The sequence below is a fragment of the Nocardia sp. SYP-A9097 genome, assembly GCF_009649815.1.
Classification (GTDB): Bacteria; Actinomycetota; Actinomycetes; order Mycobacteriales; family Mycobacteriaceae; genus Nocardia.
This window is the reverse complement of the sequence record NZ_WJIC01000002.1, coordinates 170,177-283,201: the sequence shown is the minus strand read 5'-3', so window position 1 is coordinate 283,201 and position 113,025 is coordinate 170,177. Positions and strand designations below refer to the sequence as shown.

Sequence of the window (113,025 nt, the reverse complement as noted above, 5' to 3'; positions counted from 1 at the left end):
GACGAACAGCACATGCGAGAACGCGTCCAGGGCGCGGCTCGTCACGGCCGTATCGTAGGCCAGCGGCAGCGCCGCGGTATGCGGATCACCTTGGGACAGATCGGGTCCGAAGACCGCATTGGGCGCGATACCCAGGGTGGCGGCGAGCTGCTCCGGGAAGCCTGCGGTGGGGGTGGACGAGATGAGCGCGGTGGTGGCCTGGTCCGGATCGGCCTCCGAGAGCGCCATGCGGGCGGCGTCGGCGGCGAGGTCGAGCAGGCGCTGTTCGGCATCTGGTTCGCGAATGACGGTCATGAGCTCGCGACCGCGCGTGCCCATGGTCGATACATCCACATACGACTCGATGGCGGGCGTGCCGGCACCGGCGATGGTGTGCACCCGGCCGAAGCCCTCGTCCGCATCGGTGTTCTCCAGCAGCAGCGCGGCACCCGCTGTGGCATAAGGGAATTCGTCGTCCGCCGCGCCCCGCTTCAGCGAGGGATGGGTGTCACCGGAGACGATGACCACGTGCTCGGCGCTGCCGGTCGCCAGAATGGACTGCGCCACCTGCACCGCGTTCAGCACGCCGACGCCGGCGTTCATGAGGTCGAAGGAGAACGACCGCGGATCGTCCTTGGTGTAGTCGAGCCCGATGCCCGCTTCCTTCTGAATCAGTGCCGACACAGCGGGTTCCACGGTATTGGAGTCGCGGAAGATGCCCGCGTTGATGAGCACGCCGACCTGTTCGGGCCGCACGTCCGCCCGCTCCATGGCCTGGCGCGCGGCCGCGCCGCTGAGCTCGACAATGCTGAAAGTGTCTCCGGCCCGGCTGATTCCGGTGGATTTGATGCGCACGCCCATGTCAGACCTTCAGGGATGAAATCGTGGTGGACAGGAATCCCCCGACGACGCCGGAGGCGGCGGGGACCATCAGGATCTTGGATCCGGATGCGATGTTCTGCTGGCTGAGTTGATCGTGCAACACAATGAAATGTGAAGTGGTGGAGGTGTTTCCGTACTTCTCGATGACATTCAGATCCGGCGGCATCGGCGTGCCGAACTCGCGTGCGGCAATGGCGTTCATGAACGGAATCGCGCCCGCGCCGAACTGGTGGTGAATGATGTAGTCGAAGCCCTCGTCCTCGAATGTGGTGCCACGATCGGCCATGAAGTTGCCCTGGGTGTCGGTCCAGAGCAGGAAGCGGGATTCGTTGTGCATCTTGCGGTTGTCGGTGTACAGCGACACGCCCTGTGACTTCTCACTGGGCATGCCCAGGCACAGGTGCGAGAACTCCGATGCGGTGGTGAGTTCGATGTAGTGGATCTTGTCGTTGTCATCAACAGCCTCGTCGAGAATTACCGCCGCGCCGGAGTCTCCGACGGTGAGCGAGGCGAATTGCAGATCGTATTTCTCGGTGATTTCATTGACCGCTGTTTCGGCGATCGGAGTAATGGCTTCACCACTCACGACCATGCCGCGCTTGATCGCGCCCGAGCGAATCATGCGATCGAGAATGTATGTGCCCGTCATCATTCCGGCACAGGCATTGGAGAGGTCGAAGGAAATGGTGTCCGGGCGCGCGCCGAGTTCACGTGCGAGGGAGCCCGCGAAGGAGGGCTCCATATACATCCGGGTACCCTTGCTGCGCGTGATCGAGGTGGAGATGATCACGTCGAGATCCGCGGCCGCATACTGTGACCTGGAAAGACAGTCCCGGGCGGCGTTCATCGCGAGAATGTATGAGTCTTCGTGGTTTTCGGGTGTGGTGTCGCGGAAGCGTCGTTCCTTGACGCCCGTGATTTTTTCGAGATCGAAGCCCGGGGTCTCCTGCAATTGCGCTAGGAGCTCTTCGGTGGTGACGCGTTTGGATGGCAGATAGGCGCCTATCGACTCGAATCGAGAATGCGGCACGGGGACTCCTGAAAGTACGATGAAATGCAATCTGAATCGGTGGCGGTCCTGACCGTACCCGACGGTAACTAGAGCGGCGACCGGGCGAAGTTCGGAAAAAGTGTCTGAGACATGCTGTTCGGCAAGAGTTTTCGCCGGTGAGAGCATCGCCCTATGACTGATCGCGGACCGATGCTGTGAGGGACTTCACGTCGTCGGCGACGACCCTGTGATGTAACCCGAAGTTACATCTACTTCCATATGAAACTGTCTGGGCGACAGTGGATTTCGCTCGGCGGCTACCGCTAGGTTAGGGCCATGCGCATACGGAAAGCCCTGGTCGGTGGTCTCGCGACCGCACAGCTCGGCGTCGGTTTCGCCCTCGCGTTGCCCGGAATGGCCACCGCCGCACCGGATTCCACGTCCTGTTCCAACTGGTCGAAGGCCACTGTCGCCTCCGGCTTCGGCAGTCTGGAGAACCTCGCCTTCGATGGTCGCGGCGGACTGCTGCTCTCCGAGATCTCCCTCACCGGCGGCGGTGGTGGCTTGCAACGGCTCACCGCGGACGGCACCCGCGGGCTCGCCGCGGCGGTGGAATCTCCGGGTGGAATCGTCATCAATGGTGGTAGCGCGTATGTGAACTCGGGCAATACATTCGCCAGCGGCGTCACGAACACTCCGGACGGCAAGATTGTCTCGGTCGATCTGGCCACCGGCGCGCTCGCCACGGTCGCCTCCGGCCTGCATATGCCCAATGGTCTGGCGCAGCTACCCGATGGCGGCTTCGTCGTCAGCCGCGACCTCGGCCCCGATGCGGTACTGACCCGGGTGGCCGCGGACGGTTCCGGCGCGCATTCCCTCGCTCCCGAACTGACTTTCACCAATGGCCTGGCCTACGATCCGGCGCGCCGTAAACTGTTCGTCTCCACCACTTTCGACGCCACCACGACAATCGGGGCGATCGATATCGATCACCCCGGTGCCACGCCGCAGCGCATTACCCTCCCAGGTTTCGGCCCGCTCAATTCCGCCGACGATTTGACCGTGGGCCCGGACGGTGCGGTCTATGTGGCGCTCAATGCCGCCGGCCGGGTGGTTCGAGTCGATCCGGACACCGGCGCGTACTGCACCATTGCCGACGGCCTCCCCTTCGTGACCTCGGTGCGATTCGGCGCCGGCCCCGGCTGGGATTCGAACTCGTTGTACGCCACCAGTTTTCTCGGCACCGTCACCCGTTTGACGCGATAATTCGGCCCGGAAACGGCACGGCACCGGAACTTCCGAGTTCCGGTGCCGCCGTTGGTGTTTCGAACGATCTATCCCGTTATGCCTTGGGCTCCACGTACTTCGGGAACACAACCTCGGGCTCCGGCAGGGCGGTGCCCGGCTGGATCGGGGTGGCGATGGCGGCGAAGTCGCGATCGGTCTGACCCAGCAGGTCCAGGATCTTGGCGGCGGAGCCGGGGATCACGGGCTGCACCAGCAGCGTCACGATGCGCACGACCTCCATGGTCACGTAGAGGATGGTGCCTTCGCGGGCCACATCCTCGGGCGTGCCGGACTTGGCGAGCGTCCACGGGGCCTGGGCGGAGAAGTACCGGTTCGCCTCGCGCAGTGTGTTCCACAGGTGCTCGAGGCCCAAATGGATTTGCTGCTGATCGAATTCGGCACGTACCTGCTCGGGCAGAGCGCGGGCGAGTTCCAGCATGGCCTTGTCCTCACCGGTGAATTCACCGGGAACCGGGACCACACTGCCGAAGTCGCGTGCGACCATCTTCAGGCAGCGCTGTGCGAGATTGCCGTACTCGTTCGCCAGATCGGTATTGATCCGGCTGACAATCCCCTCGTGGCTGTACGCCCCGTCCTGCCCGTAGGAGATCTCACGCAGCAGGAAGAACCGCACCGCGTCCAGGCCGTAGGTGTCGACAAGTTCGGTCGGCGACACCACATTGCCGGTCGACTTGGACATCTTCTCGCCCTTGTGGAATACGAACCCGTGCGCGAAAACCCGCTTGGGCAGCTCGATTCCGGCGGACATCAGGAACGCGGGCCAGTACACGGCGTGGAAGCGCGTGATGTCCTTGCCGATAATGTGCACATCGGCGGGCCAGAACTTCTGGAAGGCAGCCGAATCCGTACTCGGGAAGCCGACACCGGTGAGGTAGTTGGTGAGCGCGTCCACCCACACGTACATGACGTGCGCCGGATCGCCGGGCACCGGAACGCCCCAGTCGAAGGTGGTGCGGGAGATGGACAGATCCTTCAGCCCCGCCTTCACATACGAGACGATCTCATTGCGCCGGGTCGCCGGAGCCATGAATTCCGGCTTGCTCTCGTACAGGTCGAGAAGCTTGTCCTGGTACTTGGAGAGCCGGAAGAAGTAGTTCGACTCCTCGGTCCACTCGACCGGGGTCTTGGTTTCGGTGGAGACGCGGGTGCCGTCCTCGAGGAGGGTGGTCTCGTCCTCGTTGTAGAACGCCTCGTCGCGCACCGAGTACCACCCGGCGTAGGTGTCCAGGTAGATGTCGTCATTGGCGGCCATCCGCTCCCAGATGGCGATGGACGCGGCGTGATGGTCCTCGTCGGTGGTTCGAATGAACCGGTCGAAGGACACATCCAGGGCCTTGTCCATGGTTTCGAACACATCGGAGTTGCGTGCCGCGTACTCGGCCTCGGGCTCCCCGGCGGCCTTGGCGGCCTGCTGCACTTTCTGCCCGTGCTCATCGGTGCCCGTCATGAAGAACACGTCGAATCCGTCGAGCCGCTTGAAGCGGGCCAGCGCATCGGTGGAGATGTACTCGTAGGCGTGCCCGATGTGCGGGACACCATTCGGGTACGCGATGGCTGTGCTGACATAGAAGGCGGGGCGGTCGGATGCGCTCATGGTGTGTCTACTCTATCTGCGTGCCTGAAGTAGCTCGCGTGAATATCCCCGTGGCAGGTTTCGCTCATGACTAGCCGCCGACCGGCGCCCGAGCCGCCCGAGCCGCTGTTCCCGCTCGTCGACGCGCACACCCATCTGGACGCGTGCGGTGCCACCGACGCGGAATCGGTTGCCGCCATTGTGGATCGGGCCGCCGCGGTGGGCGTGCGCGAGGTGGTGACGGTCGCCGACGATCTGGCCGCCGCGCGCTTCGCCGTGCAAGCCGCGAACTGGGATCACCGGGTGTACGCGGCGGTGGCGCTGCATCCGACCCGTGCGAATGTCCTCGACGATGCCGCCAAGGCCGAGCTGGAGCGGCTCGCCGCGGACCCGCGTGTGGTCGCGGTCGGCGAGACCGGACTCGACTACTACTGGCCCGGCAAACTCGACGGCTGTGCCTCCATCGAGGATCAGGTGGAGGGTTTCCGCTGGCATATCGATCTCGCCAAGCGGCTGCGCAAACCGCTCATGATCCACAATCGCGAGGCCGATCATGATCTGCTCGCGGTCCTGCTGGACGAGGGCGCCCCGGAAACCGTGATCTTCCACTGCTTCTCCTCCGACGCAAATATGGCGCAGGCGTGTGTGGACGAGGGCTATGTGCTGAGTTTCTCCGGCACCGTGAGTTTCAAGAACGCCCACGAATTGCGGGAGGCCGCGAAACTCGTTCCGCAGGACCAGATTCTGGTCGAGACCGATGCGCCGTTCCTGACCCCGCATCCATTCCGCGGTGCGCCGAACGAGTCCTACATGCTGCCTTACACCTTGCGATCGCTGGCGGAGTTGCGGGAACAGGATCCAGTGACGCTGGCCAAGATCACCACGGCGAATGCGCGGCGCGTGTACGGAATTTGATGCGTACCGGTTGTCATTCCCTGGCCTCCTCGTTATCGTACTGTTACCATGCCGGGATTTCCGATGAATGCCATGACGAAGCTCAACTCGTCGCGGTCGCCGCTGCTGTACGGCGCCATCGCGGCGATGCTCGTCACGCTCATTGTCGGTGCGGGCCTGGCCATCGTGAACAAGAAGACCATCACGGTCGTGGTCGACGGCCAGAAGATCGTGCGCAACAGCATGTATCTGGATGTGCGCGGCGTACTCAAGGACGCCGGGTACACCGTCGGCTCTCGCGATGACGTATCCCCTTCGCCCAGTTCACGAATCGGCGATGGCGCGACCATCACGCTGAACCGCGCGCGCGAGGTGTCACTGATCGTGGACGGCACGCCGTCCAAGGCGTGGACCACCGCGCTGACGGTCGCCGAGGCCATTGTGAAACTGAATCTGCCCGGCGATGTCTACACCTCGCCCGCGCGGCCGACGCCGCTGCCGCTCGAAGGCGCGCAGCTGCTGATCACCAATCCGCGCACCGTCGAGCTGGCCGATAACGGTGCCGCGCCCGCGCTGGTCCGGCTGGCCGCGCCGACGGTCGGCGAACTGTTGCAGGTGCAGGGCCGCCCGCTGATCAATCAGGACAGTGTCGAACCGGTCGCGGGGACTCCGCTGCGCGATGGCATGAAGATCGTCGTCACTCGCAAGATCGTCGAGAAGCGCACCGAGCGGGTACCCCTCGACCCGCCCGAGAACATCATCGAGGACACCTCGCTCAATATGAGCCGGACGATTGTCGAGAATCTCGGAGTGCCCGGCACCCAGGACGTCACCTTCGCGGTCTCGATCGTGAATGGTCGTGAGGCGGGCAAGGATCCGATCAACTCGACCGTCATCGAGCCCGCCGCCCCCAAGACCATCCGTAAGGGCGCGAAACCCGGCACCGAGGTCCCCGATGTCAAAGACGGCAGCACCTGGGACGCCCTCGCCAGTTGCGAATCCAACGGCAACTGGGCCATCAATACCGGCAACGGGTACTACGGCGGAATCCAGTTCGACGCCGGCACCTGGGAACGCCAGGGCGGCACCCGGTACGCCCCGCGCGCGGACCTCGCCACCCGCGAGGAGCAGATCGCCATTGCCGAGGTGACCCGCGCCCGCCAGGGCTGGGGCGCCTGGCCCGCCTGCACCAGCCGCCTCGGCATCGGCTGAAACACCCGGTGTGGTGATCGCGCACCTCATGCGGATGGGTGCGCGATCTCCAGACCGGGTGTGCGGATCTCTCTGCGGGCCGGCCCTCGAAATCCCGTGCTGCAGTGCGGATCCCGCTACATCAATGCTCCGCCGTCCACGCGCAGTTCGGTGCCGGTCATATACCGCCCGTCATCGGAGGCGGCCATGGCGACCACGCCCGCGATATCCTCCGGCTTGCCGAGCGCGCCACCGTCGATCCAGCCGGGCAGGCGCGCCATCAGCGACCAGTCGGCGTCGGCGGGCAGCGACAGACCCGAGGTGATGCCCGTGCTGATGCCGCCGGGCACGATATTCACCGCGCGCAGACCCTTTTTCACGTATTCCAGGGCAATGGTGTGGGTGAGCGCGTTGACTCCGGCCTTCGACGCGGCATAGGCGGCCATGTACGGATTGGAGCCGAAGGCCGCGGTGGAGGAGAAGTTCACGATGACGCCGCCGTGCGGAGATTCGATCAGCTGCGGAACCGCGGACTGGATCATCAGGAAGGTGCCGGTGAGGTTCACCGCGAGCACCTCGTTCCAGGTTTCCAGGGGCATCTCGTGGGTGTGCCCGGCGCGCATGATGCCTGCGGCATTGACCAATACGTCCAGGCCGCCGAGGGTTTCGAAGGCGGTGGCGGTGGCGCTGCGCACCGAATCCTGGTCGGCCACATTCAGTTGCACGGTGTGCAGCCGGTCCTGTTGGTCGGCGGGGGCGGCCTCGCGGGTGGCGGCCAGGCCGTTCTCGCTGATGTCGGCGGCGACCAGGTGGGCGCCTTCGGCGAGCAGGCGCAGGGCGATACCCTGGCCGATTCCGGAGCCCGCTCCGGTGACGATTACGCGGCGTCCGTCGTATCTCAACATGGCGCGAAATTAGAACAAGTTTCACATCGCGTCAATGGTGGATTGCCGGTTGTCCGGTCACAGAGTTTTCTCATACTGGACAGTCGATTTAATAGCTAGGCTCTTCCCGCGAACGAATTGTTCACGGGGCGTGGCCTGATGGAGGATAAATGCGGTTGTTCGGTTGGCGTACGCGGATTTTCATCGCCGCCGTGGCCTCGGCGGGTGCAGTGCTCATGGTGCCGGGAGCTCCGGCGCAGGCGGCGGGCGCGGGCGCGGTCATCGATACCACCGCTCGACCCGACGGCTGGCGCGGCATGTCCAACGGCTCCGCCATCGACTACTGGACCACCCGCTCCAATGGCGAATCCGTCCAGGCCAGTGGCGCACTCATCATCCCGAGCGGCCCGGCCCCCGCCGGTGGCTGGCCGATCATGGCCTACGACCACGGTACCTCCGGACTCGGCCCGGGGTGTGGCGGGCAGAGCGATACCAGCGTGTTCAGCCGTCCCAAGGAGGACAAGATCCTCCGGTACTTCGTCGACAAGGGCTTCGCGGTCGTCGCACCGGATTACCTGGGCCTCGGCAAATTCGACACCGGGCCGCACCCGTATCTGGAGACCCGCACCGAGGCGAGCGCCACCATCGATCTGGTCAAGGCGGCCCGCGCCGCGCATCCCGAATTGTCGAAAACCTGGGCGCTGACCGGATTTTCGCAGGGCGGGCACGCGGCGCTCGGCGCGGCCAACCTACAGGTGAGTACCGCACCGGATCTCGATTTCCGCGGCACCATCGCCGTCGATCCGGCCTCCGATGTGGAGAAGTTCGTACCCCTGGCGGGACCGTATGTGCCGGAGATTCCCGGCCAGAACGGTAATGCCATCGACGGATTCGTGGTCAGCATGCTGGCGGGGCTGCGCGAAACCCATCCCGAACTCGATCTGAACAGCTACCTGACCCCGCGCGGCCGGGAGATCTTCGATCAGGCGGGCAGCCTCTGCTTCGGCGACATCATGAAGGCCGTGGACGGCGTCTCCGTCGGTGAGATGCTCGCCCGGCCGCTCGCCGACGACCGGTTCCGCGCCGCCGCCAACGCGTACCTGACCGTGCCGACCAGTGGCTACAACGCGCCGATTCTATTGCTGCTCAATGTGACCGATATGGTCGTGCCCTCGCCGCTGCACGCCGCGCTCGCCGCCCAGTTCGCCGCGAACGGTGTGGATTTCAGCACGGTCACCGGGACCGGGCAGCACACCGATCTCAATCCGCAGATGTGGTCGGCCATCGATGACTTCACCGCGCGCCTACTCGCCACCCCGACCATGCCCTGATCGAGGGTCGGTGCGGTATGGGCAATCTATCGGCAAATAGATTGTCAGGCAGACACTCCGGAAGCTGAATCCGCTTCCGAGGCGGAGCCGACGGAGGAATCATGGGATTTACCAGTACTTTTACTCGAATCACGACCGTTGCGGCCGTGGCCGCGAGTGCGCTGCTCGTCCTTCCGATGAGCTCGGCGCAGGCCGATCCCGCCGGAACCCTCATTTCGGCAACCGCGCAGCCCGATGGCTGGCACGGGCAGGTGAACGGTTCGATCGTCAAGTACTGGACCACCCGCTCCAATGGTGAACAGGTCCGGGCCAGCGGTGCCATGTACATCCCCGCCGGGCCCGCGCCCGCGGGCGGCTGGCCGATCATGGCCTACGACCACGGCACCACCGGACTCGGTGCGAACTGCGGCGGCCAGACCGATCCGGACAATGCGCCGCTGCCCGGTATGATGGCCGACGAAGACGTTCTCATGCGGTACTTCGCCTCGAAGGGTTTCGCGGTCGTCGCACCCGACTATCTGGGACTCGGCCTGTACGAGACCGGACCGCACCCGTACCTGGAATTGCGCACCGAGGCCACCGCCACTATCGATCTGGTGCGCGCGGCACGCTCGGCGAACCCGGAGCTCTCCCGCACCTGGGCGGTGGCCGGCACCTCGCAGGGCGGTCACGCCGCGCTCGGCACCTCCAGCGTGCAGGTGGCGGCCGCCCCCGATCTCGACTTCCGCGGCACCGTCGCCGTCGATCCGGCCTCGGATGTGGAGAAGGTGCTGCCCATCGCGGGACCGTGGGTGCCCGAGCTGTCGGGCAAGACCGGTGACGACGTGAACGGCTTCGTCGTCAGCATTCTGGCCGGACTCCGCGCGGCCCGCCCCGACGCCCAGGTCGACAGCTATCTGACCGAACAGGGCCGCACACTCCTGGACAGCGTCGGCAATACCTGCCTGCCCGAAACCATCAAGCGCATGCGGGGCATCAGCATCGGTGACCTGCTCGCCCGTTCGCTCAGCGAGGGTCCGCTCACCCCCGTACTCCGCGACTACATGACGGTACCCACCCGCGGCTACGACGCACCGATCCTGTTGCTGCTCAACGCAACCGACACCACCGTCCCGTCCCCGCTGCACGCCGCCCTGGCCGCCCAGTTCGCCGCCAACGGCGTCGACTTCCAGACCTCCGTCGGCACCGGCTCGCACGGCAATATCAATCCGCAGATGTGGTCGGCGATGGACGCCTTCCTCAACCGCATCCTCGCCACGCCCACTCAGAGCTGACCGGACGTCCATTGCCGCGCCGCCGACGGCTCGGCCGGGCGGGCCGTCGGTTGTGCGGCTGGGCGGGCTGTTGGGCGCGTGGCTGGGTGGGCTGCCGGTTGTGCGTCCGGGTCGGTTGCTCGGCTGGGCGGGCAGGCGGCTCGGGGCTGGGCGCGGACGTGTCGCCGCCCACCTCCGACCGGGGTGTCGAGGTGGGACGAGTGCGGGGGTTGATAGGTTTCGCAGGGTGTCCGAACCTGAAAACGCTGGTCGTGGAGAAGCCGCCCTGCTGGGCCCTGCCGAGGTGCGGGTGCTCGCCGAGCGGTTCGGGGTGCGCCCGACCAAGCAGCTCGGACAGAACTTCGTCCACGACGCGAATACCGTCCGCCGCATTGTCGCGGCGGCGGGCGTCACCCGCGATGATGTGGTGCTCGAGGTCGGTCCCGGCCTCGGCTCGCTGACCCTGGCCATTCTCGATGTCGCCGATCGCACGATCGCCGTCGAGATCGACCCGAATCTGGCCGGGCACCTGCCCAATACGGTGCGGGACCGCGCGCCGGGTCTGGCCGACCGCCTCACCGTCGTACTCGCGGACGCCCTGCGTGTGCAGGCGGCCGACCTCCCCGCCGCACCGACGGCGCTGGTCGCGAACCTGCCCTACAACGTGGCGGTCCCGGTACTCCTGCACCTGCTGGCCGAATTGCCCAGCATCCGAACAACTCTCGTCATGGTGCAATTGGAAGTGGCCGATCGCCTCGCCGCCACCCCCGGCGGCCGCATCTACGGCGTGCCCAGCGTCAAGGCGGGCTTCTTCGGCACCGTCCGCCGCACCGGCACGGTAGGCCGTCAAATCTTCTGGCCCGTTCCCCAGGTCGAATCCGGACTGGTCCGCATCGACCGCTACGAAGAAGCCCCTTGGTCGATGGACGAAGACCACCGCAAAAAAGTCTTCGAAGTAATCGACGCCGCCTTCGCGCAACGCCGCAAAACCCTCCGCGCCGCCCTGGCCGGCTGGGCCGGTTCCCCCGTCGAAGCCGAAAGGCGCTTGGTAGCAGCCGGAATCGCCCCGACGGCCCGCGGCGAAACCCTCGACACCGCGGCCTTCGTCCGCCTGGCAGCCCAAGCCTGACCAATCGGCCGGGGGCGTGAACCCGCCCCCGGACAAGTGGGACTAGACGGTGATCTGCAGGCCGTCCAGGAGACCGGCTTCGATACCGTCGCCGTCGGCGCGGGCGGTCACGGTGAGCTGGACGAGGTACTCGTAGCTGCCGATGGCGACGATCGCATAGCGGGTGTGCACCCACAGGATGAGGGCCTCGACCGCGTAGGTGCCGGTGACAGCGGCGGACGGAAAGCCTTGGTAGTCACCGATTTCGGCATTGAGTTCGCGCCAGTCCGGGAGCTGGCGGGCATCGGCGAAGGCGGACTCCAGCAGTTCGGCCGGGTTCGACGGCTTGGACAGCCGGCCGACCAGCAGCACCACATTGTCGGCCCAGCCGTTCTCGGGCGGGCGGGTGAACACCCCGTACGCACCGGGGAACATGGCGGCATCCACCGCCTGCCACCCATCGGCCAGCGGCAGCGAAACCTCGGGCGCTCCAGCCTCTCCCGGCTGTACCGGCGCGATCTCGATACCCGCTGCGACCAGGTACTCGGCAATAGTCGTCACGAACTCTGCTCCTCGGCATAGCGGGCGAGGCGGTCCCCACCGCATACGCCAGCCATTGAACACGACCCGCCCCACCACACAAGCCCGCACCCCGGCCGAGTGTGCACTCCGGGCGGAAATCCATCCGAATCACCGCCCTGAGTGCACACTCGCGGATCGAACGAACTCGCGGCGTGCCCCGTCATCCCGGCATGCCCACCCCGTCATCCCGGCATGCTTTTGGCCGGGATCCACGCCGCCAGTGCTGCAACGGTTTCTGTGGATCCCGGCCAAAAGCGCGCCGGGATGACGAGGGGTAGTCGCCGGGATAGCGACGGCCAGGTCGTCGGGATGACGAGGGGTTTTCGTCAGGAAGGCGAATGCCGGTCGTCGGGTGGGTCAGCCGCGGAAGCGGCGTAGGCGGAGGCTGTTGCTGACTACGAAGACGCTGGACAGGGCCATGGCGGCACCGGCGAGCATCGGGTTCAGCAGGCCCGCGGCGGCCAGGGGGATGGCTGCCACGTTGTAGCCGAAGGCCCAGAAGAGGTTGCCCTTGATGGTGCGCAGGGTGGCTCGGGACAGTTTGATCGCGGTGGGGACCGAGCGGAGGTCGTCTCGGACCAGGGTGAGGTCGGCCGCCTGGATGGCGACGTCGGTGCCGGTACCCATGGCCAGGCCGAGGTCGGCCTGGGCGAGGGCGGCCGCGTCATTGACGCCGTCGCCGACCATGGCGACCACCTTGCCCTGCGCCTGCAGTTGCTTCACCACATCCAGCTTGTCGCTGGGCAGCACCTCGGCAATGACCTGGTCGATGCCGACCTGATCGGCCACGGTGCGGGCGGTGGCGGCATTGTCACCGGTCAGCAGTACGGGGGTGAGCCCGAGTACCCGCATTTCCGAGATCGCCTGTGCGCTGGTGGGTTTGACGGCATCGGCGATAACCAGCACGCCGCGCGCCACCCCGTCCCAGGCCACCACAATGGCGGTCTTCCCGGCCTGTTCGGCCCGAATCTTGGCATCCGCCAAGACTTCCGGCAGCGCGATCGACCAATCCTCGAGCAGTTCGGTGCGCCCGATGACGACCGCCCGCTCACCGACCAGACCCTGTACGCCCTTGCCGCCATGGCCGACGAACTGCTCCACCTGTTCGGTATCGAGTCCGCGATCGACAGCGCCCTTCACCACAGCCTTCGCGACCGGGTGTTCGGAGCCGTGCTCCACCGCCGCGGCAATCGCGAGCAGCTCGTCCGGATCCACATTCGTGGCCGGAATCGCCTCGGCGAGAGTCATTTTGCCGGTGGTGACCGTACCGGTCTTGTCCAGCACCACGGTATCGATACGCCGTGTCGACTCCAGCACCTGCGGGCCCTTGATCAGAATCCCCAGCTGCGCACCGCGCCCGGTACCCACCAAAAGTGCTGTGGGCGTGGCCAATCCGAGAGCGCAGGGGCAGGCGATGATCAGTACGGCCACCGCCGCCCCGAAGGCGGTCGATACGGACGCTCCGGTGCCGAGCCAGAAGCCCAGCGCCGCAACCGAAATCCCGATGACTATCGGAACGAAGATCCCGGCCACCTGATCGGCGAGCCGCTGTACAGGTGCCTTCCCGTTCTGCGCCTCTTCCACCAGTGCGGCCATCTGCGCCAGCTGGGTATCCGCGCCGACCCGGGTGGCGCGCACGGTCAGCAGACCGCCCGCGTTCACCGTCGCGCCGACCACGGCATCGCCGGGCCCCACCTCGACCGGCACCGATTCACCGGTCAGCATGCTCATATCGAGCGCCGAATTACCTTTGACCACGACACCGTCGGTGGCGATCTTCTCGCCCGGCCGCACCAGGAATTCCTCGCCGACCCGCAATTCGACCACGGGGATCCGGGTTTCGACACCGTCCCGCAGTACCGCCACATCTTTCGCGCCGAGTTCCAGCAGGGCCCGCAGCGCGGATCCGGCCTTCTCCTTGGAACGGGTCTCGAAGTACCGGCCCGCCAGGATCGCGGTGATCAGCGTCGCCGCCACCTCGAAGTAGAGCGCCGAGGACGAGTCACCACGCGAAATGGCAAGGCTGAAGGGATGTTTCATCCCGGCCATACCCGCGTCGCCGAAGAACAGCGCGTACACGGACCAGCCGAACGCGGCGAGGGTGCCGAGCGAGATGAGCGTATCCATGGTGGCCGCACCGTGTTTGGCGTTCACCCAGGCGGCGCGGTGGAATTGCGCGCCGCCCCACACCACGATGGGTGCGGTCAGCGTCAGCGAAAGCCACTGCCAATTGGTGAATTGCAGCGCCGGAATCATCGCCATGGCGACCACGGGGACGGCCAGCGCCAGCGTCACCAGCAGGCGATGCCGCAGCTGCCGGGTCGCACCCGGAGCCGAATCATCCTCGGTGTCAGCGGATTTCACCGGTTCGGTGCGGTGCACGGCGGCGGTGTATCCGGTGTCGACGACCTTGGCGATCAGATCATCGGTGGTCACCGACTCCGGGAAGCTGACCTTCGCCTTCTCGGTCGCGTAGTTCACCGTGGCGGTGACGCCGTCGATCCGATTGAGTTTCTTCTCGATACGGGAGGCGCAGGAGGCGCAGGTCATGCCGCCGATTTCCAGCTCGATGGACCGCTCCGGGGCTGGGGCGCTCATCAGTGACCTCCTCCGTGTTGCGAGTGCGCGTCCGAACCGGATGCGGCAGTGGTGGTTTCGTCGGTGAACTCGGCGGTGTGGACCGTGCCGCCGTGCTGGAAGTCCAGGTAGAGGCGGTAGGTGCCATCGCTCGGGGCTTGTGCGTGGAAGGCGACTTCCGGTCCGGGAGCGGTCTTTCCGACCTCGCCCTCCGGATGCACATGCAGGTAGGCGAGATCACTGGCCCGCAGCGCGACCAGGTGCGCGTAGGCGCCCAGGTATGGCTGTAAGTCGGTGACCGGCTTACCGTCGCGGGTGACGGTGAACTTCAATTCGCTTCCGGCGGTGGACAAGTCACCGTTCAGGGCGACCTGGTAGCCATCCACCTGAGCGGTCTTGGATACCGGCGGCAGTGCCTTGGCCACCGTGTTGCCATCGACCTGCACGGTCCGGCTGAGCGTCAGTTCGCCCGGCCCGCCGGTGGGGGAGAAGTCGGTGAAGACCCGGTAGCTGCCGGGCTCGGCCCACTTCCAATCGATGGTCCAGGTGCCGTCCGCGGCGAGTGCCGGATGGACGTGCCGGAACTGGCTCGCGTCCGAGCGGACCACGATCAGGTGCAGGTTCTGCTCGTGCAGGGTGTTGTACTTTGTGACGGTGCCCTGCGGTCCGGTAATCCGGAAGCGCAGTGCCCCTTGCTGATTCGCGGCGGTCGGCGCGGTGACATCGGTGAGGGCGTAACCCTCTTCGCTGTCCGCGAGCCCGGGGGCCGCCGCGGTCTGATGTTCGGAGTGCGCGGAGGTCGTGCCGGAGGCCGACTCGGCCGGATCGCCCACCAGGGCTCCGATGCCGAGTGCGGCCCCGAACAGTACGACCAGTCCGCCTCCGAAGGCGGCGAACTTCAGTCGATCGTTCATTCAGCTCGCCACCTCGTACCCGGCTTCGTCGACGGCGGCCAGGACATCGGCGTCGGCGATGGGCGCGGCGGATTCGACCTTGACCAGACCGGAGGCCAGATCCACGTCGACACTCGTGACGCCGTCGATCTTGCCGATCTCCTTCCGAACCGATCCGACGCAGTGGCCGCAGGTCATGCCGGTGACGGTGTAGGTGCTGGTGGCCATTTCGACTCCTCGACTCGCGCTATACGGTGTGGGGGTATCCCCGAACACCTCTGAAACATACCCCCCATGGGTACCTGGCGCAAGCGGTTCGGCGCGGAAATTCAGCGCTCGACGGCTCCGGATGCCGGCCACACCCGTAGTGCCAGCTCAGTGACCTTTCGCAACTCGTCCCGGCTCGCGCCATCGCGCGCGGACTGTGACATGCCCTGCATGACCACCCCGATGTAGCGGGCCAGTACCCCCGCATCGGTCTCGGCGGGCAGGAGTCCGGCGGTGATATCCGCGCGGATGCGCTCGGCGAAGGCGGTCACATTCGCGGTGCGCATGGCCTCGAGCATGGCCGCGACCTCCGCGTTAGTGGTGTTGATCCCGGCGCTGATGACCATGCAGCCGTTCGGAAGTCCGGGTTCGGTGTACTCCAGGGCTGCCTCGCGCAATGTGCGGGCGACCGCGTCCCAGGCCGTCGGTTCCTCGGCGAGCGCACGCGCCGCGAAGCCCGCGTAGTCGTTGACGTACACCTCGATGGATTCACTGAACAGCTGCTGTTTATCGCCGAACGCCGCGTACAGGCTGGGTGCGCCGATGCCGAGCTCGCCGGTGAGGTCGCTGATCGAGGTGGCCTCGTAACCCTGCCGCCAGAACAGGCGCAGGGCCTTGTCCAGGGCGGCGTCTCGATCGAATTTGCGGGGTCGGCCCCGGGTGGATGTGGCCATATCCGCATTTTATAGCGCTCGCTAGATAATGTGTTACGGTCCCTTTCTGTAACGATCGCTAGATAAAAGGAGCGCAGCTCATGAGCACCCTCGCAGGCAAAACGGCACTGGTCACCGGCAGCGGCCGCGGCATCGGACGCGCCATCGCGCTGCGCCTGGCCAAGGACGGCGCCCGGGTGGCCGTGCACTACAACGGCAATACCGCCACCGCCAAGGAGACGGTCGCCGCGATCGAGGCAGCGGGCGGTTCGGCCTTCGCCATCCAGGCGTCGCTCGGTGTCCCCGGTGATGCGCAAGCGCTGTGGACCGCCTTCGACGCGCACGCCGACGGCCTCGACATACTGGTCAACAATGCGGGCACCGACGGCATCCGCGAACCCATCACCAGCACCGATGAGGAATCCTTCGACCGCGTCTTCGCCGTCAATACCAAGTCGCCGTTCTTCGTGACGAAACTCGGTGTGGATCGACTGCGTGACAACGGCCGCATCATCAATGTCTCCACCGGCCTCACCCGCGGCGCGTACCAGCCGCGGCTGCTCGCGTACACCATGACCAAGGCGGCTATCGACGCGCTGACCAGCATCCTCGCGAAAGAGCTTGGCCCACGCGGCATTACGGTGAACGCGGTGGCCCCGGGCGCGATCGACACCGATATGAACGCGGACTGGCTGCGCACGCCCGAAGGTCAGGCCGCCACCGCCGCCCGCTCCCCTTTGAACCGGGTCGGCCAGCCCGCCGATGTCGCCGATATCGTCGGCTTCCTGGCCTCCGACGACTCGCGCTGGGTGACCGGCCAGTGGATCGATGCCACCGGTGGCGCACTCCTGTAGGGAACTGCAACTAGGCTGTCCGCGTGCTGTCTGTTGTGCCCAGTCCCGTCGTCGTGCGCGCGCCCTCGAAGGTGAATCTGCACCTCGGGGTGGGCGATCTTCGCGAGGACGGATACCACGACCTCACCACGGTTTTCCAAGCCCTGTCGCTGAGTGACGATCTGGAGATCTCGCCGGCCGCCGCCCTCACGGTGCGAGTGACCGGCGAGAGCGCCGACCAGGTCCCCACCGATCGCGGAAACCTGGTGTGGCAGGCCGCGGTCCGCCTCGCACGGCTCGGCGGTCGTGCGCCGCTGGTCGAAATCGCCATAGCCAAGGGCATTCCGGTGGCGGGCGGTATGGCGGGCGGCAGCGCCGATGCCGCCGCCGCCTTGCTCGGATTGAACGATCTGTGGGAACTCGGCCTGTCTCGCGCCGAATTGTCGGATATCGCAGCGGAACTCGGCAGCGATGTCCCCTTCGCCCTGCACGGCCAGACCGCCCTGGGTCGCGGGCGCGGCGAGGAACTCCTTCCGGTGCTGTGCCGCAACACTTTCCACTGGGTACTCGCCCTCGCCAAGGGTGGCCTGTCCACCCCGTCGGTCTTCCACGAACTCGACCGCCTGCGCGAAATCGGCGATCCGCCCCGCCTCGAGAGCCCACAAGCCCTGCTCCAAGCGCTGGCCTCCGGCGACCCGCACCAGCTCGCCCCGCTGCTCGGTAATGACCTGCAAATCGCGGCGCTGTCCCTGAAGCCCGAACTCCGCCGTACGCTCCGCGCCGGTGTCACCTCGGGCGCGCTCGCGGGCATCGTCTCCGGCTCCGGCCCCACCTGCGCCTTCCTCTGCGAATCCGAGGAAGCCGCCGTCACGGTCGCCGCCGAACTCTCCGGCGCGGGCGTCTGCCGCAGCGTCCGCACCGCCTACGGCCCGGTCCCCGGCGCGCGCATCCTCAGCAGCCCGGCCGACCCCAAGCGCTGATCGCCTGTTCTTTCGTGACAGCTGATTTCGTAAGGTCGGGGTAACTCCCCGGGTACGGGCTGAGGTTCCCAGGTACGTGGCCGCCGGCCCGCGACGGGAGGTGACTAGGCTCTTACGGTTCGGCTGAAGGCGCGGAGAGGCGGCACAGATTCATGGCCAACCTGATCAACCTGGAACAGGTCAACAAGAGTTTCGGCGTTGCGCCGTTGCTCGAGAACATCTCCCTCGGCGTGCAGGAGGGGGAGCGGATCGGGGTCGTGGGTCTGAACGGCGGCGGTAAGACCACGCTGCTGGAGGTGTTGACGGGGCTCGAGCCGCCGGACAGCGGGCGGGTCAGCCGAGTGGGTGGCCTGCGGATAGCCGTGGTAACCCAGCGCGGCGTGCTGCCCGAGGGCGCGACCGTCGGTGAAGTGGTGCTCGCCGGACTCGCCGAAGATCAAATGACCGATGGTGTCGCCGAGCACGAATGGGCCTCGAACACCCGTATCCGCAATGTGGTCGAGGGCATCGGTATCGCCGACCTCGGCATGGATTCGCTCGTCGGCAACCTCTCCGGTGGTGAGCGCCGTCGTACCGCACTGGCCGCCGCCCTGGTTCGCGATCTGGATCTGCTGGTGCTGGACGAGCCCACCAACCACCTCGATGTCGAGGGTGTGCAGTGGCTCGCCGAACACCTCGTCTCCCGGCGCAGCGCGCTGATTGTCGTCACCCACGATCGCTGGTTCCTCGATACCGTCGCCACCCGCACCTGGGAGGTCCAGGGCGGCAAGGTGGAGACCTACGAGGGCGGCTACAACGATTGGATCTTCGCCCGCGCCGAGCGTTCCCGGCAGGCCGACGCCAGTGAGGCACGCCGCCAGAACCTGGCCCGCAAGGAACTGGCCTGGTTGCGTCGTGGCGCGCCCGCGCGAACCTCCAAGCCGCGCTACCGAATCGAGGCCGCCGAGGCTTTGATCGCGAATGTGCCCGCACCCCGTGACAGCGTCGCGCTGGCGTCGTTCGCGCGTAAACGCCTGGGCCGCGTGGTGATCGAGCTCGAGGACGCCACCCTGGCCACCCCGGATGGCCGGGAACTGGTGCAGGACTTGACCTGGCGGCTCGCCCCGGGTGAGCGCGTCGGCCTGGTCGGCGTGAACGGTTCCGGTAAGACCACGCTGCTGCGCGCCCTCGCGGGTGATCAGGAGTTGAAGTCCGGCAAGCGTATCGAGGGTAAGACCATCCAGATCGGCTGGCTGCGCCAGGAACTCGACGATCTGCCCCTGGATATGCGTGTGCTGGAAGCGGTTCAGGATGTCGCCATGCGAACCATGCTGGGCGACAAGGAGATCAGCGCCAGCCAGCTGGCCGAGCGCCTGGGCTTCACCCCCGCCAAACAGCGCACCCCCGTCGGTGATCTCTCCGGTGGTGAACGCCGCCGCCTGCAGCTCACCCGAATCCTGATGAGCGAGCCCAACGTTCTGCTCCTGGACGAGCCCACCAACGACCTGGATATCGACACCCTCCAGCAGTTGGAAGACCTCCTGGACAACTGGGCCGGCACCATGGTCGTCATCTCCCACGACCGCTACCTGGTGGAACGCATCTGCGACACCACCTGGGCCCTGTTCGGCGACGGCAAACTCACCAACCTCCCCGGCGGTATCACCGAATACCTGAAGAAGCGCGCCGCCATGACGGCAACCGCGGCCCCCAAGTCCGGTGCCACCGCGAATTCCTCAGCCGCCGCGACGGATTCGGCCGCCTACCGAGCCGCCCGCAAGGAACTCTCCAAACTGGAGCGCTCCATCCAAAAGCTGGACGAACGCGAAGCCAAACTCCACACCGCCCTGGCGGACGCGGCCACCACCCCCGACAAACTCATCGCCCTCGGCACGGAACTGAAGCAGGTCCAATCCGAGAAGGAGGCCGCCGAGGAACGCTGGCTCGAACTCGCCGACCTCTGACCACCACCCCGTCATCCCGGCCCGTTCACTCTTCGTCATCCCGGCGCGTCTTTGGCCGGGATCTCGCTGAGTCAGGTTGATCCCGGCCAAAAGCATGCCGGGATGACGGGGTCGGTGTACATCCGGTGCGGGCGGGGTGGCATGCGCCCGTGATGGCGGGCGGTCTACTTCGCCGGGGCTGACCTCAGCCGTGCTGCTCTATGCGGGCGGGCTGATCCAGTGCGGGGATGGGGAGGCAGGTGCGGACGAAGCCCGCACCGAATGAGGTGAGTTCGATTGTGCGGTAGAGGACTTTGGTGCCGAAGCCGGCTCGCTTCAGCAGGCGGCGTACCTCGGATTGCGCTTCCAGCAGCTGGTAGCGGTTCGGGTTGCCGAGCGGCTCGCGGGTGATGTCGATCAGGCCGAGCCGGTCGAGATTGGTGAGGTACTCCTCGACCCGGTTGGGGTAGCGCAGGCCGGCGTCCTCGCCGAGCAGATTGAATTGACCGCCCTGACCGTTGCGTCCGGTGCGGACTTCCAGCAGGGGCTGCGGGCCGTCGAGATAGAGGTACCGGATGACGCGCGCTTCGTCGGGAGCCAGCTCGCCCAGGATGCGGGCGTAGGCGGGATGCCGGTGTGCGTCGTCGTCATGGAATTCGGCTGAGCGGCGCAGCAATTCGGCGCCGCGGGCGCGCAGCACCGCACTGGAGGAGGGTTCGGTCGCGGCGGCGGTCTCGACCGTCTCGGGCGCGGCCACACCCAGCGCCTGGCGTACCGAATGCCGCACCTGCGCACCGGCTTCGGAGAGAATCTCACGCGGCGGCTGCCCGGCCATACTGCCGCGCAATACCGCCGAGGTGACCCCGAGTGCGGTGCTCAACCCCCATGCTCCGGCCTCGACCGCGGCCGCCACGGCAACGCGCACCACGCCGGTGGCCGCGCGCACCGGCCCGGCCGAAGGTGCCGGCGCGACCACCGGAACCGGCAGTGGCGCGGTGGGCCGCACCAGCAACTCGGCGGAGGTATCGGCGGGTTCCCTTTCGCCCGAGTCGGTTTCGGTCATATCCATGAGGTGGCTACTCCTGTTCCGAAGATCAGGAGGTGAGCGTAACCGGCGAGCAGCCCCAGCACACCGCCATGGACGAACAAGAGCCATTCGTCTTGTTTGATGGCCGATCGCAGCATGTCCACGAACTCGGGCGGTGGCAGCGCCGACATTTGTTTGGCGATGTACTCCTGCACCTGCTTGCCTTGGCGCACGTTGAACGCCGGGTCCGCGAAGGCGATCGGGGCGATCTTCATGGACTCGGTGGTGAAACTGTCCTGCAGCGAGTCGTATTCGCGATTGCCGAGCAGGAACTTCACCGCACCGCGCGCGGGTCCGAGCGCCTGGTCGGCGGCGGGTTTGAGGGTGTCGGTGAGCATCTGCATGGTGCGGTCCGAGCGCGGCCCGTTGAGCAGTTCGTCGCCGATATTGGCGACGGTCATGATCTGACTCGCCACCATGTCCGCATAGCCCTCGGTGATCTCGGGCTGGCGCTTCACGAGCAGCCCCTGCCGCCACGGCACCCACCACTTGGGGTAGGCGGGCGCGAAGATCATATTGATGCCGACCCAGTTGACCACCCAGCCGATGACGATTCCGCCGAGCGGCAGCACCGCCAGCGCGGACCATCCGGTCCAGTGCAGAATGCCGACCAGCACCAGACCCATGGGCGCACCGAAGTAGAAACCGAAGTTCTGCATGAATCGCAGTTCCTTGGCGCCGAGTACCTGGAACAGACTGTTGAGCAACTGCGGTCGCGCCTGGAAGTAGCGAATCACCATCTGCTTGACGTCCAGCAGTTGATCGATGTTGTTTCCGAGTTCATCGGTGAGTTCGCGCAGAATTGTCGGAAGCTGTTCGGCTACTCGGGTATGCACCATCTCCCGGACGCCATTGGGCAGGTTGTACCAAAGTTGTGGATGTTCGCGTTTCAGGATGTCTTCAACGATGTCGCGAATCTGGAGTTCTGCTATTTCAGTCAGATGTTCAGCTAGCATGTCCGGTTCGAGTTCGCGATAGAAGTCCGCGACACTCCCGAGTTTCGCCAGACCTTTGTCGACTGCAATGCTCGCCATCTTGTCCGCACGCGAGGGAACAATGCCCTGCCAGCCCATCCGCCCGTCGTACTGCAGCAACGGCAGCACCTGAATCCGCTTGGGCAGGAAGGGAAACAAAGCCGCGAGACCGGGCAGGCGGAAGCCGTGGAAGCCGATCGGCTTGAACAGCATGAGCACGCCGGTCCAGTTGGTGATGTAACCGATGATGCCGGTGAACAACGGAATCGTGATCAGTTCCAGCAAAATTGTCGGGTGGACTCCGAAAACACTCTCTAGCAACGTCACCCTCCTGCCGACCCGCACCGGAACCGTCGCCGGCGTCAACCCCATCGGCATCCCGGACCTTACTTCGGATTCAGGAAGCGAGTCCAGCTAGCGAGTGTCTGAGTCGGAGATCTGTGTCACAGTGGTTGCCCCGGTGTTCCACCCATTAGAGTTCAGCAACGAGAATGGCGGGGGTTCACCGAACTCGCAGGTCTGTCGGGGGCAATAAACTGTGGACGAATCAGTTCACCTGGCAATATTCGGAGATGGACGTGACAGACGACAGGACCGGACAGTCGCAGGGGGGTGCCGGCGATGTGGTCCGTCCGGGTCCCCGTGCCGTGGAACGCAGTTCGGATGTCGAGCAGCGCCAGATCAGCAATGAGGCGCGACTGATTCGCGGAGTCTTCCGGGCGGCGGGCCTGGCGGTCGGCACGGCGGCGCGCTCGGGCCAGTGGGCGGTCGGGACCAGCTTCGAGATCACCAAGCAATTGACCCAGGCGGCCCTGGACGGTGAATCGTCGGCCGATATCGCCGAGCGCACGGGGGCGGCGCTGCGGTCCATCGCCCGCAGCGCGCTCGGTGTCACCGAGGGTTCGGTGCGCGAAATCGTCAGTTACGTACCGACTCCCGTGGGTGGGCCGAGTCAGCCGGCCATCGGCGTCGGCAGTCTGCTGCGTTCGGCATCGAGCGAGGAATTGCGCCGCCGCGGTGACGCGCTGCTCGCCCGCTCGGCCGATGTCTACTTCAACGAGGATGTGCATCCAGCCTACGACCGCATTCTCGATCAGCTCGCCCCCGATGAGGCGCGCATTCTGCGTTTCATGGCGTTGAACGGACCGCAGCCGACCGTCGATGTTCGTACCAATCGCCCGCTCGGTATCGGTTCGGAGCTGGTCCAGGGCGATCTCACCTCCGTGCCCGAGCAGGCGGGCGTCCGCTATCCGGACCGCGCCCGGCACTACCTGATCAACCTCAACCGGCTCGGCCTCACCACCACCTCCGATGATCCGGTGGTGCTGTCGCGCTACATGGTGCTGGAGGTACAGCCGGTGGTGGAGTCGGCGCTCAAGAAGGCGGGCCGCGCCCCCAAGATCGTCCGAAAGAGCTTGCGGCTCACCGAGTTCGGCGAAGACTTCTGCACCACCTGCTTCAGCATCGGCAATTGACGGCGCACACCCCGATGTGAATTGGGGTGTGCTGGTGTACCTCCCTGGTAGCGATCCGGTACAGATCTGCGCTAAATGCTGCAGCATCCCGCATGTCTGATGGGATTGTGGGTGTTATGGATTCAGATGCGGTCGCCGCGATCAGCCGGTTGAAGTTCCGGTATCTGCGTGCCCTCGACACCAAGTCTTGGGAGGAGTTCGCCGACACCATGATCCCGGAGGCGACCGCCACCTACAGCGAGTACCTACAATTCGAATCCCGCGACGCCTTCCTGGCGTTCATGCGCAATACCCTGGGCCCGCACGTCATCACCGAACACCGCTGCGACCACCCGGAAATCGATGTCACCGGCGATACCGCCGTCGGCACCTGGTACCTCGCCGACACGGTGCTGATCCCCGGCCACAATATGCTGCTGCGCGGCGCGGCCTTCTACTCCGACCAGTACGTGAAGTGCGATGACGGCAATTGGCGCATCGCACACACCGGTTACGAACGCACCTACGAGGTGGTCCTGTCCCTCTCGGACATCCCCAGCCTGCGCCTGACCTCCAGCCGCTGGGGCCTCATCGCCCGCGACCCCGCCGACACCCCCCGCACCGAGCCCATGCCACCGGATACCACCGGCATGATGGGCTGACCCAACCGACGCGCCCCCGGTCATCCCGACGCGCTCCCCGGTATACCGCCGCGCTCCCCGTCGTCAGGCATGCTCCCACCGCGCTCCCCGTCATCCCGGCATGCTTTTGGCCGGGATCCACGCTGTCTGTGCTGCAACGAGTTTCGTGGATCCCGGCCAAAAATGCGCCCGGATGACGGCGTGACTGCGCCGAGTCGCTAGTCCGCGGTGGCGACGAGCGGTTCCAGCGTCAGGTTCGGGTGTTCCTTCTGGACGTACGCCAGCTTCCACTTGTCGCCGAACAGGGCGAGCATGACGCCATCGGTGCGGGTGAAGACCTCGACCCCGCGCTGGCGGCCCAGTTCGACGGCGGATTCGGCGTCGGTGCGGCGGGCCAGCTGGTACGGCAGGAAATCGAGCTGGGTTTCGACGTTGTACTCGCCGAGCATGCGCGCGGTGACGACCTCGAACTGCATCGGTCCGACGGCGGCCAGCACCGGTGACGCATCGCCGCGAATATCGTTGCGCAGCACCTGAACAACGCCTTCGGAGTCGAGCTGATCGATGGCCTTGCGGAACTGCTTGTACTTGCCGGCGCTCTGTGCGCGCAGGGTGGCGAAGTGCTCCGGCGCGAAGGACGGGATCGGCGGGAACTGCACCTTCTTGTCCGCGTACAGCGTGTGGCCGGGAGCCAGCGCGGTCGCATTGACCAGACCGACCACGTCGCCCGGGTACGCGGTGTCGACGGTGGTGCGCTCGCGGCCGAAGATGGTGAGCGCGTATTTGGTGGCGAACGGGCGACCGGTCTGCGCGTGCGTCACGACCATGCCGCGCTCGAATTCACCGGAGACGATGCGCATGAAGGCGAGGCGGTCGCGGTGCGCGGTATCCATACCGGCCTGCACCTTGAAGATGACCGCGCTGAACGGGTCGGCGGTCTCACGCGGCTTCTCATTGACATCGATGCGGGCGCGCGGGGCGGGCGCGAGCTCGATGAGCGTCTCGAGTAGTTGGCGCACACCGAAATTCAGCATGGCCGAGCCGTAGATGACCGGTGAGGTGTGCCCGGCCAGGAACAGTTCCTGATCGTGGTCCTGGCCCGCGGCGGAGAGCAGTTCGCTCTCCTCGACGGCGGTGATCCAGGCTTCGCCCTCACGCTCGGTGGCTTGGTCGGGAGTCAGATGCTCCTCGGGTGCGATGGTCGCGCCACCCGCGGTCCGAGTGAAGTGGATGTACTCCGCCGGTGCGCCCTCTTCGCCGCGCCGCAGCAGACCGCGGAAATCGCCCGCGATACCGACCGGCAGGAACAGCGGGGTCGGGGTGAGACCGATCCGGTCGGTGATCTCATCGAGCAGTTCCAGCGGAGCCTGACCCGGCCGGTCCCACTTGTTGATAACCGTGATGACCGGAATCCCGCGATCGCGCGCCACCTGAAAGAGCTTGAGCGTCTGCGGTTCCAGGCCCTTGGCCGCGTCGATCAGCATGACCGCCGCGTCGACCGCGGTGAGCACGCGATAGGTGTCCTCCGAGAAGTCGGAGTGACCGGGCGTATCGACCAGGTTGATCACACAGTCGCCGTATTCGAACTGCAGTGCCGTGGAGCTGACGGAGATACCGCGCGCCTTCTCCATCTCCATCCAGTCCGACACGGTCGACTTGCGTCCGGCCTTGCCGTGGATCGCGCCCGCCTCGGAGATCACCTTGGCGTGCAGCGCCAGCGCCTCGGTCAGCGTCGACTTACCGGCATCGGGATGGGAGATCACCGCGAAGGTGCGCCGCCGGGCCACCTCGTCGGCCAACCGCCCTTTTTGGGGCGTGGTCGCACTGGCAGTCGGGGAACTCACGGGGGACTCCTTCACAGACGAGGCAACCGAACCAGGTTACGCGACCGCTCCTCCCCGCCGACCAGCCGGTTCCCATCGACCGCAACCAAGATCATCGGGACCGTCCGGAGGCAAAACGCGAGAGACCACCGCCGTGAGGGTGAGGTCCCACTCGCCGAGGATCAAGATCACCAGGCGCCGAGCGTGGTGGGTACTCGCGCTTCGCCACGGTGAATGCCTGGTGATCTTGATTGGGCGGGGTCAGGGTTGGACGTGGGTGAGGTGGCGGGTGATGGCGGCGGTGACCAGGCGGGCGGGGTCGAAGCCGGGAGCCATGGCTTCGAGGCTGCGGTTGGATACCAGGGTTGCGATGCCGTGCAGGCTGGTCCAGAGGCTGAGGGCCAGTTCGTCGGGATCGGGTGAGTCGCCCGCCGCGGGTTGACCGCCGGCCGTGGCGACGAGGTCGCGCCAGCGGCGGAACATGGGCAGGGTGGTGGTGGCCCGGAGGTTTTCGCCCGCGCCCTCGAGGAGGTCGTGGCGGAACATGAGGGTGAACATTTCCGGGCGTTCGACGGCGAACTCCAGGTAGGTCCGGCAGGTGCGGTCGAGACGGTCCCGGGGCGTATTCCCTTGTATCGCTTCGAGTCTCGTGCCGAGGTCGGCGTAGCCGCGGGCGGCGATAGCGGCCAATAGCGAGTTGTGGGTGGGGAACCAGCGGCGGGGTGCGCCGTGTGAGACGCCCGCCTCGCGGGCGATGGCGCGCAGGCCGAGCTGGCCCGCGCCGACCTGTTCGAGCATGTCGGCTCCGGCGCTCACCAGTCGCTCGCGCAGCGGCTCAACCACATTCATGTCGGACATCCTCCCAAGCTCCGGCGAGCGATTCGTCGTAGACATTGTCTACCCCGTGGTGTAGACGTTGTAGACGGTGTCTACGCAACTCGTATCGGAGAGATCTTCATGTGGTACTGGCTGTTGAAGCATGTGCTCGTCGGGCCGCTGCTCAAATTGCTGGGCAGGCCGGAAATCGAAGGCTTGCACCATGTTCCGGCAGACGGTCCGGTGATCATCGCGGCGAATCACCTGGCGGTGGTGGACTCGCTGTACCTGTGCCTGGTGTTGCCCCGCAAGGTCACCTTCATCGCCAAGCAGGAGTACTTCACCACGAAGGGTTTCCGGGGGCGGGTGAATCGGTGGGTCATGAACGCGACCGGTCAGGTACCCGTGGATCGCACCGGTGGGCAGGCCGGGGGTGATTCGCTCGCGGCGGCCGCGCGGATTCTGCGGGCGGGCGGGGTCTGGGGCATTCACCCGGAAGGCACGCGTTCACCGGATGGCCGTATCTATCGCGGTCGCACCGGCGTGATCAGGGTCGCCATGCAGACCGGCGCGCCCGTGATCCCGGTCGTACTCTCCGGCACCGATCGGATGAATCCGCGCGATCGCCGCTTCCTGCGCCCGGCGAAGGTGCGTATCTCCATCGGCCGCCCGCGCTACTTCGTCCCGGCCGACCGGTACGGTGTGCGACAGGCGACCGATGAGCTCATGGCCGATCTGGTGCGCCGCTCCGGCCGCCCCTATGTGGATTGCTACGCAGCCACATTCAAGGATCGCGCCGACGCCGCCTAGCCACGGCCGCGACTCGCGTATAGCTCGAGGCGGGGGTGGTGTGGAGCACCTATCACCGCGTGTTAGAGTCTTCAGGTTGTCTCGGCGAGGGTGCGACACCCCAAAATGTCCACCGTGATCGACGGGTTTCGGCTTCCGGCCGTCCCTGTTGGTCTTCGCCTGACGAATAGACCAACATCGCGCCAGGGCGGCAAGTTCCCCTGGCCAGCACGCTGACATCAGCCCGGACGAGCCGTAGGAGTAGACAGTCATGTCCGACGCCAACCTTCTCGAAGCCACTGTACGCACCGAGTTCGGCAAGGGCGCGGCCCGCCGCACCCGCCGCGACGGCAACGTTCCCGCCGTGCTCTACGGCCACAACACCGAGCCGCAGCACCTCGCCGTGAACGCGCGCGACTTCGCCGCCATCCTGCGTGAGCACGGCACCAACGCCGTGCTGAACCTGAACATTGCGGGCGAGAAGCACCTGGCACTGACCAAGTCGGTCGTCGTGCACCCGATCCGTCGCTACATCGAGCACGCCGACCTGCTGGTCATCCGTCGCGGTGAGCGCGTCGTCGCCGATGTGCACGTGAACCTGGTCGGCGAGGCCGCCTCCGGCACCCTGGTCACCTCGGACGTCACCGTGCTCTCCATCGAGGCCGACGTGATGAACCTGCCCGAGGCCATCGAGGTCTCCATCGCCGGTATCGCCGCCGGTACCCAGATCAACGCGGGCGACATCGCGCTGCCCGAGGGCGTCACCCTTGCCGGTGACCCGGAGGCGCTGATCGTCAACATCATCGCCGCCCCGGCCTCCGCGCAGGAGACCGAAGAGGCCGCCGAGGCTGCTGCCGCCGGCGAAGCCGCCTCCGAGTAATACTGCCGCACAACGGTTTTCGTGACCGAGGCAACTGCCGGGCCCGTGCTCGTGGTCGGACTGGGTAATCCCGGAACCGAGTACGAGCGCACCCGGCACAATGTCGGATTCATGGTCGCCGATCTGCTCGCGGAGCGTGTCGGCGGTCGTTTCACCGTGCACAAGAAGTCGGGCGCGGATCTGCTCGAGGCACGCCTGGACGGGCGCAAGGTGCTGATCGCGAAACCGCGCAGCTTCATGAACCTGTCCGGCCGCCCGGTCGCGGCGCTGGCGAAATTCTTCTCGGTGCCCGCCACCGAGGTGATCGCCATCCACGACGAACTGGATCTGCCGTTCGGTGTGATCCGGTTGAAGCAGGGCGGCGGTGAGGGCGGGCACAATGGCCTGCGCTCCATGTCGCAGGCTTTGACCACCAAGGATTACCTGCGGGTGCGGTTCGGTATCGGCCGCCCGCCGGGTCGTCAGGATCCCGCCGATTACGTGCTGAAGCCGTTCTCCGCACCGGAGCGCAAAGAGGTCCCGGTGATCGTGGAACAGGCCGCCGACGCGGTCGAGCTGCTGCTGCGCGTGGGCCTGGAAACCGCCCAGAACCAGTTGCACTGAGTAGCAAAGCACTTCGCGCCCCGTCCGGAATTCCGGACGGGGCGTTTTCGTCAGCTCACCTGGGCTGTCGTAGCCGAGCGGCGCAGCTTTCCGGAGGAGGTCTTGGGCAGCGCCCCCGGACCGAGAATGGTGACGCTGCGCGGGCGCACACCCACCTCCGAGAAGACGGCGTGAACTATGTCGTGTTCGATGCGTTTGACCTCGGCCGGATTCTGAAAGTCGTTGCTCTCCACCACAACCGCGAAGCTCTCGCGTTTCTGGCCCGCGTCCAGACGCACCGCCACCGCATTGCCGGGGCGAACTCCCTTGATACGTAAGGCCGCTCGCTCGATATCGGTGGGGAAGATATTGCGGCCGCCCATGATGATGACGTCCTTGATGCGACCGCAGACCACGACCAGGCCGTTCTCGGTGAGGTAGCCGATATCGCCGGTATCCAGCCAGCCTTCGGCATCCTGCGCGGGCCGGAATCCAGCCACCGTCACATAGCCGGAAGTTACTGCGGGGCCCCGCAATTCGATCACGCCGACACTGCGGACCGGGAGGGGTTGGCGGTCCGCGTCCACCACCCGGCCCTCCAGATTGTCGACCAGGTAGCCGAGCGTGGGCAGGCGGCGCACCGCGCTGTGATGGTGTTCGGGATGCCGCACCGGCACCGCCTTGCCGATCGCCTCCAGTAGATCCGCGTCGACCACGTCGAGAATCTGCCCGAGGCCCGGATCCGGGATGGAGACGGCCAGGGTGGTTTCGGCCATGCCGTACACGGGGGTGAGCGCCATCGGGTTGAGCCCGAAGCGTTTTCCCGCCTCGGCGAGCGCGTCCATGGTGTCGGCGTCGACGGGTTCCGCGCCGTTCCACATGTAGCGCACACAGCTCAGATCGAAGGTCCCTTCGTCGGCATTGCGCAGCCTGCGAGCCAGCAGTGAATAGGCGAAATTGGGTGCGGCGGTGACGGTTCCACGATATTTGGAGATGAGTTCGGCCCACAGGATCGGCCGGACCAGGAAGTCCAGTGGTGTCACGCATACCACCTCCGCACCGAACTGCATTGGGACGCTGAGAAATCCGACCATGCCCATATCGTGGAAGAGCGGCAGCCAGCTGATCATGACGTCGTCGTCGAGCTGGAATTTCACTCGATCGAACATGGCGTAGGCGTTCACGAAGAAGTTGCCATGCGTGATCCGCACCGCCTTGGGTGAACCGGTGGAGCCGGAGGTCAACTGCTGCAAGGCGATATCGTTCTCGCCGGTCGGTAGCGGCTCGGTCTCGCTGCCCCGGCGCATCTGCTCGATGGTCACCACGGCGATCCCGCGTTCGGCGAGCAGGGGTGCCGCGGCCTCGAAGGGGGCGCCCAAAACCACTGCGCGAGCCTCGATCATGCGCAGCACGGTCTCGGTATCGTGCGCCCACATCTGTAGATCGGTGCGCGGCGTCGGCTGGTGCAGCATGGTGATCGAGGCCCCGCGCATCCATACGGCCTGGCAGGCCGGGGCGATATCGACCGGCATTCCGGCGAGCACGCCGACCGCATCGCCATGCCCGATCCCGGCCTCGGCGAGGCCCCCGGCCATTTCCCTTGCGATGCGATGGATCTCGCCCCACGACTGCCGCAGCGGGGCGTCGGGTTCCCCCGTCACCAGCCCATGCGTGGACGTGCGCGCGGTGGCATACATTTCCTGGGTGAAGCGGCTCACGATCGACTCCTCAAACGCTGGCCAACACCTCAACTATCCCGCCGCAACCTACCCCCTGTTAACCGTTTCGGAATAGTTGCGGTCCCGTCTTCCATGACTTTCGGGCATACCCGGCGAGTTACCCCGACGTCGCGAAATCAGGCGTCACCTTCACAGCGCGGTAACCGCCTCGGTGAAGCGGTCGAGGTCTTCGAAGGTGATGAAGGCATGCGGGGAGGCGCGGACCACCGAGTCGAGGTCGCGGTCGGTCATATCCAGGAGGGTGGAGGAGCGGTGGCTCACGGTCACCGTGATGCGGTCGCGGGCGAGGCGGTCGCGGACCTCGATGGGCGTGCGGCCCTCGACCGTGAAGGAGACGATGCCCGCGTGCTGGGTGCCCCGGTCGCGAACGGTCACCCGGGGGATCTCCTGCAGGCTTTTGCGAAGGTACTCGGCGCGTTCGGCAATGGCCTCGTAGATATCGGCGGGGCCCTGGTCGAGCAGGTATCTGATGGCCGCGCCCAGGCCGAGGCGGCCCGCGATATCGCACTCCCAGAATTCGAAGCGCCCGGCGTCGGGGGCGAGTGCGTATTCGGCGGGACCGGTCCAGGCGGCGCTGTGCAGATCCAGGCGGCTCGGCTCCATCGAGGCGGCGAGTTCGGGGCGCACGTAGAGGAAGCCGGTGCCGCGCGGGCCGCGTAGCCATTTGCGCCCGGTCGCGGACAGCGCGTCCACGCCGAGTTCGGTGATGTCCAGGGGTAGCTGGCCCGCGGATTGGCAGGCATCCAGCAGCACCAGCGCACCGGCGCGGCGGGCGATCCGCGCGGCCTCGGCGACGGGATTCACCAGTCCGCCATTGGTCGGAACATGAACCAGCGAAACCAGTTTCACGCGTTCGTCGACCATGGTTTGCAAGGCGTCGAGGTCGAGTTGCCCGCTGCTGTCGCTCGGAATCGTCTCCACGACGGCCCCGGTCTGCCGTGCCCGCTGCAGGGCGGCGATGGCATTGCTGGCGTAGTCCGCGCCGGAGATGAGGATGCGGTCGCCCGGGCGCAGCGGCACCGCGTAGAAGAAGTCGCTCCACGATCGGCTGGCGCTGTCGCTGAGGGCGATGGCCTCGGCGGGGGCATTGATGAGCTGCCCGATCGCGGTCTTGACGCCGCTCAGATCATCGAGGCGTTCATTGGCGGCGCGATAGCCACCGATCTCGGCTTCGCGGCGCAGGTGGGCGATCGCGGTGTCGACGACGATACGCGGGGGCAGCGAGGAGCCGGCGCTGTCCAGGAATACCTGGCCTTCGCAACCAGGGGTATCGGCACGTAACCGGGCAATATTCACCATACGATCGACCATATCGGTTGGGGTGTTCTCCAATTCGTCAGATTTGTTGTCGGTGTTCCTCGCTACTCTGGATTGATCGCCCGCGCTGCCGGACGGTCAAGGTTCACTCGAACGGAGGTTGGCATGACGGTTTCGACATCCCTCACCGATTTGCCGCGAATTGTCGGGCGTTCGGGGCAGGCCACCACCGTGCAGACCGGTCGGGTCGCACAGGCTCCCGGGAGCGAGTTCTCCAGCCGTGCCGCGGCCGAGGCCTATATCGGCAAGGTCTGTTTCAAGCAGGGCCCACCCATGCTCATCGGCGCCGAATTGGAGTGGCTCACCGCGCAGGGGGAGCCTTCGGCGTCGGCCCCGCGTCCGCAGTTGACTGTGCTCGCAGACGCACTGGGGCCCCATGCGCCGCAGTCCATTTCGCCAGATTCCCCGGCGCATCCACTGCCGGGAGGTAGCCGGGTCACGATTGAACCCGGTGGCCAGATCGAACTCTCCAGTGCCCCGTTCGGAACCGCCGCCGAACTGTGTGAGCGCCTGCGCACCGATACGGTCCGCCTGCGGGAACTCCTGGACTCCCGCGATATCCACACCTTCTCCGCCTCCGCGGATCCGGCCCGCGGCCCGCAACGCCTGCTCCAACTACCGCGATATCGCGCCATGGAGCGTTCCTTCGCCGGAATCGGCCCCTTCGGGGCGCTCATGATGTGCAATACCGCCGCCACCCAGGTCAGCGTCGACGCCGGAGCGGACGAAGCCGATATAGCCGCCCGCCTGACGGCCCTCTACGCCATCGGCCCGGCCCTGCTGGCCGCCTTCGCCTGCTCCCCGATCCTCAGCGGTGCACCTCCGGGCAGCTGGGCGTCCCAGCGCATGCGCACCTGGCTCCGCCTCGACTACCTCCGCACCCGCCCACCCGTGCACAACTGGGCCGATCCCGTGGCGGGCTATGCCCAGTGGGCGCTGGACGTACCACTGTTGTGTGTACGGCCGAACAGTTCGCTGAGCGCCGAGCCGGGCGACAATGGCGCCGCTGGAGGCTCGGATGCCTCTGCCGCGGCCAATGGCTCGGATGTCTCCGCCGCAACCATCGGCTCGGGTGGCTCGGGCTCGGATCGGACCACTCGCGCCGGCGGCTCTCACGGTTCCTCGAATGTGGTTGGCGCCGTCGGGTCATTCGGCGGGGCGACCGCCCATCGGCCCAGCTCCGGTGCCGCCGATTGGTCGGCCCCGCCCGGTGCGACCTTCGCGGACTGGTTGTGTGGTGCCCTCGACGACGAAATCGACCGCCGCCCAGACCAATCCGACCTCGACTACCACCTGACCACCGTCTTCCCCCCGGTCCGCGCCTCCGGTCACCTGGAGGTCCGCTACCTGGACGCCCAACCCGGCGACACCTGGACCGTCCCCGTGCACGCCATAGACGCCCTGGTCTCCACCCCCGCCGTGGTGGCGGAGGCGACCGCGCTGGCGAGCTCGACGGCGGGACTCTGGTCCGAAGCCGCCCGCTACGGCCTCGCCGACCCCGAAATCCGCGCCGCCGCGGTAGCTCTCCTGGATTTGGCCACCGCCCACGCCGCGACCCCCTCCGCCGCAGCGGAATTGGCGGCCGCCGCGGCACGTTGCCGCCAAGGACTGGCGCCCACAGCCGATTCCACCTCCGGGAGCCGCGCATGATCGCGAACGTGGCGGCACGAATGAGTGGCCGCCGCCGTTCGACATGGGTTTTCGACGGCCGGGCGTTTTCCATTCTCGAATCGAATTCGGAGTTTTGTCATGACTATTCAGCTGCCGGGAACTGATCGGGGCGAGACAGAGCGGCTGCGGGCGCGGATCGCGCAGGTGCTGGAGCGGGCTCGGGGGCGGACTGCGGGACTCACCGACTGCCTGGACGAGGCGGAACTGGTGGCGCAGCATTCGCGGATCATGAGTCCGCTGGTGTGGGATCTCGCGCATATCGGCAATCAGGAAGAGCTGTGGCTGGTGCGGGATGTGGGCGGGCGGGAGGCCGTGCGCTCGGATATCGACGAGCTGTATGACGCCTTCAAACACGCTCGGGCGAATCGACCGGCACTGCCGCTGCTGAATCCGGGGCAGGCGCGCGAGTATGTCGGGCAGGTGCGCGGGAAGGTGTGGGATGTGCTGGAGCACAGCCCATTACGCGGCGGAGAACTGGTTACGGACGGGTTCGCGTTCGGGATGATCGCCCAGCACGAGCAGCAGCATGACGAGACCATGCTCGCGACACATCAACTGCGGCAGGGCGAAGCGGTGCTCGCCGCACCCGCCTCGCCGACCGTGCCGCACCCCGTGCGCGGCGAAGTGGTCATTCCCGCAGGCGAATTCATCATGGGCACCGATTCCGATCCGTGGGCGCTGGACAATGAACGGCCCGCACATCCGGTGCACGTGCCCGGTTACGCCATCGACGCCGCACCCATCACCAACGAGCAGTACCTGGAGTTCATGGCCGATGGCGGCTACGAACGCCCCGAACTCTGGTCCGAGCGCGGCTGGGCACATCGCGTCGAAGCCGGATTGGTCTCCCCGCAATTCTGGGAGCTGGATGGTGGCGGCCGTTGGTGGCGCAGGGTTTTCGGCACCATGCAACCGTTGCGCCCGCACCAGCCGGTTCTGCACGTCTGCTATTTCGAGGCCGAGGCGTACGCCGCCTGGGCGGGCAAACGCCTTCCGGCGGAAGCGGAGTGGGAGAAGGCGGCCCGCTTCGACCCGGCCACCGGCCGCTCCCGCCGCTACCCCTGGGGCGACACCGACCCCACCCCCGAAACCGCGAATCTCGGCCAGCGGCACCTGGAACCGGCGGACGCGGGCGCATATTCCGCGGGCGCGTCCCCGCAGGGCGTGCACCAGTTGATCGGTGACGTCTGGGAGTGGACCTCCTCGGACTTCACCCCCTACCCCGGCTTCCGCCCCTTCCCGTACCGCGAATACTCCGAGGTCTTCTTCGGCGGCGACTACCGAGTCCTGCGCGGCGGCTCCTTCGGCGCGGACGAGGTAGCCGTCCGCGGCACCTTCCGCAACTGGGACCACCCCATCCGCCGCCAGATCTTCGCCGGCTTCCGCCTGGCCCGAGACCTCACTCCCGAGGACCTCTGATGTGCCGCCACCTCGCCTACCTGGGCCCACCCGTCCCGGTCGGCGACCTCCTGACCCGAGGCCCCCACTCCCTCCGCACCCAATCCTGGGCTCCCCGGGACATGCGCGGCGGCGGCACCATAAACGCCGACGGCTTCGGCATAGCCTGGTGGACCCCAGCACCACCACCTCACCCCGAAGGTGTCATCTGGCACGGCGGTATTCGCCAGGACGACATGAACAACCCGGAGCTGCAACCGATCCCGGTCGCCCCGGTGGCGACCCGCTACCGCAATGCAGCCCCGATCTGGACGGATCCGGCCGTGGATGAGGTACTGCCGCAGATACATTCGACGGCCGTACTGGCCGCCATCCGCTCGGCCACGGTCGGCATGCCGCTGGAGCGCACCGCGTGCGCCCCATTCACCCACGGCCCCTGGGCTTTCAGCCACAACGGCGCAATCCCGGATTGGCGCAACACCCTCACCGCTGTCGCCGCCGAATTCGATTCGCCTTCCCTCCTGGAGGCCGAATCGATGACCGACTCGGCCGCCCTCTGGATAATCCTGCGCGGCCTACTCGAAGGCTTCGGATCGGAGGAGGCCGAGTCACGCGGATCATCCAGTGTCGCTGCGGATTCCGGTCCGGCGCAGGCGCATACCGTCGGTTCGGCGGTCTCCCTCGGCACGAGTGCGAGCATCCGCGCGGGGGCTGATGCGGCGGCCCGGATCACGGGTTCGAGCTGGGCGTCCGGCTCCGCCGATGCATCGGGTGCTGCGGGCATGCCGGCTGATCATCGCCGAGCGGTGGCCGGCGGGAGGCGCGGGTTGGCGCCCGAGGTGGCGCTGCCGCTGGTTATTCGGGCCGTGGGGGAGCGGTCGCCGCGGGCTCGGCTGAATTTGCTGGTTGGGGATGGGGGGACGGTGTGGGCCTGTACTTGGGGGCATGCGCTGTCGGTTTTGGTGGGGGAGGAGTTCGTTGTGGTTGCTTCGGAGCCCTATGACGACGATTCGCGGTGGCAGGCCGTCGGGGATCGGCAACTCGTGGTGGCGCGGCCGGGGTGGCTTTCGGTGCAGGACCTGGATATCGAAATCGGAAGGGCTGGTTCATGAGTGCCGCATCGCTGGACATTCATTTGACGGACGAGGATTTGACCGCCGCCTTGCGCGCCGATGTGCGCGAGGGGCTGACGGCTGAGCCGAAGTGGCTGCCGCCCAAATGGTTCTACGATGCGCGCGGTAGCGAGCTGTTCGAGCTCATTACCGAACTCCCCGAGTACTACCCGACTCGGACCGAGCGGGCGCTGCTGGAGCGGGTGGTCGGGGAGATCGCCAAGCTGGCGCAGGCCGAGGTGCTGGTGGAATTGGGCGCTGGATCGGCCGCCAAGACTCGGCTGCTGCTCGAGGCGCTCACCGCCGAGGGTCCGCTGAAAACATATGTGCCGCAGGATGTATCGGTATCGGCGCTGACCGGTGCCGCCGAACAGGTGGCGATGGAGTTTCCGGGGCTAAGCGTGCATGGGGTGGTCAGTGACTTCACCGCCACGCTGGACAATCTGCCGCGCGGCGGTCGGCGCATGATCGCCTTCCTGGGGGGCACCATCGGCAATCTGGTGCCGCGGGAGCGGGCGGAATTCCTTGCCGGGGTGCACGATGTGCTGGAGCCGGGTGAGCAGTTGCTACTGGGCGCGGGTCTGGTGATCGATCCGGCGATTCTGGTGCCCGCCTACGATGATGCCGCCGGCGTGACGGCCGAATTCAATCGCAATGTGCTGCATGTACTCAATGCGCGGCTGGGTGCGAACTTCGAGCAGGAGAAGTTCGCGCATATAGCGCTCTGGGATGCCGAGCGCGAGTGGATCGAAATGCGTTTGGAGGCAACCGAAGCCGTGACCGTCACCATAGCGGAGCTGGATCTGACAGTGGATTTCGCGAAGGGTGAGCAGCTGCGCACGGAGATCTCCGCCAAATTCCGGCCCGAGGGGCTCGAAAGCGAGCTGGCCGCAGCGGGTTTCGCGACCGAACGGATCTGGACCGATCCGGACGAACGCTTCGCGTTGGTTTTGGCTGAGCGGAGGTAGATCCCGGCCGGAAGCATACCGGGATTACGAATGGCGGCCGCCTGGATGGGCGGCCGCGGAGCTAACTGGTTACTGCCGCAAGCCATTCCATGGTGGGTCGCATGGTTTCCCAGGCCGCGCGGATTTCTTTGGCCGCGCGGGGCGTGCTCAACCAGGCGGGTGCGCCGAATTCCTTGCTGATGACGAGGGATTTGTGGCGCAGGAGTTCGATGCGCGGATGGTCGGCGGCGTACCCCTTGGGTTTGGTGGCGAGTTTGTCGCCGCCGATTGTGTAGCCCGCCTTGGTTACTCCGGCCAACAGCTGTTCCAGCTCGGCTCCGCGCACGTCATTGTCGATGGTGCTGCGGAGCTGGGCGAGCTGGGCCGGTGACGGCCCGTATATTCCGGCGGCGACGAAGAGTCCGGCCGCCCCGATCTGTACGTACCAGCCACCTCCGGAGGTGGCATGCACCGTCGCGCCCTGATGATCCTTATAGGGTTTCTTGTCCTTGGAGAACCGCACATCCCGATACGGCCGGAAGAATTTGGCCGTCCCGAAATCCGGTTCCAGCTCGGCGAGCAGCGCCTGCATGGGATCCCGTACCGCGGTCTCCCATACTTTCTTATTGGCGGTCCAGAAGGCTTTGGAATTATCGGCCTCGAGGTCTTCGTAGAAGTCGAGCCCGGTGAGCGGGAATCCGGTGAATTTTGTCATGGGTCAGGTCCGAGTCAGGCTCGACCCGTAGATGGCCAGACCGATGATCACGCCGAGCACCAGCGTGATGCCGGAGGCGATGGCGGCCCACTTCCCGAGCGGCTCCCCCTTGCTGTTGCCGATCACACCGAGCACGATGCCCGCGATACCGAATCCGGGCGGGCAGAACAGCAATGCGATTCCGGCACAGACGAATCCGATAATGGAGAAGATCTGCGGTCCGGAGCGCGGCGGCGGCGCCCCATAGGGCTGTGCGGGAAACGGCTGATACCCCGGCTGCCCATATCCCGGCTGTGGATAGGGCTGTTGCCCGTACTGCTGCTGCCCATAGGGCTGCTGCGGATACGACGGATACCCGCCCGGCTCACCCTGCGGCTGGCCACCCATCGGCGGATAGTTGTAAACCCCACCTGCCGGGTACCCGCCCGGCGGCGGCTGCTGTCCGGGAGCTCCGGGGTTGTACTGCGTGGTCGGCGCGTCCTGCCACTGCCCGGGCTGGGCCTGGCCCGCGGGATCGCCCTGCCACTGTCCGGGCGCGGGCTGGGCGGGAGCGTCCCACGGTCCTGCGGCGGGAGCGTCCTGTGGCTGACCCGGTGCTTCCGGAGTCGCCTCGGGCTCCTTCTTGAACATGTCGCCCGAGTTGGACTGGGGTTCGTTCGGCGGCGTGCTCATGTCGCGCCTTCCTTGGAGGTCGGTGTGAACACTTTCCATGGGTATCACAATGCGGGCCGTCACGCGTAACAGACGAAATGCGTTAATCGCCCGGTTCGTCGACGATTTCCATGGCGGCGAGCTCGGCGGGCCGGTCGTCCTCGGCCTTGTATTCGTCACGCTGACGGCGGCGGGTCCACTCCTGGTCGAGTTCGGCTTCGATCCCGAGTCGCCCGGTGTCGTCGTTCTCGCGGTTGCGGATGACGAGTTCGTCCGGCGGGTCGGCGATATAGCGCTCGTACTCGCGCACCTCATCGGCCTGATCGTCATCGCCCATGTCGTAGTCGAGGTCTTCGATGTCCTCTTTGTCGAGTACCTCGTCGATGAGCTGATCCTCGTCATCGTTGCGCCGGTCGTCCATGCAGCACCACCCTCTGCGCGTCAGCGCACCCGTAGCGAACTGAAGTACGGGTGCAACGCTACCGCTGAGGAGTGAAGGAACGCGACAACTGATCTCGTAAGGTCAGGGTAACTCGTCGGGTACGCCCGAAACGTGGGGCGCACCCGACCGTCAGTACGTGAATGGTACTGGAGGGGCTCTCAGGCCGTGCGCTGAATATTCGGGGAGGCGGAGGAGCGGTGTTACGCGTTGCCGTTGAAAAGGCCGGTGACAGAACCGTTTTCGAAGACCTCGCGGATGGTCTGCGCGAGCAGCGGCGCGATCGACAGCACGGTCAGCGTCGGGAACTTCTTGTCCTCGTCGATGGGCAGCGTATTGGTGACCACGACCTCTTTCGCGCCACAGTTCGCGAGCCGCTCGGCGGCCGGGTGGCTGAGGATGCCGTGGGTGGCGGCGATGACGACATCGCCCGCGCCGGCCTCCTTGAGCACCTTGACCGCGCCGGCGATGGTGCCACCGGTGTCGATCATGTCGTCGATCAGGATGCAGGTGCGGCCCTCGACGTCACCGACCACGCGGTTGGCGACAACCTGGTTGGCCACCAGCGGATCACGAGTCTTGTGGATGAACGCCAGCGGCGCGTCCGACAGCGAGTTGGCCCACTTCTCGGCGACCTTCACGCGACCGGCATCCGGGGAGACCACGGCGATATTGTCCAGCGCGTAGTTGTTCCGAATGTGCTCGGCCAGCTGCACCTGTGCGTGCATGTGATCGACCGGGCCGTCGAAGAAGCCCTGGATCTGATCGGTGTGCAGGTCGACGGTGATGATGCGGTCGACGCCCGCGGTCTTGAGCAGATCGGCGATCAGTCGAGCCGAGATGGGCTCGCGACCGCGGTGCTTCTTGTCCTGGCGGGCGTACGGGTAGAACGGCAGCACCGAGGTGATGCGCTTGGCCGAACCGCGCTTGAGCGCGTCGATCATGATGAGGTGCTCCATGACCCACTGGTTCAGCGGGGCCGGAAAGCTCTGCAGCACGAAGGCGTCGGAGCCGCGAACCGATTCCTCGAACCGGACGAAGGTCTCGCCGTTCGCGAAGTCGCGCGCGGTCTGCGGGGTCATATGGACGTTGAGTTCCTTGGCCACCGCTTCGGCGAGCTCGGGATGAGCGCGTCCCGAGAACAGCATCAGGTTCTTGTGGTTTTCGGTAGAGAACGCGGTCACGGACGTTCGCCATCCTTTTGCTCGTTGGATATCTCGGTCTTGCTCGGTTCGTCCGAGTTGCCCGCGAGAGCCGATTCGGCCGCGCGGGCTGCATCGGTGCCGGGGCGATTGCGCTGCACCCAGCCTTCGATATTGCGTTGCGCTCCACCCGACACCGCGAGGGCACCCGGGGGAACGCTCCTGCGCAGTACAGTACCCGCCGCCGTATAGGAGCCGTCACCCACGGTGATCGGTGCGACGAACATGGTGTCGCTGCCGGTGCGGACATGTGAGCCGACCACGGTGTGATGCTTGCGCACCCCGTCGTAATTGACGAAGACGCTGGAAGCGCCGATGTTGCTGTGTTCGCCGATGGTGGCGTCGCCCACATAGGTGAGGTGCGGAACCTTGGAGTGCGCGCCGATATTCGCGTTCTTGGTCTCCACGAATGCGCCGAGCTTTCCGGCTTCGCCGACCGAGGTGCCGGGGCGCAGATAGGCGAATGGTCCGATATTCGCGCCGGGTCCGATGTTGGCTTTCTCGCCGTGTGTGCGGACCACCTTCGCGCCGTCGCCGACGACCACATCGGTGAGCGTGGAGTCGGGTCCGATCTCGGCGTCCTCGCCGATGCTGGTGTCGCCCAGCAGTTGTACGCCCGGGCGGATCACCGCGTCGCGTCCGATGACCACGCTGCCGTCGATCCAGGTGGTGGCCGGATCGATAATGGTGACCCCGGCGCGCATATGCCGTTCCACGATGTACCGGTTCAGCGTGCGCGCGGCATCGGCCAGTTGGACGCGGTCATTGACCCCGGTCACCTTGGCGGAGTCCAGAAGTCGCGCACCGTGCACCGGATGTCCGGCCTCGCGAGCGAGTTTCAGTACATCGGTGAGGTACAGCTCGTAGCGCGCGTTGGCGGTGTCGATGCGGGTGATCATCACGCGCAGCACGGCGGCGTCGAAAACGTATACGCCGGAATTGACCTCGCCGATGGCGGCCTGTTCCGGGGTGGCGTCGGCGTGCTCGACGATCTCCAGCAGGCGACCCTGCGGGTCACGCACTATGCGGCCGTAGCCATTCGGGTCATCGGGTGCGAAGGTCAGCACCGTGACCGCCGAACCCTCGGTGTAACTGCGGTGCTCGTCGAGCAGCGCGTGCAGGGTATGCCCGTCCAGCAGTGGCACATCCGCGTAGGTGACCAGGACGTCACCGCTGAAATCTTCCGGCAGCGCGGTGAGCGCGCACTGGACGGCGTGCCCGGTGCCACGCTGTTCTTCCTGCACCGCCAGGATGATCTGGCGGCCGAGCTCTGCTCCTACCTTGCCCACCGCGTCACCGACCGCTTCGCGGTCATGGCCGATCACGGTGATGAGGTATGTCGGGTCGATCTCGCTCGCCGCATGCAGCGCGTGTGCGAGCATGCTGCGGCCGGCCATCGGGTGCAACACCTTGGGGGTCTTGGACCGCATTCGGGTTCCGGCTCCGGCGGCGAGAACGACGACGGCGGTCTGCTGTGGCATGGATCTCCCTCGGCTGCGCGTCATCGTGCTGAGTTCTTTGTTGCGCTGGGCCACAGTTGTGCTGCGTCAGCGATATGCGGGGCCAACCATAGTGACCCCGTTCGCGAGCTCCGCCGCCAGGACTCGAACCTGAACTAACTGAACCAAAATCAGTGGTGCTGCCATTACACTACGGCGGATTGCAGCCCGGCGGACCGTTCGGTTCGCCGACTCTGCTTGTTATGGCATGCGCGTGTAGATACTCGCACATGCCCCCGCCATTCCGCGATTTTTCCAGTTCCGCCTCCCGAAACTTCTGCTGAACGACGGGTCGGCCGGGGTTTTCGCGGTGTCCCGGCCGACATCTGTCGGCGGGGGCTCTGAGACAGTTCGCTTCCCGTCTGGAATGGTTGTAGGACGTTCGTACGGCATGCAAGGGAGAGGCGGGGCGATGACTGCGGGTGATGGCGGCCGAGTATCGCGTCCTCGTATGACGGGAACCCAACGGCGACAGCAACTCATCGAGATCGGGCGGACCCTTTTCGCGGAGCGCGGATACGACGCCACTTCGGTGGAGGAGATCGCGCAGCGGGCGCAGGTCTCCAAACCTGTGGTGTACGAACACTTCGGCGGCAAGGAGGGTTTGTATGCCGTTGTGGTGGATCGGGAGATGTCCGCTCTGCTCGAGATGATCACCGCCTCGCTCTCGCAGAACCGGTCGCGGGTGCGGCTGGAGCAGGTGGCGCTGGCGTTGCTCACCTATATGGAGGAGCGCACCGACGGGTTCCGCATTCTCATGCGTGATCAACCGGCGTCCGCGGCGGAGGGTACGTACTCGAGTCTGTTGAACGAGGCGGTAAATCAGGTGGCGCACATACTCGCCGGTGATTTCGAGCGCCGCGGCTTCGATACGAGTTTGGCGACGCTGTACGCACAAGCGCTGGTGGGCATGGTCGCGACGGCGGCGACGTGGTGGCTGGACGAGCGTTCACCGTCGAAGGAAGTGGTCGCCGCGCACCTGGTGAATCTGTGCTGGAACGGTCTCACGCATCTGGAGGCGGAGCCGAAGCTGGCGTCGGAATGGCCCAGTGGCAAAGGAGTACGAGACCTTTAGGTCTGAAATCGGTATGGGACAGCGGCGGAACTGGACAGTTAACCAGTGAATTGCGAAGGAGGACGGGTCGAATGCTCGAATCGACTGGCATACGACAGCCGGGTGGTACGGTTCACCCATCCTTCGAGTGCTGTTCGAACTGTGATGTCGGTCAACTTCGGGATGTCGGTCTACTTCAGGATGGCTGGTTTGATGACAGGCGGATCTGATGGCTAGGCAAGCGCGTGCGGAGATCACTCGCGATTCCGTGCTCGCGGGCGCGGCCGATGTCTTTCTGCGACTGGGTTATGCGAACGCGTCCCTGTCCGAGATCATCGCACAATCGAATGTGACCAAGGGCGCCTTGTACTTTCACTTCGGTTCCAAGGAGGAGCTGGCCCGTGCGGTAGTCGATCAGGGCAATGAGCGACTGGTCAGCGCGTGTCAGGGCTTCTTCGATCCGCGCGTGCCGGCACTGGAGGCGTGCATCGGAATCACCTATGTGGTGGCCGATTTGACGATGAACGATCCGATGGTCGGCGCAATGCTGAAGCTGACCCACCAGATCGGCGACTACCGCGGCGCGACCGGTGAGAACATCGCCAAGACCTGGGGTGAGACGCACCGTCTGCTCGCGGAACGCGCTATCGCACAAGGGGATCTGGAACCGGATCTGGATCCGGAGACCATCGGCCTGCTGCTGCAAGAGGTGACGACCGGCGTCCATATGGTCGCGGTCAGCACCGAGACCATCGATCAGATGGCGACGCGCATGGAACGGGCCTGGTACTTCCTGCTCCCGTCCATCGTCCCAGACGAAAAGGTCGCCTACTTCAGGGAATTCGCCGCTCGGCGCCTCCGTCGCTACGTGCAGTAGTTACCGGGGCATATCGGGATTCTCGCGTTTGAGCCGACGCCAGCCGCCCGCGCGATTGTTGGCGATGATCTGCTTGAACATGGCGAGAAGGGCTGGGGTGTTGAGGGTTTCGCCCTCTTGGACAGCGATCATGCGTGCGGTCTTGTTCTCGTGCCCGCCGGTGATGATGCCGTGCGGGTCGGCCACGATCCCGCCGTCGTAGAGAAAGATGTCCAGGGCCTTCTCGGTTCCCAGTAGTGCGCAGATATTTCCGTCGAGTACGAAGTACGGCTGCACGCTCCGTTTGATCGTCTCCTGGACCGCAGGGTCCGCCGCGTGCACGATTTCCCGCACCTGATGACAGATCTTCTGCTGCCATTCGGGTAGCCCCTCGATGTAAGTGTCCACTCGAGGATCGACCACATAGGACATATAGACATCAAAGCACCCTCCCCCGCCTCCCCGGGACTTTTGCCGGTCGTTGGGTGCACCATGCGACTCGTACCGGGCATGCGGTCGGCCGGGTGGCTGGGTTTTGGGCGTCCCCCCGGAGTTACCCCGATCCCACGAGACCAGTAGGTACGTTGGAATACCACCGAGAGTGGCGGGTACCCGAGTCGGGGCGGAACGTGTCGGGCCCGGTGATTACACTCGGTTGGCTGTCCTTATCGCTGATCTGCGCCCAGGAGTCTGCCTCATGTCGAGCTCACGTCCACCTCTCGCGGGACTGGCCGCAGTGGCCGGTGCCGATTCCTCGTTGCAGCAGGTCAAGGGCCTGATCGGGCGGGCATCGGCAATGTTGGTCGCGCCTTCGTCGGTGCGGCCGTTCGTGGCCGCGACCATTGCCGGGGAGCGGCCGCTGGTGGTCGTCACCGCTACCGGGCGCGAGGCCGATGATCTGACCGCCGAGCTCACCGAGATGCTGGGTGCGAGCGTCGCGGTGTTCCCGTCGTGGGAGACGCTGCCGCATGAGCGGTTGTCGCCGGGCGCGGATACCGTCGGCAAGCGGTTGCAGGTGCTGCGGCGGTTGGTGCATCCGGAAGACACCGTCTACGGCGAGCCGCTGCGCGTGGTGGTGACCACTGTGCGTTCGCTCATGCAGCCGATGGCACACGGCCTCGGCGATCTCGAGCCGATCGTGCTGCGTGTCGGCGCGGAGTTCGATTTCGACGAATTGCTTTCCCGCCTGGTGGAATTCGCGTACGAGCGGGTCGATATGGTCGGCAAGCGCGGTGAGTTCGCGGTCCGCGGCGGCATTCTCGACCTCTTCCCGCCCACTGCGGATCATCCGGTGCGCGTGGAGTTCTGGGGCGATGAGATCAGCGAATTGCGCGCCTTCTCGGTCGCCGATCAGCGCTCCATCAACGATGTGCCGATCGATCTCGTGGTGGCTCAACCGTGCCGGGAACTATTGCTCACCACCGATCTTCGGGAGCGTGCCGCCGCGGTCGCCGCCGAGAACCCCGCCGATGCCGCCCTGGTGGAGATGCTGGAGAAGATCTCCCAGGGCATTCCGGTGGAGGGTATGGAGGCGCTGCTGCCGGTGCTGCAACCGGGCGAGCTACAGCTGCTCACCGAGGTGCTGCCGGCGCAAACCCATGTGCTGCTGTGTGATCCGGAGAAGGTCCGCACCCGCGCCGCCGATCTGGTGCGCACCGGGCAGGAGTTCCTGGAGGCGTCCTGGACGGCGGCCTCGTTCGGTGGGGCCGCTCCGCTGGGCGCGCATGGACTGGATCTGGCGGCCTCGGCCTATCGCGGTCTCGATGTGGTGCATGCCGATGCGGATAAGCGCGGTCTGCCCTGGTGGACGCTGAGCCCCCTGATCGCCGATGATCCGGATGAGATCGTGCTGCCGGTGCTGTCCGCGCCCTCGGCGCGCGGCTCCGAAGAACTCGTCGCGACGATCTTCGCGTCCTTGCGCGCGCATGTCACCACCGGTGGCCGCGCGGTTATCGTGGTGGCGGGACACGGTACGGCGCAACGCATTCTGGAGCGGCTCGCCGACGCCGAGGTGCCCGCCGCGACCCTGGAATCCGGGGCCGAACCGGTGCGCGGACTGGTCGGCGTGCTCTGCGGTTCACTGCATGACGGCATTGTCTTCGACGACGCCAAACTGGTGGTGATCGCCGAATCCGATCTCACCGGTAATCGGGTCACCGCGCCCGGCGAGGGTAAGAAGCTGGCCGCGCGCCGCCGCAATCAGGTCGATCCGCTGGCCCTGCGCGCCGGGGATATGGTCGTGCACGATCAGCACGGCATCGGCCGTTTCGTGGAGATGATCGAGCGCACCGTCGGCGGGGCGCGGCGCGAGTACCTGGTCATCGAGTACGCGCCCGGTAAGCGCGGTCAGCCGGGTGACCGACTGTTCGTCCCGATGGATTCCCTGGATCAGCTCTCCCGCTATGTCGGTGGCGAAATGCCCAGCCTGTCCAAGCTCGGCGGTTCGGATTGGCAGAACACCAAACGTAAGGCGCGCAAGGCCGTTCGCGAGATCGCCACCGAACTCGTCCAGCTGTACGCCGCCCGCCAGGCCGCGCCCGGGCACGCCTTCGGTCCGGATACTCCGTGGCAGGTGGAGATGGAGGACGCCTTCGCCTTCACCGAGACGGTCGATCAGCTCACCGCCATCGCCGAGGTGAAATCCGATATGGAGAAGGCCGTCCCGATGGACCGCGTCATCTGCGGCGATGTCGGCTACGGCAAGACCGAGATCGCGGTGCGCGCCGCGTTCAAGGCGGTGCAGGACGGTAAGCAGGTCGCCGTACTGGTGCCGACAACGCTACTGGCGCAACAGCATTTGCAGACCTTCCATGATCGGCTCGCCGGATTCCCGGTCACGGTGAAGGGCCTGTCCCGCTTCACCGATCCGGCCGAATCGCGCGAGATCATGGAGGGGATGGCGTCCGGCGAGGTGGATATCGTGGTCGGCACGCACCGGCTGCTACAGACCGGTATCCGCTGGAAAGACCTGGGCCTCACCATTATCGACGAGGAGCAGCGCTTCGGCGTCGAGCACAAGGAGCACATCAAGGCGCTGCGCACGCACGTGGACATGCTCACCATGTCCGCCACGCCGATTCCGCGCACGCTGGAGATGAGCCTGGCGGGTATTCGTGAGATGTCGACGATTCTCACCCCGCCCGAGGAACGTCATCCCGTCCTCACCTATGTGGGCGCGTACAACGACAAGCAGGTTGCCGCCGCCATTCGCCGTGAGCTGCTGCGCGACGGCCAGGTTTTCTATGTGCACAATCGGGTGTCCTCGATCGACAAGGCCGCCAAGCGGATTCGCGATCTGGTGCCGGAGGCGCGGGTGGCGGTCGCGCACGGGCAGATGAACGAGGACACCCTGGAGAAGACCGTGCAGGGTTTCTGGGAACGGGAATTCGACGTCCTGATCTCGACCACGATCATCGAAACCGGTTTGGATATCTCCAATGCGAATACGTTGATCGTGGAACGCGCTGACGCGCTGGGTCTTTCGCAGCTGCACCAGCTGCGTGGCCGGGTCGGCCGCAGTCGTGAGCGCGGGTACGCGTACTTCCTGTATCCGCCCGAGAAGCCTTTGACGGAGACCGCGTACGACCGGCTCGCCACCATTTCGCAGAATTCGGATCTGGGTGCGGGTATGGCGGTTGCCATGAAGGACTTGGAGATTCGCGGTGCGGGCAATGTGCTCGGCGCGGAACAGTCCGGGCATGTCGCGGGTGTCGGCTTCGATCTGTACGTGCGTCTTGTCGGTGAGGCTGTGGAGGCATATCGTGCCGCCGCCGACGGCCGGCCCATCACGGTGGACGAGGAAATCCGTGAGGTCCGTATCGACCTTCCGGTGGACGCGCATATCCCGCCGGATTACATCGCCTCCGACCGCCTCCGCCTGGAGGGCTACCGCAAACTGGCCGCCGCCCAGGACGATTCGGGCCTGGCCGCCGTCGTCGAGGAGCTCGTCGACCGCTACGGCCCGCTCCCGGTGGAGGTCGGCCGCCTGGTCTCGGTCGCCAAACTGCGCCTGCTGGCCCGCGAATACAAGATCGCCGAAATCGGTGTCACCGGCACCACCCTGAAGGTCGCGCCGCTGCAACTGCCGGACTCGAAACAGTTGCGGCTCAAGCGGCTCTACCCGAACGCCACCTACCGCCCGGCCACCGGCATCGTGCAGTTGCCGCTGCCGCGGGTGGAGGACAGTGTCGGTGCGGCGCGTGTCCGCGACGTACAGGTGCTGCAATTCGTCGCGGATCTGCTGCTGGCCCTGGACGGAAAAGCTCCGGGCGCGGTGGATGTCCGGATGCAGACCGAGGTCGCGGCGGCCCGATGAGCGCGGCGGATACCGATGGGGGAGAGGTGAATTCCGCCGCGGACCCGGTGCGCGGCGCTGCCGATGGCGCGGCCCTCGACACCGCTGCCGATACGGCCAAAATGACCGAGGCGCTCGGTGAGGCCGTGGATGTCATGGATCGGCTGTGGAATTTCGGCGGCTGGGAGGTCACCCAGACGCATGATTCGCTGCGGCCGTATCTACTCGAGGAGACCTACGAACTCCTGGACGCCATTCAGGACGCCGATGCCGAAACCATCAAGGAGGAGCTGGGCGACCTGCTGCTCCAGGTCCTGTTCCACTCCCGAATCGCCGAGGCCGCAGGCGAATTCACCGTGGCCGAGGTGGCGGCGGCGCTGGTCGCCAAGCTGACGCATCGCAGCCCGCATCTGCTCGACCTCGGCATCGACCGGGACGCCGATATCGAGTCCAAGATCGCCGCGCAGGAGGCGGCCTGGGAGGAGCGCAAGACCGCGGAGAAGTCCCGCCGCTCCTGCCTGGACGGCATCGCCATGGCGCAGCCGGCTTTGGCGCTGGCCGAGAAGGTGCGTTCGCGCAGTGGTAAGGCCGGTCTGCCGGAGGAGCTGATTCCGGAGGAGCTACGGGTGGTTCGGCTCGGCGGCCCGGACAGTGCCGAGGAGCGCCTCCGCAAAGCCACTCTCGCGTTCGCCGCCGCTGTGCGCGCGGCGGAGGATGCCGCCGAATCCGCACGGGGCGAACGTCTTCCCCTCACCGCGGCCGATTGGCGCGCCTTCTGGTCGTGACCCGATCGCCGCTGGCGCGCCGGGCGGTTCGTCGCCCGAGCCCGCTATGCTTCTGCTGTTTCGGGTTCGGAGGAGGACCAATGCGGGGGCGAACCGTCGCCATATGCCTGGCACTGCTGTTCACGCTGACGGGCTGCGGCAAGGTCGTGAGCGGTGTCGCGTCCCCTGACCCGGTGGTGGTGAAAATGGCCCGCCTGACGCCGGACAAGATCTCCGACGTCATGCTCTCCCTCGACGATGTCGGCAAGATCGTCGCCTCCACCACCCTCACCCAGCGTTTCGAGAACACGGTCCCCACCGTCCCCAATTTCACCTACTCGCCCGCCGACTGCGCCCCCATGATGTACACCGCCGACCTGGAGACCTACGGCGAGAAATGGAATGGCTTCCGGCTCCGCTCCTTTCGCGAAGCGGACGACAACTACCAGCACGCCATCTACCAAACAGTCTCCACCTACAAGAATTTCCTGGTGGCGGAGTCCATGGTCAACCAGTACCGAACCGTCCTGCAGCAGTGCAAGGACCAAGATGTCACCAATACCCCCAAGGATTCCAAGGACAAGGCCAGCGTCCTGCGGCTAACCGCCGTCTCCCACAACACCGACCCCGCGGCAGTCTCGGTCGACTGGACGGTCTCCTCCTCCGGCAGCACCTGGGTCTGCTCCGACACCATGCGCACCCAAGGCAACGCCCTCATCGAAATCTCCAGCTGCTCCTACGCCGACGCCCGCACCTCCGCCGTAATCGCCGACCGCATAGCCGCCAAAATCCGCCAACTCAACTGAGATTCGGCGCGGCGATCTCGGTGTGTACCTCGTAGGTGGTCAGCCGGGCGTGGTCGATAGGGGCGTGGTCCGGCCAGTTGTGGGCGGCGGCGAACGCTTCGCTGGCGCGGAACGCGGAATAGGCTGTCTCGTCGGTGAATTCGAGGACGGACAGGTAACCGCGGTCGGTTTCGCGGGGCCGCATGAGCCGTGCGGCGATCAATCCCGGTATGCCGGTGAGGGTTCCGTGCATGCTGGCGGCGAAATTACGTTCGAACACCTCGCGGTTCTCCGTCGCGACGAACAGTTCATTGCTTACGACGAACATGACTACTCCTGATTGTTCGAGAGCCCGATCGCGCGCTGCACGAAGGCCAGAGTGATGGATTGGACCCGACGGAAGTCGGCTCCGCCGTCGAGTCGATCGATGGCCCGCCCGAGCGCCCCGTCGATGAGGTCCGCAGTCAATACCGGATCCGGATCGCCCCGTTCGGCCAACGCCTCCCGAAGCGGCGCGGCCAGCGCATGATGCGCCCGCGCCATCCGCTCCCGCCCCGCCTCATCCGCCGGCACCCCCGCACAAGTACTAGACCAACTACTGTCGAACCCAGACAACCCTGTTGCATCGAACCCTTGAACCCAAGCGGCGCGTCGCCCCGCTCAGTTCCTGGTGATCGTTCGTCCAGCTGGGGGATGGGGTGTTCTGTCTTTTTCGGTGTGGTTCTGAAGGTGACCACGGCCTGCCAGCCAGGCTGGGTCGCGAGTATTCGCGCCTGACCGGTGGCGAAAGTCGGGTATGGCAGGCGAGGTTCCCACTCCGAAAATTCGTGGCATTCTTCCGAACCCCGCTGGAACGTGATGTTCCGCTGGGTATTCGGCTACGAAGGCCCCGGGTGCTGGCCCTCTACCATCCCATTCGACCGATTCCCCGGGAGCGACGCAACGCGGATGTACTCACGCAGGCAAACGTCGAGTAGACCCCTGCGTAGTTACATCCATGTTGAAACATCTCTGCCGGTCGGGTTCCGTAGCAAGGGTTTCCACGAGCGCGGCCGGCAGCGCCCGAACCGTTTCGAGCCCGGACCCTCGTAGACGGTGTCGGTGTCGTCGAGTTCTGGAGTGGAGGAGGGCAAGTAGATCCTCCTGTCCTGATGTCTTCAATCTTGGGACACATCTGAAGAATAGGTCTCTAAATTTAGGACATCAGGACAGGTGAACGCCGACTCTGGTCAGACGTTGACGCCGTAGTCGCGGGCGATGCCGGCCAGGCCGGAGGCGTAGCCCTGGCCGATGGCGCGGAACTTCCATTCCGGGCCGTGGCGGTAGAGCTCACCGAAGACCATGGCGGTTTCGGTGGAGGCGTCTTCGGTGAGGTCGAAGCGGGCCAGTTCGGCGCTGGTGACCGCGTCGACTACGCGAATGTAGGCGTTGCGGACCTGTCCGAAGGACTGGCGGCGGGCATCGGCGTCATGGATCGATACCGGGAAGAAGATATTGGTGATCGTCGGGGGCATGGCTGCCAGGTCGAGATTGATCACCTCGTCGTCACCGTCGCCGGCGCCGGTGAGATTGTCACCGGTGTGCTCGATGGTGCCCTCCGGCGAGCGCAGGTTGTTGTAGAACACGAAATGCGCATCCGACAGCACCCGCTGATTCGGTCCGCAGGCCATCGCGCTGGCATCCAGGTCGTAGTCCGCGCCGGTGGTCGTGCGAACGTCCCAGCCCAGGCAGACGGCGACCTTGGTGAGGTTCGGGGCCTGTTTGGAGAGCGAAACGTTTCCACCCTTGGCCAAGCTGACAGACATGATCTCCTTCCCCGCGGCGCATTCACGCCGCATCCCTTCCCGATTATGGTCGATATGGAGACCCACTGTGCGCGTTCATTTCCCGGCCAGGGTTGCGGTTCCGACACTAATGTCTGGAATGTCCGAATTAGCGGGAAGCTGGTAACTCTCAGTTACGTTCGGACGCCAAGGATTTCAGCGTGGCGACCCGTTTCTCCAGATACCGCAATTCCGTCGGATCGATCACATTGCGCTGGATTCCCGACGCCACCGCGAACGCCGACTGCCGATGATCATCGACCACCTCGACCTCGATCGCCACCGCGGTGTAGTCGTCCGCGCCGGGCATCGGATCCGCGAGAATCTCCGCGCGCCCCCGCGCACACAACGCCACATCGCCCCCGCCCAGAATCAACAGCGCCACCTCGGGCCGCTCCCGCAGCCGCGCCAGCGAACCGCGATCGGACTTGAGGCTCAATAGAATCCGCCGATCCCCGGCACGCACCGGCCAGGAGACCGGAATGGCGTGCGGCGCCGGATCGGTGGTCACCAGCACCGCGATGGTGTCGAGCGGCCACTCGGGCAGGACGCTCAATTCGGGGTGTCCTGTCTCCGGGCCTTCCGTCGAGGACTCTTGCCGCTCCCGCGCTTCGGCTACCATGTGCTTCACCTCACGATCGGGTACCGCACAGCGGGCTGGACTGTGCTGCCGCAAGTGTATGCCGTTGCCGCCGTTACGCGCTCGGGTCCGAACGGCTCATCCGGGGCGCACAACCGACCGCTCTTATCGGTTACAGCTGTGAAAATACCTCTGGACCTGCGGGGTCATGGATTGACTAGCAGCGATAACGGTTGCATCATTCGTTACAGTCCCTCGTCCGAACGAGGTCTTGCGAGTAACCGGCCGATGACCGTCCGGTGAAGGATCGTCCGCCACTCGGCGTCGACGAACGCAGCAGCATCGAAAACCTGGCGCGCAATGGATTTCGCGCCCCCCGGTGACAGCTGGGCGTGCTGCGGCGGTGCAGGTGGGCAGGCGTGAGGTGAGAACGCGAGAGAGCGGAGACCGGTGATGGTGGATATGGGTTCGGGGCAGCAGCCGGACATGGTGGCGATGGTGGGAGGCGCGAGCGTGGCGAATCTGGTGGCGTCGGACGCGGTGATCGACGACCTGCGCTACCTGCGTGGCGAATTGACGATGGCGGAGGTGCCGTACCTGCTGGTGCGCGACTCCGACCATCGGCTGGTGCTGGCGGTGGACACCGCGCACCGGGCCGCGCTCAGACGGGTGCTCGGCGCCGCCATGGTGGCCGGGTTCATCTGCAATGAGAAGCAGCACAATGTCTTCCGGCTCGGCCGTGACCTGGATACCGCGCATCACGTGCATATCGAGCTGTGGGAGTACCACGGCGACACCGTGGAATGCCCGCGCCCGAATGCGCTGACCCGCAATGTCTTCGACCTCGCCGATGTCGAGCAGGGCACGGTGCTGCTGTACGACACCAGCTGGCCGACGCTGGACGGCATGTTCGCCCCGCACCCCACCGATGTCGGCTTCGATATCGATATCGTCTTCTCCTGGGTGGACGGCACCGATCCCGAATTCCGGGCGCGCCGTGCGGGAATGCTGTCGCAGGTGGTGGTCGGCGAGGGTGATGAGGCCGATGCCCGGATCCGCCAGATCGACGAACTGCGGTACGCGTTGCGCTCGGTGCACAAGAACGCGCCGTGGATTCGGCGGATCTTCATCGCCACCGATTCCCGCGTACCCGATTGGCTCGCAGACGATCCCAAGGTGACGATCGTGCGCGCCATCGATCACTTCGCCGATGTGAGCGGGCTGCCGATCTTCAATTCCCATGCGGTGGAGAGCCAATTGCAGCATATCGACGGATTGTCGGAGCATTTCCTGTACTCCAATGACGATATGTTCTTCGCGCGCCCGGTACGCCCGTCCATGTTCTTCACCCCGGCGGGCATCAGCCGCTATATCGAGGCGGGTACGCGAATCGGCCCGGGCGCCAATAACGAACGCCGCAGCGGATTCGAGAATGCCGCCCGGATGAATCGGCAACTGCTGACCCGCCGGTTCGGGCACATCATCACCCGGCATCTGGAACACACTCCGGTTCCGTTGCGCCGCAGTGTGCTTCACGAGATGGAGCAGGTGTTCCCGGACGATTTCGCCCGCACCCGCACCAGTCGTTTCCGCGCGGCCACCGATATCTCGGTGACCAATTCGCTGTACCACTATTACGCGCTGCTCACCGGCCGTGCGGTGCCGCAGGAGGCGGCGAAGGTGCGTTACGTGGACACCACCATGTACACCGGCCTGGCGTTGTTGGACGGTTTGCTACGCCGGCGCAATGTGGATTTCTTCTGCCTCAATGACGGCAGTTTCCCGGAGGTTCCCGAGGCCGATCGGGTGCGCGCGGTCTCGGAATTCCTGGACACCTATTTCCCGGAGCCGGGACCGTGGGAGAAGCCGGAGAGCATCGCGGGTTCGCTCGCCGCCTTCGAATCCGGCGCCGCCTGAACCCTGTTCATCCTGGTGCCGCCTGAATCCCGTCATTCCGGCGGATTCCTGAATCCCGTCATCCCGGCGCGTTTTTGGCCGGGATCCACAGCGGCAAGTGGATCCCGGCCAAAAGCATGCCAGGATGACGGGGTGGTCTGTTGGCGGGGCGAGTCAGCCGGATTCGGTGGCGGTATCCCTGCGCCGCAACACATGCGGAATGCCCGCCGCGGGCGGAATCACGATCCCGGCGTCGGTGAGCCGCTGTGCCGCCTGCTCCGGGGTCTGTGGTTCGCCGACCGTGCGCCCCGCGCCGATGGGCACCACCGAGTGCACCACGGTGTCGGGATACACGTGCACATAGTTGAACGCCTGCGCCCCGTCGCGTCCGCGAATCCCGCCCTGCCGCACGGCCAGATCCTGGCTGTAGCAGGTGGCCGAGGCCACCGAGACGGGAATCCCGGCGAAGGTCGCACTGGTCGAGAAGTGCAGGTGCCCCGCCAGAATGGCGCGCACATCGGTGCCGTCCAGGACATCGGCGAGCCGCCGCTGATCGCGCAACTCCACCGTCACGGCCGGATCCAGTACGCAGGGGATGGGCGGATGGTGCATGGCCAGAATCGTGCCGAAGAGCGCGGGTTCGGCCAATACCTCGCGTAGCCAGGTCAATTGGGCGTCGGTGATCTCGCCGTAGTGGTGGCCGGGCACGGTGGTGTCGAGGGCGATGACGCGTAGCCCATCGAATACGTGCACCGCGTCCAGCGGTGCGGCCGAACCCTTCTCGTCGAGCATGTGCACGCGCAGCGCGGCTCGATTGTCGTGGTTTCCGGCGACCCACACCAGTGGTGCGCCGATGCGGTCGGCCCAGGGTTGTACGAGTGCGCGTAGCTTGCGGTACGCGCCGGGCTCGCCCTCGTCGGTGAGATCGCCGGTGAACACAATGGCGGTCGGTTTGATATGGCTCGCCTCGGCCTCGCCGAGCAATTGGCCGAGCCGGGCCTCCGCGTCGACGTCCCCGTAGAGATCGGCGTCCGCGGCGATCAGATGGGTGTCACTGAAGTGGAACAGCACATGGTCTGCCCTCGGATACTCAGCGACTCTCGCGATGTACACGGACATCCTCCCCGGATGGTGTGTGCCCTCAGCTTGCCGATTTCCGTCCGCCAGACTAGCGAAGCCGTTTCCTCCAGCTTGCCCGCGGCCAGTGACGGCATGCTTGCGAGTAGGTGAGATTTATGTGTCGACTCAGTGCCCGAAGCTACCGGCCAGCACCCGCGGATGTTCCTGTTCACGCTCGTGCAACAGCGTGAAGTAGCGGCGCAGCATCAGGGCAGCGGTGGTGGCGAGACCGGCGGTCAGCCCCCACCAGACACCCGCCGCGCCGAGATGCAAGGGGAAGGCGAGCAGCAATGCGGTGGGCAATCCCACAATCCAATACCCCACCAGCGACAGTCGGAAACCCGCTTTGGTGTCCCCGAGCCCGCGCAGCAGGCCCACACCGATGTTCTGCGCGGCATCGAAGAATTGCAGCACGATCGCTATGAGCAGCAGGGTGTGCGCGAGCGCGACGGTCGCAGCATCGGTGTCGTCCAGGAAGGGCAGCAGCACCCAATCCGGTGCGGCCACATAGACGATTGCGGTGACCGCGGCGACGATGCCCGCATACCGCAGCGCCAGCCACGCCACCGACCGCGCATGCTGATACTCCTCGCGCGCGACCGCCTTGCTCACCAGGATCGACGCACCGTGCGAGAGCCCGATCGCCACCTGGAACACGATGTACACGATCTGATAGACGACATTGTGCGCCGCCAGCGCCGCCGCCCCCAGACTGCCCATAACCAGCGCCAGCACCGAGAACATGCCCGCCTCGGACCCGTAGGTCAGCGCGATCGGCGTCCCCAGCCGCAACTCGTCCCGCACCGTCGCCCAATGCACCGGCCACATCCGAATCGGCAGTGTCGCACCGAGTTTCGCATCCCGATGCACCATCGCCCAGAACACTCCGAAGGTGATCAGGAAAACCAGCGAGGTCGCCACCCCGATCCCGGTCAACCCGAGCTCCGGCAGGAACACCCACCCGTGCATGAACCCCAGCGCCAGCCCCACATTCAACGCCACCGACCCGAGCGTCACCAACAACAACGCCTGCGGCCGCTGCATCCCCACCGAATACTGCCGCAACACCTGAAACCACAAGCAGGGCAACAGCCCCGGCGCGAGCGCCACCATCATCGGCCGCGCCTGCGCCAGCACCTCCACATCCTGCCCCAACCATCGCAACGCCCACCCGAGCCCGATAAGCAGTGCCCCCCCAAGGATTCCGGCAATGGTCGCGATCATGAAACTCGACCGCACCACCTCCCGAACTTCCCCCTCGACACTCCGCCCACCCTCGTCTCCCCGACTCACCACGGTCGCCACTTGATTGCCGGTCCCGGTAATCAACCCGACACACATGGTCCGAATCTGGTTGAACAACACCAAAGCCAGCCCACCGGCAGCCACCTGCCGCACACCCAGGGTCCCCATCAGGGCGATATTGGTGGTCGACACCGCCACCTGGGCAAGCTGAGTCAAAGCAATGGGCGTGGCAAGCGAAAACAGCTGCCGCCCATCGGATTGCCGAGGGCCGGAAGTCATTTGCCCGCGGCCCCATTCGAAGCCAGCGCACCGGCGGTCGACGGTACGAGAATCGCGTGCGTGCTCTCGGCTGCCCGACCGCCGTCGCGCGCCGCGCATCCGCGCGCCGGAGTGTAGCGGTCCAGCATTTTCGCGACCTCACCCTCGGTCTCCGAATCGAGCAGATCCCGGTCACTCATCCACTCGTCATCGAACACGGTGTCGAGGTACTTCTCTCCGCCGTCACCGACAATGGTGACCACTATGGACCCCGCCGGGAACTCGTCCATCCGATCCAGGGCCGCGAACACCGACCCACCCGAGGACCCGCCGATCAGGAGCCCGAGCTTGGCAGCCACTACCCGCGCTGTCGCGAATGCCTCTACATCGGAGACCTTCACGCCCTCCTTGAGTAAATTCAGATCCTCTTCAACCGTTTTGCCTGGATCTGCGCCCTCTGGGGTGCCGGTACCGGACTGCCAATACGGCCCGGCCGGACCGCCGAACGCAATGGACCCCACGGGCTCCACGCCGTACATCAGCGGCTCGAGTCCGAGCTGGCGCAGCCGTCGACCGGTCCCGAACAGTGAGCCACCGGTCCCGACCGCGGAGATGAGCACATCCACCCGTCCGAGATCCGTCAGCAGTTCATCGGCGAGGTCGTAGTAGCCCAGCGGATTGGCGTCATTGTTGTGTTGTTCGGTGAAGTAGGTGTTCGGCTCCAAGCCGGCGCGTTCGGCCGCGGCGCGTTCGTCATCCGCCAATTTCTCCGCGAGTTCCTCACGCGCGGTGGTGGAGAGGCTGCCGTCATTGTTCTCGACGGCGAATACCAGCTGCGCGCCGAATGTCCTCATGGTCCGAAGTTTGTCGGGGCAGGCGTGGTGATCGACCACCGCGGTGAAGCGATACCCGCGTTCGGCGGCGATAACCGCGAGTCCGAGTCCGGTGTTCCCGGAGGTGGATTCGATGATGTGCCCGCCGGGCCGTAGCAATCCGCGCGCTTCGGCATCATCGATCATGGCCTTGGCCATTCGAATTTTCGCGGCCCCCGTGGGATTCATATTCTCGAGCTTCAGGAACAGCCGTGTGCCGGTGTCCGTGGCTGCCAGCTCGAAGAGTGGGGTGCGGCCGATGAGGTCTGTCACGCGCGTCGTGACACCCGGCATCTAAGGATCTCCTCACAGTGGGGAATGGTGTATTTGTCCTGTTCTGTGCCCTGAAACAGAACTCAGAAGTACTCTAATACCGGGATATTCCAAGCCTCTTGACAATGGCGGAAATACGCTGATGCGTCATACGCGTGTTACGCGGAGACGGCGAGTCGAGGCCCCACTCGAAATATCTTCCATCGATGGCAAACCGGTAGCGTCCGTCGTCGGCCCGCACCGCTATAACCTTCGGCGGGAGTGGTAGCTCATGGAACGAAGACTCATTACTGTCCATCTGGTAGCCGGCAGTGTTGGGGTAAATGAGTAGATCGCCCAATAACGCGGCGCGCGGAAGAGGAATACGACGACGGCTGAGCATATCGTCGTCGAGGCAGGATGACCCGCCCACACAGGTCGGGGTGAGATCACCGGGCAGCTGTGGCCAGAGGATCGGGTCCGGCAGAAATTCGCTCTCGAACCATTGTTCGGAAAGGCTGAAACTGGTTCCGTTCACCGTCAGCAACCGGTAGGGCAGGTCATGCGCCTGACGGGTCTTCGCGCCCTGAACCTGGAACACCGTGCATCCGGCCTGATCCAGCAGTGACCGGCCGGGCTCGATCGCGAGCCGGATCTTGTTTGTGCGCAAGCTATCTGCCAGACCTCGGTGCTCGAGTACCGCCGCGAGCATCGCGGGACCGGGGACCGGGAAGTGGTAGGGGTAGTAGTGAGTGGGCACTTTATCGCCGTGGAACCAGCGCGGATTGACGCCGTCCTGGAAGTTCTCCCAGGCTTCGGCGGGTACATAGTCCACACCGAAGCCGCCGCCGATGGAGATCGTATTCGCGGGATGGCCGAGTTCGTGAGCCCGACGACACCATCCGATCAGGTCGGCCGCCAGCTCCGCGCGAGGCTCGATCCGGTAGCCGCTCAGGTGAAAGCTGAAGCCCTCCAACGTGATCAACCCGGTATCGATACACCCGAGCGCCTCGTTCAGCTCCTCGCTCGTCATCCCGAACCGGCTGGTTGTCCCGGGCGGGAGCATCCGCAATAACACCCGTGCGGCAATGCCGATGGCGGTCAGGCGGCTCAGCTCGGCGAGTTCGTCGATCGCGATGAGTGCCCCGTGGCGTGCGGCCGACGCCAGCAGTTCATCGGATTTGGCCGACCCGGTGACCACGATCTGCGCGCCGCAGATCCCTTCGTGTAGCGCGGCCTCGAATTCCCTCAGGCTGGAAACGTCCACGCCGACACCGGTACTCACGCATGCCTGGACCACGCTCGGAGATTTGTTGGCCTTCTTGCCGTAATAGATGACGCCGTCCACGTTCATCCGTGTGAAGACGTTCTCGAACGCCTCGATGTTTTCGACGACTCGGGTCGGATTGAGAATATGAAATGGCCCGCCGATGGTGTCGGCCATGCGGCGCAATAGTTTCGGGTCTGCCAGCAATCGCTGAGACCAGTCGTCGCGGTGGGCGGGCATGGGAGTGGCGGTAATCTCGGATAGGCCGGGCAGCAAGGTTTGGGATTTCGTGGTGGAAGTCAGCGCGATGTCCCTTCATCGATGTTCAGTCCCATAGCGATACCTCCGTGCCACGCCCCTCGGCGATGGCTCGGGTGGCCAGGGCGTGTGCGACCGCGATGTCCGTGAGGACCAGGCCGCTGTTGTAGACGAAAATGCGTTCGTCGTCGGAGGTTCGGCCGGCGGCGCGGTGGTTGAGTATCTGCGGCAGTTCGGCATCGACCCTGCGTAGTCGGCCGTCCGGGCCGGCCATATCGGTGCCGGTGAGCGCCATTTGCTCTGCGCTGGTTGCGATTACGCGATCGGCCTGGGTGAGGGTGGAGGGGGCCAGGCCGTATCCGACCAGCACCACCGTGGCGCCGGGGGCGAGGTCGTCGGCCTCGATGGCCACCTTCGTGCCCGGTCCGGCGGTGGCCAGCACGACGTCGGCGGTGCCCGCCGCGGCGACGGGATCGCTGACCAACTCCAGCTCCGCGCGCGGATGATGGTGCAGCAGTTGCTGATACACCGCCTCCAAGCCCTCGGGGTGAGTGCCGTACAGCATCAGGCGGTTCAGCTGTGGATTCGCGGCGAGCAAGTGCGGCAAGGCATTTCGCCCCTGTGTGCCGGTACCGATGAGCAGGACGCTGCGCGCGCCGGGCCGCGCGGTCTCACGTACCAGCAGCGCCGAGACGGCCGGGGTGCGCAGTGCGCCGACGCGCGCGCAATCCATCATGGCCAGCGGTATTCCGGTGGCGTCGTCGTACAGCGTGATGGTGGTGTAATACCGCTTGGTGGAGCGATCGTGGTGCGGGTCGAACTTGTAGGACGTCTTCATTGCCACCACGCGCCGCCGCCCGTCGCGGCCGAGCATGGCGTACGCAACCGACCAGCCATCGGGGTGGGCGACGCTGAGCTTGCGCGGATTATCCGAATCCCCCGCCGCGAAGGCGAGATACGCGTCTTCGACGGCGCGCACCACCTCGGCGGGGCTGATCGGGACATCGGCCAGGTCACTGCGACTGAGCACACGCAGCGGGGTCGGTCGGGTACTCACCTGTGGTTACCTCGGATCGATTGGAAAGGCGTCACCACCCGCTGGCCGTACCCGTTCTCCTCGGCTTCGGTCGCGGCACGGCTGCGCCGGGGCAGCCTGATGTTCACGCGTTTGAGCCAGCGGTCGGTGCCGTCGTAGCGGGGGGTGAACGGAACTCGCCCGTGCACCACAACGTCATTGTCCACCAGTAGAAGTTCTCCGGGGCTCAAAGCGGCGGTGATGCAAACCTTTTCGAGTTCCGTTGCCAAATGGTCATAGGCGGAGCGGAATTCGTGATCTGCGGTGTCGAGGGGGGTGTACGCGGGATCGAAGCGCAGGGTGAGTTGTCCGTTATCGTTGCCGAGCGTCGCGACCGGGGGAGCGGGTTCCCTGGGAAAGTCGGTGCCGTAGGAGACGTCCGGCAGGATGGGCAGTCGCCGCGCGCTGAGCAGATTCCGTTGTGCCGCATCGAGTTCCACTCGCCGCACCGAGGAGACGGTGGTGCCGACCCGATCCGGATTGCGCAGGCACCCGAGCATGAGGAGGTTGGCGCGGCCGGGATGAAAGGCATCCTCGGTGTGCGGGCACAGCAGTATGGTGCTGCTGGCGCCGGACTGCTCCTGTTCATGCCCGGGTGAGGGCACAATATTGTTCACGATTCGCCCGCCCTGCTGCCCCTCCCATCCGAAAGGCTCTCCCGCGCAACGCGCGAGCAGCAGCATGGTGATATCGAGGGCGAAGGAGGACGAGGCGCGCTCCGGCTCCCCGGCCCAGGCCGCCGCCTGCCGCCAATCGACCGGAGTCCGGCCGAGTTCCGCGTCGCGCAGTGGTAGCCGTCCGATGACTGTCACGCCCGCGGCGGTGCTGGGTGCGCGTATGGCCTGGTGCACGGCTTCGGGCAGTTCGGTGTAGCGGGTATCGATATGGTTCAGCAGGGCCGGATCGCTGAGGGTGGTGGCAATCGCCCCGCTAGCCCCGACAGTGACGGCGATCTCAGCGGCGAGGGTGCGGATAGCCTGTCCGGCGGCCTTAGGTAGTTCGCGTCGTTCGAGTTCCGAAGGGTGAAACGTCTTACGTTCGGAGAGAACGCTTTTCACCAAGGGGGTTGCCTTCCTGGCTTCGGAGGTCAGGTGGATTTTCGGTTCTCGAGCGAAGGTATATGGCCGCAGTTATTTTGGCAAGGCTTACCTAATCGCGCGTGTCGGGAAATAGCCGGCAAGCATCAATGGCTAGCGGGCAGAGTAACCGAACGGCATCGATCCGGGCGACTCGAGCAAGCGGCCGTTCACGTTCATGGCCGCAACAGCGAACTATCTGGATGATGAGAAGGGTGCGTCCCCGCAAAGCCGATGTCGGCCCCACTGTGTCCCGCGTCGGCCTATTCGGCTCGGCGCTCGCTCTCGTGCTGCTGACCGGTTGCGGCACAACGAATCTCACCCCGGTCCCGGATTCCATGCCGCCGGGTTCGGGTGCACCGCTGCCGGTGATCGATCTGGATGCGCCGGGGCGCAGCGCGATTCAGTTGGGTACCTGGGCGAAGGAGCAGTCCGAGGTATTGGGGATCTCCGAGGTCGCGCTGGAGGCGTACGGCTACGCCGCCGCGGTCATGGCGCGCTCGCGCCCGGAGTGCGGTATCGGCTGGACGACTGTCGCGGGCATCGCCAGTGTGGAGAGCCGGCACGGCACCTATCACGGTGCGAAAGTGGCCGCGGATGGCAAGGTTTCGCCGCCGATTCGGGGTATCGCCCTGGATGGTGGCCCGGATGTCGCCCACATTCCGGACACGGATCAGGGTAAGTACGACGGCGACCCGGTGTACGACCGCGCCATGGGCCCCTTCCAATTCATTCCGGAGACCTGGCAGCACTGGGGTGTCGACGCGAACGGCGACGGCATCGCCGATCCGGACAATATCGACGACGCCGCCCTCACCGCCGCCCGCTACCTCTGCGCCAGCGGCGGCGATCTCACCGGAGCCCCGGGCTGGCAACAGGCCCTGATGACCTACAACCAATCCACCGCTTACATGAACAAGGTCCGCTACCGAGCCGCCGCCTACAGCGTCGGCCGGGAGGCTTGAGCCCCCTCCTGGTTCGCGGCCCGTCCGGGTTCTGGACCGAGTGGAGCGGGGGAGCGCAGCGGAGGAGCGGAGGGAGGGAAGGTTCCGGACTCCCACGGCATCCACCTCCCTGCGCCTGCCCGCGAACCCGCCCGGAGCGAAGCGGAGGGCAAATTGAACACTGCTAGGCTCGCCTCAGCACGGGAATGCCGTGCGACCTGCCGAGTCAGCAGCCGAAGGAGTGTCGTTTCGTGGCCATCATCGAACAGGTCGGAGCTCGCGAGATCCTGGATTCGCGTGGCAACCCAACTGTCGAGGTCGAGATCGCTCTCGACGACGGCACCCTCACTCGCGCGGCGGTGCCGTCCGGCGCGTCCACCGGTGAGCATGAGGCCGTGGAGCTGCGTGACGGTGGCGACCGCTACAACGGTAAGGGCGTGCTGAAGGCCGTCGAGGGTGTCCTCGACGAGATCGCACCCGCCGTGATCGGTCTCGACGCCGTCGAGCAGCGCACCGTCGACCAGACCCTGCTGGATCTGGACGGCACCCCGGACAAGTCTCGCCTGGGAGCCAATGCGCTGCTGGGTGTTTCGCTGGCCGTGGCCCGCGCCGCCGCCGAGTCCTCGGGCCTGGAGCTGTTCCGCTACGTGGGTGGCCCGAACGCCCATGTGCTGCCGGTTCCCATGATGAACATCCTCAATGGTGGCGCGCACGCCGATACCGGTGTCGACGTCCAGGAGTTCATGATCGCCCCGATCGGCGCGCCCACCTTCAAGGAGGCGCTGCGCTGGGGTACCGAGGTCTACCACTCGCTCAAGTCGGTGCTCAAGGCGCAGGGCCTGTCCACCGGTCTCGGTGATGAGGGCGGTTTCGCCCCGGATGTGGCCGGCACCAAGGCCGCGCTGGATCTGATCGCCATCGCCATCGACAAGGCGGGCTACAAGCTCGGCACCGATGTGGCGCTCGCGCTCGATGTCGCCGCGACCGAGTTCTACACCACCGGTTCGGGTTACAAGTTCGAGGGCAGCATCCGCACCGCCGCCGAGATGAACGACTTCTACGCCGAACTGCTGTCGGCGTACCCGATCGTCTCGATCGAGGATCCGCTGTCCGAGGACGACTGGGACGGCTGGGTCGCGCTCACCGATTCCATCGGTGACAAGGTGCAGCTGGTCGGCGACGACCTGTTCGTCACCAACCCGGAGCGCCTCGAGGAGGGCATCGCCAAGGGCGCGGCCAACGCACTCCTGGTGAAGGTCAACCAGATCGGCACCCTGACCGAGACCCTGGACGCCGTGGATCTGGCGCACCGCAACGGTTACAAGACGATGATGAGCCACCGGTCCGGCGAGACCGAGGACACCACCATCGCCGATCTCGCGGTCGCGGTCGGTTCCGGCCAGATCAAGACCGGTGCCCCGGCGCGTTCGGAGCGGGTTGCCAAGTACAACCAGCTGCTGCGTATCGAGGACGCGCTGGGTGACTCGGCGCGCTACGCCGGTGACGTCGCCTTCCCGCGTTTCGCGTTCGAAGGCTGAATAATCGGTGACTCGGACCAACGGCTGAGTTTTCGAGGTGTGAGATGACGGAGCGACGGGCGCGTGGAACCAGTCCGGCAGGACGTGGTGACCGCCGCCCGTCGCGTACCGCCAAACCTCGTGCGGGCGCGGCGAAATCGGCCGCATCGCGTGCCGGGGCCAAGCGCACCGAAACCCGTTCGGCCAGCGCAAGTGGTGCGGGTAAGCGCCGTCCGGCCGTCAAATCCGCGGCGGCCAAGCGCTCGTCGCGGGCGAGATCCGAACGGCACGAACGCAAAATCCTCGGCTTATCCACCGGTCGCGCGATTCTGCTGGCCGCGGTGCTGTGCGGTTTGGCGCTCACCCTCGCGGTGCCGCTGCGCACCTACTTCACCCAGCGCGCCGAGGCCGCTTCGCTCGCCGCGCAACGCGAGCAATTGCAGGACGATGTCGCACGTTTGCGCGATCGTCGTGCGCAGCAACAGGATCCGGCCTATATCAAGGCCGAGGCCCGGGACCGGTTGCGGCTGGTAATGCCCGGCGAAACCCCCTACATCGTGCAGGTGCCCGGTATCGAACAGCCTGCCGTACCGGCCGCGCCGGTGAAAACGCGCGAACCAGACCCCTGGTACACCGAGTTGTGGCGCAGTATCTCGCTGCCGCAGCCCAGTACCGCCCCACTCGCGAATCCGGCGCCGCCCGCGCCGAATCCGCCCGCCCCAGTCGAGGAAGGACAACCCAGGTGACAGCGTCCGAGAGCCACCGCACACCCAGCGAGCGGGATCTCGAGATCGTCGCCAAACAACTGGGGCGTGAGCCGCGCGGCGTACTGGAGATCGCCTATCACACCCCGGACGGCCTGCCCGCCGTGGTGAAGACGCAGCCGAAACTGCCTGATGGCACACCGTTTCCGACGCTGTACTACCTGACCGATCCGCGGCTCACCGCCGAGGCCAGCCGGTTGGAGACCACCGGCATCATGCGTGAGATGACCGAACGGCTCACCCACGACGCCGAATTGGCGGCCGGGTACCGGGCGGCGTACGACAGCTATCTGTCCGAGCGCAATGCCATCGAGGATCTGGGCACCGATTTCGCCGGTGGCGGTATGCCGGATCGGGTGAAGTGCCTGCATGTGCTGATCGCGCACTCGCTGGCCAAGGGGCCGGGGGTGAATCCGCTGGGTGACGAGGCGGTCGCGCTGGCCGCCGCGCATGGCTTGCGCGGCACCGCGATTCCGGCAGACTGGCCGAAATACGAGCAGCATGAGCCGAGTTCAGAGGGTAAGGCGTGAGTGACCGGATTGCCGCTGTCGACTGCGGTACGAATTCCATTCGACTACTGATCGCCGACGTCGTCCGAGAGGGGACCGACTCACCGCGGCTGACCGATGTGCATCGCGAGATGCGCATCGTGCGTCTCGGGCAGGGCGTCGACGCCACCGGTGCGTTCGCTCCGGAAGCCATCGAGCGGACGCGGGTCGCGCTGCGCGATTACGTGGACCTCATGATCGAGGCCGGGGTGACCCGCGTGCGTATGACCGCCACCTCCGCCGCTCGCGATGCGAGCAATCGCGAGGACTTCTTCACCATGACCGCCGCCGAGTTGGGTCGCGCGGTCGAGGGCGCGCAGGCCGAGGTGATTACCGGTGACGAGGAGGCACGTCTCTCCTTCGCCGGTGCGGTAGGCGAATTGTCCAGTGAGGCAGGGCCTTTCGTGGTCGTGGACCTCGGCGGCGGTTCCACCGAAGTCGTGCTCGGCGACGGCGACGGCGTGCAATCGGCCTACTCCGCCGATATCGGCTGCGTCCGTATTACCGAGCGCTGCCTACAGGGCAATCCGCCCACTCGCGAGGAGGTCGCTTCGGCCCGTTTCTTCGCCTCCGAGCGCCTGGCGCAAGCCTTCGGTGTGGTTCCGGTCGAGCGCGCCCACACCTGGGTCGGTGTCGCCGGAACCTTCACCACGCTCGCCGCGGTAGCCCTGGACCTGCCCGAATATGATTCGGAGCGAGTGCATCTCACCCGCCTGTCACTGCCGGATCTGCGTAAGGTCTGCGACCGTCTCATCGCCATGAACCACGATGAGCGCGCGGCGCTCGGCCCCATGCATCCCGGCCGGGTCGATGTGATCGGTGGCGGCGCGGTGATTGCCGAGGTCCTCGCCGATGAGCTGGCCCGTCGCGCCGGTATCGCCGAGTTGATCGTCAGCGAGCACGACATCCTGGACGGAATCGCTCTCTCCATCGCCTGATTCAGACACTCCCCGGCAAACTGAGCCTTCTATTGGGCACGCTCACAACCAGTGCTTTCCCTCAGTAATTGTGACGTGTGTTAAGAACTGAGGTTGCTGTCAGATTGCCCAATATGGGAGGGTCTGGAGTATGTCTGAGGTAGTGCACCACGCGAAACCGGTCTCCGAACGCACCCTGTTCGGGCACCCCATCGGTCTCGCGAATCTGTTCGGCGTCGAGCTGTGGGAACGATTCTCGTTCTACGGCATGCTCACGATCCTGGGCTACTACCTTTACTACACCAGCACCGAGGGCGGCCTCGGCCTGGAGAAGTCCACCGCCACCGGCATTGTCGGCGCGTACGGCGGTCTCGTCTACCTCTCTACGGTGCTCGGCGGCTGGATCGCGGACCGCGTCCTCGGCATGGAGCGCACCGTTTTCTACGGCGGTGTGGTCGTCATGGCGGGCCATATCGCGCTCGCCATCATTCCCGGATTGCCCGGCGTGGGTGTGGGTCTGGTGCTGGTGGCGCTGGGTTCCGGTGCGCTGAAGGCGAATGCGTCCTCACTGCTGGGCACCCTCTATTCGAAGGGTGACGCGCGCGCCGACGGCGGCTTCACACTCTTCTATCTCGGTATCAACCTGGGCGCGTTCGCGGGCCCGCTGATCACCGGCCTGCTGCAGGATCATGTCGGCTTCCACTACGGCTTCGGCGCGGCCGCCATCGGTATGGCACTCGGCCTGACCCAGTACGTGGTGTTCCGCCGCAATCTCGGCGAGCACGGCCGCGATATACCGAATCCGTTGCCGCGCACCGAGATTCCCAAGACCGTCGCCTTCGTCGCCACCTTCGCGGCGCTGGTCGCCGTGGCCGCGCTGACCGGCCTGCTCACGCTGTCGAACCTGCCCGATGTGACCACCGGCGTGATCGTCGTGGCCTCCATCGCCTACTTCTACATCATGCTGACCAGCCCGAAAGTCGATGCCGTCGAACGCACCCGGGTCCGCGCCTTCATTCCACTGTTCATCGCGAACGCGGTGTTCTGGTCCCTGTTCCAGCAGATCTTCACCGTGCTCGCGGTCTACTCCGATGACCGCATCAACTGGGATGTCTTCGGCTGGACCGCACCGTCCAACTGGATCGGCTCCATGGAACCGGTGTGGATCATCGTCCTGTCCCCGCTGTTCGCCATCATGTGGACCCGCCTGGGCAACGGTGCCCCCAGCACTCCCCGCAAATTCGCCCTCGGCGTCCTGGGCATGGGTGCGGCATTCATGCTCTTCGCCCTGTTCTCCGGCACCGAAGGCAAAACGGTCCCCATCCTCTTCGTCTTCGCGGTCCTCGGCGGCTTCGCCATCTCCGAACTCCTGCTCTCCCCGATCGGCCTGGCAGTCACAACCAAGCTGGCCCCCAACGCCTTCCGCGCCCAGATGATGGCCCTCTACTTCTTCTCGGTAGGCATCGGCACCTCCATGTCCGGCGTCCTCTCCAAGTTCTACGACCCCTCCCACGAACTCGCCTACTTCGGCATCACCGGCGCGATCACCATCGCCGTCGGCGGGGCGGTCTGGGCCATCGGCCCCTGGGTGAGCCGCCACATGGAAGGCGTCCACTGACCCCGCCGACAAAATCACCCTCCGGTTGATTACGGCACGACCGTACGGCTCGGTAGTCTGACCGAGCGCCCCCGTAGCCCAATTGGCAGAGGCAGCGGACTTAAAATCCGCACAGTGTGGGTTCGAACCCCACCGGGGGCACAACTGCCAGAGCGTCCCGCACCAGTTGCGCTCTCTTGGGATTTTTCGACTAGTCCTGTCGAGATCGTGACACCAGCCCGGCCGGGCTGTGGATGTATACGGCGCGTTGGTCTTTCGAGGTGGCGCGGCGGCCGGTTCGGCCAGCGGCATGAGAGTGCGGTTGGCGGTATCGGGAGCGGGGGTCAGCTGCGACGCGGGTTTCCACGGTGTCGTCCAGGCCACGTGCGCGAGGATCGATACTGCGACAATGTGCACTGCGGCTCACCGAGTCCTCATTCTGAATGCTTTACCGCACAGGATCTTTCGCGTCTATCGACGTGTTCGATCTACTTGCCGGATGCTGGGTGCTTTGCCAGACTGGATTCATGTCGAACGGTCCCGCACTGCTCGAAGCGCTCGCCGCGGGGGATAGCGTACGCATCACTTCGGTCAGTCCTGTTCGTGGCGACGTCTGTAATGTCCAAATGCACCGAATCGTCAACGGCCGCACGGCAGGTACCGCGGTATTCAATTACCACACGGGTACGAAGCCCTGGGAGATCGGGGCCGTGCTGTCGCAGCAGATTCAAGCGGCATCCGGCGCCGACCCGCGATTCGCCCCACATGTCCTGGCCGCCCACGCCGCCAAGGATATCCCGGCGGATCTGCCGATGCGGTTCGGCAACTACAGGGCTTGCTCGGCGGTCGATACGAGCTGTACATGGAGACCTACCTCGATGCTTCGCTGGCGTCCGGAAACCGTCTCGCCGCGGCAATGGTGGAAATGGAAAGGCGGGAAGGGCCCGCGAAACCGCTCGCCGCGGCTGGCAACAGCGGGTGCCTGGTCCTGCTGCTCTCCACGGCTGTTGCCGCTCTCGTCACCGCCGCCGCCGGCTCGGCAGTGGCCAAACTGCGGTATTGACAACACAATTGGGGGATATCATGGCTGATACCGGTACGACGTGGGGCCTCGCCTACACCCAACTCGATGGAGCGCCGGGTTCGCCGTTCGAATGGCACAGTTCCAAACACGCCTGGCCGAACCAGCAGGACGCGGAGTATCGGGCGAAGTCAGGATCACTGATGTTCTCGGAGCCCTCGGACTTCAGGGAACCGCACCCGAACGTCACTGGCGCCGTCCTACTGATCGAGCGCTTCTTCGTATTCCTCGTGTATCCCATCCATGGGGGCGACCAGGCAGGGTCCACGCGCAAGGCGACCGACGGCGTATCGGCCCGCTGGCTCGAGAACCTGCGTCCGACCGACGGCGGGCGGCCCAGCGGTCCGCCCGGCTCCGCCGGCTCACCCCAAATCGCTGCGATGAGCGCCATCCTCGAGGCGGCACAGGCTGGCCACGAAAACTCGATCAGCCCTGAGATCGAGGCCGCTTATCAGGCGCTGCGTGCCCAGATGATCGAAGGCCGCTTCGACGACTCGGTCGCCGCGTCGGTCAAGGCCGCCGGGCCGGCGTACCGGGGCGTGGCATACGCGTTCTTCCGCAATGTCATCGAATACAAATTCTCCGGCACCGAACACCGCCTGGCCGTCGAGCGATACCTCCGCGGCATCGCGGGTTTCAGCCCCGTGGCCATGCAGGGCACCGACATCCCTTTGATGGCCAGATTCATCGTCGATCAAACCGGCACCGGCCAGCCGCGTCTGGGCCGGACGAACATCCCGGGCCTCGACCTCGATCGGTTTCAGGACGACGCACTGAGCACGGCGGTCGCGGTCGGCAGTTTCGAGGGGCTGACGCCCGACGAGATCGCGGTGCGGCTCCAGGGTGCGGCCGCCAGGTATGCGATGGGTATGGGCTGAATCAATTCCTCGTCGCATCAGGCTTCGTCATACCAGCGGCACGGTGTGCAGGTTCCATCCCTCGGACAGTGTTCGAAGCCAGATGCACCGGCCTGATCTGGGGGAGATCTCGACCATCGTCCGCCGCCAATCCATGAAGAACTGCCAGCCGGCGGCTCGGGCGTCGGTGCCCTCGCGAACGTGGTACACGCAGTACACCACCGTCGGCGGCGCGAAGTTCGGGTTGATGTCGGGGGACACCGTTTCATGCGAGCAGCACGCGATCAACTGGCGGTGGTCGAGGGTGTCATCTGCGGCGCGGTTTCGGTCCACGTGAGGGAGATGTCGGAGCAGTTCCCGCCGGTCCGAGTTGGCGCTCTCCCGACTCGAGATCCAGTCGACCAGGTCGGCGTAGGCCGCATCGGCCGAGGGGTGGACGGCGAATCGCAGGTCGTCGGTGTCCAACGACGGTGCCCAGTTGAGCGCGGCCTTGTGATGGAGCGTGATTTGGCTCGACCACGGGAAGTCGACCCGCACCCAACTCCATCCCGGGCCCGCTTCGACGACGCGCTCGGACGGCGGCGCGGGTGACTCCGTCATAGCGGGTATCAGGGCACGCTCGACGAACTCGGCTGTATCTGCGCTGGGCCGGGGTGGTCTGCGGGCCAGCGCCAGGCGGCCGACCGTGCGGGTGTTGCGTTGTTCGGGCCGCGGGTATCCCTTGGCGGGCAGCACCTTTTCCAGGTGTTCGTGGATCGCGGTGAGTGTCAACAGCTCGGCGTCGGGGTCGGTGGGACCGTGACGCAGCAACTCGAGCAGTTCACCGGTGTAGGCGGTGTATTCGGCCGTGGCGGGAGCCATGGAAGGGCGGTTGGCCGGCGACGAGGTCAGCGTGCAGGTGCCCGCCACGCTGATCTGACCCTGTACCGCCGAGGAGACATTGGCCATGAGGTCGATCGCAAGACCGGAGAAACAGCAATCCAGGATGAGGACTCGGTTGTCGGCGCGAGCATGGGCGAGTCGGCTGCGCAGCAGCTCGAACGGCAGGGCCGTCCACGACACCATCTCCGGATCGCTGCGGGTGTTGGGCAACGATAGGTACAAGCCGCCATCCGCGCCGATCAGACCGTGACCGGCGTAGTAGACCAGGAGCAGGTCCTCGGCCTGCCCGGCAGCGGCATTCAGCGCCGCGCCGATAACCCCTCGGTCGGATTCATCGGGCAGCTGCGCACAATGCTCCCGGGCCAGCGCGGTCGCCCACGGACTGGTGAAGATTTCGGCAAGACCGATCAGGTTGTTGCGCACCGCCGGGAGATCGGGAAGGTCGGTGTCGGTGTAGCTGGTGGTTCCCAGTAGCAGCGCCCTGGATCTGGCCGGATCAGGTAGCCGCACGCCTAGTCCTCGAGTGCCTGCCGCAGCAGCTCGGCCACCTCGGGAGCCGGCAAATCAGTCACGGTGATCTTCACACTGCGATGCGCACCGCGGGTGATCTCGATAGCCGCCGAGGGGCGGCGGTGCTTGATCCACACCGTCAGTGACGCCGCCAGCGCCGCGCCCAATCCCTGTGCCCCGAACGCGACTACCAACACCTCCGCTAGCGTGCCCATATCTCCGGGCCGCACCTCCGGTTGCTCCACCGATACCCGCCCGCGGAACTCATCCTCGCGCGATAGCCAGGCCATCAGATCGGCCAGCTCCGACTGAGCGTTCCCACCCACCAACCGAATTCGCGCTGTCATCCCCCGCCCCTTTCCGCATTCGGCAACGGCCGCATGCGATTTGCCCTAAGCCATCATCACACAACAGTCTTTGGAACCCGGTGGGTGATCTCGATGAAATGCTCCAGAACGACCTCACTGGCCGAATGTGGAAGAGCCCCTTCCTAAGAGCCCGAAACTCCTGTCCCTCAGAGCCAGCACTGGGGTCCTGAAGCGCGAGCTGAGTCTTGGCGTGGATGCCGACGAGCCCGCTCACCCATACGGGCTGCCGCCCGATCGGTGCGGCATCACGACACGCATCACCCCGGCGACCGGCGATAAACCCGTCGAGCTACCTGCATCTCAGCGGAAATCCGCAGTTCGCGGTGGGTCGGCATTGTTGTGGATGCTGTACGTGCCACCCCGGGGGCACAACTGACAGAGCTCCCCAACATCACGCACCAGGCCCGTCGACAAGGCTGTGAGCGGCCGGAATTCGGGGCCGACCACCATCGTCACCGGATCCTGCATCAGTCCCTGCGTTTGCTCGGTGTTCTGCCGATGCGCTGCTGTGGGATCGGCACCCGGAATGCAGTCGATCGACGGAAGAGGTACGGGGATCGCGGCAGCGACGATTCTCCACATCGGGATCGACATCGTTCAGCCCCGACACCGGATGAGAGAAGGCACCGATGACTACTTCGAAACTCCCCGTCATATTCATCCACGGCCTATGGCTGCACCCCGATTCGTGGCAGCCGTGGGTCGCGAAGTTCACCGAACGTGGATACTCGGGCATCGCCCCGGGCTGGCCCGGAATGCCCGCGGACATCGCTGCCGCGCGCGCCCATCCGGAATTGATCGCTGATCACGGCATCGAGGATGTGGACAATCACTACAGCAAAATCATCGCCGAGTTGCCCGTGAAGCCGATCCTGATCGGGCATTCCTTCGGTGGCATGATCGCCCAGAAACTGCTGGGTGAAGGCAAGGCTGCCGCGGCCGTCGCGATCGACGCCGCCCAGATCAAAGGCGTTTTGCCGCTGCCGCTTTCCGCGTTACACGCCACCCTGCCGGTCTTCAAGAACCCCGCCAATAAGCATCGTGCGGTATCGCTGACCCAGGAGCAGTTCCGTTATGCGTTCGGCAACGCGCTCAGCGAAGAGGAATCGGCTGACTTGTACCGCAGGTGGGTGGTGCCCGCACCCGGCAGGCCGTTGTTCGAGGCGGCGACCGCGAACTTCCTGCCGCATTCACCGGCCGCGGTGAACTCCGACCGAGAAGCGGACGCCCCACTGCTGCTGATCGCCGGCGGCAAGGACCACACCGTTCCCGAGGTCATCACCACCGCCACGTTGAAGCAATACCGCCACAGCCAGGCGCTGACCGAACTGCTCGCCTTTCCCGATCGCGGTCACTCGCTGACCATCGACAGCGGCTGGGCGGAGGTCGCAGACGCCGCCCTGACTTGGCTCGCAGCTCAGGGCCTGTGATGAATATTGTTGCGCGATAAGGACTTCCGAACGATGAACGAACAACAACACCTCGATATCGCCCGGCGTTGGTTCACCGAAGGATGGCTGACCAACGTCGAGCTTGCCCACCACACCGGTGTCTACGGAGGGGTCGAGGCCACCGGAAAACCCGTCGAGGTCTCCGACATCGCCTTGTGGCGTTTCGAGAACGGCAGAGTCACCGAAATCCGCACTCTGCAAGACCAATTCGGGCTGCTCACCCAGATCGGCTACCTGCCCGCCGGCGTCTACGCCGCGTGAGACGGCGCACCCGGGTGGAGACCACACCCGCCACCGCCCCCTCGCAACCAGCCCTCACCATCGAAGGAGTCCTCATGACCGCCCTGCCCGCTTCCGAACTCGTCCTGGTCCCCGGCGGCACCCTGCTCACCTCGACTCCCGAGGAAGGCCGAGCCCTGGCTTTGGCTCTGGCACGCCACACCATCCACAACATCCAGCCCGATCTGGACAAGCTCGAGGAAGGCCGCCCGATCTATTCGGTCAACCCTGACAGTCTCATCGCGGCCGGACACGTCGTCGCTGTGGAATTTCAGACCATCGCCGCCGCCAACAACTACTGGCGCAGCTGAAACCCACACGCCGCGCTGAGGGGCTTGTGGTTGCTTCAACGATGAAAACGGCCCGGGCCTCGATCGTTCGATCGGGGTCCGGGCCGCTTCGTGTAGGGATGCGGGAGAGGACTACTCGCCGCTATCGCGCGTGAGGTCGGTTCCTCGCGCAGAGGTTCGCACGCTGTCGAGTTCCCGGCCGAGGGAAAAGCTCAACACCGTGCGGATACCGACGATCGCGGCGAGCACCGCGACACTACCGAGGGTCGGGGTCGCGGCGACCGTGCGGATGATGTCCGCACCGACCAGCAATTCGAGCCCGAGCAGAATCGTCGATCCGATCCGCACCCGCAACCAGCGGTAAGTCCCTGGAACTCTCGCATAGAACCGGGGCACGGCCGCGAGCGACGTGGCCGCGGTCCCGGCAACGATCACCGCCACACCGAGCGCATCAATCGATCGGCCCGCACCTTCGACGACCACCGCGAAACTCATCGCATTTCCCTTCCGCGCCAGCGGCACTCACCACGTGGGGACGTAACCGCCGTCGATACGAAAATCGGCGCCGGTGATGTTGCCGCGGTCACGGGCCAGCATCAGCACGACCTGCGCGATCTCCTCCGGTGTGGAGAAGCGGCCGGTGACCATGGCCGCGGCCGCGGTCGCGGTGACCTGCTCGGCAGTGATCCCCGCGCTGCGGCTGACGGTGGCCGCGACACCGTCCTCGGCCAGCCAGAGGTCGGTCGCGACCGGTCCGGGGCTGACGGTGTTGGCCCGAATCCCTTGGGCGGCGAACTCTTTGGACAGGGCCTTGGTGAATGCGGAGAGCCCGGCCTTCGCGGCGCTGTAGTCCACGACCAACGGCTCGGGCAGGCTCGCGTTTACGGAGCTGATGTTGATGACGCTGCCGCCGCCGGCATCGATCATCAACGGCAACACCTGGCGCGTGGCACGCACTGCCGCCAGCAGATTCAGCTCCCAACTCATCTGCCAGTCCGCATCGGTGATCGCCAAGAACCCCTGGGTGCGGGCCGGTGCGCCACCGACATTGTTGACCAGCACATCCACCCGCCCCTCCGCCGCTATGACCAGATCGGCGATCGCGATCGGATCGGTCAGATCCGTGGCCACGAAACGCGCCCGGCCCTGGTCGACCAACACATCGAGCGCGAAGCTCGAGGTGCGTGCCCCGGCGATCACGAACGCGCCTTCGTCGGTGAGCGCCCGCACGATCGCTAGACCGATTCCCCGGCTCGCGCCGGTCACCACGGCTGTGCGGCCGGTCAGATCCGATGTCATGATTGCTCCTCGGGTTGCACGGTTCTCGATGCGATCACTGCTGATCGAGCGCGGCGACCGCGTCGAGCACGATCGCGGTGACCGCCTCGGGATGCGAGACCATGACCGCGTGGGAGGAATGCACCCGCTCGATATGCGCACCCGCCCGCGCAGCCATGAACTCCTGTCCAGCCGGCGGAATCGCCTTGTCGTCCAAGGTGATCAGATCCCACGACGGCACTGTGTGCCACGCCGCCTGACCGGAAGGTTCGAGCTGAGCGATCAACGCCAGCGGATGCTGGGTCTTCGCCATCCGTGCGGCCTCGGCAGGTGGGACGTCGGCGGCGAAGACCGCGGCGAAGTCCTGCTCTTTGATGTAGACGTCGGCGTCGATCAGGCTCGAGCGAGGCCGAATATCGAGGGTCGCCGGACCCAGCAGCGCGCCCGGGAAGCGGATCGGATCCACCACGGTGGTGATGTTTTCCCCGCTGTCGGGCACGAACGCCCCGACATATACCAGCGACCGCACATTGGGCAGGTCCCGGGCGGCGTTGGTGATTACCGCTCCGCCGTAGGAATGCCCGACCAGCACGATCGGGCCCGGGATCGCTTGCAGCGCGGCATGTATCGCGGCTGCGTCGGAGGCGACACCACGCAGCGGATTGTCCAGGGCCAGCACCGAATAGCCGCGGCCGCGCAGATCGGCGATGGTCGCGTTCCAGCCACTCGAGTCAGCGAACGCGCCATGAACGAACACAATCGTCGGGGTGGTTGTCGGCGCGTCTGCGGCAGCGGTGGCTGGTGCCAGTGCCAGTGCGATTGCAGCGGCCAGCGCCGCGGCGAGAAGTGGCCGCTGCCATCTCGGATTCGTTTTCATCGGACACTCCTGGTGGGCTGTTCGAATGGTCGGTATCGAGTGATGGCGCCAACGCTAAGTCGCCGCCCACGACTGCGGCTTCCGTCGATCGACTGCTCTCGCCGACCATCTCGACCCCTGAATCGACTGCATCGCAAGGTGATACGTCCACAGAGCAAGGGCCTCCCGAGTCGACAGAAGGTGCTGCGGCCCGGCAGGCGAGGAACTGAAGACGCTAGGCGGCGGGCTCGGCGGTCAATGCCGTTACCAGTGCCGAGTCGTCCAAATATACCGTCAGCCCAAGAATCCGGCCGTTGTAGACCTTCCAGACCTGCACCTCGGGCACGTCGAACGACGCCCCCGTCGCCCGCGCGGTCCCACGGCTGCGGCCGATCTGCACGACCCGGTCACCGGCGACGAACAAAGGGCCGACCTCGATCTCACTGTCCAGTGCAGTTCGGACACCACCGAGGAAGGCCTGCAAACCGGTCAGACCCTGGTGAAAGCCCCCGTAAGGCAGCCGTTCACTCTGAAAGATCTCGACATCCGGGTCGGTGAGCTCCGCCAGCGCCTCCACATCACCGGCGGCCAGCGCCGCGTAGACACGACGCACGACATCAATGGCTGATTCTGTATTCATGCCTTCAACGCTGCCGACCGATCACGCCGCATCGCTTCCGTCGATCGACTGCACCTCACAATGCACGACGAGGTCGGCCAGTTCGACGCGGAACAATCCCAGCAGTCGGACAGGTACGCGCACAAGGTCATTCGGCAGGCAGGAAGGCGACCCGGGTCACCGCCCAGGTGATGATGTCGTGCCGGATTCGGGCGGGGTGGTATTGAGCCGGTCCGAGAGCTGCGCGCGAGTGGTGATGCCGAGTTTGGGAAACAGGCGGTACAGGTGCGAGCCTACGGTGCGGTGGGACAGGAACAGCCGTTCACCGATTTCCCGGTTGGACAGTCCGCGCGCGGCGAGTGTGGCGATCTGAAATTCCTGGGGTGAGAGCAGAGTGAGCGGATTGTCCTGGGGTGCGATGCGGGGGCGTTCGCCCGCCGCGCGGAGTTCGGCGGCGGCCAGCCGGGACCAGGCGGCGGCGCCGATCGCGTCGAAAACGATTGCCGCCGAGCGTAGCGGCGCACGGGATTCGGTGTTTCTGCGCTGTCGGCGCAGCCAGGTGCCGAAGGCCAGTTCGGTGCGGGCGCGTACCCACGGCCACCGCGTGAGTTCGGGTGCGGCCAAGGCTGTTTCGAACAGACTCTCGGCTTCGGAGTCGTCGGCCAGGACCGCGCGCGCGTACCGCAGATGCAGGTGCAGCATCGGTGCGGGGGTGATCTCTGCGACCTTCTCCAGCCGTCCGATCACCTCGCGGGCCTCGGCGACACGGCCTGCGTGGCGGGCGGTTTCGGCGACGAACATGATCGCTGCGATGCGTTCGCGCGGGTGGAAGCTCGAGGACGTGGGGTCGAACGCGATCAGGAACGCGTCGAACGCCTCGCTGTGGCGGCCTGCGCTGAGCAGAGCGTAGCCGCGCGCCAGCTGTGCGCAGGCAAGAAACACATTGGAGGCGTTGAAGATCGGATGTGCGAATGACTGGTCCGCGAGATCGAGGGCTCGGTCCAGGTCGCCGCGCAGCCCCGCCAGCCGCGCCTCGTTGATGATCTGACCGTCTCCCCAGAACGCCTGGTCTGTCTCGGCGGCGATACGCCGGCCCTCCTCGAGCGCGGCATCGATGCGAACCCAGTCACCCAGGTCGAGGCGGACCGCGCATTGCACACCCAATACCAACGGGAGTAGCCCCATTTGGCCGCGCTCACGCAGCAGGTTCTCGGCCCGGTCGAGGTATGCCGCGGCGGTGACCTGGTCGCCCACCGCGTGTGCGGCGGTACCGATCAAGCGCAATGCTGCCGGGTCGTCGATCGATTCGGGGGCGAGGCGGGCGAGGCGTTCAGACACTTCCACGCCACGCAGAATCGGTTCAGTGCACGCCAGCGCGGCGAGGTGACGCGGATCCGCTATTGCTTCACTGAGCTCATCCAGAGCGCGGGCCACCTCGGCGCGTGATTCCATTCCGGTGTCGGCCCACCAGCATCGCAGGGCGGCGACGTTCAACAGATCCAGGGCCAGGCCGGTGTCCCCGGCGCGGTGTGCGTCACGGGCACTCTCGCACAGGCGCAGTACCCGCGCGGTGTCCCCCGGTGGTACCTCGTTGAGGGTCTCGCGCAGCAGCTCGATCCGGGCCTGCTCCATAGTGGACGGCTCGTCATGAGTGACGGCGGTGACGAGCCGTCCGACGATCTCGGGGCGGCCGAGACCGAATGCGTGCTCGGCGGCGAGCAGCCGCCGCCGTCCACGCCGCGCGGAATCGACGGTAAGCTCCGCGGATCGTTCCAGCGCCCAGATCGCCGAGATTACCGAACCGCGACTCAGTGCGAGGGTGTGCCCGGCATCCAAATCGTCCGCGACGCCGTCGTCGGTTCCCACGATCGAGTGCGCGCGATGCCAGGTCCTGCGGTAGGTTTCCGCGCCGACCGCCCCGGCGAGCGCGCCGTGCGCGGCGAGCCTGCGCCCCAGGGACTCGGACAATTCGACAGCCGAACGAATCAGCGGGTGGCAGAAGGCGATTCGGACCGTGTCGAGCTGAATCAGCGTTGCCCGAACGGCGGGCTCGAGGTCTTCGACGGTCGCGTGCACACCTGCCAGTGTCGAGGCCGCAGCCAAAATCTCGGGCAGTTCATCGCGTGTGGCGAGGGCAGCGACCAGGAGCAGATCGCGGGTGAGCTGCGGCAGTTCCGGCAGGCGTCCGGCGAAGGTCCGCTCGAGTCGCGCTGTCAGAGCGGGGATCTGGGCACCGCCGCGGGTGACGGGCGCACCGGCCGCCCGCCACGCCGCGGGTAGTTCGACCAGGGCGAGCGGGTTGCCGAGTGAGGTCCGCAGGATTTCCTCCCGGGCAGTGGAGCCCAGATCAGCCGCATTCGCCGCGAGAACTTGACGGGCGGCCTCCTCGTCCAGCCCGCGCACAATCAGCTCGGGAAACCCCGCCGTCGCGAACGGCCCCTCGTGACCGGAACGGAAGGCACCCAGCACCGCGATCGGATCACGACCGACCCGGCGCGCAACAAACGTCAGGACGGTCTCGCTCGGCTCGTCCAACCATTGAACGTCATCGACCACCAACAGCAGCGGACGCTCCGACGCCGCCTCCGACAACAAGTTCAGCGCGGCCAACGCAATGAGGAACAACTCCGGCGGCGGCCCGTCATACATGCCGAACGCGGTCAGCAGCACACGGCGCTGCGCCGGCGCCAGCGTATCGAGCTTGCCCAGCACAGGCATCAGAAGTTGATGTAAGCCTGCCAACGGCAAGGCTCTCTCCGATGCGACACCGGCGGTATCGATGACCCCGAAGCCGAGCCCCTCGGCATGCTGTGCCGCAGCGCGCAGCAACGTCGACTTGCCGATCCCGGCATCCCCAACCAGCGATGTGGCACCTCCCCGGTCGCCAACACCGGCCAGAAACGCGGTCAGAGCGTGCTTCTCGCTATCGCGGCCGAGAAGATTTTCGAACAACGAGCTCACTCGCGGATCCTATGCGCGCAGCCCCAATCGTCAAGATCGACTTCTTCGAGGTCTCCGCACAGACCACCCGGCCGAACCACGAACCGATCGGGGTAGCCCAGTCGGAGCGACCGCCCCCCGCACTGGCTCGCCCCACCTGCCACGGCCCACGCAGCGTGCATCACCCCGGTGAACGACGATAAACCGGCCGAACGGCCGAACGATATCCATATCGGCGTAAATCCGCAGTTCACCACGGGTGCGATTTGTCGTAGATGCTGTACGTGCCACCCCGGGGCACGAGGCGACCGGCGTGGTGCCGGGGACCCAGTGCACCATCCGGGTGTAATCGCGGGCTCGAATTGGCGACGTGATCGCGTCGTGCTCACCTCGTGGCAGCCCGCACATCCAGGCATGAGCGACTTTATGGCAATCTTCATGTTGGCTTGAAATCGCGCTATTTCATGCGGTAATGACATGCACCTAATCTTGTTTCGTGTCGAATTCCGCATTTCAGAAATCTTTCAGTTATGAATTGGGTGTTTGGATTCGGAGGCAAACCGGTCGCCGATCGGGTTCGGCGGATCGGGGCCATGGGAGGACAGGAAGAGTGTCAAGATGAAGCGAACCGCTATCAAGACCACTGCCAAGCTGATCGTAGCGGCGCTGCCGGTGTCGGCTGTCGTGCTGTTCTCGGGCACGGCCTCGGCCGACGTTGCCGCGCCGCAGCCGATTGTCGCCGCGCCGGTCGCCGAGGGTCTGCCCTTGGATGAGGTGGCCACCAATCCGAACGCGCAGTTCCCCGACCCCGCGCTGAATGGCGCGGCGGCCGGTGCGCTGACCGGTAGCGCCGGCGGTGGCGCGCTCGGTTCGGTTGTCGGATCACTGCCCGGCCTGGTCACGGGATCGTTCTTCGGAACGATCATCGGCGCCGGAATCGGTGCTCTGATCGGCATTTTCGACCCGAATGTCATCCCGCAGGTGCTGCCCTGATCGACCCGGTGCGCGGAGCGTACGAATAGCGAACTGTGCCGCAACCGACTCATCGGTTGCGGCACGGACGGGTCTCGGCGCCAAGTGCCGGTTCGAACCCCACCCCACCCCGCCCGTCAAGACTTGGCGCACCGCTGATTCCCGGCGCGATGGCGATGAGCAGCCGCGATACCGCCGTTCGTGAATCTCGTTCAGGGCCGGGTGGTTTCGGTTCCCGCAGGCCTGATTCACGCTGCGACCGGCCTCGGTTTGACTTAGGTGAATCAAGATGATTCGATCTGAATCATCATGGTTTCAGTGAATCAACCGGCAGAGGGTGCGGCAGCGGCGGCGGTAGTCGCCGCGAATGCTGTTGCGCGCCAGTCGCGCCCGCGTCAGCAGTTGGCTGCGGAGCTGCGTCGGTTGCGGGACCTGGCTGGAATCTCCGGCCGGGAGCTGGCCAAGCGAGTCGGAATCAGCCAGTCGACGTTGTCTCGGATTGAAGCCGGCAACGTGGTGCCCCCTCTACCTCAGGTGCTTAGTTGGGCCAAAGAGGTTGGGGCAGACGCGGATTGTCAGGATTCGTTGCGCACTCTCACTGAAGCGGCGCACTCACCCGAGGTGCGCGACTGGGCGTCCTCACTCGCGGACCGCGCGCATTTGCAGGACGACGTACGGGCATTCGAGGAGGACGCGCAGGTGGTGCTGAACTTCCAGCCCGCACTGGTGCCGGGTCTGCTCCAGACCGCCGACTACGCCCGCCGGGTGTTCGCCACGTTCGATCCGCCCTACGCGCCCGAAGCTCTGGCGGCCGCGCTCGCCGCGCGCCTGGAGCGCCAGCGTGTGCTGTACGACCCCGCGAAGCGTTTCGAATTCCTGATAACCGAAGCGGCCCTGCGTTTTCGGCCGGGCCCGCATCGTGTGCTGCTCGCCCAACTGGACCGGATCATCTCGATCGAGACCCTCGATACGGTCAGCATCGGGGTGATTCCGCAGGATGTCGAGGCGAGCACCACTATCCCGCACGGTTTCGTCATCTACGAGAACGAAGACCACGCGGTCGCCTCAGCGGAACCGATCCCGGGAAGCATGGTTACCCGCGGCCCCGAACTTGTCGACGCCCATCGCCGCCGCTGGGTGGCTTTGACTCGAATGGCCTTGTCCGACAACGATGCCCGCGTATTCCTCGCCGAACTCCGGGACGAAATCCACCGCATCGCAACCAATTGACCTGTTTCCAGCGGCCGTCGAGGGGTCGGCCGCACCTGGGGGTGGTGGTGTCGCAGCGAATTCGCTGCGACACCACCGGGCCCCGTCAGTCACCGAAATCGAATTCGCCGGCCCGCACACCTGACGTGAACGCTCGCCACTCGGATTTCGTGAACCACAGTATCGGGCTGTGCCGATCCTTTGAATCACGCACCGCGATCCGGCCTTCGTCGTACGCGACCTCGACACAATCGCCGCCACCATAGCTGAAGCTACTCTTGGCGAACCTCGGGCCGCGGCGCTCCCCGCGAATCATCTTGCAGTTCATGGCATTCATTCCTTCCCCCGGAGGGTCACTCCCCATGACCCTCTCGTGCATCGCCTACGACCAACACAGTGCTATCCGAACCACCAGCCGCGCAACCGAATTCATCCGGTCCTGCACGTCGGCGCATCGAAATGCTCATGAGCGCAACACTACGGCGACCCACCGACAAAAAGCCGTGCTGGCGTAGCCACCACCCCGCTGTTGGTAGCGCAGCGGGAGCAAGCGCCAACACGACAACGTCGCCGTCACCAACCCAAGTTGATGACGGCGACGGCAAGCAAGGTTCGTTAACCTGGCCAGCACCAGTCCAGGGTGGCTGATCCGGGCGTCGGAATGTGGACACAAATGGTCACCCAGATATACGGCGCGTCGATAACACCGAAATATTGGATAGCTGAGAGGGTGCTGGACCACTGGCCAGTATCGACACTGGTCGGTGTGATCCACTCTGACGAGTGGTTGCCCTGAAGTGGGTCAGCCGAATTGCCGAGCCTTCCGCCCTCGCTGTGCGAGGCTCTGAATATGCTGGCAATCGAACGAAAGTGGATGTCGTCCGTCATCGTCATGGCAGCGCTCGTCGTGACGCTGTCCGGCTGCAGTGGCAGCAAAGAATCGAATGACAAGAACGCGAAGGATACGCACGTGGTAAGCGCCGCAGAGATTCACGATATCGCGAAGCAGGCGTACATCTACGGCTATCCGATGGTGGACAATTATCGGATCCAGTATTCGTACTTCCAGGACAAGCAGAGTTCACAGTTCCGCAGTCCCTGGAATGTCCTGCACTCCGATGCTCATGTTGCCACCCCCGAGGACACGGCCGTCCAGACCCCCAACTCGGATACTCCGTATTCAACGCTGGGCGCGGATCTTCGCGCGGAGCCGCTGGTGCTGACCGTGCCGGAGGTCGAGAGTAATCGGTACTACTCGGTCCAGTTCATCGACGCCTACACCTACAACATGGCCTACGTAGGCAGCCGTACCACGGGCAACAAGGCGGGGAAGTATCTGCTGGCGGGACCGAACTGGAAGGGCGACAAGCCCGCTGGGGTGGACGAGGTGCTGCAGTCCGAAACCGATTTCGTACTCGCGTTGTACCGGACCCAATTGTTCGGTCCGAGCGATATCGATAACGTGAAGGCGATTCAGGCCGGCTATACGGTGGAACCGCTGTCGCAGTTCCTGGGTAAGCCGGCGCCTGCCGCACCGGCCGCGATCGATTTCCCGGTTCCGCAGAACCCTCAGGAGCAGAAGAGTTCGACGAAGTTCTTCGACACTCTTGATTTCGTGCTGCAGTATGTGCCGGTGCAGGATTCGGAGAAGGAACTCCGTGCGAAGTTTGCTTCGATCGGAATCGGAACCGGCGAGAAGTTCGACATCAGTGCGCTGCCCGTGGATCAGCAGCAGGCTTTCCAGGACGGACTTACGGACGCCTGGAACGAATACAATCCGCTGCAGACGAAGATCGACAAGGGTGATGTCACCTCGGCTCAGCTTTTCGGTAGTCGCCAGATTCTAGGAAGTAACTACCTGTACCGGATGGCCGGTGCGGTAAACGGAATCTACGGCAACGACAATGCCGAGGCGATGTATCCGATTTTCCGCCAGGATTCGTCGGGCGCGACGCTGGACGGAGCGAACAAATACGTCTATCGGTTCGCCCCGGGGCAGTTGCCGCCGGTCAAGGGGTTCTGGTCCATCACGATGTATCGGATGCCGCAGAGCCTGCTGGTTGCCAACCCGATCAATCGCTACCTGATCAATTCGCCGATGCTTCCTGATTTGAAGCCGGATGCGGACGGTGGCTACACGTTCTACGTGCAGCATGAGTCGCCCGGAGCGGACAAGGAATCGAACTGGTTGCCGGCGCCCGAGGGGCCCTTCGTCCTGATCGAGCGGCTCTACTGGCCCGATGAGGCCGCAATCAACGGGACCTGGAAAGCTCCACTGCCGCAGCAGGTCGCCTAGTCCCGGTGTGATCCGTCTGGAGCGTGCGCTGGTAGCGCCGCCGCCCTTCGAGCGGAGCCGACAGTGCCGATATGCCCTTGCGTGGCGCGGCTGTCAGGGGCGGCGGTCGCCGGGGATCCGCCGCATGAAATTCGTCGTCCGACGGCGCTATTCTGTTGTGCGCCAATGGATGTGTGGAAGATTTGAGGGGACCTTCGGGGGGTTCTGGTGCTGGAGTGGATCATTGTATGGCTGATCAATGGGATCAAGCGGGGATGGAGTCTGGCTGATAGATACTTCCAACCGGTGCATCGGCTGGCGCCCAAGGATATTGGGATCGACCGATTGGGGACCGCGCGTGCACTGCTGGGATGCGCGATAACCGCGACTATCGCCGCCCGCTATGCCGCGCCCGGCTGGGGTGACTTCGTGATGCTGGAATCGCTTGGCAGGCTGATGCTTTCGACGATCATCGCGGTTCCCGTATGCCTGACCGTAATGGCTGTACTCGTGTTCTGTGCAGAACCAGTTCGGCGGCGGGATTGTGCGCGTCTACTCGGGGCGCCATTGCAAACCATGGGAATCACAATCGGGCGTCTTCTGCGCCGAATCATCCACTGAAGCGACATCACCGCAGCTGATCGGATCGTGGATCGCGGGACCGGATTCTCCACGAAGCCCTCACCGCAGGACCGGCGCGGTGCGGGTATTGTTGATGCTTCTTGAGAAGCTTCGCTGCATCACGGCCCCCGACGATTGTCCAAACCGGTTATGACGGGATCCGCTGAATTACTCCTTCAGGCCGTCGTCATCGTCCTCAATTGGCATGTCGAGAAACACCGCCACGTCACCCCGTTATCGTGCGGGGGTCGACCGCAAAGGACTGCTCGGCGGCTGGCGGGTAGGGGTTCCCCTTGGCAGCCGGGTACTGGCGTGGCCCGATTGAGAGGATCTGGACCTTGAGCGATCTTTCTCGCCGTGACGTGCTCAGAGCGTCGGTGGCCGCTGGCGTCGGGGCGGTCGTTGTTCCGGGCCATACGGCCGCAAACACGCCGGATATTGCGGACGGGAGCGACCCGGGTGAAAGCTCGGGATGCCCGCCCGCGACGCTAACCGGCCACATCGTCCGCCCCAGCGACGCGTCGTACACGGACGCGCGACTCGGCTGGGACCAGCTCTTCTCTCACTATCCGCTGGTCATCGTCTTCGCACAGGAAACCCAGGACGTGATGAACGCCCTCACGTGGGCGCGGCAGCACAACGTCGCGCTGCGGGTGCGGAGCGGCCGCCACGCCCTTGAGGGCTGGTCGAACGTAGACAACGGCATCGTGATCGACGTCAGCCGGCTGAAGTCGGTCCAGATCGACCCTGGCGCTCGTATCGCGACGGTCGGCGCCGGGCTGAACCAGTTGGAAGCGGTGACGGCGCTCGCGAAGCAGAACCTTGCGGTCACGACCGGAAGTGAGGGCAGCGTAGGCTTGTCCGGCGCGACGCTCGGCGGTGGCCTCGGGCCCCTCAACCGCTGGCTCGGCATGGCCTGCGACAGCCTGATCGCGGCCGAGGTCGTCGTCCCGTCGGATCACGACTGCGTCAAGGTGATCAACGCGGACTTGCAGCACTGCTCGGACCTGCTCTGGGCGCTCCGCGGGGCGGGAAACGGTAACTTCGGGATCGTCACACAACTCACCTATAAGGTGTATCCACTCATCAGTCTTGCCTATGTGCAGGCGACATGGGATGGACTTGGGGACCTGTACGGGGTCTTCGAGGAATGGCAGCGTACGGTACCGTTCGCCGACAACCGTCTCGGATCCGAGCTCGAGATCGACAAGTCCCAGATCCTGCTGTCCGCGTGGCTCGCGGAGGGGTCGGCGGCACAGGCCAAAGAGATGCTGGCTCCGATCCTGTCGGTCGGCACGCCCGATGTCACGGTGCAGGTCGGTAACTGGGGCGACATCTTTGCGGGAGCCCAGCCCCCGCTCGCGCAAGAGCCCGCGAACTCGAAGTTCTTCTCGGAGTTCGTCAAGGAGCTGTTCCCGAAGAAGGCGATCGACATCATCGGCGACTTCATGCGAAACGCTCCCACAGAGGAGAGCAACTACTTCGTCGATGCCTTCGGTGGGGCGATTAAGAGGGAGCCCCGCGGCGGCACGGCGTTCGTGCATCGCGACGCGCTTTTCTATGGCGAGATCGGCGCAGTCTGGGGGACTCGTTCAACACAACCGGGTGTCTGCGACCCGCTCACCTCGCAAGCCCAGGCCTGGACCGCCGAGTTCGGCCAGGCGCTACGGCCCTACACGGACGGCGCCTACGTCAACGTGCCGAACGTCGGAATGCAAGAGTGGGAGACCGCCTACTGGGGGAGACAGCACTTCGAGCAGCTGCGCAGGATCAAGGCGAAGTACGACCCCCACAACGTTTTCCAGTACGAGCAGAGCATCCCGCCCGCGTCACAGTGATCGACAGTCTCCGTCGGGACCCCGCCCCGGTCAGGCTCGGCCTTTCACGCAGAATGGTCCGACAACCCAAGCTCGGACCTCGCCAAGTCACCTTGGCCCGGCAGATGTACGACGAACTCGACGACGACGGCAAACGCCGCTACACCACTGCCTATGGTGACAGCTCGCGGGTCATGAAGACGGAGTGGGGATCGGGCCGGTACGGCGGGAAGGGCTCGCACGGGGTAAAGCCGTACTTGGCGTAGAGATTCCGGGCAGGCTCGAAGTAGGGCTGTGCCCCACCTCCACCATCGATGCCGAACTTGTTGTCGATAGTCGAGATTCGCGCTTGTCGCCGGCCTGTGTTCCATGTCCGGCCGCTGAGCTCTGACCCGATCATCGCCATCAGCCGGGACTTCCCCGCCGCACCGGAGGGCAACTCAACGAAGATCTCAATGGATATTCCGTTGCCCGTGAAGACTATTCGTCCACCGGTACGGACATCGTGCAGCAGTACGACGTCGTCTTGGCGGGAAGACTGCCACAGCTGCTCATCGTCATGGTCCGGAGATAGGAACTCCGGCATCTCTGCTGCCAACCCCGACCAAAAACGGTTCTCTTCGACGCCAACCAGATATTCAATTCCCAACTGCTGCAAAGATACTCATACCCACTGACAGCCCGACCGCGACCTGGTTCAGCTGATGCGCGAGAACTCGAGCCATGGTCGGCCGAAGGGTTATGGATGCCACTCGTACGTGAGCGCCTAGTCGGCATTTGGAGTGTTTGCGACGTACTAGCGACGGGGTGACGGCGCGACTGGCGTCGGCGCTGGTGATCGACCTCTGTCACCACTGTTCCGATGAGCCATCGAAATGGGTGAATTATTCTGCTGCACTGGTTGATTCGCCGATGCTGGCCAGCTTGTCGGTGCCTCCTCCTGGACGCGGTCGTCGATTGGCGTAACCTCGACACCGGTCAAGTGGGGAGCCTGACCCGTTTCATCCCGGCCGGTCAGCGCTCGACACCTGCGATCGTTCTCGCCGATACCGGGTCCGGACGCGTCCAACTCACCCTGCGGACCGACCGGCCGAATATCCCGGCCTCGACCGAAATCATTGTGCCGTAAGCCAATCGGCTTGATTCCGGGTCGCCAGCCGCGCGGGTTGCTACATCACTTGCCGCCCAGAACCGAATGCCGGCGCGCTGAACCCGCCAGAACGGCACCGGTCAGGTGATCGCTGCCGGGTTGATGGTCTCGATCTTCGTCAGCTGAACCGACCCGGTCTCACTCCAGGGTCGTCGCCGATACCCGCGCCGGCGGCCAGGCTTGCTCCACCCGTTGGCGCAGCGCGTCGAGCGGGAGGGGAACACGACTGGCCGCCAGCACCTGGTTACCGGTGTAACCGGCGAACACGTCACCGTCCAGCAGTGCCCGGTGCGGAAACACCTCGTACACGGCGTCCAACTCGTGCCGGGTGCCGACCAGATTGAGCAGGTAGACGCCGTCGGGACGCAGTACCCGGGCTACCTGGCCGGTGAACTCGGCACCGGTAATTCCCGCCGCCATCCGTAATCCTTCATACGCGTCCGCGACCACCAGGTGCGCGGATGCCGCAGGGAGAGTGGCGATTTCGGTCAAGCCGTCGCCGATCCGCAACTCGACTCCCGGCAGCGCGCGCAAGCCCAGCCGTTCGTCGACGAACTTCGCCAAGAGTTTGTCGGCTTCGATAACCAGGTGCCGGGATCCGGGTCTGACCGCGATCAGGTATCGCGGGAATGTGCAGCCGCCGCCTCCGATGTGCACCACATCCAGTGGTGCGTCGGAGGGTTCCAAGGAATCGACCACGTAGGACAGATACCGCGTGTAGTCCAGGTCGAGATACGTCGGATCGTCCAGATCGACGTACGACTGGGCAATCCCGTTGACGGTCAGCAGCCAGCCACTCGGCCGGCTTAGATCGACGGACAGTTCAGCGATGCCGAATCGCACCTCACGTCGCCCGGGCACCGGTCGCATCCTCGCCTTGCCGGGCCCTGCCGGCCGATTACTCATCAGTACATGATTCCCGGCGCACTTCATGCACTTGCATCCGCTGCCCTGTTCTACTGCTGAGACCGTTTGCCGGCCGAACAGAGGTGTGCTGGAGCCACTCGACGCTGGTCACATCCCTGTTTCATTCATCACCGCGGCCGAACCGGTGATACGAGGGCATTGGAACTGCTTGGAAACATGGCGGCCACGAAAGGTCTCCTGTTGTGCCGCACGCTGATTCGGCGTGATCAACCTCTCTGATCCGCCGGTGCGACCAAGGGAAATTCTGATATGGCCAGGCTTGTCATTGCTCTGTTGCTCGCTGCCGCGCTCAGCGGGTGCGCTTCGAACTCCTCGGAGGTGAAAACCGTTTCGCCGCCGTCTACCTCGGCTGCGGCGGCGTCACCCGCGCGAGCCAAGGCGTGCCAGCAGTTCGCGGCGTTCTTCGCGTCGTTGCGTGATCAAGCGAAGAATTCGGGTTCGGGATGGACCCCGGAGCAGGGAGCTACGGAGCTGATCGCCACCATGCAGCAGTCGACCGCATGGGCGACGACGTCCGAGTCGGAGCGGCAGGACACCATCGCCGGAATCAAGGATGCCGCGTCGGGCACGAACTGCGGCTGACACCGGATGGCTCCGGCGGCCGAGGCATTCCCTTCGAAGCATGCCGATGTCGGTGCTCCTTGCGAGAATTCGGGCATGTCGAACTGATGCGCCGCTGGAGTGGGTGGAATTCGGTGCGCCACAAGGAGATTCAGGCCGAGCCGAAACCTGATCTGCCGCTGGAGACTTCAGAACTCTCGCAGTATCTGATCCGCATCGAGGACAAGGAAGTGGTCGGACCTTTCGGGTGCCTTCTTCCGCCCCGCCCGCTGCATGAGATGTTCGCCGATGCCTGGGCCGTCCGGAGCCTGTCATAGCGACAGCGGTCTACTTTCCGGGCTCCGATGCGGCGCGGTAGCCCGGATGGACGCCCGGGGTCAGCTCTCGGGCGTTGATCAGGCGGGTGAGCAGGCTCGCGAATTGTTCGTATTCCGTGTCGGAAAGTGCTGCGGTCGTTTCGGTTTCGTGGGCGAAGGCGACGGCGGCTATGCGGCCGAGGAGTTCGCTTGCCGCGGGGGTGAGGTGGAGTTCGTGGTTGCGGCGGTCGGTCGCGCTGCGGCGGCGTTCGATGAGGCCCTTGCTGTCGAGGGGGTCGATGAGGGCTACGACGCGGCTGGGGACGACGCCCAGTTCGGCCGCGAGTGAGCGCTGACTGCGGCCGGGTTGGGCGGCGATCATGCGGAGAATGCCGACTTCTGGTGGGGTGAGCCCGATTTCGGCGATGCGCTCGGTGAAACGCTGGGTGAGGTGTGCGCCGAGTTGGGCGAGTCCGAAGGCCACCGCGCGCATCGGGCGGTGCGGCTGTGCCCCGTCGAGATCCTCTTGCTCCGATTCGGCCACGGGGTTATCGTACACAGCAGATAATCGTTCACCATACAGAACGATTCACGTCTGAGAACGGAGTGCCGTGGCCATTCCAGCCGCATCCCACATCGATCGCCCGCCCACCGCCCCCGAACCGCCGCTCGGCATCCTCGCCGCCGCCGCTGCGGCCGTCTTCGTCGCCGGACTCGCCATCAGCACCATTCGCGCAGGTGGCAGCCCATTTCCATCACCCTTCGCGTCGGCGGCCGACGCCCTCGACTACTTCCGCGACCATGCCGCCGCAGTCCGCACCGGCGCGGTACTGCAATTCGCCAGCGCCATTCCCCTGACCCTGTTCGTCGCGGCGGTCACCGGCCGGTTGCGGCGCGTCTCCGAAGGTTTCGCCCCCGCGCTCGCCACCATCGGTGGCACCCTCGCAGCCGCGTTCATGTTCTGCTCGGGCGTGGTCAGCTGGGTTTTGACCGTTCCGGAGGTGACCGGTGACCCCGCGCTGGTCCGCGCCCTGCACACCCTCGCCTTCCTGTGCGGCGGACCCGCCAATGTAGTGGCGACCGGACTATTCATCGCCGGCATCGTGCTCAGCGTCCGCCCGCACCGCCAGCTCCCGCCGTGGTTGCTGACCGCAGGTCTGGTGATCGCCTTCATCGCCGTGTGGACCACCGCATCGCTGACCTTCACCACCGCCGCATTCCTGCTACCCATCGCCCGATTCACCGGTATGGCCTGGCTGATCGCGGTCGGTTTCCTGCTGGCCGCTCGAAAGAACCTGGGGGAGTGAGCATGTCCACCGAACTGGCCGTCAAATTGGCGCGATTCCAGCGTCCGGAATTGTCGTTGCCGTTTCTATATGGCATCGAAGACGCGCACATCGCGCCCCTCTTCGGCCTGCAACCCGACGAATATCGTTCTCTACGAGCGGATTTCGTCACTCAGGCGCGCGCCGCGGCAGCGGATCTGCTGACCGAGCCCGAGTTCGCGAACCTGGTCGATCGCCTGCCCTTCGCACCCGGCGCGCATGTGGTCGCGCTCGGCGAGAGCAGTACCGCCGATCGGTTGTCCTGGTTCGAAATCCTGCGTCATCTGCTCGAACTGCGCCGGCCGGGCGATGGCATCACCTGCACCAATCTGGCGGTGACGGGTGCGACCACCAGTCAGGTTTTGAAAGGCATCGCGGCGTTGGGTTTCCACCGTCCCGACTGGGTGCTGTGCCAACTCGGGGCCAATGACGCGCAGCGTCTCGGGCTCGACGGCCCGCGCGTGGTCAGCGCCGAGGAGACCGCGCGCAACCTGGATCTACTGCACGAGGAGGGCGTGCGACTCGGTGGCGCGCACTGGGTCTGGCTCACCCCGACCGATATGGACGAGCAGCTCATCGCCACGTTCCCGCCGTTCCGTCAGGCCGGGATCAGTTGGTGCGCAACCGATCACGAGGAGACGGCGCGGGCGCTGAGAGCGCGTCCCGAGCCGGTGATCGACACCCTCGCAGTCACCCGCCCCGGCGCGGGTCATCGGTTGTTCGAATCGGACGGGGTGCACCTCACCCCGGCGGGTCAGGTCGCGGTCACCCGGGCGGTGGTCGCCGGCCTCTGCTGAGGCGACGCTGGTGGCTGGTGCGTTCCCCTCCAACGCACCAGCCCCTGACGAGCACCGAAATGGGCAGGTAGGCACGCAGGTTCCAGGACCTGTAAAGCCTCATTTCGGGTCGTGAGAAAGTCAATGCGGGATTGTCGCACCAGGGGTGCGACTCGGGCCCATTTCCGGTGTGACGCTTACGACAAAGCAAGGTTGAGGTGAATGTCCAAGGGGCAGTTGGCGGTATTCGTGCGCTCGCGGCGGGACGCGCTCGGGGTGACGCAGGCGCAGTTGGCCACCACGACGGGCTGGTCGAAGTCCGCGATCGAGAAGGTGGAGGCGGGGTCGCTGGTGCCCAGCCTCGAGTTCGCGGGTGCGCTGTTCGACGCCTTGGGGATTCCGTACATGTACCGGGAGCGGATTATCGCCGCGCTCTATCCGGGAGCCCTGGATCGCATTCTGGGGCGGACGGCGGCCCTGCCGGATGCGGATGCGCTGGCGGATCTGGAGTATCTGCCGTATCCGGCCGCGTATCTGATGCTGCCCGAGGGTGACATCCTCGGCGGCAATGCCGCGTGGATCGAGGCGTTTCCCGAATCAGCCGCGAAGCCGAACCTTTTCACGTACCTGTTCACCGAGCCGTCCGCTCGGGAAGCACTGGTGGATTGGGAGCGATTGGCGCACGGCTTCACCTACGGCCTGCGCATGATGGGCCCGATCTCGCTGTCGGAGTCGAAGCTGGCGGAGATTGTCGATCGCTGCGGCGCACATCCGGACTTCGAGCGCATGTACGCCAGCGACCCACCGCTGCATGAGGCGCTGCAACCGGTCATCCGGGTCGCCGCCCCGGGCACCGGCGAGACCCGCGAGCTCTGCATCAAGATCGACAAGCCGCATCTGCCGCACAGCCCGTGGCTCACCTACCGCCTCGTCCCGGTCCGCGTCGCGGAGCCGGTCCGAGAAGGCAGGTGAATTCGGCGTTTACTTGCCGAGCAGGCCCTTGGCGATATGCGTGACCTGGATTTCATTGCTGCCCGCGTAGATCATCAGCGACTTGGCATCGCGGGCAAGCTGTTCCACCTTGTACTCGGCCATATACCCATTGCCGCCGAACAATTGGACGGCCTCCATGGCGACCTCGGTGGCGGCACGCGAGGAGTACAGCTTCATCGCGGACGCTTCGGCGAGCGAGACCGGCTGCCCCGCGGCGGTGCGCTCGACCGCGCTGAACACCATGTTCTGCACATTGATTCGCGCGATCTCCATCTCGGCCAGCTTGAGCTGGATGAGCTGGAACTGTCCGATCTCCTTGCCCCACAGCTTGCGTGACTTCGCGTACTCCACGCAGAGCCGGTGGCATTCGTTGATGATGCCCAGCGACACCGAGGCGATGCCGATCCGCTCGGCCGCGAAAGAGCTTTTGGCGCTTCCCTTTTCGTCGCCCTTGGTCGGATTCTCGGTCTCGCCGAGCAGCCGGTCCGGGGTAATGCGCACATTGTCGAAGAACAGCTCGCCGGTGGGGGAGGAGTTCATGCCCATCTTCTTGAACGCCGGGCTCTGCACGAATCCGGGCATGCCCTTGTCCAGGACGAAGGTGAGCACCTTGCGGTCGCGGCGGTCGGCGCCGTCCTCTTCATCGAGCTTGGCGTAGACGACGGTGACGTCCGCGTACGGGCCGTTGGTGATGAAGGTCTTGCGCCCGTTGAGGATGTAGTCCGCGCCGTCCCGCCGCACATACGACTTCATCCCGCCGAAAGCGTCCGACCCCGAATCGGGTTCGGTGATCGCCCACGCGCCGATCTTCTCCATGGTGACCAGCCCGGGCAGCCAGCGCTTCTTCTGCGCGAGCGTGCCGCGGCTGCGAATGGCGCCGGGGGTGAGCCCGAGGCTGACCCCCATCGATGTCACCAAACCGAGGCTGACTCCGGCGAGTTCGCTATTGAGGATCACGCCCATGCTGCCCGACCCGCTGTACCCGCCGCTCGACTTGCCGGAGGTCCCCGCCTCCTCGCGGGCGAGGGCCTTCTCCAGCCCTTCGGTCGCCATCTCGTCCAACCCGAAGGTCGAGTACAGCTTGCGAATAATGTCGAACGGCGGCAGCGCGCCACTCTCGAGCTGGTCGACGTGAGGCTTGATCTCCTTCTCGATGAACCCGCGCACAGCATCGCGGAACATCAGGTCTTCGTCGGACCACTGGTACATGTCGTGAACTCCCGAGGGATCGCCGGAACGGTCCCTCGAATATAGAACACGTTCTAAAAATTGCTCGACGGGTCAGCGGGCCAGGAAGCCCTTGTCGACCGGAATCTGCGCCCCGGTGATGACTCCGGAGCCCGCGCCCGCGAGCCAGACCACCACCTCCGAGATCTCCTCCGGCTCGACGAGACCTTCGGTCTTGAGCAGCGTCGGGGTGTAGCTGTAGACGTAGGCGGGGTACTCCTCGAACATCTTGTACATCGAGGTGTCGTTGCCCAGGGGTGTGTTGGTGCCGTAGGGGAGCAGGGTGTTGACCCGGATGCCGTATTCGCCGAGTTCGATGGCGAGGGATTTGGTCAGGCCGACCACGCCGTATTTGGTTGCGGCGTAATGGCCGCAGCCGGGCGGGGCCTTGACGCCCGCTGAGGAGCTGATGGTCATGATCGAGCCACCGTTTCCGGCTTCGATCATGGCGGGCACCGCCGCTTTGATGGTGTTCCAGACGCCGGTCAGGTTGACATCTACGGTTTCGGCGAACTGTTCCGCGGAGATCTCCCAGAGCCGGCCCCAGTTGCAGACTCCGGCATTGGCGACCACGATGTCGAGCCGGCCGAACTGGGCGATGGCCTCGGCCACCACACTCTGCTGACCCTCCAGGTCTCGCACATCGACCTGCTTGGTGAGGATATTGCCGCCGACGGCTTTGACCAGGCGCGCGGTTTCGGCGAGGTCCTCGGGCTCCGCCATCGGGTAGCCGCTGAATTCGGTATTCGTGCAGGCGTCGATGGCGACGATATCCGCTCCGGCCCGCGCCAATGCCAGGACGTGTGAGCGGCCCTGGCCGCGGGCCGCGCCGGTCACATAGGCGACCTTTCCGGTGAGGGGCTTGTCGGCGGGTGTTGTTTCGGTCATGCGATTGCCTCGATTTCCTGTCGATCCGTGTGCGGTGATGCGGGTGCGCTTTGTCGTCCGCTGCTGAATTGGTAGTCGCTGAAGGGCGAGTGCCGGCTGAACCACCAAGCGCCGCTTATGGTTTGCGGGCGGTAGTACAGGGCGTCACCCTGCGAGTTGACGAAATATGTGCGGAGTCCGGGATTGCAGTCGACGGTGTAGGTGCGAATGAGCTTCTCGTTGCGCCGCATTCGACGCACCCAGCGTTCGAAGGCCGCGGGCCGCACCGAGGCCACGGTGGCTTCGCGCCGGTTGGTTTCGGTAATGATGCGGACCGCGTGCCGGGCCGTCAGATCGATGAAGGTGTGCCAGGCGATCCCGACATAACCGTGCGGTCCGACCAGTGACCAGCGGTTCGGCAGACCCGGGTGCGCGCTGCCACCGTAACTGCGTAATCCGTTGCGCCGGTAGTCTTCTGCCAAATCCATGCCGTCCGCGCCGACAATCGTTCCGGTGCGATACGACTCGGGATCGGTGAACAGTTCGTAGCCGGTGGCCATGACGATCAGGTCGTACGGGCGTTCGGTCCCGTCCTCGGTGCGCATACCGCCGGCGGTGACGCGTTCGATGGGATCGGTGATCAGGGAGACCGTCGGCCGCCGCAGCGCCGGGAAGAAACCACTGCTGAGAATCGGGCGCTTCGCGAGAATCCCGTAGCCGGGTACCAGCGCCGCGCGGTCGGCCGGATCGGCCACCTGTTTACGTAGCAGCACCTCATACAGCGCCCGCCAAATCTTGTCGTACTGCGGCAGCACCGCCGCGAGTAGCGAACGCGGAAGTTTCGGTAGCACATTGCAAATCAGCTGTAACGGCAGCTCCATCATGGCCAGCGTCGCGCCGTTGATTCCCGCGATCACGCCGGGCAGCCCCAGCACCCGATGTGCTCGCTCGGAGAGCTTCATATCCGGTTTGGGCAGGATCCAGGCGGGTGTGCGCTGATAGATGTCGACGCGCTGCGCCTCGTCCGCGATGGCCGAAAGTATCTGCACCGAACTGGATCCCGTGCCGATCAGCGCGACACGTTTTCCGGCACAACTGTATTCGGGATCCCAGGCGTTCGGCCGTAGCATTGTGCCGGTGAACTCCGCGGTGCCGGGAATCTGATCGGTGGCCTTGGGATTGATGTACCCGCCGACCGCGTTGATGACGAAGCGAGCCGTAATCGGTTCCCGCCCAGCGATATCCAGCGTCCAGACCTGGTTCGCCGCATCCCAGACCTCGCGCTCCACCGCGCTGCCGCCACGGAAGTGGGCGTACAGCCCGAGTTGCTCGGCCACATCCTGGTTGTAGCGCTGAATTTCCGGCCCGTCGGGAAACAGCCTGGACCAGTCCGGCTTTCGGGCGAAGGGGAATTGATAGAAGAGTGTCGGAACATCGACGGCGAGTCCGGGATAGAAATTGTCCCGCCAGCTACCGCCGAAGTCGTCCGCGCGTTCCAAGATCACGAAATCGGTGATGCCCGCGCGCTGTAGATAGTGGGCGGCGGTTATTCCGCCGGGTCCGGCCCCGATGATGGCGACATCGAAATAGTCTCTTGCCATCCGTTATTCATCCTTCCAGTGACTAGCGCGGGGCAAGTCCATTGATCAATAGATCAGCGGTATGCCGCGCCATATCGTCCGCATTGTCGAAGCCGAGCACGACGGACGGGAGTATTTCCAAGCTGAGTAGGACGCGCACGATCCAGTCGCCCGCGTGCATCGGGTTCATTCCACCGTCGACCTCGCCGCGTTCCTGTGCGGCGCTGACCAGCGGAGACCAGAATCCGGCCCAGCGGTAGACGAGGTTCTCGCCGTAGTGCTCCAGGAGAATCGCGATGACGCTCTCGGTGCGCAAGGGCGGCGCGAATACCTGCGGAGTGTTCATGTGCTCGTAGATCAGGCTGACGGCAGCGCAGACCTGTTCGCGCAGCGTGGTTTTCGGGACGACAACGGTCGCCAGTCCTTCGATGAAGGCATCGCAGATGAATGCCAGGCCCGCGTTCAGCGCGGTTTCCTTATCGCCGAAGCAGTTGTAGACCGTGCCGCGGGAAACGCCGGCGGCCTTTGCCACATCGGTTAATCGGAAACCGCGAACGCCGAATCGTTGAACACACTCGGCAGCTCCGGCAACCAATTCCCGGGGGTAATCCTCGGTTGCCGGACGCCGCACCGCGTTGTTCATGTTGAACAGATTACGTCAAAGTGTTCAAAGCGGTCAATGCCCAATCCTCGATCGGGAGCGAATTATTCGCTATGGCAAAGAGATTCGATCTTTACCCAGTCGACGGCAGAATTCTGGTGGAATTACCACATCATCGGGAGTCAGTTCACGTACACTGCCCCGGCCCAGCCCGCGCAGCGCCGAATCGATTCCGCCGCTGAGGATATCGAGCACATTCTCCACCCCCGGCTGTCCCGCACTGGCCAGACCCCACAGGTACGCCCGGCCGATCATGACCGCGCGCGCCCCGAGCGCGAGCGCCTTCACCACATCGCTGCCGCGCCGGACGCCACCATCGAGGAGTACCTCGATCTGATCGCCCACCGCCTCGGCGACCGCGGGCAGCGCACGAATCGAAGCGGGTGTGCTGTCGAGATTATTGCCGCCGTGATTGGAGACCGACAGCGCCGTCGCACCGGTGTCGATCGCGCGTTTGGCATCATCCACTCGCACAATGCCTTTGAGCATGACCGGCCCGGACCACTGCCCCACCAGCCAGCGAATATCGTCCCAGGTGGGCGGGGCGGTCTGCATCCACTCGCCGTAGGCTTCGAAGAACGTCGGCGCGGGTTGGCCGGGGACACCCATATTGGGGACCGTGAGGTCGGGAATCCGCCCGGATCTCACGAACCTGGCGAGCCAGCGCGGATGCGTAATCGCCTGCGGCCCATACTGAATGAGCGCCTTGAGATCGACCCGCTCCGGAATCGCCGGACTGCCCCAATCGCGGCCGTGGCTGAATGACCAATCCAGGGTGATGATGAGCCCGACGACCCCGGCGGCACGAGCGCGTTCCATGCGTTGCAGCAGTTGATCCTTGTCGCCGGACCAGTAGATCTGCAGCAGCGTACGGGGATTCGCGGCGACGACCTCCTCTACCGGCTTGCCCGCGAACGAACTCAGCCCCACCAGGGTGTCGCGGGCGGCGGCCGCTCGGGCCACGGCTACCTCACCGTCGGGGTGAATCGCCTGCGCGCCGACCGGAGAGATAATGACCGGCAGGGAGATTCGCTGCCCCATGACGGTGGTCGACAGATCCCGCTCGGCGGTCTGCCCGATCAGATGCGGTGCGAAGCCCAGCTCGCCGAATGCGGAGACATTGTCCCGCAACGTGATTCCGGCTTCGGAGCCCGCGATCAAAGCGCCGTACACCGATTTCGGCAATCGGCGTTCGGCGCGGCGTTGCGCCTCCGCCACTGTCTCGAACCAGGGGTTGGCCATCAGGTGAGTCCTTCCGAGGTCGACCGTTCGTCGGTCGACGGTGTCGCATTCTGTTGCGTCGCGGTCGATTGTGTTGTGGCCCCGCTGATTCGGCGTGGCTTGCGAGTAAGAATCGGAGTAATGGGCACCAGGGTGCGGTGTCGCAGGCAGCTCGCCCAGACGCCCGCGCCGTAGGCGGTGTGATCGGCGAACTGGCCGAGGGTGAACCGAATCGGGTCCAGCCTCGGACGGGTATCGAGATAGGTGGTCACCGGTGTGCCGAGCAGCAGTGACGCCGCGGCGGCGCGGCGGAATCGGCGACGAGCGGGTTTCGGGTCACGCACGGTGAGCAGTGCGGCCAGGACCGGGCCGGTGAACTGAATCATGAAGCGCCCCAGCCCGAGCCAGGTCTGGAATAGACCGACTCCGGTGGTCCTGGTCGCTTCTTCGACCGGCAATCCGATCCGCCGCAGTGTCCTGCGCGTCGCCAGCACCGAGAGTCCGAAAGCCAGTGCGGTCGGCACGGCTCGTCCGGACAGGGCGGCGAGCACGGTAGCGGCATGCCAAGGATGCACGACCAGCGGTGTCACCGAAGTCGGATGCCGTTGTGCCAGTGGCGCTGCCGAGGTGCCGTAGTGGAATCGCCTGGCCAGCAGTTCGGTCCAGCGCTCGGGTTCCCGGTGATACACCTGTGCGGCGGGCTCATAGCGGACGCGCAGGCCCGCTTCGTGTAGTCGCCAGATCAGGTCGACATCCTCGCCGTAGCGCAGGTCCTCGTCGAAGACGCCTATGTCGCGCAAGGCATCTCGTCGCACCACCAATGCCGCGCTCGGCACATAGGCGATACGCGTCCCCGGCACGACCCGCCCCTCGTGCGCCCCCATATCCAGGCTGCCCGCGACCTCGCCGTAGCGTCCGGCCGAGGTCGTCGCCCGCAGGGTGAGGATGCGCGGGGCGACCGCTGCCACCAGCGGATCCGCGAAGTGCGGGATGAGCTCCTCGAACCAGCCCGTGGTGGGAATGCAATCGCTGTCGATGAAGGCGACCAGTTCGGTATCGACCTTCGACAAACCGGTATTGCGGGCCGCGGCGGGACCACCGCAGTCCGGACGGCGCACCAGGGTGGCCGAGTACGTGAGAGCTATGTTCGCGAAGACTTCCGGATCATCGGAGCCGTCATCCACCACCACAACCGGATGGGCCGCACCGAGCGCCGCCAAGCATTGCCGCAGTGGTTCCGCACGGTCCTTCACCGGAATGACCACCGTGACGGAGTAGCCCATGCCCGATAAGGGTGGGCGTGGATGCGCCAATCCGCCGTCGGTGAGACGCCTGGCCAGCGCCGCCCCGGCAGCGGAACGCACCGGTCCGGTACGCAATTCGTCCAGGGCTCGGCGTCCGCTCGGGGAGAGTCGCAGCACCCTGGCAGGTGATCCGCCCCGCAGGCTGCCGTCCTCGGCCACCACGGTCCCCGAATCCAGCACGATATGAAAGCCCTGCGGCAGTCCGGTACTCATAACGCCAGTCCACCATCTACGGGTACTACCGCGCCGGTGATTCCACCAGCCGCCGGCGAGGCCAGAAACGCCAGCGCGGCCGCGACCTCCCCGGGATCCAGCAATCGCCCAACCGGCTGTTGCGCCGCGAAGGCGGTAGGCCCGGCCAGGTCGTAGAGCCGGGCGCTCTCGGCGAGAATCGGGGTATCGGTCGACCCCGGACTGACCGCGTTGGCGGTGATCCCGGTGCCGCCGAGTTCCACGGCCAGCGCCCGAATCAGACCTGCCACACCGGCTTTGGCGGCACAGTAGGCGGCGAGCATGGGCAGACCTCGGGTCGCCGCGGCGGAGGCAACGGCCAGGAATCGCCCCGAACGAGGTTCGGGCTGTGCCAGCAGCGCCGGAATCACGGCGCGTGCAAGGGAGATCACGCCCCCGAGATTGATATCGAGCACCGCCCGCTGCTGAGCCTCCGGCATCTCCCAGAGTGGCACCCCACCGGCGATGACACCGGCGCAGGCGATCCCGGCATCGACCCGCCCCCAGCGCCGCTGCGCCGCGGCCACGGCCGCCTCGATCGCCCCGGGATCCCGAACATCGGTGTGGCAGGCGTGAATTCGGTCCGGTGTTCCGGTGAGCGCGCGGCCCTCGGCAACCACCTCGGCCAGCTCGGCCGCCGTCGCCATGGGGTAGGGCAGGTCTGGATCGTCGGCCGCCCGATCGATGGCCAGCACCGACCAGCCATCGGCGAGCAGCGCCCGGACGGTCGCCGCGCCGATGCCCCGCCCGGCTCCGGTTACGACCGCGACCGGCGTACCGATCGCGGGGCCGCGGCCCCCTCCCGCACTGGTCGGTACGGCTACCGGCGTTCCAAGGCTGGATTCACTACCGGTCGTGCCTATTTCCGGGGTGCTCATATTTTGGCACCCCGTTCCATACCCTGCGCGGCCGCCGACGGTGTGCTCATGGCCGAGCCGATGTGAGCCAGGCCGTGACGTCGTCCAGCAATGCGGCGGTGAGGGTTTCGAGTAGCCGCTGTCCGGCTTCGGGATTCGCGCCGGTCGGGTCGCCGAGGATGCCGGTCTCGGTGACGGCCCGCAGCCCGCCCGCGCGGAGCATCGGCATGATCTCGGCGAGTGGCCGGGAATCGCCGGGCACCGCGCGATCCATGCGCACATGTTCGGGTGTGAGCGCCAGCATCATCGAGGTCTCCGGGTGCCCAGCATGCGGTTCGCCTTCCCAACGCGGACAGTGCAATCGCACATCCCGCGATTCGGAGCGCAGCAGCCGGACGGCCCTGGTGACGGGTTCGTGATTACCGCCGTGCGCGGACACCAGCAGCACCCGGTCGAAGGTGTCGAAGGCCGAGCGGCACAGCTCCACAATGAGCAGTTCCATTGCCGCCTGCCCGATCGAGAGCGTGCCCGGAAATCCCGCGTGCTCGCCCGCCGAGCCGTAGGCAATGGCCGGCGCGACAAGCACATCGTCGCGAGTCGCGCGGAGCCGTTCGCACAGTGCCACAGCGATATCGGTATCCGTCGACATCGGCAGATGCGGCCCGTGCTGCTCGGTCGATCCCACCGGAATGGCCAGCACCGCATCGGACCGCAGCCCGATCTCCGGCGAGGTCAGCTCGGCGAGCCGAGCCATCATCGACCGCTGGACCGCGCGGCGGGTGTGAATCCGGCCAGTGGACTCTCATCGCAGGCGCGATCCGGGACGGACTGTGCGGGCGGCCCCCAACCCAGTTGCACCGGAACGCTTTTCCGCCCGCGATGCGAGTGATCCAAGGACGGCTTGGGCCGATCCTCGAGGGTCGGCATACCCAGCGCCGTAGCTCCGAAACCCTTGACGCACTCCGGATCCGGGCCATCCAGTGGCAGCCCGGTGAAGAACTTCGCCGCCATACATCCACCCCGGCACGCGTCGAACGCCGAGCACGAGGTGCACGCGCCACCGGTCTGCGGCCCGCGCAGCTCGGTGAACAGATCCGAACTCCGCCAAACCTTTTCGAATCCGCCCGCGCCGAGCACATTGCCGGCCAGGAAGTTCTCGTGGATGGCGAACGGGCAGGCGTAGACGTCACCTACCGGATCGATCAGGCAGACCACGCGGCCCGCACCGCACAGATTCAACCCGGGCAGCGATTCGCCGTACCCCGCGAGATGAAAGAACGAGTCACCGGTCAAGACCTGTTCGCCGTGCGCGAGCAGCCAGTCGTAGAGTTCGCGCTGCTGTTCGGCGGTCGGATGCAATTCGTCCCACACATCCGCGCCGCGTCCGGACGGGCGCAGCCGCGTGATTCGCAATTGGGCGTCGAACCGATCGGCGATCGCCTTGAACGCATCGAGTTGCCCGACATTCTGCCTGGTCATCACCACTGAGATCTTGAAGTCGCGGAATCCGGCATCGGCCAGATTCCGCATGGCCCGCAGCGCCGTGGCATAAGACCCCGGCCCGCGGACCGCGTCATTGATCTCGGCGGTCGCGCCGTCGAGCGAGATCTGCACATCGACGTAATCGCTGCCCGCCAGCCGCTGCGCCACCTCCGGCGTGATCTTGATGCCATTGGTGGAGAACTTGACCCCCACATGATGTGCCGTGGCGTAGTCGACCAGCTCCCAGAAGTCCTGTCGCACAGTGGGTTCCCCGCCACCGATATTGACGTAGAACACCTGCATGCGCTCGAGCTCGTCGATGACGGCCTTGCACTGCGCGGTGGTCAGTTCGCGCGGATCCCGTCGTCCCGAACTCGAAAGGCAGTGCACGCAGGAAAGATTGCAGGCGTAGGTCAGTTCCCAGGTGAGGCAGATGGGAGCGTTCAGGCCGAATTGGAATTGATCGACGAGCGATCCGGTGCGGTCCGCAGCCAAGGTCATTGCTGTCGGCCTTTCGTTAGCGTGGGCAGATCATCGTCGAATCGGCGAGCGTGGCAAGGGCTTTGGCATAAGTGCGGAGCTGACCGTCGGACACTCCGGCGGCGTGGCAGGCGGCGCGGGCGCTGGGGTGGCTACCGAGCCCGTCCACGACCTGGAGCAAAGTCGGACTCTTCAGGAACGACAGCCGCCGGGTGCCGAAGTGATACAGCAGCGCCCCGAATCGCTCCGGCCGAATCGACACCTTCGGATGTAATCCCCACGCGCCGTCCAGGTCGAAGCCCGCCGCCGCAGCCTCAGTAGACACCGCACATGCCATCGATCGAAACCTCTTCCACCAGGACGTCTTCGGCAATGAGGTCCTCGGTGGACTGGTCGGCGGGAGCTTTTCCGTGGGTGGATGCGTCGTTCATGCGAACTCCTCCGAGCGCTATGCGATTTTCGTCACTGTGTGACAGATCTGGTTTCGGAGATTAACGGCACCCTGTGACAGAATCAATAGCCCCGCCGAAATTGAGGACCCCACCGTGACTCTCGACGAGCAGGACCGCGATCGAACACGCCGCGGCAGACCGCCGGGAACGAGCGCGCGCGCCGTGGAGTTGATCGCCCTGCGGCTCTTCACCGAACAGGGCTTCGAAGAGACCACCGTCGAACAGATCGCCGCGGAGGCGGGCGTCAGCCGCCGCACCTTCTTCCGCTACTTCGACTCCAAAGCCGCCGTGCTCTGGTATCAGTTCGACAGCGAAATCGCCCGGCTGCGAAGGGAATTCGCCGAAATCCCGGACGATATTCCACTCATGGACGCGATCCGTCGAGTGGTCGTGGCCGTCAATGTGTACCGCGCGGAGGATGCCCCCGAACTACGCGCGCGGATGAATCTGGTCGGCTCGGTCCCCGCCGTCCAGGCCAGTGCCGCCCCGCACTATGACGCCTGGGAACGCACCGTCGCCGAATTCGCCGCCCGCCGTCTCGGTCAACCCGCGGACGACCTCTACCCGCTGGCCATCGGCCGCGCCACCCTCGCGGTCTGCCGCGCGGCCTTCGACCGCTGGGTCATCGGCGCGGACAGTGATCTCACCGTCTACCTGGATCTGGCGATCCGCGCCCTGGGCGACGGCTTCTCGATGCCGTCGCCCACCCCCGCCCGCAACTGACCTGCGGCCCGTTGCTTCGGGCGGGGTTCACCCGTCTCAGTGCTCGTGGTCGTCGTCGCCGTGCGGATGTCCGTGCAACAGCTCTTCTTCGGTGGCATCGCGCAGATCGACGACCTTCACCTTGAAGTGCAGGCGCACGCCGGCCAGCGGATGGTTGGCGTCGATGGTCACCTCATCGCCGTCGATGGCCCGCACCACTACGATCTGCGATTCCCCGTCCGGCGCCTCGGCCTCGAACTCCATGCCGACCTCGAGCTCGTCGACACCCTCGAACATCTCGCGATCCACATTGCTGATCAGCTCGGCCTCGTAGTCGCCGTAGCCGTCCGCCGGCTCGATGACGACATCCAGCTCATCGCCGGTGCCCTTACCTTCCAGCGCCTGCTCCAGCCCGGGCACGATGTTGTCCGCGCCGTGCAGGTAGATCAACGGCTCTTCGCCGACGGAAGTATCGAGCACCTCACCGTCGTCGTCGGTCAAGGTGTACTCGATGGAGACAACCTTGTCAGCGGCAATCGACATGGTGGTGACCCTTTCGCAGAGGAATACGGAACGAGTCAATCTATCCGAGGCGCGGGCGCTCACCCCGCTGCGCATACCGTCCGGTGTGGAGTCACCGGTTCGGGCCCGGAGGGTGTGTCGCGATCGGGGGTGCCACTGCGGGTGGTACCGGCGGATTCGAGGCATTCGCACAGTGGTTGTCGGCGGGCCCGGAGGTTGTGACTGGGGTAGGTGAGCGGTTGCCGGGGGCAGGTTCGAGTTCGATATTGGGCGGGTGGACTCGATGGCGGTGCTCGAAAAGAACGTGGTGGCGGCGCTCCGGTTGAACATGACCAATGTGGATGATCCCGGGGCACGGCATGAGCAGCGGTATCGGGCCGCGGTGGAAATGGCCGAGTACGCGGACCGGCAGGGGTTCGCGGCGGTCAGTTGCGAGGAGCATCATCTCTCCGGAACCGGTTGGCTGCCTTCGCCTTTGCTGTTGGCATCGGCGGTGGCGGCGCGTACCACCCGGTTGAGTGTGAGTATCAGCGCGCTGCTGGTGCCGCTGTACGATCCGGTGCGGCTGGCCGCGGATATCGCTGTGCTGGACAATATTTCGGGCGGCCGTCTGGCGATTGTCGCCGGAATGGGTTATCGCCCTGCGGAATACGCCGCGCTGGGGCGGGACTGGGCGCGGCGGGGCGAGCTCATGGATACCGCGTTGGCGGTCATGCTCGCCGCCTGGCGGGATGTGCCGTTCGAACACAATGGCGCGCTCATCGATGTCACGCCCAAACCCGCGACCCGGCCGCATCCGCTGCTGTTCGTGGGCGGGATGAGCGCGGCGGCGGCGCGCCGGGCGGCCCGATTCGGCTTGCCGTTCTCCCCACCCATGTCCATGCCCGCGCTGGAGGAGCTCTATCTGAAAGAGCTGGAGCGGCTCGGGAAATTCGGTTTCGTGCACCGCCCCGAGCCGGGCAGCAAACTCACACTGCTGCACGAGGATCCGGAGGCGGGCTGGCGGGAGTACGGGCCGTACATCCTCAATGAGGCCCGCGAATACGCGTCCTGGGGGCGGGCGGGACTGCCGCGACCCAATGAGGCCGCGGTGATCACCGTCGAGGACGTGCGGGCGCAGGGGTACGCGGAGATCGTGACACCGGGGGAGATGCTCGACCAAATCGCCGGTGGCAGAACGGAAATTGTCATGAACCCATTGATCGGCGGGCTGCCGATCGAGGCGGGCTGGGCCAGTCTGCGACTGCTGGGCGATGAAGTGCTGCCACATATCGGCGCACCCGCCGCGCCGGTCGCCGGGTAGCGCTCGAATCTTCCCACCTACGAAAGGTATTCGCGGATGATTTCCGATCTCATGGCATATCGAGAGGGTCTGGCCGTCGACGGCCTGCGTATTCGCCGGGCGCGCGAGGACGACTGGGATGCCCTGCGCGACTGCTACGCCCGCGCCTTCGGTGGTGTGCACGCCAAGGACTTCGAGAGTTGGAAGCGGCAGTTCCGGCTGAGCGATGTCATTGTGGCCGAGGATGTCTCGGATCCGGAGGCGCCGTTCGTGGCCGGCACCGGTTCGGTGATCCGGATGGGTGTCACCGTCCCCGGTGGCGCACAACTCGAGGTCGCCGCCTGTGCGCAGGGCATGGTCGCCACCACCCATCAGAAGCGTGGGCTGTACTCCAAGATCCAGGCCGAGATGATGTACATCGCGCTGGAGACCGGGGCGGATGTCTTCGCCGCCATGCCCGGACCGGGCGGCAATTACGGCGCGGTCGGCGTGGCCAGTCATACCCGGCATCTGCGGATCGACCGGCGGCGCGCGAAACTTCGTACGGGAGAGGATGATCCGCATCCCGCGCGGGAGCTGCGGCCAAGCGCCGCTCGCGGGCGCATGCGGGAAATCTACGACCGCTGGCAGCGGCAGACGCCGGCCGCGCTGAGTCGGGGCGAATTCTATTGGCCCGCAACCTATGACGATGACTCCTGTGTGATCACACATCCGGACGGCTACGTTGTCTACGACCTGGTGGGCGACACCGTGCAGGTGCACGACTTCTGCGCGCTCACCGTATCGGCGCATCGTGAACTGCTGCGTTGTCTGCTCGGGCACGGTGAGTACACCGAGATCCGGATGGATACCGCCGTGGATGATCCGACTCCGCTGCTGTTGCAGGATCCGCGCGTGGCCGCCGTAACCGGTGTCGACACCGGGGTGTGGATGTGGATTCTGAACTCGCCCAAGGCTTTCGAGTTGCGCACCTACCGCGCCGACTTCCACGGCGTTATCCAGGTCGAGGACCCGTACGGCATGAGTCCCGGGTTGTTCACCCTCGATATCGCCGACGGTCACGGCAATTGGAAACCCGCGCCCGAGGAGGCCACCGCAGACCTGCGCATCGGCCCGGCCGAACTCGCCAGCGCCTATTTCGGCGCACACACCCCGCTGGAATTGCTGCGCGCGGGCCGTATCGACGAACTCGCCGGTGGCACCGTCGCCGCCCTCGACCAGGCGCTCGCCCCGCTGCGGCGGCCCTTCAACATCACCCCCTTCTGATTCGAGGACACCATGACGACGCTGCGCCCCGGGCGGCTGACCGCCGCCGCCAAGAAGTTCCTGATGTGGGATCCGAATCCGGCCGTCTTCGGCATCACCATTCCCTGCCCGGTCCCGGTCGCCATGAAGCTGGACGAGGCGCGCGGATTGGTTAACGCGCTCATCGACACACACGAATCACTGCGCAGCCGCTACAGCTATGGGCTGGACGCCGCGGTACTCATCGAACCCGAGTCGAACGGTGAAATCGATACGGCCAGAGTCGATGTGCGCGAGGTCGATATCGAGAATGTGGCACCGGAATCGATCCAGCAGATAATGGAGGCCGAGACCGCGAAGAGCAATCTGCGGCTGGATCCGACCACGGGCAAGATTGTGACGGCGGCTCTGCTCACCCGGTCGACGGATGTCAATATCCTGCTGCTCACCGTCCACCATATCGCCATCGACGGTGTGGCCATGTGGGTGATGTGGGAAGACGTCGCCACCTATGCCCGGCAATGGGCAGCGGGAGAAAAGATTTCGCTGCCGGCGGAGGCGATCACCGGGTCGGAGTGGGCGGCGTTCCTGGATGAGTACGCGCAGACTCGGGACGGCGAACTCGACTACTGGCTCGCGGCATCGGATATCGAACCGTATGTCGAAACGCGGCCTGCTGCACCGGATTCCGCCTATCTCGACGATGTCATCGCGGGTGATCTCGCTGTGCGCCTGCTCGACGAACTACCCGCCGCGCTGGGTGCCTCCTATACCCGAATACTGCTCGTGGCATTGGGTTTGGCCATCGAGGACGTCACCGGCGAGGCCCGCCCCATTCAGGTGCAGAAGCACGGCCGCTACAGCCGTCTGCGCCCCGGCACCGACCTGAGCCGCACCGTCGCCTGGCTCTCGGACGACTATCCGTGGCTGGTGCGGCCGGTCACCGGCAGCCTCGGCGACCGTATGCGCGATGCCATCGCCACCTACCCGGCGAATCCGGAGGACTACACCCTGCTCTTCTGGCATCACCCCGAAAGCTGGTCGCGCATGGTCGAATTCAATGTTCCGAAGTTCTACTTCAACTTCCTCGGCGATGTCGGGGTGTGGATTCCGGGCGCGCACTCGCGCGAGCAGGCGCGTTTGACGGTGTTCGACCTGAGCATGTTCCTCGGCGCGAGCGAGAACGATGGCATGCGCGCCGTGCATTACTCGGTGCATTCACCGACCGGCGGTATCGGCATGGATCGCGTGAAAGAGATTGTGGCGCGCTGGCTTTCGATCCTCGCGACGGTCGAGATCGAATCCGCCGCTCAACTTCCCTCCGCCGCGCTGTAGTCGGCGACCCCTGAAATGGATAGGTACGCATGAGCAGACTGATCATGACCAGCATCGGCAGTCGCGGCGATATCGCACCGCTGACCGGCCTCGGCGTGCGCTTGCGGGAAGCCGGACACGAGGTGGTGATCGGCGCGCACTCGGTCTTCGAGGAGCTGATCACCGGCTGCGGACTCGAATACCGGCAGATGGAGACCAATGTCGACATCGATATGACCGATCCGAATGTCGACAAGCTGAAGGCCGCATGGGCATTCGCCTCGCCCGCCGGGGTGCGCGCCACTGGTAAGGGCATGATCGACGCACTGCGCGATGAACCCGCCGACGCCCTGCTACTGGCGCAACTCACTGAAGGCGCGGGCTTCCCCCTCGCCGAGGCCAAGGGCATTCCGGCGATCGGCCTGCGCTTCCAGCCCATGTGCGCGACCTCCGAATACCCGCCGGCATCCATGGGCGTGCGGTCCTTCGGCTCCTACGGCAACAAGCTGGCCGCCGATATCGGTGGCTGGCTCGGCGACACCGTCTACCGCGGGGTGGTCGACGGCTTCCGCAGCTATCTGGGCCTGCCCAAGGTTACGGTCCGAGAACTGCGCCGCCGCCGCACGGCCGCCGAATGGCCTATCCTGCACGGCTATTCACCCCATGTACTGCCCCGCCCCACCGATTGGCGACCCGGCCTCGACGTCACCGGCTACTGGTGGTCACCGCGCCCGGTGGACTGGGAACCGCCCGCCGAACTGGTCGACTTCCTCGCCGCCGGCCCACCACCGGTCTTCGTAGGATTCGGCAGCGTAGTCAACACCACCGAGCACAGCGCCCGCATGTCGAAGATCGTCGGCGCGGGATTGCGACAGGCAGGCGTACGTGGAGTAGTCCAAGCAGGCTGGCTCCAACTGGATGTCACCGGCGACGACCTAATCACCATCGGCGATGTCCCCCACGACTGGCTCTTCCCCCAGGTCTCCGCGGTAGTGCACTCCTGCGGCGCAGGCACCACCGCCGCGGGCCTGCGCGCAGGCGTCCCCACAATCGCCGTCCCGAGCTACTCGGACCAGCCCTTCTGGGCCAACCGCCTCACTACCCTGGGCGTCTGCGCCGCCACCATCCCCCACGACAAACTCTCCGCCGATAGCCTGGCATCCGCAATCCACACCGCCACAACGGATTCCACTCTTCGAGCCAATGCCGCCCGGATGTCCGCCCTGATCGGCGAAGAAGACGGCGCAGGCCAAGCCGTCAAAGCCATCGAGGCCCACCTGGCCTCGTTATGAACAATGCGGGGCGCACCCTTTCGGATGCGCCCCGCACCGGAGTCGCGGAGAGTCCTCAGCCTCGCCATATCCCGCTGGCGAGAAAGCCATCCCACTGTTCACCGGAGAAGACCAGCGCGGGTCCCGCCGGGTTCTTCGAGTCGCGAACACCGACCGCACCGGCCGAGAGATGGGCTATCTCAACACAATCCGCGGTCGGTTGGCTGTAGGTGCTCTTGAACCACCGGGCATCGGACATATCTCCAGTCACGCCCCGTACTCCTTCGCTAGCTGTTGCACCAACTGCTTGGTGTCATCTTCGGTCAACGCTACTCGCTGAATATCCGTGATCGCCCGACGATGTCGGTCGATCATGTCCGTTCGCTCCAGATACAACCCGCCTTCATACCCCTCGACGTAGACGACGGGTGGTTCCGAGAGGTGGCTTGCCAGTGGCGGGAATTCGAGCAGCGTGAACGCCTGCGCCAGCAGACCGAGGTGACTGCCCGCATCCAGTGGGACAAGTCGGATCGACAGGTTCGGCCGGGACCCGATCAGCTCGAGGATGTGGTACAGCTGATAAGCCATGATGGTTCGGCCGCCCGGGGTATGGCGAAGTACCCCCTCCGACAACAGGAAGTTCACGCGAAAGTTCGGGTCCGACAGCCTGACCTGGCGGTGAGCCGCGAGTTCCAGTCTTCGTTCGAGTGCGTCGGCCGACAGGTTCGGGTCGCCGACAAGACTGACGGCCCGCCGATAGCCTGCGGTCTGTAATAGCCCCGGCAACAGGACCACCTGATGTGTGGTCAGATGCGTGGCCACGGCTTCCAAGCCCAGATAGTGGTCGAAATGCGGTTCGTACTGGTCGGTGTAAGCCTGCCACCAACCCTTCGTCGTACCAGCAAGTTTCGCGGCTATCGCTTGATCCTTCACCTCTTGCCACAGCAGGAGAACCTCATCCCGCCCCTGGCTGGGTTCCGGAACTTCATAGAAGTCGAGCAGATCTCGGATTTGCGCCGTGCAGATCTTTACCTTCTGCCCGTCCTCCATCCTCCCAATGCTTTGTGGCGACAGCTCGATATGTAGCCCTGCGGCCAATTGACTTTTTTCCGCCTGCACCCGGTAGCCGCGGAGCCTGCGACCGAGAGCCCTTCGTGGAAGCGATGATCCGGCCATTTCGTTAGCCTCGCTATCTGGGAATCTCCGTTCTGGAATGTGCCTAGCTGGAATGCCGACCATTTGTCATGCAGTTGCAGCTGGACGTTCCCAATTCTATTGCCGCAGGTGTCTACTGGAGTCACGAACGCGAAAAGCCGAGGGGAGCAACCTATGCCAACTCACCTTCCGTCGAAGGACCTGCTCTTGGAAGCCTGCTCGGGGAGTGTTGCGCTACCGCATCCGCTGCTACGGGCCGCATACGAACTGGCCAGTCTGCACGAAGCTCGTTCTATTGCCGATTCGGATGCGTTGGTCGAAATAGATTGCGCCAGAGTCCAATTGATCCATGACATCGACTGCTGGACGGCGCAGGAGCTGCCCCGCCCGTACGCGGCGGCGGCAATGCATACCGAAACGGTCGGCATGGTTATCGACCGTTTGGCCCAATTCTCGACCGACGCCCATGCAGCACTCGACAATTCGGGCACAGAATGCCAGTCGCACTACACCTGGAAACGCCTCGCAGAACTATCACTCGCCTACGCAGACCTCGCGCACGACCTGGACACCCGCACCCGCCGCATCCCCGATTGCATCGCCCCACACCTGTAACCCCAACCGCACCAACGTCTTTGAACACATCACCGAAAGAGGTGCCCCATGTCCACCATATGGCTGCCCTTCCTCCTCGGCCTGACCCTCGGCAGCATCCTGGTCTGGTTCACGACCCTCCTCCCCGTCCCCACCCGCCACCCATCCACCGACTGCTGGACCGTCGCCGCCATAACCTCCCGCCTCGAATACGAACATCAACTCGCCTCCGTGCACCCCCAAGCGTCGAAACCAACTGTGGCAAAGCATCTCTGATCCAGCCTCTGTTGGTTGATGTCGTTTCATCTGCACGAGAGCGGAGTTCGGGCGCCGGTCGGCCTAACCGGTCACAAAATCAGCCAGGACGCCCCTGGGCGCTGCCTACCTATGATCTTTGACCGGCCAGGCCGGTTTCGCCCGCCGACCCCGCACGATATCCGTCCTCATCACACGTCCGCGCGAGCGAGGGCCTCGGCTTCCATCGCGGCGATGAAGTCTGCGACGTTCGATCCATAGATGCCCCAACTGTTCACGCCGCCGAGCTCGACGAGGCGGAGTACTCCGTCGAGGCCGACGCCGACATCGACGGTGACCATGGTGGATCCGTGAGCGAGTAGTCGCGCCGCCACAGTCTCCGCGAAGCCACGTACGTGATCGGGGACGGGGAGGTACGGCTCGATCGGATAGGAGCTTCCGCAGACGAAGCGGCCGTCACGGCAGAAGCAGCGATACTCGCGGTCGAAGGTCACGACCTCGGATACGACGACGAGCTCGTCCCGGTGCTGGTCGTAGATCTCGAGCCAGTGACCCAGCTCCGCGATCGCATGAACGCCCGCGGGGAACAGCTTGTAATTGGTATCGCTGCGGATGAAAACCTGGTCACTCCCGAACATGCGCCGGAGCGGTAGAGCCGGAACCGCCGAGAATGGCACGAGGAAGGCGGTACGTCCGAGGAGGTCGTACACGTGTCGGTAGTAGAACGAGCAGCGCAGCATCGGGTAGTCATCGAACACCGCTTCTCCGAGCTGGGGCACGCGGCGCAGGCGCGTCATTGTACGACGGCAAGCTGACCGAAGTGCCGCTTCCGCGAGCACACAGGGTTGAGTACTCCGGCTCCGTCACGGGCGTGTTGATCAGGGAGGATCGGCACGAAAAGTCCTGACATCGAGGTCGGCCTGCTCGGTCATCGGCATGTGCGTGTGTCTGGCTGACCCCGGATCGCCACGGCTAGTTGATCTTCCGATCGGCTACCGGTAATCGGGCCAGGACCAACTGGTGTCTGTCTTGGCGTTCGGGACAACGGCGGAAACGCGCTCTGCGAGAAGGTCGTCGAATACGTCAGTCCACGAGCCGTTCCCGCCGATAATCACGGTATCGAGCGACTCTATCGTCACATAGACCTCGGCCTCGCTCTGCTGCTTGACCTCCACGCTGAAGTCCCAACCGCCCTGAAACTCCTCCCGCAATAGTTGCTCTACAGCGGTCTTCACAGACTGTGCTTCATCAAGATCGGCAAGGCCTTTTACTGTGGCGTAGAGATCGCAATTCGCAGACATCCGACAGAATCCATCCCCTTGGTACGACAAGCGTCGCCGTCGCGTACCGAGTCGGCAGACCAGGGCGTCCGATCCCGAGATGCTCTCGGGCCGTTGATCTTCGGAGCCACCGCACATCCGCCTCGAGCCGCGCGGCGTGCGGCATTATGGTGCGTTCGGGAGCTGCCTGGCGGCCGGCCTATGGCGGCGGACTGGCCTGTTGGTCCATTCTCGAGTGGTTTCAAGCAGTTTCCTGACTCAGAGACACCGAAAGTGGAGCAAAAGGACAAATCCGACCTCCGTGCCATTTGCGTGCGCACTGGAGTCGATGAAGAAGATCGACCTCGCCGATAGGCCAAAAGCCATTGCTGCGTAACGGCGTTCGATTCACTTTGTGTGCCTGGGGTGGCCGTCGACCACTGCACTCTGTACCGTCCACCGACCCACTGTCCCAACTGGTCAGAGTTGCGTGTGCCCGGAGCCGGTGAGGATGATCAGCGGCATCATCAGAGCGCCGAGAATATCGTTTCCGGTGCACTGGGCCGAGGCGCTGGAGCTGCCGGTCGGCTGGCTGCCGCAGTTCTGCACCGTCATGGACTTGGTCGACGAGCCCTGCGTGGCGGTGAGGCTATAGACGCCTTCGGGAAGCTTCGAGCGATAGACGTACTGGATGATCCCGGTGCCGGCCGTGGATCCGGCTTGCGGGGTGAAGGTGCCGACGTTCTGCCCGTCCAAGGTGACCGTGACCGGTGCCAGGGCGTCTGCGCCGCTGGTGGTCACCAAGATCGTGCAGGTATTGCCTGCACCTTCACATCCGCCGATGCCGGTGTCGACTTGTGTCAGATTCACATTGTCGACCGTGGCCGACGCCGATGCCGCCGCGACGACCGGTATCGCCAGCATGGCCACCGTGACGGCGGCCCAATTCATTTGCCTCATCTGCACTTTCCCGTTGGAGTAGTCGTTGCCGGCACCTGAGTGCCGCTCCGACAGTAACCGCGTAGTGAGGCCCCGCGCGTACAAATTGAAAATCCTATACTTCACTATGTCCCTGCGCTTCGCATGCGCGTCATAGTGGCTTCTTCATGCGCCGCGAGCGCCTGGACGCCGGG

Annotated in this window: 113 protein-coding genes, 2 tRNA genes and 2 pseudogenes (2 of these 117 only partly in view); 55 read left to right on the top strand and 62 right to left on the bottom strand. The window is 65.3% G+C overall.

Features of this window, described 5'->3' with window-relative positions; translation table 11 throughout:
• Window positions 1–840, bottom strand: partial view of a hypothetical protein gene (locus GFY24_RS05020; RefSeq protein ID WP_153803792.1) — the 5' portion only. The gene continues 72 nt to the left of window position 1, outside the view; 840 of the gene's 912 nt are visible here — the first part of the coding sequence; it begins with the start codon at window positions 838–840; its stop codon lies off the left edge, out of view.
• A 1-nt stretch (window position 841) separates the two neighbouring features.
• Window positions 842–1,891: a 3-oxoacyl-[acyl-carrier-protein] synthase III C-terminal domain-containing protein gene (locus tag GFY24_RS05015; RefSeq protein WP_309230470.1), complete on the bottom strand. Its 1,050-nt coding sequence runs from the start codon at window positions 1,889–1,891 to the stop codon at window positions 842–844.
• 297 nt (window positions 1,892–2,188) lie between these two features.
• Between GFY24_RS05015 and GFY24_RS05010 the strand changes: the two genes are divergently transcribed.
• Entirely contained in the window at window positions 2,189–3,118 is a 930-nt protein-coding gene (locus GFY24_RS05010; RefSeq protein WP_153803790.1) for an SMP-30/gluconolactonase/LRE family protein, read from the top strand.
• A gap of 76 nt (window positions 3,119–3,194) precedes the next feature.
• On the opposite strand, the gene metG is transcribed toward GFY24_RS05010, so the two are convergent.
• Window positions 3,195–4,754, bottom strand: coding sequence for a methionine--tRNA ligase (gene metG, locus GFY24_RS05005; protein WP_153803789.1), 1,560 nt, complete (start codon window positions 4,752–4,754; stop codon window positions 3,195–3,197).
• 66 nt (window positions 4,755–4,820) lie between these two features.
• Between metG and GFY24_RS05000 the strand changes: the two genes are divergently transcribed.
• Window positions 4,821–5,648, top strand: coding sequence for a TatD family hydrolase (locus tag GFY24_RS05000; RefSeq protein ID WP_153803788.1), 828 nt, complete (start codon window positions 4,821–4,823; stop codon window positions 5,646–5,648).
• Between the two features lie 63 nt (window positions 5,649–5,711).
• Window positions 5,712–6,839, top strand: coding sequence for a resuscitation-promoting factor (locus GFY24_RS04995; RefSeq protein ID WP_153803787.1), 1,128 nt, complete (start codon window positions 5,712–5,714; stop codon window positions 6,837–6,839).
• Window positions 6,840–6,955: 116 nt separating this feature from the next.
• On the opposite strand, the gene GFY24_RS04990 is transcribed toward GFY24_RS04995, so the two are convergent.
• Window positions 6,956–7,723, bottom strand: coding sequence for an SDR family NAD(P)-dependent oxidoreductase (locus tag GFY24_RS04990; protein ID WP_153803786.1), 768 nt, complete (start codon window positions 7,721–7,723; stop codon window positions 6,956–6,958).
• A 149-nt stretch (window positions 7,724–7,872) separates the two neighbouring features.
• Between GFY24_RS04990 and GFY24_RS04985 the strand changes: the two genes are divergently transcribed.
• The 3 genes from GFY24_RS04985 (at window position 7,873) to rsmA (ending at window position 11,415) form a co-directional block, all read left to right on the top strand.
• On the top strand, window positions 7,873–9,033 hold the full coding sequence (locus tag GFY24_RS04985) for a lipase family protein (protein WP_153803785.1): 1,161 nt from the start codon (window positions 7,873–7,875) through the stop codon (window positions 9,031–9,033).
• Window positions 9,034–9,134: 101 nt separating this feature from the next.
• Entirely contained in the window at window positions 9,135–10,307 is a 1,173-nt protein-coding gene (locus tag GFY24_RS04980) for a lipase family protein (protein WP_153803784.1), read from the top strand.
• A gap of 226 nt (window positions 10,308–10,533) precedes the next feature.
• Window positions 10,534–11,415, top strand: a complete 882-nt coding sequence (gene rsmA / locus GFY24_RS04975) for a 16S rRNA (adenine(1518)-N(6)/adenine(1519)-N(6))-dimethyltransferase RsmA (RefSeq protein ID WP_309230469.1) — start codon at window positions 10,534–10,536, stop codon at window positions 11,413–11,415.
• Between the two features lie 42 nt (window positions 11,416–11,457).
• Here rsmA and GFY24_RS04970 read toward each other — a convergent pair whose 3' ends face one another.
• The 5 genes from GFY24_RS04970 to GFY24_RS04950 form a co-directional block, all read right to left on the bottom strand.
• The gene (locus GFY24_RS04970) at window positions 11,458–11,955 is read right to left on the bottom strand and encodes an LpqN/LpqT family lipoprotein (protein WP_194852745.1); all 498 of its coding nucleotides are present in this window, start codon (window positions 11,953–11,955) and stop codon (window positions 11,458–11,460) included.
• A 378-nt stretch (window positions 11,956–12,333) separates the two neighbouring features.
• Window positions 12,334–14,574, bottom strand: coding sequence for a cation-translocating P-type ATPase (locus GFY24_RS04965; RefSeq protein ID WP_153803782.1), 2,241 nt, complete (start codon window positions 14,572–14,574; stop codon window positions 12,334–12,336).
• The gene (locus tag GFY24_RS04960) at window positions 14,574–15,467 is read right to left on the bottom strand and encodes a hypothetical protein (RefSeq protein ID WP_153803781.1); all 894 of its coding nucleotides are present in this window, start codon (window positions 15,465–15,467) and stop codon (window positions 14,574–14,576) included. The genes GFY24_RS04965 and GFY24_RS04960 overlap by 1 nt, the downstream gene beginning before the upstream one ends.
• A complete protein-coding gene (locus tag GFY24_RS04955) occupies window positions 15,468–15,674 on the bottom strand; it encodes a heavy-metal-associated domain-containing protein (RefSeq protein WP_153803780.1) in 207 nt (68 codons plus the stop codon).
• Window positions 15,675–15,775: 101 nt separating this feature from the next.
• Window positions 15,776–16,387: a TetR/AcrR family transcriptional regulator gene (locus tag GFY24_RS04950; RefSeq protein ID WP_153803779.1), complete on the bottom strand. Its 612-nt coding sequence runs from the start codon at window positions 16,385–16,387 to the stop codon at window positions 15,776–15,778.
• An 80-nt stretch (window positions 16,388–16,467) separates the two neighbouring features.
• Here GFY24_RS04950 and GFY24_RS04945 point away from each other — a divergent pair, with 80 nt between their 5' ends.
• The 3 genes from GFY24_RS04945 to GFY24_RS04935 all read left to right on the top strand — a co-directional run bounded on the left by GFY24_RS04945 (window position 16,468) and on the right by GFY24_RS04935 (window position 20,122).
• Complete coding sequence (locus tag GFY24_RS04945; protein ID WP_153803778.1) at window positions 16,468–17,220, top strand: SDR family oxidoreductase; 753 nt, start codon at window positions 16,468–16,470, stop codon at window positions 17,218–17,220.
• A gap of 23 nt (window positions 17,221–17,243) precedes the next feature.
• The gene (locus GFY24_RS04940; protein ID WP_309230468.1) at window positions 17,244–18,179 is read left to right on the top strand and encodes a 4-(cytidine 5'-diphospho)-2-C-methyl-D-erythritol kinase; all 936 of its coding nucleotides are present in this window, start codon (window positions 17,244–17,246) and stop codon (window positions 18,177–18,179) included.
• Between the two features lie 152 nt (window positions 18,180–18,331).
• Window positions 18,332–20,122 (top strand): ABC-F family ATP-binding cassette domain-containing protein, encoded by a 1,791-nt coding sequence (locus GFY24_RS04935; RefSeq protein WP_153803777.1) that lies wholly within the window; start codon window positions 18,332–18,334, stop codon window positions 20,120–20,122.
• 184 nt (window positions 20,123–20,306) lie between these two features.
• Here the strand turns inward: GFY24_RS04935 and GFY24_RS04930 are convergent, their stop codons facing one another.
• Together GFY24_RS04930 and GFY24_RS04925 are read right to left on the bottom strand one after the other, a co-directional pair.
• Window positions 20,307–21,170 carry an Abi-alpha family protein gene (locus GFY24_RS04930; protein WP_228566001.1) on the bottom strand — a complete coding sequence of 288 codons (864 nt, stop codon included), beginning with the start codon at window positions 21,168–21,170 and terminating at the stop codon, window positions 20,307–20,309.
• A complete protein-coding gene (locus GFY24_RS04925; protein WP_309230467.1) occupies window positions 21,161–22,489 on the bottom strand; it encodes a hypothetical protein in 1,329 nt (442 codons plus the stop codon). The genes GFY24_RS04930 and GFY24_RS04925 overlap by 10 nt, the downstream gene beginning before the upstream one ends.
• 245 nt (window positions 22,490–22,734) lie before the next feature.
• On the opposite strand from GFY24_RS04925, the gene GFY24_RS41645 reads away from it, so the two are divergent.
• Both GFY24_RS41645 and GFY24_RS04915 read left to right on the top strand, forming a co-directional pair.
• Complete coding sequence (locus GFY24_RS41645; RefSeq protein WP_153803775.1) at window positions 22,735–23,637, top strand: DUF4393 domain-containing protein; 903 nt, start codon at window positions 22,735–22,737, stop codon at window positions 23,635–23,637.
• A gap of 116 nt (window positions 23,638–23,753) precedes the next feature.
• Complete coding sequence (locus GFY24_RS04915) at window positions 23,754–24,278, top strand: nuclear transport factor 2 family protein (RefSeq protein WP_153803774.1); 525 nt, start codon at window positions 23,754–23,756, stop codon at window positions 24,276–24,278.
• Between the two features lie 197 nt (window positions 24,279–24,475).
• Here GFY24_RS04915 and GFY24_RS04910 read toward each other — a convergent pair whose 3' ends face one another.
• Together GFY24_RS04910 and GFY24_RS04905 are read right to left on the bottom strand one after the other, a co-directional pair.
• Window positions 24,476–26,101, bottom strand: a complete 1,626-nt coding sequence (locus GFY24_RS04910) for a peptide chain release factor 3 (RefSeq protein ID WP_375336001.1) — start codon at window positions 26,099–26,101, stop codon at window positions 24,476–24,478.
• Window positions 26,102–26,341: 240 nt separating this feature from the next.
• On the bottom strand, window positions 26,342–26,929 hold the full coding sequence (locus GFY24_RS04905; RefSeq protein WP_153803773.1) for a TetR/AcrR family transcriptional regulator: 588 nt from the start codon (window positions 26,927–26,929) through the stop codon (window positions 26,342–26,344).
• A 108-nt stretch (window positions 26,930–27,037) separates the two neighbouring features.
• Here GFY24_RS04905 and GFY24_RS04900 point away from each other — a divergent pair, with 108 nt between their 5' ends.
• The 3 genes from GFY24_RS04900 to pth all read left to right on the top strand — a co-directional run bounded on the left by GFY24_RS04900 (window position 27,038) and on the right by pth (window position 29,168).
• Window positions 27,038–27,706 carry a 1-acyl-sn-glycerol-3-phosphate acyltransferase gene (locus tag GFY24_RS04900; RefSeq protein WP_153803772.1) on the top strand — a complete coding sequence of 223 codons (669 nt, stop codon included), beginning with the start codon at window positions 27,038–27,040 and terminating at the stop codon, window positions 27,704–27,706.
• A gap of 250 nt (window positions 27,707–27,956) precedes the next feature.
• Window positions 27,957–28,565: a 50S ribosomal protein L25/general stress protein Ctc gene (locus tag GFY24_RS04895; RefSeq protein ID WP_153803771.1), complete on the top strand. Its 609-nt coding sequence runs from the start codon at window positions 27,957–27,959 to the stop codon at window positions 28,563–28,565.
• Between the two features lie 21 nt (window positions 28,566–28,586).
• Window positions 28,587–29,168, top strand: a complete 582-nt coding sequence (gene pth / locus GFY24_RS04890) for an aminoacyl-tRNA hydrolase (RefSeq protein ID WP_309230466.1) — start codon at window positions 28,587–28,589, stop codon at window positions 29,166–29,168.
• A 50-nt stretch (window positions 29,169–29,218) separates the two neighbouring features.
• On the opposite strand, the gene GFY24_RS04885 is transcribed toward pth, so the two are convergent.
• Together GFY24_RS04885 and GFY24_RS04880 are read right to left on the bottom strand one after the other, a co-directional pair.
• Complete coding sequence (locus GFY24_RS04885) at window positions 29,219–30,865, bottom strand: fatty acyl-AMP ligase (RefSeq protein ID WP_309230465.1); 1,647 nt, start codon at window positions 30,863–30,865, stop codon at window positions 29,219–29,221.
• Window positions 30,866–31,015: 150 nt separating this feature from the next.
• Complete coding sequence (locus tag GFY24_RS04880) at window positions 31,016–32,185, bottom strand: aminotransferase class V-fold PLP-dependent enzyme (protein WP_153803770.1); 1,170 nt, start codon at window positions 32,183–32,185, stop codon at window positions 31,016–31,018.
• 123 nt (window positions 32,186–32,308) lie between these two features.
• Between GFY24_RS04880 and GFY24_RS04875 the strand changes: the two genes are divergently transcribed.
• The 4 genes and pseudogenes from GFY24_RS04875 to egtD all read left to right on the top strand — a co-directional run bounded on the left by GFY24_RS04875 (window position 32,309) and on the right by egtD (window position 37,352).
• Window positions 32,309–33,853: a glutamate-cysteine ligase family protein gene (locus GFY24_RS04875; protein WP_153803769.1), complete on the top strand. Its 1,545-nt coding sequence runs from the start codon at window positions 32,309–32,311 to the stop codon at window positions 33,851–33,853.
• 99 nt (window positions 33,854–33,952) lie between these two features.
• A complete protein-coding gene (gene egtB, locus GFY24_RS04870) occupies window positions 33,953–35,293 on the top strand; it encodes an ergothioneine biosynthesis protein EgtB (RefSeq protein WP_153803768.1) in 1,341 nt (446 codons plus the stop codon).
• A pseudogene (locus tag GFY24_RS41640) lies at window positions 35,293–35,853 on the top strand (hypothetical protein); the annotation flags it as partial. The gene egtB and the pseudogene GFY24_RS41640, both read left to right, overlap by 1 nt.
• Window positions 35,854–36,380: 527 nt before the next feature.
• Window positions 36,381–37,352 (top strand): L-histidine N(alpha)-methyltransferase, encoded by a 972-nt coding sequence (egtD, locus tag GFY24_RS04860; RefSeq protein ID WP_153803766.1) that lies wholly within the window; start codon window positions 36,381–36,383, stop codon window positions 37,350–37,352.
• A gap of 61 nt (window positions 37,353–37,413) precedes the next feature.
• On the opposite strand, the gene GFY24_RS04855 is transcribed toward egtD, so the two are convergent.
• From GFY24_RS04855 to GFY24_RS04830, 6 genes are all read right to left on the bottom strand, one after another.
• Entirely contained in the window at window positions 37,414–38,046 is a 633-nt protein-coding gene (locus GFY24_RS04855) for a DUF2461 domain-containing protein (RefSeq protein WP_153803765.1), read from the bottom strand.
• 3 nt (window positions 38,047–38,049) lie between these two features.
• Window positions 38,050–38,718: a hypothetical protein gene (locus GFY24_RS04850; RefSeq protein ID WP_153803764.1), complete on the bottom strand. Its 669-nt coding sequence runs from the start codon at window positions 38,716–38,718 to the stop codon at window positions 38,050–38,052.
• An 82-nt stretch (window positions 38,719–38,800) separates the two neighbouring features.
• Window positions 38,801–39,118, bottom strand: coding sequence for a hypothetical protein (locus GFY24_RS04845; protein WP_153803763.1), 318 nt, complete (start codon window positions 39,116–39,118; stop codon window positions 38,801–38,803).
• Window positions 39,119–39,339: 221 nt separating this feature from the next.
• A complete protein-coding gene (locus tag GFY24_RS04840) occupies window positions 39,340–40,320 on the bottom strand; it encodes a ribose-phosphate diphosphokinase (RefSeq protein WP_309230464.1) in 981 nt (326 codons plus the stop codon).
• Entirely contained in the window at window positions 40,317–41,819 is a 1,503-nt protein-coding gene (gene glmU, locus GFY24_RS04835; protein WP_153803762.1) for a bifunctional UDP-N-acetylglucosamine diphosphorylase/glucosamine-1-phosphate N-acetyltransferase GlmU, read from the bottom strand. The genes GFY24_RS04840 and glmU overlap by 4 nt, the downstream gene beginning before the upstream one ends.
• A 108-nt stretch (window positions 41,820–41,927) precedes the next feature.
• A tRNA-Gln gene (locus GFY24_RS04830) sits at window positions 41,928–41,998 on the bottom strand.
• 290 nt (window positions 41,999–42,288) lie between these two features.
• Here GFY24_RS04830 and GFY24_RS04825 point away from each other — a divergent pair.
• Window positions 42,289–42,912 (top strand): TetR/AcrR family transcriptional regulator, encoded by a 624-nt coding sequence (locus tag GFY24_RS04825; RefSeq protein ID WP_153803761.1) that lies wholly within the window; start codon window positions 42,289–42,291, stop codon window positions 42,910–42,912.
• Window positions 42,913–43,120: 208 nt separating this feature from the next.
• A complete protein-coding gene (locus GFY24_RS04820; RefSeq protein WP_153803760.1) occupies window positions 43,121–43,768 on the top strand; it encodes a TetR/AcrR family transcriptional regulator in 648 nt (215 codons plus the stop codon).
• Here GFY24_RS04820 and GFY24_RS04815 read toward each other — a convergent pair whose 3' ends face one another.
• Complete coding sequence (locus GFY24_RS04815) at window positions 43,769–44,155, bottom strand: DUF1801 domain-containing protein (RefSeq protein ID WP_309230463.1); 387 nt, start codon at window positions 44,153–44,155, stop codon at window positions 43,769–43,771.
• A gap of 289 nt (window positions 44,156–44,444) precedes the next feature.
• Between GFY24_RS04815 and mfd the strand changes: the two genes are divergently transcribed.
• The 3 genes from mfd to GFY24_RS04800 all read left to right on the top strand — a co-directional run bounded on the left by mfd (window position 44,445) and on the right by GFY24_RS04800 (window position 49,611).
• Window positions 44,445–48,062 (top strand): transcription-repair coupling factor, encoded by a 3,618-nt coding sequence (gene mfd / locus GFY24_RS04810; protein WP_153803758.1) that lies wholly within the window; start codon window positions 44,445–44,447, stop codon window positions 48,060–48,062.
• A 101-nt stretch (window positions 48,063–48,163) separates the two neighbouring features.
• Complete coding sequence (locus GFY24_RS04805; protein WP_153804163.1) at window positions 48,164–48,826, top strand: MazG family protein; 663 nt, start codon at window positions 48,164–48,166, stop codon at window positions 48,824–48,826.
• A gap of 80 nt (window positions 48,827–48,906) precedes the next feature.
• Complete coding sequence (locus tag GFY24_RS04800; protein WP_153803757.1) at window positions 48,907–49,611, top strand: sensor domain-containing protein; 705 nt, start codon at window positions 48,907–48,909, stop codon at window positions 49,609–49,611.
• Here the strand turns inward: GFY24_RS04800 and GFY24_RS04795 are convergent.
• The 4 genes from GFY24_RS04795 to GFY24_RS04780 all read right to left on the bottom strand — a co-directional run bounded on the left by GFY24_RS04795 (window position 49,604) and on the right by GFY24_RS04780 (window position 52,035).
• Window positions 49,604–49,918, bottom strand: a complete 315-nt coding sequence (locus GFY24_RS04795) for an antibiotic biosynthesis monooxygenase (protein ID WP_153803756.1) — start codon at window positions 49,916–49,918, stop codon at window positions 49,604–49,606. The genes GFY24_RS04800 and GFY24_RS04795 overlap by 8 nt on opposite strands.
• 2 nt (window positions 49,919–49,920) lie before the next feature.
• On the bottom strand, window positions 49,921–50,163 hold the full coding sequence (locus tag GFY24_RS04790; protein ID WP_153803755.1) for a hypothetical protein: 243 nt from the start codon (window positions 50,161–50,163) through the stop codon (window positions 49,921–49,923).
• A 656-nt stretch (window positions 50,164–50,819) separates the two neighbouring features.
• Window positions 50,820–51,395 carry a TerD family protein gene (locus GFY24_RS04785; protein WP_153803754.1) on the bottom strand — a complete coding sequence of 192 codons (576 nt, stop codon included), beginning with the start codon at window positions 51,393–51,395 and terminating at the stop codon, window positions 50,820–50,822.
• Between the two features lie 148 nt (window positions 51,396–51,543).
• Window positions 51,544–52,035, bottom strand: coding sequence for a hypothetical protein (locus GFY24_RS04780; protein ID WP_153803753.1), 492 nt, complete (start codon window positions 52,033–52,035; stop codon window positions 51,544–51,546).
• Window positions 52,036–52,455: 420 nt separating this feature from the next.
• Here GFY24_RS04780 and GFY24_RS04775 point away from each other — a divergent pair, with 420 nt between their 5' ends.
• Window positions 52,456–53,910, top strand: coding sequence for a stealth family protein (locus GFY24_RS04775; RefSeq protein ID WP_153804162.1), 1,455 nt, complete (start codon window positions 52,456–52,458; stop codon window positions 53,908–53,910).
• Between the two features lie 153 nt (window positions 53,911–54,063).
• Here GFY24_RS04775 and GFY24_RS04770 read toward each other — a convergent pair whose 3' ends face one another.
• The 6 genes from GFY24_RS04770 to GFY24_RS04745 all read right to left on the bottom strand — a co-directional run bounded on the left by GFY24_RS04770 (window position 54,064) and on the right by GFY24_RS04745 (window position 61,293).
• On the bottom strand, window positions 54,064–55,002 hold the full coding sequence (locus GFY24_RS04770; protein WP_309230462.1) for a phosphodiesterase: 939 nt from the start codon (window positions 55,000–55,002) through the stop codon (window positions 54,064–54,066).
• A gap of 132 nt (window positions 55,003–55,134) precedes the next feature.
• Window positions 55,135–56,532, bottom strand: a complete 1,398-nt coding sequence (locus GFY24_RS04765; protein ID WP_153803751.1) for an MATE family efflux transporter — start codon at window positions 56,530–56,532, stop codon at window positions 55,135–55,137.
• Window positions 56,529–57,677 (bottom strand): cysteine synthase family protein, encoded by a 1,149-nt coding sequence (locus GFY24_RS04760; protein WP_153803750.1) that lies wholly within the window; start codon window positions 57,675–57,677, stop codon window positions 56,529–56,531. The genes GFY24_RS04765 and GFY24_RS04760 overlap by 4 nt, the downstream gene beginning before the upstream one ends.
• Before the next feature lie 73 nt (window positions 57,678–57,750).
• The gene (locus GFY24_RS04755) at window positions 57,751–59,142 is read right to left on the bottom strand and encodes a Y4yA family PLP-dependent enzyme (protein WP_228566000.1); all 1,392 of its coding nucleotides are present in this window, start codon (window positions 59,140–59,142) and stop codon (window positions 57,751–57,753) included.
• 85 nt (window positions 59,143–59,227) lie between these two features.
• A complete protein-coding gene (locus tag GFY24_RS04750; protein ID WP_309230564.1) occupies window positions 59,228–60,190 on the bottom strand; it encodes an ornithine cyclodeaminase family protein in 963 nt (320 codons plus the stop codon).
• 23 nt (window positions 60,191–60,213) lie between these two features.
• Window positions 60,214–61,293 (bottom strand): TauD/TfdA family dioxygenase, encoded by a 1,080-nt coding sequence (locus GFY24_RS04745; RefSeq protein ID WP_309230563.1) that lies wholly within the window; start codon window positions 61,291–61,293, stop codon window positions 60,214–60,216.
• Between the two features lie 224 nt (window positions 61,294–61,517).
• On the opposite strand from GFY24_RS04745, the gene GFY24_RS04740 reads away from it, so the two are divergent.
• From GFY24_RS04740 to GFY24_RS04700, 9 genes are all read left to right on the top strand, one after another.
• Window positions 61,518–62,276, top strand: coding sequence for a lytic transglycosylase domain-containing protein (locus GFY24_RS04740; protein ID WP_228566046.1), 759 nt, complete (start codon window positions 61,518–61,520; stop codon window positions 62,274–62,276).
• A gap of 230 nt (window positions 62,277–62,506) precedes the next feature.
• Window positions 62,507–63,793 (top strand): phosphopyruvate hydratase, encoded by a 1,287-nt coding sequence (eno, locus tag GFY24_RS04735; protein ID WP_309230461.1) that lies wholly within the window; start codon window positions 62,507–62,509, stop codon window positions 63,791–63,793.
• A gap of 44 nt (window positions 63,794–63,837) precedes the next feature.
• A complete protein-coding gene (locus GFY24_RS04730) occupies window positions 63,838–64,518 on the top strand; it encodes a septum formation initiator family protein (RefSeq protein WP_153803746.1) in 681 nt (226 codons plus the stop codon).
• The gene (locus GFY24_RS04725) at window positions 64,515–65,066 is read left to right on the top strand and encodes a DUF501 domain-containing protein (protein WP_309230460.1); all 552 of its coding nucleotides are present in this window, start codon (window positions 64,515–64,517) and stop codon (window positions 65,064–65,066) included. Before GFY24_RS04730 ends, GFY24_RS04725 begins: the two co-directional genes overlap by 4 nt.
• Window positions 65,063–66,022: a Ppx/GppA phosphatase family protein gene (locus tag GFY24_RS04720; protein ID WP_309230459.1), complete on the top strand. Its 960-nt coding sequence runs from the start codon at window positions 65,063–65,065 to the stop codon at window positions 66,020–66,022. Before GFY24_RS04725 ends, GFY24_RS04720 begins: the two co-directional genes overlap by 4 nt.
• A 130-nt stretch (window positions 66,023–66,152) precedes the next feature.
• Window positions 66,153–67,619, top strand: coding sequence for a peptide MFS transporter (locus tag GFY24_RS04715; protein ID WP_153803745.1), 1,467 nt, complete (start codon window positions 66,153–66,155; stop codon window positions 67,617–67,619).
• A gap of 67 nt (window positions 67,620–67,686) precedes the next feature.
• Window positions 67,687–67,760, top strand: a tRNA-Leu gene (locus tag GFY24_RS04710).
• Window positions 67,761–68,460: 700 nt separating this feature from the next.
• On the top strand, window positions 68,461–68,661 hold the full coding sequence (locus GFY24_RS04705; protein ID WP_153803744.1) for a hypothetical protein: 201 nt from the start codon (window positions 68,461–68,463) through the stop codon (window positions 68,659–68,661).
• Window positions 68,662–68,822: 161 nt separating this feature from the next.
• On the top strand, window positions 68,823–69,557 hold the full coding sequence (locus tag GFY24_RS04700) for a hypothetical protein (protein ID WP_153803743.1): 735 nt from the start codon (window positions 68,823–68,825) through the stop codon (window positions 69,555–69,557).
• A gap of 27 nt (window positions 69,558–69,584) precedes the next feature.
• Here GFY24_RS04700 and GFY24_RS04695 read toward each other — a convergent pair whose 3' ends face one another.
• The 3 genes from GFY24_RS04695 to GFY24_RS04685 all read right to left on the bottom strand — a co-directional run bounded on the left by GFY24_RS04695 (window position 69,585) and on the right by GFY24_RS04685 (window position 71,890).
• The gene (locus GFY24_RS04695; protein WP_309230458.1) at window positions 69,585–70,928 is read right to left on the bottom strand and encodes a caspase family protein; all 1,344 of its coding nucleotides are present in this window, start codon (window positions 70,926–70,928) and stop codon (window positions 69,585–69,587) included.
• Between the two features lie 2 nt (window positions 70,929–70,930).
• Window positions 70,931–71,275, bottom strand: coding sequence for a hypothetical protein (locus GFY24_RS04690; protein WP_153803742.1), 345 nt, complete (start codon window positions 71,273–71,275; stop codon window positions 70,931–70,933).
• 321 nt (window positions 71,276–71,596) lie between these two features.
• Complete coding sequence (locus GFY24_RS04685) at window positions 71,597–71,890, bottom strand: hypothetical protein (RefSeq protein ID WP_153803741.1); 294 nt, start codon at window positions 71,888–71,890, stop codon at window positions 71,597–71,599.
• 35 nt (window positions 71,891–71,925) lie between these two features.
• On the opposite strand from GFY24_RS04685, the gene GFY24_RS04680 reads away from it, so the two are divergent.
• The 3 genes from GFY24_RS04680 to GFY24_RS04670 are packed head-to-tail and all read left to right on the top strand — an operon-like array spanning window position 71,926 to window position 73,337.
• On the top strand, window positions 71,926–72,726 hold the full coding sequence (locus GFY24_RS04680) for an alpha/beta hydrolase (RefSeq protein ID WP_153803740.1): 801 nt from the start codon (window positions 71,926–71,928) through the stop codon (window positions 72,724–72,726).
• 33 nt (window positions 72,727–72,759) lie between these two features.
• On the top strand, window positions 72,760–73,008 hold the full coding sequence (locus GFY24_RS04675) for an ester cyclase (RefSeq protein ID WP_153803739.1): 249 nt from the start codon (window positions 72,760–72,762) through the stop codon (window positions 73,006–73,008).
• Window positions 73,005–73,337: a hexameric tyrosine-coordinated heme protein gene (locus GFY24_RS04670; RefSeq protein ID WP_309230457.1), complete on the top strand. Its 333-nt coding sequence runs from the start codon at window positions 73,005–73,007 to the stop codon at window positions 73,335–73,337. The genes GFY24_RS04675 and GFY24_RS04670 overlap by 4 nt, the downstream gene beginning before the upstream one ends.
• A gap of 111 nt (window positions 73,338–73,448) precedes the next feature.
• Here GFY24_RS04670 and GFY24_RS04665 read toward each other — a convergent pair whose 3' ends face one another.
• The 5 genes from GFY24_RS04665 to GFY24_RS04645 all read right to left on the bottom strand — a co-directional run bounded on the left by GFY24_RS04665 (window position 73,449) and on the right by GFY24_RS04645 (window position 79,030).
• Window positions 73,449–73,811, bottom strand: a complete 363-nt coding sequence (locus tag GFY24_RS04665; protein WP_153803738.1) for a DUF1622 domain-containing protein — start codon at window positions 73,809–73,811, stop codon at window positions 73,449–73,451.
• A gap of 27 nt (window positions 73,812–73,838) precedes the next feature.
• On the bottom strand, window positions 73,839–74,615 hold the full coding sequence (locus tag GFY24_RS04660; protein ID WP_153803737.1) for an SDR family NAD(P)-dependent oxidoreductase: 777 nt from the start codon (window positions 74,613–74,615) through the stop codon (window positions 73,839–73,841).
• A gap of 34 nt (window positions 74,616–74,649) precedes the next feature.
• A complete protein-coding gene (locus GFY24_RS04655) occupies window positions 74,650–75,471 on the bottom strand; it encodes an alpha/beta hydrolase (RefSeq protein WP_153803736.1) in 822 nt (273 codons plus the stop codon).
• 214 nt (window positions 75,472–75,685) lie between these two features.
• Window positions 75,686–76,090, bottom strand: coding sequence for a nuclear transport factor 2 family protein (locus GFY24_RS04650; RefSeq protein ID WP_153803735.1), 405 nt, complete (start codon window positions 76,088–76,090; stop codon window positions 75,686–75,688).
• A 156-nt stretch (window positions 76,091–76,246) separates the two neighbouring features.
• Window positions 76,247–79,030, bottom strand: a complete 2,784-nt coding sequence (locus GFY24_RS04645) for an AAA family ATPase (RefSeq protein ID WP_309230456.1) — start codon at window positions 79,028–79,030, stop codon at window positions 76,247–76,249.
• 597 nt (window positions 79,031–79,627) lie between these two features.
• Between GFY24_RS04645 and GFY24_RS04640 the strand changes: the two genes are divergently transcribed.
• From GFY24_RS04640 to GFY24_RS04635, 3 genes and pseudogenes are all read left to right on the top strand, one after another.
• Window positions 79,628–80,002 (top strand): hypothetical protein, encoded by a 375-nt coding sequence (locus GFY24_RS04640; RefSeq protein WP_153803734.1) that lies wholly within the window; start codon window positions 79,628–79,630, stop codon window positions 80,000–80,002.
• Window positions 80,003–80,290: 288 nt separating this feature from the next.
• Window positions 80,291–80,539: pseudogene (locus tag GFY24_RS43575) on the top strand (helix-turn-helix domain-containing protein); the annotation flags it as partial.
• Between the two features lie 27 nt (window positions 80,540–80,566).
• Window positions 80,567–81,211: a DUF5753 domain-containing protein gene (locus tag GFY24_RS04635; protein WP_228565999.1), complete on the top strand. Its 645-nt coding sequence runs from the start codon at window positions 80,567–80,569 to the stop codon at window positions 81,209–81,211.
• 85 nt (window positions 81,212–81,296) lie between these two features.
• Here GFY24_RS04635 and GFY24_RS04630 read toward each other — a convergent pair whose 3' ends face one another.
• Complete coding sequence (locus tag GFY24_RS04630; RefSeq protein WP_228565998.1) at window positions 81,297–81,518, bottom strand: DUF397 domain-containing protein; 222 nt, start codon at window positions 81,516–81,518, stop codon at window positions 81,297–81,299.
• A 522-nt stretch (window positions 81,519–82,040) separates the two neighbouring features.
• Between GFY24_RS04630 and GFY24_RS04625 the strand changes: the two genes are divergently transcribed.
• The 3 genes from GFY24_RS04625 (at window position 82,041) to GFY24_RS04615 (ending at window position 85,924) form a co-directional block, all read left to right on the top strand.
• Window positions 82,041–83,486, top strand: coding sequence for a DUF1254 domain-containing protein (locus GFY24_RS04625; protein WP_228565997.1), 1,446 nt, complete (start codon window positions 82,041–82,043; stop codon window positions 83,484–83,486).
• A 207-nt stretch (window positions 83,487–83,693) separates the two neighbouring features.
• Entirely contained in the window at window positions 83,694–84,086 is a 393-nt protein-coding gene (locus tag GFY24_RS04620; RefSeq protein ID WP_153803732.1) for a hypothetical protein, read from the top strand.
• A gap of 338 nt (window positions 84,087–84,424) precedes the next feature.
• Entirely contained in the window at window positions 84,425–85,924 is a 1,500-nt protein-coding gene (locus GFY24_RS04615; protein ID WP_153803731.1) for an FAD-binding oxidoreductase, read from the top strand.
• 151 nt (window positions 85,925–86,075) lie between these two features.
• Here the strand turns inward: GFY24_RS04615 and GFY24_RS41635 are convergent, their stop codons facing one another.
• Window positions 86,076–86,561, bottom strand: a complete 486-nt coding sequence (locus GFY24_RS41635) for a hypothetical protein (RefSeq protein ID WP_228565996.1) — start codon at window positions 86,559–86,561, stop codon at window positions 86,076–86,078.
• Between the two features lie 324 nt (window positions 86,562–86,885).
• On the opposite strand from GFY24_RS41635, the gene GFY24_RS04605 reads away from it, so the two are divergent.
• Window positions 86,886–87,032, top strand: a complete 147-nt coding sequence (locus tag GFY24_RS04605) for a hypothetical protein (RefSeq protein ID WP_153803730.1) — start codon at window positions 86,886–86,888, stop codon at window positions 87,030–87,032.
• Between the two features lie 159 nt (window positions 87,033–87,191).
• Here GFY24_RS04605 and GFY24_RS04600 read toward each other — a convergent pair whose 3' ends face one another.
• A complete protein-coding gene (locus GFY24_RS04600) occupies window positions 87,192–87,914 on the bottom strand; it encodes a spermidine synthase (protein WP_153803729.1) in 723 nt (240 codons plus the stop codon).
• Between the two features lie 315 nt (window positions 87,915–88,229).
• Here GFY24_RS04600 and GFY24_RS04595 point away from each other — a divergent pair, with 315 nt between their 5' ends.
• Window positions 88,230–88,562: a hypothetical protein gene (locus GFY24_RS04595; RefSeq protein WP_153803728.1), complete on the top strand. Its 333-nt coding sequence runs from the start codon at window positions 88,230–88,232 to the stop codon at window positions 88,560–88,562.
• Window positions 88,563–88,621: 59 nt separating this feature from the next.
• The gene (locus tag GFY24_RS04590; protein ID WP_153803727.1) at window positions 88,622–88,858 is read left to right on the top strand and encodes a hypothetical protein; all 237 of its coding nucleotides are present in this window, start codon (window positions 88,622–88,624) and stop codon (window positions 88,856–88,858) included.
• A 10-nt stretch (window positions 88,859–88,868) separates the two neighbouring features.
• Here the strand turns inward: GFY24_RS04590 and GFY24_RS04585 are convergent, their stop codons facing one another.
• Complete coding sequence (locus tag GFY24_RS04585; RefSeq protein WP_309230455.1) at window positions 88,869–89,381, bottom strand: MarR family winged helix-turn-helix transcriptional regulator; 513 nt, start codon at window positions 89,379–89,381, stop codon at window positions 88,869–88,871.
• A 67-nt stretch (window positions 89,382–89,448) separates the two neighbouring features.
• Between GFY24_RS04585 and GFY24_RS04580 the strand changes: the two genes are divergently transcribed.
• The 3 genes from GFY24_RS04580 to GFY24_RS04570 all read left to right on the top strand — a co-directional run bounded on the left by GFY24_RS04580 (window position 89,449) and on the right by GFY24_RS04570 (window position 91,910).
• The gene (locus GFY24_RS04580) at window positions 89,449–90,144 is read left to right on the top strand and encodes a hypothetical protein (RefSeq protein ID WP_153803726.1); all 696 of its coding nucleotides are present in this window, start codon (window positions 89,449–89,451) and stop codon (window positions 90,142–90,144) included.
• Window positions 90,145–90,146: 2 nt separating this feature from the next.
• On the top strand, window positions 90,147–90,959 hold the full coding sequence (locus GFY24_RS04575) for an SGNH/GDSL hydrolase family protein (RefSeq protein ID WP_153803725.1): 813 nt from the start codon (window positions 90,147–90,149) through the stop codon (window positions 90,957–90,959).
• 201 nt (window positions 90,960–91,160) lie between these two features.
• Window positions 91,161–91,910, top strand: a complete 750-nt coding sequence (locus GFY24_RS04570; RefSeq protein WP_153803724.1) for a helix-turn-helix domain-containing protein — start codon at window positions 91,161–91,163, stop codon at window positions 91,908–91,910.
• Between the two features lie 9 nt (window positions 91,911–91,919).
• Here GFY24_RS04570 and GFY24_RS04565 read toward each other — a convergent pair whose 3' ends face one another.
• The 11 genes from GFY24_RS04565 to mftA form a co-directional block, all read right to left on the bottom strand.
• On the bottom strand, window positions 91,920–93,140 hold the full coding sequence (locus GFY24_RS04565) for an acyl-CoA dehydrogenase family protein (protein WP_153803723.1): 1,221 nt from the start codon (window positions 93,138–93,140) through the stop codon (window positions 91,920–91,922).
• Window positions 93,141–93,212: 72 nt separating this feature from the next.
• A complete protein-coding gene (locus tag GFY24_RS04560; RefSeq protein ID WP_153803722.1) occupies window positions 93,213–94,046 on the bottom strand; it encodes a mycofactocin-coupled SDR family oxidoreductase in 834 nt (277 codons plus the stop codon).
• Window positions 94,043–95,626, bottom strand: coding sequence for an NAD(P)/FAD-dependent oxidoreductase (locus GFY24_RS04555; protein ID WP_153803721.1), 1,584 nt, complete (start codon window positions 95,624–95,626; stop codon window positions 94,043–94,045). The genes GFY24_RS04560 and GFY24_RS04555 overlap by 4 nt, the downstream gene beginning before the upstream one ends.
• Window positions 95,627–95,648: 22 nt before the next feature.
• A complete protein-coding gene (locus tag GFY24_RS04550) occupies window positions 95,649–96,248 on the bottom strand; it encodes a TetR/AcrR family transcriptional regulator (RefSeq protein WP_153803720.1) in 600 nt (199 codons plus the stop codon).
• 69 nt (window positions 96,249–96,317) lie between these two features.
• Complete coding sequence (mftD, locus tag GFY24_RS04545) at window positions 96,318–97,508, bottom strand: pre-mycofactocin synthase MftD (RefSeq protein WP_153803719.1); 1,191 nt, start codon at window positions 97,506–97,508, stop codon at window positions 96,318–96,320.
• Window positions 97,508–99,004: a mycofactocin biosynthesis glycosyltransferase MftF gene (gene mftF / locus GFY24_RS04540; RefSeq protein ID WP_153803718.1), complete on the bottom strand. Its 1,497-nt coding sequence runs from the start codon at window positions 99,002–99,004 to the stop codon at window positions 97,508–97,510. The genes mftD and mftF overlap by 1 nt, the downstream gene beginning before the upstream one ends.
• Window positions 99,001–99,900, bottom strand: coding sequence for a mycofactocin-coupled SDR family oxidoreductase (locus tag GFY24_RS04535; RefSeq protein ID WP_153803717.1), 900 nt, complete (start codon window positions 99,898–99,900; stop codon window positions 99,001–99,003). Before GFY24_RS04535 ends, mftF begins: the two co-directional genes overlap by 4 nt.
• Before the next feature lie 46 nt (window positions 99,901–99,946).
• Entirely contained in the window at window positions 99,947–100,636 is a 690-nt protein-coding gene (mftE, locus tag GFY24_RS04530; protein ID WP_309230454.1) for a mycofactocin biosynthesis peptidyl-dipeptidase MftE, read from the bottom strand.
• Window positions 100,633–101,862 carry a mycofactocin radical SAM maturase gene (gene mftC / locus GFY24_RS04525; protein WP_153803716.1) on the bottom strand — a complete coding sequence of 410 codons (1,230 nt, stop codon included), beginning with the start codon at window positions 101,860–101,862 and terminating at the stop codon, window positions 100,633–100,635. Before mftC ends, mftE begins: the two co-directional genes overlap by 4 nt.
• Before the next feature lie 16 nt (window positions 101,863–101,878).
• On the bottom strand, window positions 101,879–102,178 hold the full coding sequence (gene mftB / locus GFY24_RS04520; protein WP_153803715.1) for a mycofactocin biosynthesis chaperone MftB: 300 nt from the start codon (window positions 102,176–102,178) through the stop codon (window positions 101,879–101,881).
• A complete protein-coding gene (mftA, locus tag GFY24_RS04515; protein WP_153803714.1) occupies window positions 102,156–102,272 on the bottom strand; it encodes a mycofactocin precursor MftA in 117 nt (38 codons plus the stop codon). The genes mftB and mftA overlap by 23 nt, the downstream gene beginning before the upstream one ends.
• Before the next feature lie 114 nt (window positions 102,273–102,386).
• Between mftA and mftR the strand changes: the two genes are divergently transcribed.
• Complete coding sequence (mftR, locus tag GFY24_RS04510) at window positions 102,387–103,016, top strand: mycofactocin system transcriptional regulator (RefSeq protein ID WP_309230453.1); 630 nt, start codon at window positions 102,387–102,389, stop codon at window positions 103,014–103,016.
• 36 nt (window positions 103,017–103,052) lie between these two features.
• Here mftR and GFY24_RS04505 read toward each other — a convergent pair whose 3' ends face one another.
• On the bottom strand, window positions 103,053–103,538 hold the full coding sequence (locus GFY24_RS04505; protein WP_153803713.1) for a peptidylprolyl isomerase: 486 nt from the start codon (window positions 103,536–103,538) through the stop codon (window positions 103,053–103,055).
• 262 nt (window positions 103,539–103,800) lie between these two features.
• On the opposite strand from GFY24_RS04505, the gene GFY24_RS04500 reads away from it, so the two are divergent.
• Genes GFY24_RS04500 through GFY24_RS04485 form a run of 4 tightly spaced genes read left to right on the top strand, consistent with a single transcriptional unit; the run spans window position 103,801 to window position 108,650 of the window.
• The gene (locus tag GFY24_RS04500) at window positions 103,801–104,820 is read left to right on the top strand and encodes an LLM class flavin-dependent oxidoreductase (protein ID WP_228565995.1); all 1,020 of its coding nucleotides are present in this window, start codon (window positions 103,801–103,803) and stop codon (window positions 104,818–104,820) included.
• Between the two features lie 36 nt (window positions 104,821–104,856).
• The gene (locus GFY24_RS04495) at window positions 104,857–106,065 is read left to right on the top strand and encodes a GNAT family N-acetyltransferase (RefSeq protein ID WP_153803712.1); all 1,209 of its coding nucleotides are present in this window, start codon (window positions 104,857–104,859) and stop codon (window positions 106,063–106,065) included.
• Between the two features lie 12 nt (window positions 106,066–106,077).
• A complete protein-coding gene (locus GFY24_RS04490) occupies window positions 106,078–107,379 on the top strand; it encodes a condensation domain-containing protein (RefSeq protein WP_153803711.1) in 1,302 nt (433 codons plus the stop codon).
• A 29-nt stretch (window positions 107,380–107,408) separates the two neighbouring features.
• The gene (locus GFY24_RS04485; RefSeq protein WP_153803710.1) at window positions 107,409–108,650 is read left to right on the top strand and encodes a glycosyltransferase; all 1,242 of its coding nucleotides are present in this window, start codon (window positions 107,409–107,411) and stop codon (window positions 108,648–108,650) included.
• A 55-nt stretch (window positions 108,651–108,705) separates the two neighbouring features.
• Here the strand turns inward: GFY24_RS04485 and GFY24_RS04480 are convergent, their stop codons facing one another.
• Window positions 108,706–108,900: a DUF397 domain-containing protein gene (locus GFY24_RS04480; protein WP_309230452.1), complete on the bottom strand. Its 195-nt coding sequence runs from the start codon at window positions 108,898–108,900 to the stop codon at window positions 108,706–108,708.
• Window positions 108,897–109,805, bottom strand: coding sequence for a DUF5753 domain-containing protein (locus GFY24_RS04475; RefSeq protein ID WP_375336000.1), 909 nt, complete (start codon window positions 109,803–109,805; stop codon window positions 108,897–108,899). The genes GFY24_RS04480 and GFY24_RS04475 overlap by 4 nt, the downstream gene beginning before the upstream one ends.
• Window positions 109,806–109,958: 153 nt before the next feature.
• On the opposite strand from GFY24_RS04475, the gene GFY24_RS04470 reads away from it, so the two are divergent.
• Window positions 109,959–110,399, top strand: a complete 441-nt coding sequence (locus GFY24_RS04470; protein ID WP_153803708.1) for a DUF4254 domain-containing protein — start codon at window positions 109,959–109,961, stop codon at window positions 110,397–110,399.
• A 48-nt stretch (window positions 110,400–110,447) separates the two neighbouring features.
• Complete coding sequence (locus GFY24_RS04465) at window positions 110,448–110,654, top strand: hypothetical protein (RefSeq protein ID WP_153803707.1); 207 nt, start codon at window positions 110,448–110,450, stop codon at window positions 110,652–110,654.
• Window positions 110,655–110,824: 170 nt separating this feature from the next.
• On the opposite strand, the gene GFY24_RS04460 is transcribed toward GFY24_RS04465, so the two are convergent.
• The 4 genes from GFY24_RS04460 to GFY24_RS04445 all read right to left on the bottom strand — a co-directional run.
• Window positions 110,825–111,430: an ATP-grasp domain-containing protein gene (locus tag GFY24_RS04460; RefSeq protein WP_153803706.1), complete on the bottom strand. Its 606-nt coding sequence runs from the start codon at window positions 111,428–111,430 to the stop codon at window positions 110,825–110,827.
• 195 nt (window positions 111,431–111,625) lie between these two features.
• Entirely contained in the window at window positions 111,626–111,934 is a 309-nt protein-coding gene (locus tag GFY24_RS04455) for a hypothetical protein (protein WP_153803705.1), read from the bottom strand.
• A 438-nt stretch (window positions 111,935–112,372) separates the two neighbouring features.
• Complete coding sequence (locus tag GFY24_RS04450; RefSeq protein ID WP_153803704.1) at window positions 112,373–112,936, bottom strand: hypothetical protein; 564 nt, start codon at window positions 112,934–112,936, stop codon at window positions 112,373–112,375.
• Between the two features lie 20 nt (window positions 112,937–112,956).
• On the bottom strand, window positions 112,957–113,025 hold the final stretch of the coding sequence (locus tag GFY24_RS04445; protein WP_153803703.1) for a hypothetical protein. 192 nt of this gene lie beyond the right edge of the window; 69 of the gene's 261 nt are visible here — the last part of the coding sequence; its start codon lies off the right edge, out of view; its stop codon occupies window positions 112,957–112,959.

Bases quoted from the DNA above. Each gene is read 5' to 3' on its own strand.
- GFY24_RS05010 (WP_153803790.1), top strand. From the start codon at position 2,189: ATGCGCATACGGAAAGCCCTGGTCGGTGGTCTCGCGACCGCACAGCTC.
- metG (WP_153803789.1), bottom strand. From the start codon at position 4,754: ATGAGCGCATCCGACCGCCCCGCCTTCTATGTCAGCACAGCCATCGCG.
- GFY24_RS05000 (WP_153803788.1), top strand. From the start codon at position 4,821: ATGACTAGCCGCCGACCGGCGCCCGAGCCGCCCGAGCCGCTGTTCCCG.
- GFY24_RS04995 (WP_153803787.1), top strand. From the start codon at position 5,712: ATGAATGCCATGACGAAGCTCAACTCGTCGCGGTCGCCGCTGCTGTAC.
- GFY24_RS04990 (WP_153803786.1), bottom strand. From the start codon at position 7,723: ATGTTGAGATACGACGGACGCCGCGTAATCGTCACCGGAGCGGGCTCC.
- GFY24_RS04985 (WP_153803785.1), top strand. From the start codon at position 7,873: ATGCGGTTGTTCGGTTGGCGTACGCGGATTTTCATCGCCGCCGTGGCC.
- GFY24_RS04980 (WP_153803784.1), top strand. From the start codon at position 9,135: ATGGGATTTACCAGTACTTTTACTCGAATCACGACCGTTGCGGCCGTG.
- GFY24_RS04965 (WP_153803782.1), bottom strand. From the start codon at position 14,574: ATGAGCGCCCCAGCCCCGGAGCGGTCCATCGAGCTGGAAATCGGCGGC.
- GFY24_RS04960 (WP_153803781.1), bottom strand. From the start codon at position 15,467: ATGAACGATCGACTGAAGTTCGCCGCCTTCGGAGGCGGACTGGTCGTA.
- GFY24_RS04955 (WP_153803780.1), bottom strand. From the start codon at position 15,674: ATGGCCACCAGCACCTACACCGTCACCGGCATGACCTGCGGCCACTGC.
- GFY24_RS04950 (WP_153803779.1), bottom strand. From the start codon at position 16,387: ATGGCCACATCCACCCGGGGCCGACCCCGCAAATTCGATCGAGACGCC.
- GFY24_RS04945 (WP_153803778.1), top strand. From the start codon at position 16,468: ATGAGCACCCTCGCAGGCAAAACGGCACTGGTCACCGGCAGCGGCCGC.
- GFY24_RS04935 (WP_153803777.1), top strand. From the start codon at position 18,332: ATGGCCAACCTGATCAACCTGGAACAGGTCAACAAGAGTTTCGGCGTT.
- GFY24_RS04930 (WP_228566001.1), bottom strand. From the start codon at position 21,170: ATGGATATGACCGAAACCGACTCGGGCGAAAGGGAACCCGCCGATACC.
- GFY24_RS41645 (WP_153803775.1), top strand. From the start codon at position 22,735: ATGGACGTGACAGACGACAGGACCGGACAGTCGCAGGGGGGTGCCGGC.
- GFY24_RS04915 (WP_153803774.1), top strand. From the start codon at position 23,754: ATGGATTCAGATGCGGTCGCCGCGATCAGCCGGTTGAAGTTCCGGTAT.
- GFY24_RS04905 (WP_153803773.1), bottom strand. From the start codon at position 26,929: ATGAATGTGGTTGAGCCGCTGCGCGAGCGACTGGTGAGCGCCGGAGCC.
- GFY24_RS04900 (WP_153803772.1), top strand. From the start codon at position 27,038: ATGTGGTACTGGCTGTTGAAGCATGTGCTCGTCGGGCCGCTGCTCAAA.
- GFY24_RS04895 (WP_153803771.1), top strand. From the start codon at position 27,957: ATGTCCGACGCCAACCTTCTCGAAGCCACTGTACGCACCGAGTTCGGC.
- GFY24_RS04880 (WP_153803770.1), bottom strand. From the start codon at position 32,185: ATGGTGAATATTGCCCGGTTACGTGCCGATACCCCTGGTTGCGAAGGC.
- GFY24_RS04875 (WP_153803769.1), top strand. From the start codon at position 32,309: ATGACGGTTTCGACATCCCTCACCGATTTGCCGCGAATTGTCGGGCGT.
- egtB (WP_153803768.1), top strand. From the start codon at position 33,953: ATGACTATTCAGCTGCCGGGAACTGATCGGGGCGAGACAGAGCGGCTG.
- egtD (WP_153803766.1), top strand. From the start codon at position 36,381: ATGAGTGCCGCATCGCTGGACATTCATTTGACGGACGAGGATTTGACC.
- GFY24_RS04855 (WP_153803765.1), bottom strand. From the start codon at position 38,046: ATGACAAAATTCACCGGATTCCCGCTCACCGGGCTCGACTTCTACGAA.
- GFY24_RS04850 (WP_153803764.1), bottom strand. From the start codon at position 38,718: ATGAGCACGCCGCCGAACGAACCCCAGTCCAACTCGGGCGACATGTTC.
- GFY24_RS04845 (WP_153803763.1), bottom strand. From the start codon at position 39,118: ATGGACGACCGGCGCAACGATGACGAGGATCAGCTCATCGACGAGGTA.
- glmU (WP_153803762.1), bottom strand. From the start codon at position 41,819: ATGCCACAGCAGACCGCCGTCGTCGTTCTCGCCGCCGGAGCCGGAACC.
- GFY24_RS04825 (WP_153803761.1), top strand. From the start codon at position 42,289: ATGACGGGAACCCAACGGCGACAGCAACTCATCGAGATCGGGCGGACC.
- GFY24_RS04820 (WP_153803760.1), top strand. From the start codon at position 43,121: ATGGCTAGGCAAGCGCGTGCGGAGATCACTCGCGATTCCGTGCTCGCG.
- mfd (WP_153803758.1), top strand. From the start codon at position 44,445: ATGTCGAGCTCACGTCCACCTCTCGCGGGACTGGCCGCAGTGGCCGGT.
- GFY24_RS04805 (WP_153804163.1), top strand. From the start codon at position 48,164: ATGACCGAGGCGCTCGGTGAGGCCGTGGATGTCATGGATCGGCTGTGG.
- GFY24_RS04800 (WP_153803757.1), top strand. From the start codon at position 48,907: ATGCGGGGGCGAACCGTCGCCATATGCCTGGCACTGCTGTTCACGCTG.
- GFY24_RS04795 (WP_153803756.1), bottom strand. From the start codon at position 49,918: ATGTTCGTCGTAAGCAATGAACTGTTCGTCGCGACGGAGAACCGCGAG.
- GFY24_RS04785 (WP_153803754.1), bottom strand. From the start codon at position 51,395: ATGTCTGTCAGCTTGGCCAAGGGTGGAAACGTTTCGCTCTCCAAACAG.
- GFY24_RS04780 (WP_153803753.1), bottom strand. From the start codon at position 52,035: ATGGTAGCCGAAGCGCGGGAGCGGCAAGAGTCCTCGACGGAAGGCCCG.
- GFY24_RS04775 (WP_153804162.1), top strand. From the start codon at position 52,456: ATGGGTTCGGGGCAGCAGCCGGACATGGTGGCGATGGTGGGAGGCGCG.
- GFY24_RS04765 (WP_153803751.1), bottom strand. From the start codon at position 56,532: ATGACTTCCGGCCCTCGGCAATCCGATGGGCGGCAGCTGTTTTCGCTT.
- GFY24_RS04760 (WP_153803750.1), bottom strand. From the start codon at position 57,677: ATGCCGGGTGTCACGACGCGCGTGACAGACCTCATCGGCCGCACCCCA.
- GFY24_RS04755 (WP_228566000.1), bottom strand. From the start codon at position 59,142: ATGCCCGCCCACCGCGACGACTGGTCTCAGCGATTGCTGGCAGACCCG.
- GFY24_RS04740 (WP_228566046.1), top strand. From the start codon at position 61,518: ATGAGAAGGGTGCGTCCCCGCAAAGCCGATGTCGGCCCCACTGTGTCC.
- GFY24_RS04730 (WP_153803746.1), top strand. From the start codon at position 63,838: ATGACGGAGCGACGGGCGCGTGGAACCAGTCCGGCAGGACGTGGTGAC.
- GFY24_RS04715 (WP_153803745.1), top strand. From the start codon at position 66,153: ATGTCTGAGGTAGTGCACCACGCGAAACCGGTCTCCGAACGCACCCTG.
- GFY24_RS04705 (WP_153803744.1), top strand. From the start codon at position 68,461: ATGGAGACCTACCTCGATGCTTCGCTGGCGTCCGGAAACCGTCTCGCC.
- GFY24_RS04700 (WP_153803743.1), top strand. From the start codon at position 68,823: ATGTTCTCGGAGCCCTCGGACTTCAGGGAACCGCACCCGAACGTCACT.
- GFY24_RS04690 (WP_153803742.1), bottom strand. From the start codon at position 71,275: ATGACAGCGCGAATTCGGTTGGTGGGTGGGAACGCTCAGTCGGAGCTG.
- GFY24_RS04685 (WP_153803741.1), bottom strand. From the start codon at position 71,890: ATGTCGATCCCGATGTGGAGAATCGTCGCTGCCGCGATCCCCGTACCT.
- GFY24_RS04680 (WP_153803740.1), top strand. From the start codon at position 71,926: ATGACTACTTCGAAACTCCCCGTCATATTCATCCACGGCCTATGGCTG.
- GFY24_RS04675 (WP_153803739.1), top strand. From the start codon at position 72,760: ATGAACGAACAACAACACCTCGATATCGCCCGGCGTTGGTTCACCGAA.
- GFY24_RS04665 (WP_153803738.1), bottom strand. From the start codon at position 73,811: ATGAGTTTCGCGGTGGTCGTCGAAGGTGCGGGCCGATCGATTGATGCG.
- GFY24_RS04660 (WP_153803737.1), bottom strand. From the start codon at position 74,615: ATGACATCGGATCTGACCGGCCGCACAGCCGTGGTGACCGGCGCGAGC.
- GFY24_RS04655 (WP_153803736.1), bottom strand. From the start codon at position 75,471: ATGAAAACGAATCCGAGATGGCAGCGGCCACTTCTCGCCGCGGCGCTG.
- GFY24_RS04650 (WP_153803735.1), bottom strand. From the start codon at position 76,090: ATGAATACAGAATCAGCCATTGATGTCGTGCGTCGTGTCTACGCGGCG.
- GFY24_RS04640 (WP_153803734.1), top strand. From the start codon at position 79,628: ATGAAGCGAACCGCTATCAAGACCACTGCCAAGCTGATCGTAGCGGCG.
- GFY24_RS04630 (WP_228565998.1), bottom strand. From the start codon at position 81,518: ATGAACTGCAAGATGATTCGCGGGGAGCGCCGCGGCCCGAGGTTCGCC.
- GFY24_RS04625 (WP_228565997.1), top strand. From the start codon at position 82,041: ATGCTGGCAATCGAACGAAAGTGGATGTCGTCCGTCATCGTCATGGCA.
- GFY24_RS04595 (WP_153803728.1), top strand. From the start codon at position 88,230: ATGGCCAGGCTTGTCATTGCTCTGTTGCTCGCTGCCGCGCTCAGCGGG.
- GFY24_RS04575 (WP_153803725.1), top strand. From the start codon at position 90,147: ATGTCCACCGAACTGGCCGTCAAATTGGCGCGATTCCAGCGTCCGGAA.
- GFY24_RS04570 (WP_153803724.1), top strand. From the start codon at position 91,161: ATGTCCAAGGGGCAGTTGGCGGTATTCGTGCGCTCGCGGCGGGACGCG.
- GFY24_RS04565 (WP_153803723.1), bottom strand. From the start codon at position 93,140: ATGTACCAGTGGTCCGACGAAGACCTGATGTTCCGCGATGCTGTGCGC.
- GFY24_RS04560 (WP_153803722.1), bottom strand. From the start codon at position 94,046: ATGACCGAAACAACACCCGCCGACAAGCCCCTCACCGGAAAGGTCGCC.
- GFY24_RS04555 (WP_153803721.1), bottom strand. From the start codon at position 95,626: ATGGCAAGAGACTATTTCGATGTCGCCATCATCGGGGCCGGACCCGGC.
- GFY24_RS04550 (WP_153803720.1), bottom strand. From the start codon at position 96,248: ATGAACAACGCGGTGCGGCGTCCGGCAACCGAGGATTACCCCCGGGAA.
- mftD (WP_153803719.1), bottom strand. From the start codon at position 97,508: ATGGCCAACCCCTGGTTCGAGACAGTGGCGGAGGCGCAACGCCGCGCC.
- mftF (WP_153803718.1), bottom strand. From the start codon at position 99,004: ATGAGTACCGGACTGCCGCAGGGCTTTCATATCGTGCTGGATTCGGGG.
- GFY24_RS04535 (WP_153803717.1), bottom strand. From the start codon at position 99,900: ATGAGCACCCCGGAAATAGGCACGACCGGTAGTGAATCCAGCCTTGGA.
- mftE (WP_309230454.1), bottom strand. From the start codon at position 100,636: ATGATGGCTCGGCTCGCCGAGCTGACCTCGCCGGAGATCGGGCTGCGG.
- mftC (WP_153803716.1), bottom strand. From the start codon at position 101,862: ATGACCTTGGCTGCGGACCGCACCGGATCGCTCGTCGATCAATTCCAA.
- mftB (WP_153803715.1), bottom strand. From the start codon at position 102,178: ATGGCATGTGCGGTGTCTACTGAGGCTGCGGCGGCGGGCTTCGACCTG.
- mftA (WP_153803714.1), bottom strand. From the start codon at position 102,272: ATGAACGACGCATCCACCCACGGAAAAGCTCCCGCCGACCAGTCCACC.
- GFY24_RS04505 (WP_153803713.1), bottom strand. From the start codon at position 103,538: ATGTCGATTGCCGCTGACAAGGTTGTCTCCATCGAGTACACCTTGACC.
- GFY24_RS04500 (WP_228565995.1), top strand. From the start codon at position 103,801: ATGGCGGTGCTCGAAAAGAACGTGGTGGCGGCGCTCCGGTTGAACATG.
- GFY24_RS04495 (WP_153803712.1), top strand. From the start codon at position 104,857: ATGATTTCCGATCTCATGGCATATCGAGAGGGTCTGGCCGTCGACGGC.
- GFY24_RS04490 (WP_153803711.1), top strand. From the start codon at position 106,078: ATGACGACGCTGCGCCCCGGGCGGCTGACCGCCGCCGCCAAGAAGTTC.
- GFY24_RS04485 (WP_153803710.1), top strand. From the start codon at position 107,409: ATGAGCAGACTGATCATGACCAGCATCGGCAGTCGCGGCGATATCGCA.
- GFY24_RS04475 (WP_375336000.1), bottom strand. From the start codon at position 109,805: ATGGCCGGATCATCGCTTCCACGAAGGGCTCTCGGTCGCAGGCTCCGC.
- GFY24_RS04470 (WP_153803708.1), top strand. From the start codon at position 109,959: ATGCCAACTCACCTTCCGTCGAAGGACCTGCTCTTGGAAGCCTGCTCG.
- GFY24_RS04465 (WP_153803707.1), top strand. From the start codon at position 110,448: ATGTCCACCATATGGCTGCCCTTCCTCCTCGGCCTGACCCTCGGCAGC.
- GFY24_RS04460 (WP_153803706.1), bottom strand. From the start codon at position 111,430: ATGACGCGCCTGCGCCGCGTGCCCCAGCTCGGAGAAGCGGTGTTCGAT.
- GFY24_RS04455 (WP_153803705.1), bottom strand. From the start codon at position 111,934: ATGTCTGCGAATTGCGATCTCTACGCCACAGTAAAAGGCCTTGCCGAT.